This is a genomic window from Mesorhizobium sp. Root695 (assembly GCF_001428185.1).
Lineage (GTDB): Bacteria > Pseudomonadota > Alphaproteobacteria > Rhizobiales > Rhizobiaceae > Mesorhizobium.
In genome coordinates this window covers 7,501-117,084 of record NZ_LMHO01000011.1, presented here as the reverse complement: position 1 = coordinate 117,084, position 109,584 = coordinate 7,501, and the positions used below count along the sequence as shown (strand labels likewise).

Here is a 109,584-nt window from a genome sequence, read left to right as displayed (position 1 = left end):
GCGCCCCTGGGTCGAGGAAAAGGCCAAGGCCGACCTCGACGGGTTGTCGGCAAAGCTCGGCGACCAGCAGGCCTTTGCCCGTGTCGTGCGCGAGATGCTCGCCTCCATGGAAATGGCCGAGGAGCTCGGCGACGACCAGGAGACGGAAGACTCCGAGGACAATGACGACAACCAGCCGCAAGGCGAGGAGCAGAGCGAGGAGGGCGGCGAAGAGGATTCCGGCTCCGAGCAGTCGCAGTCCGAGGATGCCGAGGCTTCGGCCGATGACGAGCAGTCGGCCGAGACGGAAGCCTCCGACGCCACCGCAGACGACCTGTCGGACGATGACGACGCCGATGCCGAAACACCCGGCGAGGCGCGCCGCAACGACAATCCCTTCACCAATCTGCCGAAGGAAATCGACTACAAGGTCTTCACCACCGCTTTCGACGAGACGGTCGGGGCCGAGGAGCTTTGCGAAGAAGAAGAGCTCGACCGGCTGCGCGCCTTCCTCGACAAGCAGCTTGCCAATCTGTCCGGCGTCGTCGGTCGGCTGGCCAACCGGCTGCAGCGCCGGCTGATGGCGCAGCAGAACCGGTCGTGGGATTTCGACCTGGAAGAGGGTTACCTCGACCCGGCAAGGCTGGTGCGGGTCGTCATCGATCCGATGCAGCCGCTGTCGTTCAAGCAGGAGCGCGACACCAAATTCCGCGACACGGTGGTGACGCTGGTGCTCGATAATTCCGGCTCGATGCGCGGCCGGCCGATCACGGTCGCCGCCACCTGCGCCGACATCCTGGCGCGTACGCTGGAACGCTGCGGCGTCTCGGTCGAGATCCTCGGCTTCACCACGCGGGCGTGGAAGGGCGGACAGGCGCGCGAGAAGTGGCTGAAGGACGGCAAGCCGCCGAACCCCGGCCGGCTCAACGATCTGCGCCACATCATCTACAAGTCGGCCGACCATCCGTGGCGGCGGGCGCGGCGCAATCTCGGCCTGATGATGCGCGAGGGCCTGCTCAAGGAGAACATCGACGGCGAGGCGCTGCTGTGGGCGCACAACCGGCTGATCGCCCGGCCGGAGCAGCGCAAGATCCTGATGATGATTTCGGACGGCGCGCCGGTCGACGATTCGACGCTGTCGGTCAATCCGGGCAACTATCTCGAGCGCCATCTGCGCGCTGTCATCGAACTGATCGAGACACGTTCGCCGGTGGAGCTGCTGGCCATCGGCATCGGCCATGACGTCACGCGCTACTATCGCCGTGCCGTCACCATCGTCGATGCCGAGGAACTGGCCGGCGCCATGACCGAGCAGTTGGCTTCGCTGTTCGCCGAGGAAAGCGCGCGCGACACGCGGCGCGGCGGCATGCGGCGCGCCGGATGATCTTTTCGCGCGGCGGCTTACGGCAGACGCTTTTCGCCGCCATCGCCCTATTTTCCGGCGTCGCTTCGGCGGCAGCCGGTTCGGCTGGCTCAAGCTCCGTCGAACCGGTCGAGGTGTCGGCCCGCCCGATCAGCGAATTCCACATTGGCCATGCCGACAAGCAGTTCGGCCCGCTCGAATTCGTCGGCGGGCTGGAGATGACCTCGCCGACGCGCGATTTCGGTGCGCTGTCGGCCTTCCGTTTCCTGAAAGCCGGCGGCGATTTCATCGGCGTTGCCGATACCGGGTTCTGGTTCTTCGGCACGGTGGTCCGCGACGCCGACAAGCGGCCGTCCGGCATCCAGAATTTCCGCATGCAGCAGATGGTCGACGAGACCGGCGGGCCGATCGACAAGAAATGGGAGGTCGATGCGGAAGGCCTTGCGGTCAAGGACGGCATCGCCACGGTCGGCTTCGAGCGCAACCACCGCGTCGCCCAGTTCGAGATCGACCCGGCCGATATGAAGGCGCAGTTCAAGCAGCTGGATTTCGTGGTTCCGGCCCGGGAGCTGCGCCAGAATCGCGGCTTCGAGACCGTCACCCATGCCGATGCCAACGGCCAGCATCAGGGCGGGCTGGTCGTGGTCTCCGAGAAGAGCCTCGACAAAGCCGGCAACATCTATGCCGCCATCATCGAAGGGCCGCACAAGGGCGTCTTCACCGTCAAGCGCAACGGTGATTTCGACATCACCGACGGCGCCTTCCTGCCGGACGGCGATCTGCTGCTTCTGGAGCGCAGCTTTTCGATGGCCAGCGGCGTCAAGATGCGGCTGCGGCGCATCTATGGCGAAAGCGTCGAGAAAGGCGCCGTCGCCGACGGGCCGGTGCTGCTGGAGGCCGACATGGGCTACCAGATCGACAATATGGAAGGGCTCGACGTCTGGACCCGCGACGATGGTGCGCTGATGGTGTCGCTGATCTCCGACGACAACCACTCGATCCTGCAGCGCAACCTCTATCTGGAATTCATCCTGCACCAGGATTGAGCCCCGCCGGCTCTATGTCCTGGTGGCGATCCAGATGACATGGCGCGCGCCGCGTTTGCCGTTGGCGCGGGTGTTGACCTCCTCGACCGCGAAGCCTGCCTGCTTCAGGCGCCGCGTGAAGCCGCTGTCGGGGCCTTGCGACCACACCGCCACCACGCCGCTTGGCCTGAGAGCGGTGCGTGCGTCTCCGAGGCCCTCCAGGCTGTAGAGCGCATCGTTGGATTTGTGGACGATGCCTTCCGGGCCGTTGTCGACATCGAGCAGGATGGCGTCCCATGCCGCGGGCTCCGAGCGTATCAGCTGCCCGACATCGGTCTCCTGGATGGTGACGCGCGGATCGTCGAGACAGCCGCCAAAGACCTCGGCCATCGGACCGCGTGCCCAGGCGACGACGGCTGGCACCAGTTCGGCGACGACGATGCCGGCATCATCGTCGAGTTCGGCGAGTGCGGCGCGCAAGGTAAAGCCCATGCCAAGGCCGCCGATGAGGATTCTTGGCTGCCGGTGGCCGGCAATCCGCTCGCATGATAGTTTTGCCAGCGCTTTCTCAGAGCCGCTGAGGCGGCTGTTCATCAGCTCGTTGGTGCCCAGCATGATCGAGAATTCGGTGCCACGCCGCTTGAGGCGAAGTTCCTGCCTGCCATCCGGGGTCTTTGCCGAATCGAGCTGGACCCAGGGGATCATGATCTTTGTCCGACCATGATCTTTTCCGAAAACCGGGTCCCACTTTTCGGGATCATGGTTTAAGCCGCAACCGCCGGCTGGCTCCAGTGGGCGGCGAGCAGTCGGTAGGGGATCAATGCCACCACGGCGATGATCAGCTTCACCGAGAGATCACCAAGCGCCCACGAAACCCAGCGCATGGCGTCGACATGGAAGACGCCCATCAGCGGCGCCGTCTCGAGCGCAAAGCCGTCGCTCGGACCAGCAAAGGCGAAGGCGGTCGAGAAAGCGACGGTGAAGAACACAGCGGTGTCGAACACCGACCCGACCAGCGTGCCGACGATCGGCGCCCGCCACCAGCTCTGCCGGCGCAGCCGGTTGAAGACGGTGACATCGAGCAATTGCGCGGCAAGGAACGCCGCGCCGGAGGCGGCTGCGATCCGCACCAGCCGGTCCGCGGCGGTCTCGAATTCGATCAGGCCGTGGCGGAACAGGAAGGGCGGGACAAGGATCGAGCAGACCACCGCCGTCATGAAGCCGACAAAGACGATCCTGCGCGCCACAGCGGGCCCGTAGCGGCGGTTGGCGAGGTCGGTGACCAGGAAGGAGAAGGGGTAGGTGAAGGCGCCCCAGGTCAAAAGGTCGGCCAGCGACAGGCCGCCGATCTGGCCCTGCATCGGGAATTGCACAAGAATGTTCGACGCAACGACGACAAGCGCCATGGCGGCCACGAATGGCAGGTATCGCGAGAAGGAAGTCATTTTTTTATCCTGGGTAATGGAACCAGCGGAGCATCATGTCCATCCGGGCGATGCTCGCTTCGTATTTGAGCATCGGATTGCCGAAACCTTGCGGGTTCGATCCGATGCTCAAGGCCAACAAGAGGTTGGCCAGGGCGGTCGTCCCCCGCCTTTAAACGATGTCAGGCAGCAGGCTGCTCGGCGATTTTCTTGGCGATCTGCTTCTTCAACAGACGGGCGCGCTGCGACAATTCCTTGACGTCGGCCTTGGCCAGGAAGGCGTCGAGGCCGCCGCGATGTTCGACCGAACGCAGCGCGTTGGCCGAGATGCGCAGGCGCACGTTCTGGTTCAGCGCTTCCGAAATCAGCGTCACATTGACGAGATTCGGCAGGAAGCGACGCTTGGTCTTGTTGTTGGCGTGGCTCACATTGTTGCCGGACATGACTGCCTTGGCAGTGAGTTCGCAGGTGCGGGACATGGTTCTAACCTTCAGTTCTCGGGGTCTGCCAAACCTTTGTGCCCACGCCGGGTGGCGCGCGGTTCTGGTCAGGCGGCCTTATGGAAAAAGTTGGCGTTCCATAGTTGCATTTCGCCGAGGCGTCAAGCTCCGGCTTCCCCACGGAAGCGCCCGGCATTTCATATTAAGGCCGGATTTCTTCCTATAAGCGGTCTGATAGGGACATGCCAGGCCGGAGTTGCCCGCCTCCGGCCGAAAATCAAGGACCCGATCCCGCCATGCTTCGTTCGTCACAAGCCCTTGCCGCCATGCTTGCCGTTGCCTTGCCGTCCGCCGCATCAGCTGCCTCGCCGCAGTCGTTCAAGGGCGAGTACACGGTGTCGTTCCTTGGTTTTTCGATAGCGAAATCAACGTTTTCCAGCCATTATGAGAACGGCGCCTACGCGATCGAAGGCAGCGTCACCGCGGCCGGGCTCGCCAAGCTGTTCGACGACACGCGTGGCACGATCTCATCCAAAGGCACGATTGCGGGCAAGAAGATGGTGCCGCAGGCGTTCCGTGCCGACTACACCTCCGGCAAGAAGGCATCGGTGGTCGATATCCGTTTTGCCAATGGCGCGGTCACCTCGACGCAGGTCATCCCGGCGCCGGGCAAGCGCGATCCCAAAAGCTGGGTGCCGCTCGGCGCCAGCGACCTGGCATCGGTGCTCGATCCGATGGCCGCCACCGTCATCCATGCCGACAGCCTCGACCAGGTCTGCGGCCGCACGGTGAAGTTCTATGATGGCGAGATGCGCGCCAACCTGGCGCTGACCTACGCTTCGAAAGGCACGATCTCGGTGCCGGGCTACAAGGGGGACACCATCACCTGCCAGATGGGTTTCGAGCCGGTGGCGGGTTATCGCAAGGGTCGCAAGGCGCTCAACTATCTCAAGAACAAAAGCCGCATGATGGTGACGTTTGCACCGCTCGGCCAAACCGGCGTATATGCGCCGATCCACGCCACGGTGGGCACTCAGATCGGCACCTTGACCATCAGCGCCAGGCGTTTCGAAGCGGCACAATAGGCTTGGCGCCATACGCGCGCCACTGGAGACAGAATGGGGCGCGCAACACTGATCGGCTTTTCGGCGGTCGCCATGTGGGCGCTGCTGGCGTTGCTCACGGATGCGTCGGGCCAGGTGCCGCCGTTCCTGCTGTCGGCAATCACCTTCTCGATCGGCACCGGCGTCGGGCTCGTCGCGCGGCTGTTCATGCCGGCACCCGACAAGAGCCAGAAGATACCGCCGCAAGTGTGGCTGATCGGCATTGCCGGCCTGTTCGGCTACCACTTCTTCTATTTCACCGCACTGCGCAACGCGCCGGCGGTGGAGGCGAGCCTGATCGCCTATCTCTGGCCGTTGCTGATCGTGCTCGGCTCGGCGCTGATGCCGGCCGAACGGCTGGCCTGGAACCATATCGTCGGCGCGCTGCTCGGCCTTGCCGGCACGGTGCTGATCGTCACCAAGGGCGGTGGCCTGGCCTTCGACGCCCGCTATGCCTTCGGCTATGCCATGGCTGCCGTCTGCGCTTTGCTGTGGTCGTCCTATTCGCTGTTGTCGCGGCGCTTCCCGTCGGTGCCGACCAGCATCGTCACCTGGTTCTGCGCGGCGACCGCAGTGCTGTCGCTCGCCTGCCATCTGGCACTGGAACAAACGGTGCTGCCTGAGGGCGCCGGCCAGTGGCTGGCCGTGCTCGGCCTTGGCCTGATGCCGGTGGGTGCTGCCTTCTATGCCTGGGACATCGGCGTCAAGCGCGGCAACATCCAGGTGCTGGGTGCTGCAAGCTATGCGGCGCCGCTGTTGTCGACGCTGGTGCTGATCGCGGCCGGCGTCGCCGAGCCGTCGCTGCGCATCCTTGCCGCCTGCGTGCTCATTACCGGCGGCGCAGCGCTGGCGGCAAAATCCCTGTTCCTGCGCAAGCCGGCCGCGACCGAAAGCGGAGCCGGGGCATCCGAAAGCGGAGCCGGGGCATGACGATGCCGTTTGCGGGCGGCATCGACGCCAATGCCAATGCGACACTAATCTTTTCGCTGGCGGCGGCGGTCACCTACGCCTTCACGCTCGGCATGCCGCCGACGCTCGCCCGCTCGGCGGTCAAGACGCTTGCCGTGGCGATGCTTGCCGTGCTGGCGGCGCTGCAAGGCGGCCCGCTGCTGCTGGTCTCCGCGCTCGCGCTCAGCGCCGTCGGCGACGCCTTCCTCTCGCGCGATGGCGAAAGGACATTTCTCGGCGGGCTGGCCAGCTTTCTCGTCGCCCACATCGTTTATGTCGCGCTGTTCCTGCACAGCGGCGGCGGGTTGGAGTTGCTTGGCGCTGAATCCTGGCGCGGGGCGATCGCGCTCGCCATGGCGGTGTTTGCGATCGTCATGCTGGCGGCGCTCTGGCGCCGCGTCGGCCCAAGCCTGCGCGTTCCGATCACCGTCTATATCGCTGCGATCCTGGCGATGGGCGTTTCGGCGCTGACGACAGGCAGCGTCTGGATTATCGGCGGTGCGCTGTTGTTCATGGCATCCGACGGGTTGCTCGCCACGGAGAAATTCCTGGCGGCCGCCATCTCGCCGCATCGTGACTGGATGCGTTTTGCGGTCTGGGCGTTGTACTACGCCGCCCAACTCGCGATCACCTTGGGTTTTCTGCTGAATTAGGGTTGTTTCGGCTGCCAGCCCGGCTCAGCCAGTTCGAAGGCGGCAAACTCGAAGCCCGGCGCGACGGTGCAGCCGACCAGCGTCCACTCGCCCAGACTGCGCGCCGATTGCCACCAGCCTGCCGGCACGACGATCTGCGGGCGTTCACCGGCTGCAAGATCGATGCCGAGCACCTGTTCCACAACGGGGCTGCCTTCTTCCCACATCGCCAGCGCCAGCGGGGCGCCGGCATGGAAGTGCCAGACCTCGGCAGCGTCCTTGACCCGGTGCCAGGCCGAAACCTGATGCTGTTCCAGCAGGAAATAGATCGCGGTCGAATGGCCGCGCGCACCGCCAGCGCCATCGCGAAAGGTCTCGGCGTACCAGCCGCCTTCCGGATGCGGTTTCAGGCCGAGCGTCGCGATGATTTCGGCAGAGATGGTCATCGTCTCCGCAACCCCCTGGTGTTCAGAAATTGTCCTTGCGCTTGCGGATCTCGGCAAAGACCTCGGCGTCCGAGGCTTTCTCCAGTCCGAGATGCTTGCGGATCGCCGGATCGTGCCAGCGCAGGAAGGGATTGGTCGACAGTTCCTCGCCGATCGTCGTCGGCAGCGTCGGCTTGTCGGCGGTGCGAAGCGCCTCGATCTTGGCGGCGCGTTCCTTCAGCGCTGAATTGGTCGGATCGACGGTCAGCGCGAAACGAGCGTTGGAGAGCGTGTATTCGTGGCCGCAATAGATGACCGTTTCAGCTGGAAGTGCAGCCAGCTTCTTCAGCGAATCATACATGACCGGCGGCTTGCATTCGAACAGCCGCCCGCATCCCAGTGCAAACAGCGTGTCGGCGGTGAACGCCACACTCGAAGCTGGCAAGTAGTAGGAGACGTGGCCGGCGGTGTGGCCGGGCGTGGCAATCACCTCGATCCGCTCATCGCCGAGATGAACGACGGATCCGTCTTCGACGGTTTCGTCGATCCCGGGAATCTTGGCCTTCTCCGCTTCCGGGCCGACGATGCGTAGTTTGAAGCGCTCCTTCAGCGCCAGATTGGCCTCGACGTGATCGACATGGTGATGCGTGGTCAGGATCATCGTCGGCGTCCAGCCGGTGCGCTTGAGCGCGGCCAGGATCGGTGCCTCCTCGGGGGCGTCGATGATCGCGGTCTGGCCGCTTTTGGGGTCATGCACCAGCACGCCGAAATTATCGCTGCGGCACATGAACTGTTCGATTTCGACCGGCATCGCATGTCTCCATTGTCGCTGCAGACATAGGGCGCCGACGTGCGGATGTCATCCCGGATATTGAGCACCATCCGGGATGTTGAACAACATCCCGGATGTCGAACGTCATTCCCGGAATCTCGGGCTCATCGAGGCCTTTTGTTGAAACCCGCCGATATCGCGGCTACATCCCTGCCATGCATTCCGACATCGTCGATCTTCGCTCCTTCTATTCGACAACGCTCGGCCGGTTCGCCGAGCGTTCGATCACCATGGCGTTGTCGTCGATATGGGCAGCCGTGCCCAACGAGCGGTTGGTCGGCCTCGGCTATACCTTGCCGTGGCTGGAGCGGTTCGGCACCAACGCCGAGCGGGTCTTCGCCTTCATGCCGGCAACGCAAGGCGCGGTGGTGTGGCCGGCGACAGGGCCTACCGCGACGGCACTGGTCTTCGACGAGGAACTGCCGCTGGTCGATTCCTGCATCGACCGCATGCTGCTCGTCCATTCGCTCGAACATGTCGAGAACCCGCGGGAGACGCTGAACGAGATCTGGCGTGTGCTGTCGCCGGCCGGCCGCGTGGTCATCGTCGTGCCCAACCGGCGCGGTGTCTGGGCGCGCTTCGAGCACACGCCGTTCGGCAATGGCCGGCCTTTTTCGCGTGGCCAGCTCACCGAACTGCTGCGCGAGGCGAATTTCACACCTGCCGCCTGGTCCGATGCGCTGTTCTTTCCGCCATCGCGGCGCCGTTTCATGATGCGGTTCCACAATGTGCTGGAACGCGCCGGCCGGCGACTGTGGCCGATCTTTTCCGGGGTCATCGTCGTCGAGGCACAGAAGCGGCTCTATCAAGGTGTGCCGGTCGTCCAGCGCGCCTCGCGCCGTGTCTTCGTGCCGGTGCTGTCGCCGCATGGCGCCACCCGACTTGGCCGTCGCAATGGGGCCGGAGACACCAAGCCATCGGTTGCGCGGGTGACGGCTTCGTGATCACGGCAACAGTGCCTGGCGTCGTCTCCCTGCCTACCTGTCGCAAGTGGACACGACGGATGCCTTCAAGTCTCCCCAACCGGTTTCGGCACTGAACGCAAGGACCTCGGCCATGGCTGATCAACCGGACAATGCCGCCGCCGCTCAGCCGGTTGCCGTGGCGGTCGAAGCCAGTGCCCTGAGCGATCAGGTGGCGACGATCAGGCGGGCGCTGGCGGGATCGCCGGTTCGCAAGTGGTTGCTCTGGACATCCGTCGGTATCATGGCCGTGATCATCGCAACGTCGATCGGCCAGGTTCTGCTCAATCGCTGGAATCAGCCTTTCTACGATGCGCTCGCGCGCCGCGACATGACGGCCTTCGTGCACCAGCTCCTCGTCTTCGCCATGATCGCCGGCGGGCTGCTGGTGCTCAATATCGGCCAGACCTGGCTCAACCAGATGATCAGGCTCAAGCTGCGCGAGGCGCTGACGCTGGACCTGATCGACCAGTGGATGCGGCCGGCGCGCGCCTTCCGGCTGGCCAATGCCGGCGCCATCGGCGTCAATCCAGACCAGCGCATGCAGCAGGACGCCGCGCATCTTTCCGACCTGTCGACTGATCTCGGCGTCGGCCTGCTGCAGTCGTGCATACTGCTCGTGTCCTTCGTCGGCGTGCTGTGGCAGCTGTCCTCGGGCTTCGTGTTCCACATCGGCGGAACGTCGCTCGCCATACCGGGCTACATGGTCTGGGCCGCCATCCTCTATGCCGGCATCGCCTCCTGGCTGAGCTGGCTGGTCGGGCGCCCGCTCATCCGCCTGAACAGCGACCGCTACACACGCGAAGCCGAGCTGCGCTCCTCGATGGTGCGCGTCAACGAGAACGTCGATGCCATTGCGCTGTATCATGGCGAGGCCGACGCCAGGCGGCGGCTTGAACTCGACCTCGGCACGGTGCTGGGCGCCATGCGGCGCATCTACACCGCCCAGATCAACCTCTCCTGGGTGACCGACACCTATGGCTGGATCACCGTCGTGGCACCCATCCTGGTCGCCTCGCCGGTCTATTTCGCAGGGGATATCAGCTTTGGCGGGCTGATGATGGCGGTCGGTGCATTCAACCAGGTCCACTCGTCCCTGCGCTGGTTCATCAACAACATCGGCAGCATCGCCGATTGGCGCGCCACGCTAATGCGCGTCGCCGATTTCCGCATTGCGCTCGACGAAACCGATGTGTTGCACGACACGGAAAGGCGCATCGCCTTCGGCGAAAACGCCAACGGCAGCCTGACTTTCGAGACGCTCGAAGTGGCTTCGCCGGGGGGCTGCACCAAGCTCGCCGACCAGCATGTCGAAATCCGTCCCGGCGAGCGCGTCATGATCACCGGCGACAGGGGCGCCGGCAAGACGCTGTTCTTCCGCGCCATTGCCGGCCTGTGGCCATGGGGAAGCGGACGGATCGGCCTGCCGGCGGGCGAAACCCCCATTTTCGTGCCGCGCGTCCCCTATTTTCCGGTCGGCACGTTGCGCGAGGTCCTCGACCACCCGAACGGAGTTGCGCCGGCGAGCGATGCCGACATTTCGGAGGTGCTTGCCGAGGTCGGTCTTGAGCGACTGTCTTCGTCGCTCGACCGCGCCGGGCGCTGGGACCACGAACTGGGCGATGACGAACAGCGCTCGCTGGCCTTCGCCAGGCTCGCCTTGCGGCAGCCGAAATGGGTGATCATCGACGAAGCGCTGGATGCGTTCGACGGGCCGTCGCTAAGACGCGTGCTGTCGATGCTCGAAAAGCGTTTACCGGGGACCGCGATCCTCAACATTGGGCGCGGCCTGCACAACAATCAATTCTTTCCGCGCGCGTTGACGATCGTCAAGGATTCCGGTGCACCGGCGCTGAAGCCCGCCCGCGTCAGGGCCGGCGCGATCGAACCGCCGCCAGTCGCCGCTCGCCGCAAGACATAGGCCGATATCGGCTTGCTGATGCCAAGCTTTATTTTGCCGTGATCGCGAGGCAAGCTGTTCGGGAGAAACAACCTTGGCGACGGACATGCTTGATGCTCTGCGCCTGCTTGCCTGTCTTGCCTGCGCCCAGGCCGCGCCCGCCGCCTCGCCGACGGATGCGCTGGCCGTCGACGTCGAACTGGTGCTGGCGGTCGACATCTCGCTGTCGATGGACGAGAAGGAGTTCGCCCTGCAGCGCGCCGGTTATGTCGAAGCGCTGAGGCATCCCGACTTCATCCGGGCTGTCCGCGCCGGCGCCACGGGCCGCATCGCGCTCACCTATTTCGAATGGGCCGGCACGGTGCGCGACGACGCGGTCATCGGCTGGCAGATCATCGACAGCGCCGAGAGCGCCAACAGCTTTGCCGACAAGGTCGCGGCCCGCCCGTTCCGGAGCTTCCGCGGCACCTCGATTTCCGGTGCGCTGGCTTTCGGCGCCGAGCTTTTCGATCGCACTTCTTTCGATGGCGAACGCAGTGTCATCGATATTTCCGGCGACGGCCCGAACAATATCGGGCCGCCGGTCACCGCCACGCGTGATGCGGCGACCGCAAAAGGCATCGTCATCAACGGGTTGCCGATCCTGATCAGCCCTTCGCCAACCTTCAGCCATCTCGACCAGTATTATGCGCAATGCGTGACCGGAGGGCCCGGTTCCTTCGTGTTGCCGATCTATGCGGCCACTGAATTCTCGACAGCCATCCGGCGCAAGCTGATCCTCGAAGTGAGCGGCATTCAGGACAGGGTCATTTCCGTCGACGCCGCCGCGCCGATCGATTGTCTGCAAGGCGAGCGGGACAGGCGGTTCCTGTCCGATCCGTATTTTCCGGAACTCGACCGGTGAGTCTTGCCGAATTTAGGCCGGCCGGGCGCCAAACTTGTCGCGAAACTCATTGTAGAGATCGCGGCGCCAGCGTCGGCCATGGACATAACCGTGCATCAGCTCAGGTAGTGAGTAGCCGAGCGCTTTCGACGAGCGATTGGCCATGTAGCCCTTGAATGCCTCTGGCATCCGGCCTCTGAGAATATCGGCAATGATCTGCCGCGAGATCATGTAGGGCGGAATATGCGGGTAGGCGTGGGCAATGTGCGGGTGTTTGCCCATCAGGTTCGCATAGGCTTCGACATAACCGTCACGGCGGCCCGAAATCGAGTTCTCCGAATTGTATTTCGTCCAGTCGATATCCTCGGACAATTGAGCGCCATGGCGGCGGGCAAGCCGCAGCAGCAATTCCCGGTCCTGCATCCGGGTGATGTCGCTGTCATAGCCGCCAATGCCAAGCAAGGCCTCGCGGCGAGCCGTTATCGCGGAGCCGGCAATGAAGATCGTCTGCGCGACCAGTGTCCGCTCCAGCATTGTTGGGCTGACGAATGCATCGTGGTTGATGCAGTTGGTGGCGCGGTTGCCCTTCAGGGAGACAAAAGAGCTGATCAGCACCTGAAGTGCGGGATTGTCATCGAACCAGGCCAGGGTCTGTTCAAGCCGGTGCGGCAGGTAGACGTCGTCCGAATCGAGAAATGTCACGACGGGCGCCCGCGCCCGCTCGATGCCGGCATTCCTGGCGGCGTTGGCGCCTCGCCATTTCGCCCCGACATAGATCAGCCGCGGGTCTTGAATGCGGGCGAGCGCCGCCTCGGTTCCATCGGTCGAGCCGTCATCGACAACAATATGCTCGAGCCTCGGCATGCCCTGGGACAGCACGCTTTCCACGGCGCGCAATACCGTTTCGCGCCGATTGTGAGTCGGCGTTATGACCGTGATGAGAGGTGTTGGATCGATCCCGGCCATGTCGTGTCAGCCGTTTCCTGCGCGGGGTTGCGTGTCTATCCAGGACTTTTCGATTTTCAGAACGGTCGAATGGATCCGACTTTCCTTTCCGGTCATCATCTTCGACGCGACGCTACAAAAAAACAGTTTCCTGTGTCACGCACTGTGCCAGCACTCAACTCACGCGAGATAACGAATTCCCGATGTTAGCGTTCCAATTGCAACAGCATTGCCAGACTGGGCGTTTGCGAATCACCAGCGGAAATCGGCCGGCTGCCATACGATAGCATGTATACCATTACTTCAGACGTAATCGCTTCGCGCTCGACGTTTGGTCAGATTGCCCTTGCGAGGCCCGCAACGCGGCTTCGATTGAAAGGGGAATTCAGTCATGACCGCTTACGCCGTCGCCCATATGCGCCAAGCCACAATGGGTCCGCAGATCATCGAATATCTGCACAAGATCGATGCCACGCTGGAACCTTTCGGCGGCCGTTTTCTGGTTCATGGCGGCGATGTGGAGGTGATCGAGAACAACTGGCCTGGCCATCTGATCATCATCGAATTCCCCGACAGGCAGCACGTGCATGGCTGGTACAATTCATCAGCCTACCAGGCGATACTGGCGCTGCGCACGGACAATTCGGAGGCCGATGTGGTGTTCGCCGACGGCGTCGAACATCAGCACAAGGCCACGGATGTCCTGAAATAGCGAGCGGCTACTACCGCTTCAGCAAGAACACCGCCTGCTGGCCGAAGAAGTTCCAGAACCACCACGGCATCGACAGGCCGATCTTCTGGCCATTGGCGTCGAGCGCCGTCGCCTTCTCCACGGTCGCGCCGAGTTCGTCGCACAAATTGACGAAGTCGCGGATGGTGCAGAAGTGGATGTTGGGCGTGTCGTACCAGGAATAGGGCAGGTCCTTGGTCACCGGCATGCGCCCCTGGATGAACAGCGACAGGCGCACCCTCCAATGACCGAAATTGGGGAAGGACACGATGGCGCGGTTGCCGATCCTGAGCAATTCGTCGAGCACCAGCTTCGGGTTGCGTGTGGCCTGCAGCGTCTGCGACAGGACAACGAAGTCAAAACCCTTGTCGGGATAGAATTCGAGGTCCTTGTCGGCATCGCCCTGTATGACCGACAGGCCGCGCGCCACACATTCGTTGACGCCGCGCTGCGACAGCTCAAGCCCACGGCCGTCGACCTGCTTGGTGTCCTGAAGCAGCTCGAGCAGCGAGCCGTCGCCCGAACCGACATCAAGGACGCGCGACTGTGGCGGGATGAGGTTGGCGACGACCTCGAGGTCGACGCGCTGGTCGCGGTTGACACTCATGATGTGAGTCCTCTCGCCCGGGCCGCCGAGCCGATGAAGCCGTTGATGGCCGCAAACAGTTCCGGCTCGTCGAGCAGGAAGGCATCGTGGCCGCGGTCGGTCTCGATCTCGACGAAGGATACCGATGCGCCGGCCGCGTTGAGCGCATGCACGATCGAGCGGCTCTCCTCGGTGGGGAACAGCCAGTCCGAGGTGAAGGACACCAGGCAGAAGCGGGTTTTGGTGCCGGCGAAGGCGTCGGCCAGCCGGCCGCCATGGTCGGCGGCGAGGTCGAAATAGTCCATCGACCGCGTCATGTAGAGGTAGGAATTGGCGTCGAAGCGGTCGACGAAGGTCATGCCCTGGTGGCGCAGATAGCTTTCGATCTGGAAGTCGGCATCGAAGCCGAAGGTCAGCGCTTCGCGATCCTGCAGATTGCGGCCGAATTTCCGGTGCAGGGCGGCTTCCGACAGATAGGTGATGTGGGCGGCCATGCGCGCCACCGCCAGGCCCTTTTCCGGGCGTTTGCCGTGCTCGAAATATTTGCCGCCATGCCAGTCCGGATCGGCCATGACGGCTTGCCGGCCGACCTCGTGGAAGGCGATGTTCTGCGAGGAATGGCGCGCGCCGGTGGCGATCGGCAGCGCCGAGAAGACGCGCTCCGGATAGCTCGACGCCCATTCCAGCACCTGCATGCCGCCCATCGAGCCGCCGAGCACGCAAAACAGTTTCTCGATGCCGAAATGGTCGATCAGCATCTGCTGCGCGCGCACCATGTCACGGATGGTGATGATCGGCAGGTCGAGCCCATAGGGCTTGCCGGTGGCGGGATTGGTCGAGGCAGGTCCGGTGGACCCCAGACAACCGCCGATGACGTTGGAGCAGATGACGAAGAAGCGGTTGGTGTCGATGATCTTGCCGGGGCCGATCAGCACCTCCCACCAGCCCGGCTTGCCGGTCACCGGATTGGTGCTGGCGACGTGCTGGTCGCCGGTCAGTGCGTGGCAGACGAGGATGGCGTTGGAGCGAGCATCGTTCAGCGTGCCGTAGGTCTGGTAGGCGATCTGGAACGGCGACAGCAGCGTGCCGGCGTCCAGCTTGAGCGGCTTGTCGGACCCAAAACGCAAAACCGGGCTCGACGGCTGGTCGGCCTCGTTGTTGGTTTTGCGGGCGCGCAGAACGGCCATGACATCCATCTCACACTTTGAATCCACGCACCGTGCTTTTCGAAAATCGATGCCGATGTGGGTGTCCGGCCGGCGCGGACAACAAAAAACCGGCATTGCAGTCGCAAAGCCGGTTACAGGATGCAAACGGCCCTTTAGCAAGTTGTTTAACGTGGCTGCAAGCCGACCGGCCAAATCACCACGGGTGTTTGTACCCTTTCTAGGGCTGTGGCGCGCCGGCGTCAACGGCCCGCCTTGGTCCGGAGGCTGTCACCTCTCGACATTGCGGGCCACGGCTTGTATTTCCGCTGCGGCTTCCCTCAGGAAGCGCTCTCGACGGATTTTTGCGACATGAACCAGATACCGGACAAGGCACGTCCAACCCCACGCGCGGGCATCATGGACATCGACGCCTATGTGCCGGGCAAGAGCACGGCACCCGCCGGCGTCGCCAAGGTCTACAAGTTGTCCTCGAACGAGAATCCGCTAGGTCCGTCGCCGAAGGCGATCGAAGCCGCGCGCGAGATTGCCGGCAAGCTCGACATCTATCCCGACGGCACCGCCAGGCGGCTACGCGAAGCGATCGCCGAGGTGCATGGCCTCAACCCAGCCAACATTATCTGTTCCAACGGTTCCGACGAGATCCTCGGCCTGCTGGCGCAGACCTATCTGGCGCCCGGCGACGAGGCCGTCATCACCGAACACGCCTTCATGGTCTACAAGATCTACATCCAGTCGGCTGGCGCCGTTCCGGTGACGATCAAGGAAAAAGACGAGCGCGCTGATATCGACGCCATCCTGGCCGCCGTCACGCCGCGCACCAAGATCGTGTTCCTCGCCAATCCCAACAACCCGACCGGCACCTATGTGCCGTTCCAGGAGGTGCGGCGCCTCCATGCCGCACTGCCGAAGAACGTGCTTCTGGTACTCGACGCGGCCTATGCCGAATATGTTCGGCGCAACGACTACGAAGCCGGCATCGAGCTGGTCGGCAGCGCCGAGAACGTGGTGATGACCCGAACCTTCTCCAAGATAGGCCTTGGTGGAGCGCGGATCGGCTGGATGTACGCGCCGATGCACATCGTCGACGCCATCAACCGCGTGCGTGGCCCCTTCAACGTCAATGCGACGGCGATCGAAGCCGGCATCGCCGCGATCCGCGACCGCGCCCATGTCGAGCGCAGCGTGGCGCACAACGAAACCTGGCTGGCCTGGCTGAGCGAACAGATGGCCGGGCTCGGGTTGCGGGTGACGCCCAGCGTGGGCAATTTCATCCTCATTCATTTTCCCGAGGATGAGAAACATTCCGCAGCGGCGGCGGACGACTATCTGACGGCGCGCGGCTATATATTGCGGCGCGTTTCCGGCTATGGCTTTCCCAACGCGCTGCGCATGACCGTCGGCACCGAAGAGGCCAATCGCGGCGTTGTCGCCGCTCTCACGATATTCCTGAAAAGCTAGAACACCATGACATCACCGATGTTTGAGAAGATCGCGCTGGTCGGCATCGGCCTGATCGGCTCGTCGCTGGCCCGCGTCATCCGCCGCGAGGGTCTGGCCCGTCACGTAGTCATCTCGACCCGTAGTGCGGCGACGCTGGCGCGGGCAGAGGAGCTTGGGCTCGGCTCCTCCTACACCACGGATGCAAGAGAGGCGGTCCGCGATGCCGATCTGGTCATCGTCTCGGTGCCGGTCGGCTCATCCGGCGCGGTGGCCGAGGAAATCGCGCCGGCGCTGAAGAAGGGTGCGATCCTTACCGATGTCGGCTCGACCAAGGCATCGGTCATCGCGCAGATGCAGCCTTATGTGCCAGCCGGCGTCCATTTCATTCCCGGCCACCCACTGGCGGGCACGGAAAAATCCGGCCCCGATGCCGGTTTCGCCGACCTGTTCGACAATCGCTGGTGCATCTTCACACCGCTGCCCGACACCGACCCGGATGCGCTGGAAAGGCTGTCGGAATTCTGGCGCCGCTGCGGCGCCAACATCGACACGATGGATCCCCAGCATCACGACATGACGCTGGCCATCGTCTCGCACCTGCCGCACATCATCGCCTACAACATCGTCGGCACCGCCGATGACCTGCAGTCGGTGACCAAGTCCGAAGTAATCAAATATTCCGCTTCCGGCTTTCGCGACTTCACCCGCCTTGCCGCTTCCGACCCGACCATGTGGCGCGATGTGTGCCTGCACAACAAGGACGCCATCCTCGAAATGCTGGCGCGGTTCTCGGAAGATCTGGCGTCGCTGCAGCGCGCGATCCGCTGGGGCGATGGCGAAAAACTCTTCGACCTGTTCACCCGCACCCGCGCCGTGCGCCGCTCGATCATCGAGGCCGGCCAGGACATCGACGTGCCCGATTTTGGCCGGCAGGCGGTAGAGCACCCGGCCAAGAGCTGAACTGTTTCAGGCAGGCCAGGTCGCGGCAACCATGGCCAGAGTCTCGGCGCGGTTCGGCGCGCCCAGCCTGCCGCCGAAGCGCAGGCATTTGAGCGCGGCGGCCGCACTGGCAAAGCGCAAAGCCTGCTCGACCGGCATGGCTTCCGCCAGCCCGACGGCGAAGGCGCCATGAAAGACATCGCCGGCGGCGAGCGTATCCACCGCCTTGATCCTCGGCGCCGCGACATGGCGCACACAGCCTGCGGAACTGTCGTGCCACCAACTCCCCGCCGCGCCGCCGGTCACCGCGACAAAGGCGTCAGTGCGGCTGGCGAGATCGGCGCAAGCCGTTTCCGGATCGAGCGCCTGGCCGCAGACAATGCGCGCCGCCGGCTCCGAAGCGACGATGTGCGTGGCGAGCGGCAACAGCTGTTCCAGGACCTCCAGCGGCGCGGTGTCGGCATCGAGGATCGCCGGACGGCCACCGGTCCGCGCCGCCTTCAGGGCAAGTGCCGCCGCACCCGGCCAGCGGACATCGACCAGTACGGCGTCGAATGCCATGAGGTTAGCGACCGGCAAGGCTTCGGGATCGGCCTGGGCAAGCCTGTCATAGAACGGCACGATGATGCGCTCGCCATGCGCGTCGACCAGGATCGAGGCCAGCGCCGAGCTCGCGCCTCTGACGCGGCGCACAAAGGTGCAATCGACGCCTTCGGCCTCGATGCCGGCGATGAGCTGGTCGGCGACGGTATCGTCGCCGGCACTCGCCCACAGCGATACATCGGCGCCCAGGCGGTGGGCTGCGCAGGCAGCGCTCGTGGCCATGCCCGAGGCGATCTGGACTCCATCGGAGGCGATGAACTTGCCCTGATGCACGGGCAATGTCTCGACACGCAGGATGGTGTCCAGCGTCAGTGCGCCAACGCTCAGCAGCTTCACGGGTCTTGCCATGGCAGCGCTATTCCACCGGCTTGATCTTGCCCAGCGGAATGAAGCCGAGCGAGGCCTTGCCCTTGACCACCTTCAGCGGCATCGACGGTTCGTTGCCGAGCACCGCCAGGGCGGCAAAGCCCTGCTCGATCTGGCTTTTCTGCTCCGTTATGGCGGCGCCCAGGATGGCCGCCACCGCCTTCGGGTCCTTCAGCCTGATCATCAGATTGGCGTTGATCAGGCCCTCGGCATCGACCGAGAGCGGTCCCGAAACAGTGATGCGCGCCGTCCCCGACGACAGGTCGAGGCTGCGGATTTCGATCGCCTGGCCGCGCAGGCTCTTCACCTGCGTGCCGATCAGCGCGACGCCGTTCTTTAGCGTGACGTCGCCGCTGACGTCGAGCGCCGGCAGCACGCGCCCGCCGATCGCATTGGGATCGATCTCCAGATCGCCAAAACTGCCGATATAGTCAATGTCCTTGCCATTCGGCTGCAACTGACCTGATGCCTTGCCGGCGCTGAACAGTTGCACCGGATCGGTGTCGTCGGCCGGATCGGTCTGGCCGGACAGGCCCTCCGCTTCCAGAGAAATCCGCCGCGGCAGCGGCCACCACAATTTGACGTTGGCTTGCAGATTGTCCCAGTCGATCCAGAGCGGCACCATGTCCGGAACGGAGGTCCTGAGCGGACCGCGCAGATTGGCAACCGGTGACAGAGGCCGGATGATCTGGGCGGCCGCGTTGAAGCTACCGGCCGAAGCGGCGATGTTCCTGGCATCGTCCTCGTAGGCCAGGTTGTCGCAGGAGACGGTAAAGCTCAGGGGATAGCCGCTGACTTGCAGATTGGCGCAGCCGGCTTCGACACCGGTCTTGTTGAGCGTGGCAACCGCCTTGTCGGCCTCATTCCTGACGCGGTCGGCCAGATAGAACCAGCCGCCGCTGTAGATGGCAAACAGCACAACGATGAACGCGGCAAGCCACAACAGGCGGCGACGGTTACTCGGCTGGCGTTCGTCACTTGACGTCATGCTTTGGCTCTCGTTAACGCATGGGTGTTGCGGACGGACAGTCGATTCCGCCAACGATAGGTAGACAGAGACGAATAGTTAGACGGGACGGGCAGAAAAAACATCGGTCCCGGTGCGGTGTTGGCATCTTTTGCAATCAGGCGCGGCGATATGGGCGATTTTTGGGTGTTTGGCTATGGTTCGCTGATCTGGCGGCCGGGTTTCGCGCATGTCGAGACCCAACGCGCTCGCCTGCATGGCTACCGCCGGTCGCTCTGCGTCTATTCCTTCGTGCATCGCGGCACGCGTGAACGACCGGGGCTGGTGCTCGGCCTCGACCGCGGCGGCTCCTGCATCGGCCTGGCGTTCCGCGTTCCCGGCGACTTGCGCGACGAGGCCATCACCTATCTGCGCGAGCGCGAGCTGGTCACCAACGTCTATCTCGAGCGCTTGCTCAAGATTCGCCTAGACGGCGGTAGCACAGTCGACGCTGTAGCCTACATCGTCGACCGCCAGCATGAGCAATATGCCGGCGCACTCGATGCGGCGGATGCGGCGGCCGTGGTGCGCGGCGCGGTCGGCCAGTCCGGCAACAACGAGGACTATGTGCTCAGCACGCTGGAGCATCTCGAGGCGCTGGGCATCCGCGACCACTGGCTGGAGGATGTCGCCAGGCAGGTCGCGCCTTTGTGAAGCTGGCTCTGCGGAAAAAGCCGGCCAGGCCTTTGACCTCGATCAGGCAAGACCTAGGTTAGACCACGAACCTCAGCGCGCGGTCGCCATTCGTCCGCCCCAATCATCCCGGAGATCCGCCTTGCAGAAACGCCGCCTCGGTCGTACCGACCTGTCCATCGCGCCGCTGGTCCTGGGCGGCAACGTCTTCGGCTGGACCGCCGACGAGAAAACCTCGTTCGACCTGCTCGACCGTTTCGTCGGCGCCGGCCTCAATGCCGTCGATACGGCGGACGCTTATTCGCGCTGGGTCTCCGGTCACAAGGGCGGTGAGTCGGAAACCATCATCGGTAAGTGGATGAAAGACCGTGGCAATCGTGACAAGGTCGTGGTGATCACCAAGGTCGGTTCGGATATGGGGCAGGGGCACAAGGACCTGTCCGCCGCATACATCGAAAAGGCCGTCGACGCATCGCTGAAGCGGCTCCGGACCGATGTCATCGACCTCTATCTGTCACATTGGCCAGACCCGACGACGCCCTATGAGGAAACGCTCGGCGCTTACGAGAAGCTGCTCGCCAAGGGCAAGATCCGCTATGCTGGCTGCTCGAACCTCGATGCCGGCCAGTTGCGTGCCGCGCTCGATGTGGCCAGCCTGCGCAGCCTGCCGCGCTACGAGGTGCTGCAGCCGGAATACAATCTCTACGATCGCTCGTCCTTTGACGGGCCGCTGCGCGATCTGTGCGTGGCCGAAGACATTGGCGTGATCACCTATTTCAGCCTGGCCAAGGGTTTTCTCAGCGGCAAATACCGCAGCGAGGCCGATCTCGGCCAAAGCCCGCGTGGCGGTGGGGTGAAAGACTACCTCAATGCGCGCGGCATGCGCATCCTTGCAGCGCTTGATGCGGTGTCTGCCAGGCATTCGGTCAAGCAGGCTGAGGTGGCGCTTGCCTGGGTTATCGCACGGCCAGGCGTCACCGCGCCGATCGCTAGCGCCACCAAACCCGAGCAGATGGACAGCCTGATCAAGGCGGCGTCGCTGAAACTGAGCGCCGCCGACATGGCCGAACTCGACAAAGCGAGCGGCTAACGTTTTCGGCGGCCGCTCCTCGCACGAACGTCCAAGACGACCCTCTTGCCTTGCCATACCGTCCCTTTGCACGGGGCAAGGCAGAGGGTGAGATGACTGAGCCGCTTCTTTTGCAGCCGGACCTTTGGCGTCAGCTGCTCGCGCTGGTGCTTGCCTCGGCCGTCGTCATGGGCAGCCCGGGACCGGCAACGATAAGCGTCACCGCGGTCGGTGCGGCCTGTGGTTTGCGCCACTCGCTGGGCTATGCCTGGGGCATCATCCTGGGCACGATCACCGTGCTTTTGGTCGTCGCGACCGGGGTCATGGCGGTGCTGATGTCGGTGCCGAAGCTAGCGCCGTTGCTGGCTGTCGCTTCCACGGCCTACATCCTCTATCTCGCCTTCAAGATCGCGACGGCGCCGCCGCTGGCGACGCGCGCCGCCGGGGCTTCGCGTCCAACATGGCTGGCCGGGTTTCTTCTCGCGATCGCCAATCCAAAGGCCTATGTGGCGATCGCCGCCGTGTTCGCCGGTGCTTCGTCGAAACTGGACGCTGCTGAGCTTGGTCTGTGGCTGAATCTGGCGGTTCTCGCCCTGATGATCGTTGCCATCCATGCTCTGTGGCTTGTCGCGGGGGCAGCGTTCGCGCGCTTCCTGCGCCGGCCGGCGGCCTCGCGGATCATCAATCTGGTCTTTGCCGCGACGCTGGTGTTGACCACCGCGCTGGCCGTGTTCGGCTGAGACCTGCCGGCCGGAGACTTCCGGTTCAGACTTTGGTTCTTGCAGCCGCATCCAACTCTTGCAGCCTTTTCACCGCCGTCGGCGGCAAGGCAGGTGGGTTCGGGCCGCGCGCCGCATCAATCAGGAACTGGTCGCAGGCGGCCTCGGTTTCACCGATCAGCCGGGCCATGAATTCTTCCTTGCCCAGCCCCGGTGGAATCGGCGGCAGGAACCGCGCCTTGATGGTGCCGGGATAGCGCAGGAATTTGCGGCGCGGCCAATAGAGACCGGCGACATGGGCGACCGGCACCACCGGCACGCCAAGCTGTGCATAGATTTCGACGATGCCGTATTTGTAGGCCGGTTCGTCGCCCGGCGCACGGCGCGTGCCCTCGGGATAGATGATCAACTGGCGGGGATTGCGCGCCATCTCCTCCTTGGTCGCGGCGACCACGGCCTTCAGCGCCTTCGAACGGCTGCCGCGATGAACCGGGATCATGCGCATCTTCATGATGTACCAGCCAAAGAACGGGATCCAGGTCAGCTCGCGCTTGAGGATGTAGAGTGGGTCCTGAAGGAAGGGGAAGAAGGCGATCGCGTCCCAGAACGACTGGTGCTTGGGCGCCAGGATGAAGGAGCCTTCGGGCAGGTTTTCCTGGCCGGTGATGTCGCTCTTCGTTCCGGCGATCTTGCCATAGAGCCACATCGAGGTGCGCGACCAGAATTTGGGCACGAACCAGGCGCGGTGACGGGGCGACAGGAAATAATAGGGGGTCCAGAGGATCATCTGGACGATCAGGTTGACGTAGAAGACGAAATTGAACGTCAGCGATCGGACATAGAGCATTGGGGAGGCCCGGTGAGGAGGTGTGCGTTGGTTACACCAAGCACGGGGAAAAAGGAAATGGCCTCCGGGCACTCTGAACGGCGAAGAGAGCGATCCGTCGATCGGTGACCGGTCCGGTTCCGCTACATCAGTCGCGCCAATCGCTCCTTCACGCGTGGGGAAAGAGCGACATGGCTTCGAGGCGATCTATAATTTCTTCCAGAAAATGGAAGGACAGGTTACGAATATGTCATCTGCATTTGAATGATGGAAGGCATTATATTGCGTCTGTCGGCCTGCCTGTAGCATGGCCTCGTAAAGGAGTTGTCATGTCCGAAGCCCGCCCGCCACTGCCGCCGTTCACCGCCGAGACCGCAGCGCAGAAGGTGCGCATGGCCGAGGATGCCTGGAACTCGCGCGACCCGGCACGGGTCGCGCTTGCCTATACGACGGACAGCCGCTGGCGCAACCGTGCCGAATTCCTGCAAGGCCGCGATGCCATCCAGGCTTTCCTGACGCGCAAATGGAGCAGGGAACTCGACTACCGGCTGATCAAGGAGGTCTGGGCCTTCCACGGCAATCGCATCGCCGTGCGCTTCGCCTATGAATGGCGCGACGACAGCGGTTCATGGTTCTGCAGTTATGGCAATGAGAATTGGGAATTCGACGAACACGGGCTGATGCGCCTGCGCATCGCCAGCATCAACGACCTGCCGATCGGCGAGGCTGATCGTAAGTATCACTGGCCGCTCGGCCGGCGGCCGGACGATCACCCAACATTGTCGGAACTCGGGCTTTAGAACAATTCCAGGAAAAATGTGAAACGGGTTTTCCGTCCGGAATTGCGTGAACCATCGTAGGCCCTGTTCCGGGCAAGGAGGTTTCGATGAACGCGCATGCTTTCACCAGCGACGTCGCCTTCACGCCGACGGTCAAGGCGATCCAGGCCCGCAAGGGCTCGCGCCAATCCTATGCCCGCGTCGAGGAGCGTGGCGGCTGGCAAGCTGTCATCACCCCTGACCTTGCTGCCTTCATCGAGATGCAGACCAGCGTCTTCCTGTCGACGGCTAATGGCGAGGGCCAGCCCTACATCCAGCATCGCGGTGGACCCGCCGGCTTCCTCAAGGTACTGGATGAAAACATGATCGGCTTCGCGGATTTTGCTGGCAACCGGCAGTTCATCACGCAGGGCAATCTGGCCGACAACCCGCAGGCCTTCCTGTTCCTCATCGACTATATGCACCGCCAGCGCATCAAGCTCTGGGGCACGGCGCGCGTCGTCGAGAACGATGCCGAGTTGATGGCGAAGCTGATGCCACAGGATTACAAGGCGCGCCCCGAGCAGGTCATCCTGTTCACGGTCTCGGCCTGGGATGCCAATTGTCCTCAGCATATCCCGCAACGGTTCGAGGCGGCCGACGTGGCGGCCGCACTCGGCGAGCGAGATAAGCGGATCGAGCGCCTCGAACAGGAGGTCGCACGGCTCAAGGGGAATTTAGGCGCCGCCGCCGGGGCAGGCGCGGCCGCCGGGGAATAATGGTTCAGCCGCCGGCAGCGGTTTCGGCCAGCGCGATACCGTTGGGCGTCGGCTTGACCGGCACGATGCCGCGTGCGAGCGCCAGCAGATATTTGTTGTATTCGGTGAACAACACGCGCAACGCCCGCGGCTTGGTCAGCCAGCCGCCATTGTCGAGGTTGGAATTGACCACCGGATAGGGCTCGAGCTTGGCGCCATGCAGCAGCCGGCCCATCTCAAGCAGGCTGCGCGGCATATGATAATTGTTGGTGACGAGGATCACTGTGCCATAGGCGTGGCTCTCGACCCATTTGGCGCTTTCCTCGGCATTGCCGATCGTGTCGAGCGCGGCGCGGTCGATGTCGACGCAGCAGGAGAACAGCCGCTTGTCGCCACCGGTCGCCGCCTGCAACTGGCGACGGCTCGCGGAAGGATGCACGCCGCTGATCAGCAGCCGCTCGCCCTTGCCGGACGCCAGCAGATCCATCGCGGCGTCGAGGCGGGATTGGCCGCCGGTCAGCACGATGATAGCGTCTGCCCTGGCCGGATTGGCCGGCGTCGTCAGATGGCTGACCTTGTTGGCGAACCAGCCGAAGCCGCCGGCAAACAAAGTTGCGAGGACGAGCACAGAGAGAGCGGATATACGCAACACGGCCCTCAGACGGCTCACCGTGCGGCGGTCATGCGAACGGGCAACCACCACTGGCATCTGTCCAGCCGTACCGGTCGAATCCCGCGCGTCCATCGCCATATGGTTAGTCCTGAAATGCGGCCTTGGGTAGGTAAAAGACGCACTTTGCGTTACGTGAATTCTCCATCCGTGATCACCCTGCATCCGGTTGGCGGACTTCGATGTCGCTGAGATAGGCAACGACGGTGGCGTGGGACGTGGCAGCCGTGAGCCCGCCGATCACCAGCACCATCAAGACGACACCGAGATAGCCCGCCGACCCGATTGCGAAATTGCCGAACAGGGCGGTCGCCTGGTCGGCCTGCGGCGTCGCCATATTGCGCGACGACCACCAGGAAAAGACGATGAAGACGAGCACTGCCGCGGCACCGCCGGCCGCCGCGCCCTTCATGCCGGTCACCAGGAAATGTCGGCGGAATTCGCGTGCGATGAATTGTGCCTCGGCGCCGACGAAATGCAGCACCTCGATGATGTGGCCGTTGCCGGCCATGGCGCCGCGTGTGGCGAACACCACCGTCAGCACGGTCGCCGACAGCATCAGCGCCAGCACGGCGATGCCGATGGTCACCGTGGTGCGGGCCATGGCGACCAGCCGGTCGACCCAGGTGCGGTGATCGTCGAGCGATGCACTCGGCAGTTTCGGCGTGATCGCGGCGCGCATGGCGGCGAAGTCGGGCGGGCTGTTCTCGTCGATGGTGACGATGATCAGGCGCGGCACCGGCAGCTCGTCGATGTTGAGGCCAGAGCCCAGCCACGGCTCCAGGAGCCGCGCGGTCGCTTCGCGATCGATGATCCGGGTCGCCTTGACGCCGGGAAACTCGCCGGCGATCTGCGAGGCCTGGGCAAGGGCTGCCTCCATGTCGAGGCCGTCGACCGGCTTGATCTGGATCGTCGCCTCGCGCGAAATCTGGTTCTCCCAGACGGAAGCCGTGTCGCGCACCAGCGTCACCGCGCCGAAGGTCAGGCAGGACAGGAAGGTCATGATGGCGATGACCAGCACCAGCGCCCGGCCGGCTATGTTCTGCGCCGGCACGATCGGCGCCATCCTGCGCTGGGCGCGCGGCTTTGCCTCGGTCGCCTCGGCGTCCTGCTCTCGTTCCACAAGATGGTCGGCGGACAGCTCAGTCATAGATGTCCAGCCTTCCGCCGGCCAGGATCATGCGGCGCGCGTCGACCTGTTCCATCAGGCCGAGGTCGTGGGTGGCGATCACCACGGCGGTGCCCAGACGGTTGAGCTCGATGAACAGCCGCAGCAGACGTCGCGCCAGCGGCGGATCGACATTGCCGGTCGGCTCGTCGGCCAGCAGGATTTCCGGCTGCTCGATCAGCGCCCGGGCGATGGCGGCGCGCTGCTTCTCGCCGCCGGACAGAACCGGCGGCAGCACATGCATGCGTTCGCCCAGCCCGACCCACTTCAACAATTCGGTGACATCGGTGCGGTAGCTTGCCTCCTCGCGCCCGCGTACGCGCAGCGGCAGCGCGACGTTCTCGTAGGTGGTCATGTGGTCGAGCAGGCGAAAATCCTGGAACACCACGCCGATGCGGCGGCGCAGATGCGGCAGTTCGGTACGCGAGATGCGCGAGCGATCCTTGCCGAAGATGGTGATCAGCCCGCGCGTCGGCTTCAGCGACATGAACAGCAGGCGCAACAAGGTCGTCTTGCCGGCGCCCGAAGGGCCGCTGAGGAACTGGAAGGAGCGCTCCGGGATGTGCAGGGAGATGTCGCGGAGGATTTCCGGACCCATGCCATAGCGGAGGCCGACATTTTCGAAACGAATCAATTTCGACGACCTGAATTTCTTGGCGGCAGCAAGCCGGCCTGTTCTGGGTAAAGACCATCGGCCGGCATGGTTAACCGGCGGTTAATTCCTGAGTTGTTTCGGCTCGTCACGAGGGCTCCGGTGGGGAAGCGTTAACCATTTGTGTTTACGCAAAAGAAACGAAAAGCGAACACGTGCTGCAATGCTGGGGCCATGATGGCTGACGATCGAACCGCGCGCCCGGTTTCCGGCGAAATCATGACCGATCCGGCGGCAATTGCCGCTACGGACCGGTTCATGCGTGGTTCGGCTGCCGACATCGTCGATGCCGACTACGTGGTGATGCCGCGTCTTGTCCCCGCCATGGAAAGCGTTTCGCCGCCGCCGCGCGCGACCGTCACACCGCCCATCAAGGGCATGGACATGTTGCGCAAGCCCGAGGCCGCGACGGAACGGCCGCCGGCCTTGCGCGGCGGGCCGATCTTCTGGATCGCTGGCATCGGCGCCGCGTTGGCCGCCTTCTGGGTTTCCGGCGGGCACGCGCTGGTGCGCCAGGCGCCGTTCCCGTCCGGCGCGCAGGTGTCGGCGCTCAGCATTTCAGGCGTCACGTCACGCGTCGATGCCTCCGGGGCGAACCCCGCGCTGTACGTCGATGGCGAGGCCGCCAATGACGGTGCGAAACCAGTGCAACTGCCGCCGCTCGAAATCCGGGTGACCGGCAATGACGGGCGCACAACCCGCTATACGTTGGGGACATCCGGCCGTGTGCTGGCGTCCGGTGAAAGATTCGGCTTTGCCAGCCGGCTCGACGTGCCTAAGAACGGCGTAAGAACCATTTTGGTTACTTTCGCCCAATAGGCGATCACCGGGGGAAGACCACCAATGCCCATCGTGCGCGGCAAGGACATCGAAGTCCTGTTTTCGGCATCGGCGATCGCGCGGCGCAATCTCGAGCTCGCCAAGGAGATCGCCGGCCACGACTATCACGATCTGCTGGTGATCTCGGTGCTGAAGGGCTCGTTCATCTTCGCCGCCGATCTCATTCGCGCCATGCACGATGTCGGCCTGTCGCCCGAGGTCGAGTTCATCTTCATCTCCAGCTACGGCGCCGGCACCACCAGCGGCGAGGTGAGGGTGCTGCGCGACATCGACAATGAGGTCGCCGGCCGCGACGTGCTGTTGATCGACGACATTCTCGAATCGGGCAAGACGCTGAGCTTCACCCGCGACCTGATGCTGTCGCGGGGCGCCAAGAGCTGTTCCATCGCCGTGCTGCTCGACAAGCGCATGCGCCGCCAGACCGCCCTCAATGCCGACTATGTCGGCTTCGACTGCCCCGACTATTTCGTCGTCGGCTACGGCATGGACGTTGCCCACGCTTTTCGTGAGCTGCCGTTTGTCGGCGTCGTCAAAGGGGATGTCTGAGCGGCATCAAAAATGCTTGGCGATGCTGCGCTCCTTCAGGAAAAGTCAACTTTTCAGCGCCAAATATGCCGGCCATGGCAAAGCTTCTGATCGTCGAGGACGACGAGTCCGTCCGCACCCTGGCCGCCCGCGCGCTTGAACGCGCCGGGCACACAATCGATATCGCGGCGGACGGCGCGCAGGGGCTTTCGCTGATCCAGGCCGCGCGTGGCGGCTACGATCTTGTCGTCTCCGACATCCGCATGCCGGAGATGGACGGCATCGAGATGGCGATCGCGGCGGCATCGCTCTTCCCATCGATGAAGATCGTGCTGATGACCGGCTACGCCGACCAGCGCGAGCGTGCCGAGGAATTGAACGGCATTATCCTCGATATCGTGCAGAAGCCTTTTACGCTGGCCGAAATCCGTTCTCGCGTCGAACGGGCGCTGATCTGCTTCGCCTGATCAGACTGGATCGGCAGCAGTGAGCACGGGTGCAGCGCTCTTGCGCCGTTCGGTGTTGAGCGCCAGCAGGCCGGCGCCGATGATCAAGGCAGCACCGATCACGGTCGTCGACCGTGGTACTTCGGCGAAGAACAGGAAACCCCACAGCGGCGACCACAGGATGCCGGTGTATTCGAAGGTGGCAACGCGGTTGGCCGGCGCCATCCGGTAGGCCTGCGACAGCAGGATCATGCCGGCGGAAGCGACGAAACCGCAGGCCGCCATCTTGAGAAAATCCGGCAGCGTCGGCCACAGCCAGGGCCGCACCAGGAATTCCAGGCTCGGGTGGGCGGCGTGGGTTATGCCGGCAAGGTGAAACGCGCCGGCAACCACGGCGGCGCCAACCAGATAGGCGCCGTTCTGATAGAAGGCCATCACGGTGGACGATTCGGTATCGCCGATCTTGCGGGCCATCAGCTGCGAAAAACCATAGAGCGCCGCCGAACCCAGTGAAAGCAGCGCTGCCCAGTCGAACAGGCCGGCGCCCGGGCGCAGCATCACGAGGACGCCGAATAGCCCGATCAGCACGGTCGCCAGCGTCCACCAGGAGACGCGCTCGCCAAGATACGGCCCGGCCAGCGCCATGATGAACAGCGGCGCCATGAAATAGAGCGCCACCGCGTCGGCCAGCGGCAAAGCAGCGATGGCCAGGTAGTACACCGTATAGGAGGTGAACTGGATGAAGGCGCGCACCGTCAGCATGCCGAATCGCTTCGACAGGATCGCCCGCAGGCCGACATCGGCTTGGACCAGAAAGATCAGGATCGGCAGAGCGACGATCGAGCGGATCGCCATGACCTCGGTCACCGGATAACCACTCGACACGGCTTTGACGAGCGGATCCTGCAGCGAGAAGACCAGCACGCCCAGGCACAGGCTCAGGATGCCGCGCAACATCCGGTTCTGCATGAGTGTTCCAGGCTCCAGTACCGCCACCGCAAGCACGCTTGCTGCAAGCTAAAAAGAACCCGCCACCGTTTCGGGCAGCGGGCACGAGTGAGGACTCTTGATTGGTCCGCGGCTGATTTCGCAGCCGCATATCCAATGGGTGAGGCCACTATCATCCCGCGTTTGACATGTTGCAAACGAATTGGAATGATACCAGTGATCAAATTTCCTTATGGTGGATTTCATGCGACCGACCCTCGACAGCGATCTCCTGCGCACCTTCGTGGCGATTGCCGAGACTGGCAATTTCACCAAGGCGGCGGAGCAGGCTGGCCGCACCCAGTCGGCGGTGTCGATGCAGATGAAGAAGCTCGAAGCGCTGATCGGCGACAGTCTGTTCGAGCGCGGTTCGCGCGGCGTCGCACTGACACGGCGCGGCGGCGAACTTATCGTCAACGCCCGCCGCATTGTCTCGCTGCTCGACGAGACGGCGGCGTCGATGGCGGCAGCGCCGCTTGGCGGGCCGGTTCGCATCGGCATTCCCGAGGAATATGGCCACGCCATCCTGTCGCGCGCGCTCGGCGCTTTTTCGAAGCGTCACACGCAGGTCGAGGTCACCGTGCGCTACGCGCATTCGGGGGCACAGATAGCGGCGCTTGCCGCCGGCGAACTCGATCTGTGCGTGGTGTTCGAATGGCAGGATCCTGCCGGCGGCGAAGTGCTGATGCACGACCCTACAGTGTGGGTGACGTCGACCCTGCACCACATGCATGAGGAGCAGCCGGTGCCGATCGCACTCTACAACCGGGCCGGCTGGTGCAAGGACTTCGCCATCAAATCACTGGAGCAACGCGATCTTGCCTATCGTGTTGCCTATACCAGCGACACCACCGGCGGTCTCAAGCTCGCCGTCACCTCCGGGCTGGCGATCGCGCCGATTTCGCGCAGCAACATTCCCGACGGCTGCCGTGAGCTGACGACCGCGGACGGGTTCGGGGCCATCGATTCCTCGAATGTGGTGATGCACCGCAACCCGAATGCGTCAGGCGAGGCGATCGACGGCATGCAGGAGGCTATCCGCGAAGCGTTCGTCAACCGGCTCAGTCAGCCCGCCGTATCCTCGTAGAAAGCAGGCGATCGCCGAACGGATCGGCGACCGATACCTCGCGGGTCTTCCACGGCGTCTCTTCGAGGCCCGGCCTGGCGAAGCGGCAATTCTTGGCCGCCAATTCGCCCTGCAGTGCCGCGATGTCCTCGACCTTGATGCGCACGGCAATGCCAGGCGCGCCATCGCCGTGGTGTTCGCTGAGATGCAGGACGCAGCCGTCGCGGCCGACCGCCATGTAGAGCGGTGCGTTGTCGTCGAAGCAATGCTCCCACTGCACCTCGAAGCCGAGGAAGCCGACATAGAATTCACGCGCCTTGGCAATGTCGAAGATGCGCAGATGGGCGTGACAGCGTCAAGTTTGGGCATGGTGACGCAACCGTTCGAGAGGGTTTCGGGGGAGGCAGGGCGGCAATCCCTATTTCAGCTCGAGCAGCCGTTCGAGATAGCTGCGCTCGATGTCGGGGCTCAGCGTATTGCCGAGCCGCTTGCGGATCGCTTCCAGAATCTGGCGGGCACGCTGCACGTCGATCTCGTCGGGCACCTTCACTGAATCGCCGAAATCGGGACCCTGGCTGGCGCGTGGCCGGCCGAGCGGATCACGATCGGCGTTCTGCTGGCGGCCGCCGTCCTCGCTACCGCCCTGGTCGCCCTGCATGGCCTGCATCTGCTTCATCATGTCCTTGGCGCCCTTGCGCAGCGCTTCCAGCGCCCGGCCCTGATGGCCGACAGCCTCGTCACCTGCGCCTTCGCCGAGCGCCTGTTCGGCATTGCCCATGGACTTGCCGGCCTCGCCAAATCCTTCGTTGGGCTCCATGCCCATGCCTTCGAGTCCCTTCTTCAGCTGCTCGAGGTCGCTTTTCAGCTGGCCCTGGCCCTGCTGCAGCTGTTTCAGCGCGTCGGCGAATTCCTGTGGTGTCATCGGCTTTTGCCGGCCGAGCGGATCGGAGTTCTCGCCGATCCCTGGCTTGTCCTCATCCTGGCCACCGCCTTCGCCGAGCTGCTCGTCGCGGTTCTGTCCACGCTGGCGCTCGCCGCGCTGCATCTGGTCCATGCGGAAGGTGTCGTTCATCATCTCCTGCTGGCGCCGCAGGATCTCGCCAAGCTTGTCCATCTGTTGGCGCATCTCGCTGTCCTGCTGGCCGCTTTGCTGCTGACGGCCGGCCTGGAGATTGTTCATCATGTCCTGCAGTTGCGACAGCAATTGCTGCGCCTTGTCGCGATCGCCAGATTTCGCCAGATTCTCGATCTGGTCCATCATGCGGTCGATGTCGCTCTGGCGCAGTTCCTGGCCGTTCTGCTGCATCTGCGGTGCATTGGGGTTCTGCTTGGCGCGCTCCGCGAATTCCTGCAGGAACTGGTTCATCGCCTCGCGCAGTTCCTTCATCGCCTTTTCGATTTCAGCGTCGCTGGCGCCATTCTTGATGGCGTCCTGCAGTGCCTGCTGCGCCTGGCGCAGCCGCTTTTCCGCGGCCGACAGATTGCCTTCCTCGATACCGAGTGCGATTTCCCAGAGATAGGAGACCTCGTTGCGCAATTGATCGTCGCTGTCGGCCATCTTCAGCCGGCTGCGGGCGCTCATGATGGCGAGGTAGTGGGACATGTTGTCGAATGTGTCTTCCGGCCGCAGCGTGATGGCGTCCATCAGGTCGAGCACGCGCGGCTTGGCGTTGGCGTCGAGCGCCAGCAGGCGGCGCTGCTCGATCACCGCGCGCGCCAGCGGATTGGCGAAAGGCCGCTCCGGCATCAGCAGCGTCTTGGTCTCGCTCGATGCGGTGTGCCCGGCATCGTCTGTGGCAACCAGCGTCAGCTTGATGCTGCTGCCCGCCCAGACATGCTCAGTCAGATCCTTCGAGGTCCTGGCGGCGTTCGACTTGCCACCACGACGGGGCAGCGACAGCGGCATTTCAGGCGGACCATAGAGCGGATGTGCCTTGGGCGCCTGCGGATCGGCGAGCGCGAACACCGCCTTGGCGGTGGCGGCACCGTAGTCGTCGTCGATCTGGTAGTTGAGTTCGAAAGCGCCGTTGGCGGCGCGCTTCGGCTCGCCGACGAAGCCAATCTGCGGCGGCTTGTCCGCTATGACCGCGAAGGCCCAGCGGCCGAGCTGGTCCTCGCCCGATGTCAGCGTCAGCGTGCCGTCGCTGGTCAGCTTGCCGGTGAATTGACGTACCTTGGACGGCGTCGCCGGGCTTGCCGCCGGCTTGGCGGCGACCTGCGGGCCGGCCGGGTCGATGGCGCGGGAATTGCCATTGTTGTCGGCGTAGCCGAGCGTTTCATCGCCTGAGCCGCCGGTCACCCGCAGCGAGACGTCGCTGCCTTCGGGAACGGTGAAGGTCGGCGTCGCCTGGTTGGCGTCGGCGGTCAAAAAGATCGGCGGCTTGCCGGTATAGGCCGGCGGCGTCACCCAGGCGTCGATGCGCGGCGGCACGGCGTCATGCGCACCATGGGCATTGAACCCGTCGCTGATCCTGCCACCCGTCGGCCCGAAGGAGAAGGCGAAGGCGGTAACGAGCACAAGTGCCGCCACGGCGCGCAGCCCCCAGGGGTCACGTTCTGGCACGCGCGTGCGCGGCAGGTCGGCGCCGAGGCTGTTGAGCTTTCCGGCCATGCGCTTCTGGTGTTCGCGCCACAGCGCTTGCGAGAAGCTGCTTTCCCGGCCACTTGGCCGGTCGGTCTGCACCAGCACCGGGCTGTGCAACAATTGATTGGCCGCCTCGATGCGGCGGTCGATTTCGGCGGCGCCAGGCAGGCGGAAGAAGCGCAGCGGGTAGAGCGCACCTAGTGCGGCGACGCCGAAGGCGGCGACAAGGCCGATGCGCGCCATATCTGGCAGCCGGGAGAAGAGGCCGAGCCAGGAGACGCTGAGGAACAGGCTTGCGACGATGACGAGCGGAAGCAGCAACGGCCAGCCACGCTCGACCATCATCGAGGCCCGCGTCGCCAGCCGGCTCAAGGCAAGGCGCCCGGCCAGGCCGCGATCGCTGCTGAAGGTGGGTCGTTCCGTCATCGGCCCTTCCACGGGGCGGGCAGGATAGCCCAACGCCTCACGACTCAAAGAATACCAGCAAACACGGCAAAGGCGAGGCAGTTCGGAAAAACGTGAAGTCGACCGTCATAATTCCGCATTGCAGTCAGAAGGTTGCGGGGTTGGCATTCGCCCCGCAGACTAGCACGGCGACGCGTTCGCCCGGCGCTGGCACATAGCGGCCGGACAGGATCGCGGCAAAGGCGGCTGCGCCACCCGGCTCGGAGATGATGCGGACCCGATTCCACAGCGCCTTCTGCGCGGCGATGATGTCGTCGTCGCTGACCAGGATCGAGCGTTCGACAAAGGCCTCGGCGATCGGGAACATCATTTCGCCGACGCGCTTTGGCGCCAGCGAATCGGCGGCGATGCCCTCGGCTGGTGCGTCGACAGGGTGTCCGGCCTCGAAGGCGTGATGAAGCGTCGGAGCCCCTTCCGGCTCGACGGCGATGATGCGGATGCGGCCGGCAAACCAAGCAGCGATGCCGCCGATCAGGCCGCCGCCGCCGACAGCGACCAGCAGCGTGTCGATCTCAGGCAAGTCGCTCTCGATTTCGAGCCCGAGCGTGCCCTGGCCGACCAGCGTTTCCTCCTGGTTGAAGGCATGGATCTGCAAGGCGCCGGTTTCCTCGGCGAAACGTTCGCTGGCGGCCAGCGCCTCGGCGTAGCGGGCGCCGCCGACGATCAGCTCGGCGCCGTAGCTGCGGATCCGCTCCAGCTTGGCCGCCGGGCTCACTTCGGGAACGAAGATGGTCGCCTTGTGGCCCAGCCGCATTGCGGCATAGGCGACGGCCGCACCATGATTGCCGCCGGATGCGGCAACGACACCGGCCTTTGGAACCGCACGCTCCAGCAGGTTGGTGAAGGCGCCGCGCGCCTTGAAGGAGCCGGAATGCTGCAGGCATTCGAGCTTCAGGTCGACCGCCAGCGGCGCACGGTCAAAGTCGGCCATGTCGACGCGCAGCACCGGTGTATGGCGCAGATAGGGGCGGATGCGCGGTTCCATCGCGGCAATGCGCTCGCGTGTGACAGTATTGCCCTGCGACATGGTGACCTCCTCGGGATTGACAGCAATTAGTAACTTGGCAAAATGGCTAAATGCAAGAGGTTGATGTCTTCAAGGCGATCGCCAATGAACGCAGACTGCGGATCCTCGACTGGCTGAAGGATCCGCGCGCGCATTTCCCAGCCCAGGCGGATGGCGATCTGGTCGAGGACGGCGTTTGCGCGCTGCTGATCGCCGAAAAGCTCGGCATAACGCAAGCGACGCTCAGTGAGCACATGCGCGTGCTCACCCAGGCCGGCCTGCTGCGCGCCAGGCGCATCAAGCAATGGACGTTCTACCGCCGCGACGAGGACAGGATCGCCGACATCAGGGCGCTCATCCGGAGCCGGTTGTAGCGTTGCCGGCCGGTATCTTGGCCGGGCAGCTTCTATGCAAGCCAGTCGGGCACGGAATCCAACCCGATCAGATCGTCATAGGTCAGGCGCGGACGCACGACGTGGAACCGGTCGCCGTCGACCAGCACCTCCGGCACCAGCAGGCGGGTGTTGTAGGTGCCGGCCTGCACCGCGCCATAGGCGCCGGCGGTGGAGACGGCAATCAGGTCGCCGGCCTTCAGCCTGGGCAGATCGCGATCGAGGCCAATGTAATCGCCGGTCTCGCAGACCGGGCCGACCACATCGACCATCATGCGCGGCGTGTCGGCCGGCGGCTGCACGACCGGACGGATGTCGTGGAAAGCATCGTAGAGCGTCGGCCTGATGAGATCGTTCATGGCGGCGTCGACGACGAGGAAGTTCTTGGCGTCGCCCTCCTTCAGGAAGATCACTTCCGAGACGAGGATGCCGGCATTGCCTGATATCAGCCGGCCGGGCTCGAACATCACCTTCAATCCGAGCGTGGTGACATGCTTCCTGACGATCTGGGCATAAGCATCGGGCAGCGGCGGCGGGTTGTTGTCTACGCGATAGGGAATGCCGAGACCGCCGCCGAGATCGACATGCTCGATGGCATGGCCGTCGGCACGCAGCGCGCCGACCAGATCGACGAGCAGGGCGAAGGCGTCGTCGAAAGGCTGCAGTTCGGTGATCTGGCTGCCGATGTGGGTGTCGATGCCGGTGATCCTGATGCCGGGAAGCTTTGCCGCGCGGGCATAGACCTGACGCGCCTTCTGCCATGGAATGCCGAACTTGTTCTCGGCCTTGCCGGTGGAAATCTTCTTGTGGGTCTTGGCGTCGACGTCGGGATTGATGCGCAGCGAGATCGGCGCCACCTTGCCAAGTGCGGCGGCTCGCGCCGACAGCAGCTCGAGTTCAGGCTCGGATTCGACGTTGAAGCACAGGATGCCGGCGGCAAGGGCAAAGTCCATTTCGCGCGCCGTCTTGCCGACGCCGGAAAACAGGATCTTGCCCGCCGGAATGCCGGCGGCCAGCGCCCGGCGCAATTCGCCTTCCGAAACCACGTCGGCGCCGGCGCCGAGCTTCGCCAGCGTCCGCAGAACAGCCTGGTTGGAATTGGCCTTCATGGCGTAGCACACCAGCGCGTGGAGCCCGGCAAAGGCCTGCGCAAACACCCGGTAGTGTCTGGTCAACGTGGCCGTCGAATAGCAGTAGAACGGCGTGCCGACCTGTGCGGCGATGTCGGGGATCGCCACGTCCTCGGCATAGAGCACGCCGTCGCGGTAGTCGAAATGGTTCACGAGAGTGGTTCCGGAAGGTTGGGGCACGATGAGACCGGATTTGGAAAGACCAACTCCGGTGTCATCGGCTAGATCAGCGGGTCGAGGATGAACTTCTTGTCCACGACCGGTTTTTCCGGCTCCGGCGGGACAGGCTGGTGGGCCTTGGAGGCATCCTTGCGCGCTTGCACGGCTGCCTCATAGGGCGTGTCGAGACCGCCCCTCCTGCCGCAGGCCGAAACGGCCGCGATCGCAACCAGCAGCGTCAGCGTCACCAAAATCCTGCTTCCGGTCATCGATCCATCCGTCCGAAACGTTTGCCAGCCGCCGCTTTTAGCCGAGTTCTCAGCGCATTGCACCCCGGATATTGCTGGTCGCAATATCCCCGGGATATTGCTGGTTGCAATATCCGGCATCATGCTTTCGCCAGTCGCTTTTTCCAGGCGCGGATCTGCTTCCTCACTTCCGACGGCGCGGTGCCGCCGAAGCTGGTGCGGCTCTTGACCGAGTTCTGCACCGCCAGCACCGAAAATATGTCCGCCGTGATGCCGGGATTGATCGACTGCAAATCCTCCAGCGAGAGCTTCTCCAGCCCCACTTTCTTGTCGTCGGCCAACGCCACCGCCCGGCCGGTAACATGATGCGCCTCCCGGAACGGCAGGCCGAGCGTGCGTACCAGCCAGTCGGCGAGGTCGGTCGCCGTCGCGTGGCCGGCGCCGGCGGCCTTCTTCATCGCGGCTGCGTTGACCGTCATGTCCGAGACCATGCCGGTCATCGCCGCCAGCATCAGGTCGAGCGTCTCGGCGGCATCGAATACCGATTCCTTGTCTTCCTGCATGTCCTTGCCATAGGTCAAAGGCATGCCCTTCATCACCGTCAGCAGGCCGACAAGGTGGCCGGTGACACGGCCAGTCTTGCCGCGCACCAGTTCGGCGGCGTCGGGATTCTTCTTTTGCGGCATGATCGAGGAGCCGGTGGAAAACGAGTCCGACAGCCTGACGAAGCCGAACTGCGGCGTCGACCAGATGATGATCTCCTCGGCCAGCCGCGACAGATGCGTGGCGCAGATCGCCGCCATGCCGAGGAACTCGAGCGCGAAATCGCGATCCGAGACGCTGTCCAGCGAATTGCGCATCGGCTCGCGGAAGCCGAGTGCCTTGGCCGTCTGGTGACGGTCGATCGGGAAGCTGGTGCCGGCAAGGGCCGCGGCACCGAGCGGGCTCTCATCCATCCGTTCGATGGCGTCGCGCACACGCGACAGGTCGCGCGAAAACATCTCGACATAAGCCATGCAGTGATGGCCGAAGGTCACCGGTTGTGCCGCCTGCATATGGGTGAAGCCCGGCATCACCGTCGCGGCATGCTCCTCGGCCCGCTCGAGCAGCGCCTCGATCAGCCCTTTCAGTGCCTCGGCGACGCGAAAGCACTCACCCTTGACCCACAGCCTCAGATCGACCGCCACCTGGTCGTTGCGCGAGCGGGCGGTGTGCAGCCGGCCGGCCGCCGGGCCGATCAGATCGGCAAGGCGTGCCTCGATATTCATGTGGATGTCTTCGAGTCGGGTCGAGAACTCGAAGGTGCCGGCCTCGATCTCTTTCAGGATTGTGTTCAGCCCGTGAGCGATTTTTTCTTGATCGGCCGCCGAAATAATGCCCGTTTGCGCCAGCATCTCACTATGGGCGATCGAGCCTTTGATGTCCTGGGCATAGAGTTTGCGGTCGAACGAGATCGACGCATTGATGGCTTCCATGATCGCGGCCGGACCCGAGGCAAAACGTCCGCCCCACATCTGGTTGCTGGTTTTCTTGTCGCTCATGGCTATAACCCGTGCTTCGGAGCAGTTTTGAGAAAATGACAGACGGTAATAGATTCTTCCCGGCCCCGCGCCTGATCCTCGCCGCCTTGGCGGCGGGCGCGCTGGCCGGCGCGGTCGCGGTATATGTCAGCGAGAGCCGGTCTGGCAACAATGCACCGGCACAAGCTGCCGTCGGCGAGAGCAAGGACGACGTCGCCTGCGCTGCCAAGAGCGACCGCGCCAAGAAGGTCGCGGCCTCCGCCACCGGTGAGGTCGCCGCACTTTTGCCGGCCGATCCGCCGCAATCCTTGAAGAGCCTCGCCTTCAATGGCCCGGATGGCAAGCCGATGACGCTTGCCGATCATGCCGGCAAGACGGTGTTGCTCAATCTGTGGGCGACATGGTGCGCGCCGTGCCGTGCCGAAATGCCGGCGCTCGATGCACTGCAGAAAGAAAAGGGCAGCGAGGCCTTTCAAGTGGTCGCCGTCAATGTCGATGCCGGCGACGATGTGAAGCCGAAGAAGTTCCTCAGCGATACCGGCGTTACGACGCTCGGCTACTACCGGGATTCGACGATGGCGCTGTTCAATGACCTCAAGACGCGCGGCCTGGCGCTCGGCCTTCCCGTCACCATGCTGATCGACGGCGAAGGCTGCCTGATCGCCCATATGAACGGCCCGGCCGAATGGTCGGGGCCGGACGCCAGGCGTTTGGTCGAGACGGCACTCAAGCCGGAAAGCCTCTAAAAGCGCGTCGTTATCCCAAAACCGCTACGCCCTTTCGGTCGATCAAGCTCTGTTCAAACCGAGCGCGGGCGTGGGCGCGAAGGCCAGCACGCTTCTGTCACGCACCCGAGCGGCGTCTTTGCTGGGCGACGACACCGGTCAGGTCGCCGAATTCCTCGATGAGGCGCCGCGTCGAGGGGGACCAGGAAAGGGCGAAGCAGCGGGATGGCGCTGGTCACGGCGTTGCCATGGAGCCTTCTGTATTCTGGACCGCGCCGGTTGCGGCCCGCTCAGCCTCGTTGCCGCCGCCGAGCTCGACGATTCAACGCCATAGGCGAAGGCATGGCCGAGCCGGTCGGCAAGGACGCGCAAAGGATGGCCATTGCCTGAGTGCGCCATGCCTTCGTCGACCTCGGACAGCAGCACGACGTCGGGAGCCTGGCCGGCAAGCGTGGCCGCTATGGCATCGCCATGGCACAGCCGTTCGACGTTCAAGGCGACGACGGTGAGCGTTTCGCCGGCGCTTTCGCGTGAAGCCTTGCCGCCGATTTCGATCTGGCCAAGTGCCGGTGTGGCGGCAGCCAGGCGCTGATGGGTGGCGCTATCGCGCGGCCCGTCGCGCATGGCCTGGCGCTCAGCGAGTGGAACATGCGTCAGCTGTGGCGCCAGCATTTCATTCATCCCTTTAGCCGGATAATCATGACTGTTCTTCAGGGTCTTTACGTCCGCGGCAGCCGCCCTAGCTACCTGGAGCGCCGGCATGACATCTTCATGCCGGCGCAACCGCCGGAGGGGAGGAGAGACGGGCTGTCCACAGGCCTGAAGGGCCACAACAGAACTGTCACATACCTTCTCTAAGAGAGCGGCCAAGGACTTGCGCAAGACCCTTGTCAACAGCCACTCAAGAGGGAAGAAACCATGACCATCATCAAGCGGGGCTTCGCTGCCCTTGCCGCTGGAGCGCTCAGCATCGCGCTTGCTATGCCTGCCGTCGCAGAGCCGGTAAAATTCGATTTCTGGTTCGGCCTTTCGGGCGATCTGGCCCGCGTCGTCGACACGCTGTGCAAGAATTTCAATGCCTCGCAGACCGACTATGAAGTCGTCTGCACCAGCCAGGGCAATTATGACGCCACGCTGCAGAACACGATCGCCGCCTTCCGCGCCGGCAAGCAGCCCGCCGTCGTTCAGGTCTATGATGTCGGCACCGCCACCATGATGCTGTCGGGCGCCTACAAGCCTGCCGACAAGCTGATGGAAGAAAACGGCTACAAGATCGACTACGCCGACTATTTCCCCGGCATCGCGCGCTACTATGCGACCTCGAAGGGCGAGATGCTGTCCTTCCCGTTCAATTCCTCGACGGCGCTAATGTATTGGAACAAGGATGCCTTCGCCAAGATCGGCAAGACCCAAGCGCCGAAGACCTGGGAAGATGTCGGCGCCGACCTCCAGGCGATGAAGGACGCCGGCTACGAATGCCCGATGGCGATCAACATCTCTGCCAATGAAAGCTGGCAGCTGATGGAGCAGTTCTCGGCCCTCCACAATCAGCCGGTCGCCACCAAGAACAACGGCTATGACGGCCTCGATGCCCGTCTGGAAGTCAACAAGACCAAGTTCGTCCAGTACGTCACCGATCTGAAGAAGTGGTATGATGCCGGCCTGATCAAGATCAAATCCAAGGATCTCGGCCAGGATATGGTCCAGGCCTTCGCGTCCGGCACCTGCCAGGTCATCCTGACCTCGGTCGGCGATCACGGCACCGTCGGCAAGACGCAGAAGGCAGGCATGAACTGGGATGTCGCCGAACTACCGGTCTATGCCGGCACAGAGCGCAAGAATTCGCTCGTCGGCGGCGCTTCGCTGTGGGTCCTCTCGGGCAAGTCGGATGCCGAATACAAGGGCGCGGCAGCGTTCCTCAACTTTATCCACGACCCCAAGACCGCTTTGTTCTGGTCGACCAACACTGGCTACATCCCGGTGACCAAGTCGGGCTTCGACTACATGAAGTCCACCGGCTTCTACGACAAGGCGCCCTTCAAGGGCCGTGAGATCGCGATCGCCAGCTTGACCGCGTCCGAGCCGACCGAGATCACCCGCGGTGTGCGGCTGGGCAATTTCACCCAGATCCGCGCCGAGTTCGGCACGCAGATGCAGGCGATCTTCGCTAACAAGGTCAGCGTCCAGGAAGGCCTCGACACGCTGGTCAAGAATGGCGACGCCATCCTCGACCGCTTCCAGCAGACCTATCCGGGCAAGACCCTGCCCTGATCCCGTAATTTGCGCGGCCGCCCGCCGGTCTTCTCCGAGCATGATCTCTGGACAAACGGAAACCGTTTGTCCGCTAAAACGGGTTTCCACTTTTCGGGATCATGCTTGGGTCGACGGGCGGCCATTTCGTTATTAATCTTGCTCTAAGTCGCCATTGAGCGGCATCGGCGGACCGATGGAAAAACGCGTTACCTTTGGCAGCTGGACGATCGGCATCCTTTTCGCGGTGCCGCAACTCCTCTTGATCTTCACGTTCTTCTACTGGCCCGCCGGTCAGGCCGTGTACTGGTCGCTGACGCTGCAGCAGCCCTGGGGCGGCGGCAACATCTGGGTCGGGCTCGACAATTTCCGCTCGATCCTGTCCAACGCCGACTACTGGAACTCGATCACCGCCAGTCTTGTCTTTGCCGGCATCAGCACCGGGCTTGCGATGTTCGTCGGCCTCGTGCTGGCCGCCTTGACCGATCGGCAACTTACCGGGTCGCGCTTCTACCGCGTGGTGCTGATCTGGCCCTACGGCATCGCCGCGCCGGCGCTGGCCATGGCGTTCCGCTTCATCTTGGCGCCGGAAGCCGGCTTCATGGCCGTCGTCAACCAGGTTTGGCCCGGCTTCTGGGATCCCGGCCTTGACGGCACTGACGCCATGGCTTCGATCATCATCGCCTTTTCCTGGAAATATGTCGGCTACAATTTCATCTTCTTCCTCGCCGCGTTCCAGGCCATCCCGCGTTCGCTGATCGAGGCGGCGGCGATGGACGGCTCCGGCGTCATCAGGCGCTTCTGGGACATCCAGTTTCCGCTGATCACACCGACGATCTTCTTCCTGCTGGTCATCAACATCACCGAGAGCTTCCAGGATTCCTTCGGCATCGTCGACATCATGACCTCGGGCGGACCGGCGAACGCCACCAATCTGATGGTCTATAAGATCTATTCCGACGGCTTCAAAGGCCTCGACTATTCGGGTGCTGCCGCACAGAGCATCATCCTGATGGTGCTCATCGTCGTGCTGACCATCTTCCAGTTCCGCTTCATCGAGCGGCGTGTGCACTACAGGTGAGGCTGACATGGTAGAGCGCACCCCGTTCCTCAATTTCTTCACGCATGTAATCCTGTTCGTCGGCTTCGTGCTTTGCATCGCACCGTTCGCGGTCGTCGCCATCGCCGCGTCGCACAATCTCAAAGATGTCAACGACGTGCCGATGTCGCTGCTGCCGGGCAGCGACTTCTGGCTCAACATCAAGACGGCATGGACGACGGCCGACCTCGGCCCCAAGCTTCTGAACAGTTTCATCATGGCCGCCGGTGTCGCGGCGGGCAAGGTGATCATCTCGGCGCTGACCGCCTTCTCGATCGTCTATTTCCGCTATCCCGGCCGCACCTTCATCTTCTGGCTGATCTTCGTAACGCTGATGCTGCCGCTGGAAGTGCGCATCGTGCCGACCTACGCGGTTGTCGCCAACGTGCTGTCGCCCTATCAGGCCATCCTCGATGTGACCGGTCTGAGCTGGCTGATCGAAAAAGTGTCGGGCGTCCAGGTTTCGCTCAGCCTCGGGCTGCTCAATTCCTATTCCGGGCTGATCCTGCCGCTGATCGCGACCGCCACCGGCACTTTTCTGTACCGGCAGTTCTTCCTGACTGTTCCGGATGAGCTGACCGAGGCCGCGCGCATGGATGGCGCCGGCGCCCTGCGCTTCTTCGTCGATATCCTGCTGCCGCTGTCGCGCAACAACATGGCCGCACTTGGGACCATCATGTTCCTGTGGGCGTGGAACCAGTATCTGTGGCCGCTGCTCATCACCACCGACCAGTCGCATGCGACGGCGGTCACCGAACTCAAGCAGCTCATCCCCAATGTCGGCGGCATTCCGGAATGGAACATCGCCATGGCCGGAACCCTTATCGTCATGCTGCCGCCCCTGATTGTCGTGGTGCTCATGCAGCGCTGGTTCGTGCGCGGCCTGATCGCCACCGAAAAGTGACCTGGAAAGGAGACGAAAGATGGCCTCCATCACCATTCGCGACGTCAAGAAAAGCTACGCCAAGATGCAGGTCGTGCACGGCGTCGACCTCGACATCGCGTCGGGCGAGTTCGTCGTCATCCTCGGGCCATCGGGCTGCGGCAAGTCCACGCTGCTGCGGATGATCGCCGGGCTTGAGGACATATCCGGCGGCGAGATCGCGATCGACGGCACCGTCGTCAACAAACTGGAACCGCGCGAGCGCGGCTGCGCCATGGTGTTCCAGAACTACGCGCTCTATCCGCATATGAGCGTGGCGCAGAACATCGGCTATTCGCTCAAGGTGGCCGGCGTCCCGGCCGCCGAGCGCCAGCTGCGCATCCAGGCGGTTGCCCGCACACTGGAGCTCGAACACCTGCTCGACCGCAAGCCGATGGCGCTGTCCGGCGGCCAGAGGCAGCGTGTCGCCATGGGCCGGGCGATGATCCGCGAGCCCAAGGTGTTCCTGTTCGACGAGCCGCTGTCCAACCTCGATGCCAAGCTGCGCGTCCAGATGCGCTCGGAAATCCGCAAGCTGCATCGCCGGCTGAACGCCACCTCCGTCTTCGTCACGCATGACCAGGTCGAGGCGATGACGCTCGCCGACCGGTTGGTGGTCATGAACGGCGGACGCGTCGAGCAGGTCGGCACTCCTGCCGAGATCTACAGCCGACCGGCCAGCCGCTTCGTCGCCACTTTCGTCGGTGCGCCGGCGATGAACATTCTCGAAGGCACGGTCGAACTCGACGGGCTGTCATTGCTCGGTGGCAGCCGGCACCTGACCATGGCACGCGCGGGGTTGCCGGTCGGCACGAAGGTAGCGATGGGCATTCGGCCGGAAGCCGTGCGGCTGGTGGCGCCGGGCACGGCAGGCGCGCTCAATGCGACCGTCGATCTGGTTGAGGAACTGGGCGCGGGCCGCGTCATCTATGTCGACCTCGACGGCGCGTCGTTTTCGGTGATGACGTCGGAGGCCGTCCACCCCGAGCCCGGCAGTGCGGTCGGCCTGAAGATCTCGCCGGATGATCTGCATTTCTTCTCGTCGGATACGGGAACCCGCCTCGAAGTCTTCAAGGCTTCGGTGCCGGAACCGGCACTCTGATTTCTGAAGCCAGCCATTGTCGTCGATGACGGGGCAGGCGCCATCGGAAAATCCAAGAAACACGCAATGAAAATTATCCAGGTCACCGATATCCACCTTGGCCGGCAAGGCGAGCGCCGCTATGGCGCCGACCTGCATCAGCGGCTGGCTTCATGCATCGCGCACATCAATGCGCATCACGCCGATGCCGCACTTTGCATCTTCACCGGCGACCTGACCGAGACCGGCGCGCCCGAAAGCTATGCCGATCTCAGGACAGCCCTGAGCACGCTGTCGGTGCCCTGGCGGCTGCTGCCGGGGAATCACGATCGGCGAGCCAATCTGGTCGCAGCCTTTCCCGAGGTTCCGGTCGATGAGAACGGCTTCGTGCAGTCTACTCATCAAACGGCCGACGAGGTGCTGCTGTTTCTCGACTGCCTGGCGGAAGGGCGCATCGAAGGCGAATTGTGCGACAGGCGGCTAGCCTGGCTCGAAGCCCGGCTCGAAGAGACGGCCGGCGGGCCCGCCTATGTCTTCATGCATCATCCGCCGGTCGCGCTAGGCCTGCCGCAGCTCGATCCGCTGGCCCTTGAGCAGCCCGAACGGCTGCTGGGCCTGCTGCGGCGCCATGGCAATGTCCGCCACATCTTCTTCGGCCACGTCCATCGCGACATTGCCGGCACGGTCGCCGGCATCCCGTTCTCGGCGCAGCGCGGCCTGCATGCCAGGTTCGAGCTCGCGCTCGACAGATCGAGCGAGATTGTCGAGCAGGCGCCGCCTTCCTACGCGGTCGTCCTCATCGACAGCGCCAACGAGCACGTGGTCGTGCATGGCTGCGATTTTCTCGAACAATGGCCGATCTATTCCAGTGAAACCGGCGAACGCCTCACGGCGTGAGCCGACCACCCAGCGCTGAAGCGCGGTGTGGCAGCGCCTTCGATCAATCAGGCGAAGACATGCGCCTTCCCCGATACCGTCAGCCGGACGATCTCGCCGACCGCTGGCGTGTCCATGCCCGGTTTGCGCAGGACCAGCGGCGTGTTGCCGATCGCGGCCGCATCGGGCGGATCGGCATTGTTCAAGAGCCGCACCGCGATCGTGCACATCGAGCCGCCGAATTCCGATTCCGTCACTTCGCCGAACAGCATATCGGGCGTGCCCGACATCCCCTCGCGCGACGTTCTTTTCAGGGCGATCTGCTCGGGCCGCAGCATGATGCGGGCCACGTCGCGATTGTCGGCGGTGTCGACCGGGATGCGGCCGAGCGGCGAGTTGGCGAAACCGCCCGATATCTTTGCCGGCAGGATGATGGCGTCGCCGAGGAACTCGGCGATCATCCTGTCCCTGGGTCTGAGATAGAGCTCGCGCGGCGTGTCGACCTGCGAGAACTTGCCGTCGCGCATCACCGCCACCTGGCTGGCGAAGGACAGCGCCTCGGCCTGGTCGTGCGTCACCAGGATGGTGGTGATGCCGGCCGCTTCCAGAAGCTCCGCCACCGCCTTGCGCATCGAGGCGCGCAGGCCGGTGTCCAGCGCCGAGAACGGCTCGTCGAGAAGCATCAGCCGGGGCTTCATCGCCATGGCGCGGGCCAGCGCCACACGCTGCTGCTGGCCGCCGGAGAGCTCATGCGGGCGGCGTTTGAGGATCGCCTTGTCGAGGCCAACGATATAGGCGAGTTCGACGATGCGCTCGGAGCGCTTGTCGTCGCCGCGGCTGATGCCGAAACCGATGTTGTCGCCGATGGTCAGATGCGGAAACAGGGCGCCGTCCTGCGCCACCACGCCGATGCCGCGGCGGTGCGCCGGCACGGCATTGCCGCCATTGGCCAGTACTTCGCCGTCGAGCGCGATGCGGCCCTGGTCCGGCGCCTCGAAACCGGCGATCAGCCGCAGCAAGGTCGTCTTGCCGCAGCCGGACGGGCCGACGATCGCGGTGCGGCTGCCGCTGACGACACTCAGATCGACACCGGCAAGTGCCGCCACCGGTCCGTAATGCTTGTGCAGGCCACTGATTTCGAGAAAGCTCATCGTCCGGCCATCCGTTTCGACTGGACATAGAGCAGCCAGGTCAGGGGCAGCGACATCGCCACCATGATGAAGGCGTAGGGCGCCGCCGAGGCATAATCAATCTCGCCGCTGTACGACCAGAATGCCATCGCCAGCGTGCGGGTGCCGTTCGGCGCCAGCATCTGGGTCGCGGTCAGTTCGTTCATGATGCCGAGCGCCACCAGCGCCATGCCGGCCGCGGCACCCGGCGCCGAAAGGCGGATCGTCGTCGACCACAGCGCATTAAGCGGCGGCCGGCCGAGGCTCGAGGCGGCGCGTTCGAGCTCGACCGGCGCCTGGGCGATCGACGCCCGCAGGCTGACCAGGGCTCGCGGCAGGAACATCAGCGCATAGGCAACCAGGATGGTGAACAGGGTCTGGTAGAGCGGCAGCGCGATGCGCACGGTGACGGTGACCAGCGCCAGCGCAATGACGACCCCGGGCAGCGAGCCGACAATGTAGTTGCAACTCTCCAGCAGGCGCTGCAGCGGTCCCGGCGCGCGGATCGAGATCCAGGCCATCGGCATGGCGGCAACAGTGGCCAGCAACGCGCCGGCAAGCGCCAGGAACAGCGTCTGGCCGAGCGCCAGGCCAATCTCGTCGAAGCGCCAGACTTCCATGCCGCCGGCGACAAGCCAGCGGCCGATGGTGACGAACGGCACGCCAAGGGCCAGCAGTGTGGTGGCGAGGAGCAACAACAGGCTGGGGATGGTGGCGCGACCGAGACGCGTGCGCTGCTGAGAGCGCGCGGCGCCGGAGCCGACGCGGGCATAGCGCTCCTCGCCGCGCACGAGCACTTCGATGCCGAGCAGCACGAAGCAGCAGCTCACCAGCACGCCGGCCAGCATGTTGGCTGCCGGTCCGTTGAAGGTGGACTGGAACTGGTCGACGATCGCCGTGGTGAAGGTATCGAAGCGGATGAAGACATAGAGGCCATACTCGGCCAGCAGATGCAGTCCGACCAGCAGCGAGCCGCCGCAGATGGCGAGACGCAGTTGTGGCAGCACGACACGCAGGAAGACACGCCAGGGTCCAAGGCCGAGCGCCGCCGCGGCGTCCTCCAGGGCAGGATCGAGGCGGCGCAGTGCCGCCGACACCGTCAGATAGAGGAACGGGAAATAGGCGATGACGGAAATCAGCACGCCAGCCCAAAGACCGTGCAGCCGCGGCACCATGGTGATCCACGCATAGCTGTGCACGAAAGCGGGGATGGCCAGCGGCGCCACGCACAGCCAGGACCAGAGCCGGGCGCCAGGCAGATTGCTGCGCTCGGTCAGCCAGGCCAGCGCAACCGACAGCACGATGGCGATCGGCACGGCCAGCAACACCAGCATGCCGGTGTTGACCAGAAGCTCGCCGACGCGCGGCCGAAAGACCAGCGCCGAGACGGTTTCCCAGCCGGTTTGCACAGCGATCCAGATGATGAAGGCAAGCGGCAGCAGCGACAGCAGTGAAACGAAGACGGCTGCGATCACTATCCATGGCGCCGTGCGCCGCAGCGTGCTTCGGCCTGTGTCCGAAGGCAGGCCCGAGGGCGCGAGATCGACCGCGGACTGCATCAGTTCAGGCGCCGCGCCGCTGCCGCCCGGTGGCAGCTATTGAAGGACCGCGATTTCTGTCGGGAACACAGCGTGTCGTCATGGACGAATGCAATCTCGAAAAACAAAGCACTCCCGCGGAAAGTGAATTCCCCGCGGGAGCGCGGTCGGTTGTCCTTTTAGGACGAACGGCAACTAAAGCAAGCCGGCTGCGGTCATCAGGTCGGTGACCTTCTTCGAATTCAATGTCGTTGCGTCGACCTTCGGCGCCTGCAGATCGGCCAGCGGCACCAGCTTCGGATTGGACTCGGCACCCTTGCCGACCGCGTATTCGAAGGAATCGCCGGTCTTCAGGATCTCCTGGCCACCCTTGCCGGTAACCCATTTCAGGAAGGCCTGGGCTTCCTTCGGATGCTTGCTCGAGGCCAGCACGCCGCCGCCGGAAATCGAGACAAAGGCACCCGGGTCCTGGTTCTTGAAATAGTGCAGTTCGACATTCTTGCTGTTTTCGCCTGTCTTGGCCTGATCGCCGAAATAGTAATAGTGGTAGATCACGCCGCCTTCGATCTCGCCGGCATTGACCGCCTTCATCACCGTGCTGTTGCCCTTGTAGGCGATGAAATTGGTTCTCATCGCCTTCAGCCAGTCCGCCGTGGCGGCCTCCCCCTTGAGCTGGAGCAGCGCGCTGACGATGGCCTGGAAATCGGCGCCCGAGGGGGAGGCGGCCCACCGGCCCTTCCAGCTCGGATCGGCGAGGTCAAGCATCGACTTGGGCAACTGGTCGGCAGTCAGCTTGGTCTTGTTGTAGGCAAAGACCGTGCTGCGCGCGGCGATGCCGACCCATTTGCCGCTGACCGGCTGATAGTCCTGGGGAACCTGTGCCAGCGTGTCGGCGTCGACCGGCGCGAACAGGCTTGACGTCTCGACCAGCACCATGGCCGGCGAGTTTTCCGTCAGGAAGACGTCGGCCGGCGAAGCAGCGCCCTCGGCGACGATCTGGTTGGAGAAGTCGCTGTCGCCGCCATTGCGGACGGTGACCTTGATGCCGGTTTCCTTGGTGAAGCCTTCGGCCCACGCCTTGGTCAGGTTTTCGTGCTGGGCGTTATAGACAATGATGCCATCATCTTCCGCCATCGCCGGGCCGCCGATCAGGCTGATTGCCAGCGCGGTGGCGCCGACGAGGGTGGAAAGAGCGTATTTCATGGCATTGTCCTAAATTCGGGTTGGCACCAATCCACCTACCAATACATGACTTCTATAGTCAACATTGATGACCTGATTCAATCGGTCGCTGAAGCGCAAACGCTTCATTTCGGCTTACAATTCCACGTGATGAAGTGGCGCGGACAATTGGGTGCCGAATTCAAACCGACGGTTGATCCGCCGACCGGATCAAGGGTGCGGCTTGCAGACCGTAGAAAAGCACCGAATGCCGCCTGACGACCCTGGCCATGTCTGGGCGCCAGCCCTTGGCTTGGGTGAACAGGGCCTCCAGCAGCACAGCCAATTCTATCCGGGCGACGTGTTGACCCAGACAGGCATGCAGTCCGGTGCCGAACGCAAGGGCCGACGAAATGCCGGAACCCAAATCCAGTTGGTCACCAGCTGGAAAAACCGAAACGTCCCGATTGGCGCTAGCCAGGACGGGTACGACAGCCTGGCCGGCTTTTATGGTGGCCCCACCAAATTGCAAATCTTCCGCGGCAATGCGCGCTCCGGCATAGTGAATCGGAGCGCAAAAACGGAGCAACTCTTCGGCTGCCGACAACCAACTGATTATCTGATCTTCAAGCAGCAAAAGCTGTTCCGGGAACCTTGCAAGCGCGACCAGCGCGTTGCCAAATGTATCGACGACCGTGGCCTGCCCGGCAAAGAGCAGGAACACGATGTTTGCGATGGCATCGTCTCTCGACCACCTGCCGGCTTTCACCTCGGCAAGCATCTGGGCTGAAATGCCATTTGGGCGGATAGCACCACTTTCTACTACGTGCGATACCCATGCCTCCAACCGGCGGCAGGCCTGGCTCGCCCGCTCGTCGACGCCTCCAGCCCTTATTTCCAGGGCATTGGCCATGAGCTGTGCATCGGCGCCAATCTTCCAGGGGTCGTCCATGTCGATGCCAAGGATCTGCTCCAAGCCCGAAAATGACAGCGGCAGCCCTATATCGCGAATCGCATCGAATTCCGGTTTTTGGACAGCTGCCTGCACAAGCTCCGATGCCTTGGCCATAAGCCGGTCAACCAACCCTGTGCTTGCGGAAAAGGTCAGCGAGCCTGCCAATGGACGGCGCAACTGCATATGCCGTGGCGGGTCGGACAGCAGCATGGAACGGGTCAACAGATCCAGTGCCGGGTTCGCACTGATCTTCTGCCGGACTTCCTGATAGGCACCCGGTGGTGCTTGCAGCAACAAAGGGTGCTTCAAGGCCTGCGAGACAAGCGCGTGGCTGAATACGTAGAAGGCTTCACCGACCTCGGGATAGGGAGGCTTTCCCCAACTGGCGCCTCCCAAACTCCGACGACGGGCGAATTCGGGGAACGGATCGCTGCCATGGGCGATCGGATCAAAAAGATCAGCCTGGCCCGTCATCAGGCAAGATCCACGGCGAAGATGACGCGAAACCCACCGGAACTCAGGTCCTCGGGCAGAAAGTCGGGCGCCAGATGCAGAAACTCACATCGCAGAACGCGCCTGTAGAACCGCAGCAGCGGGTCCTTTGTTATCGCCTGCACGGACGGCATCACGCCTGTCCGATGCCAGTCATCGATGGTATGGCGAAACGCCGGATCCGGCCGAACCTTGTCGGGAAAATCGCCCTGCGCTCCGGCGTAAGACGGGCAACGTCCATCGCCGACCAACCAACGCGTGCCGACCCGGCGGCCGTGGTCGATCAATTCCGACAAGAGACGGCGTGCCATGTCTGAGCCGCGAAACTCGGGCCGCACACCAAGGTTGTAGACGTAGAGAGATCGTGTCGGCTCGCTTGCCGCAAGCGAAGAATAAGCAGCGAAGGTCTTTGGAAAATTTGCGGTATCGCGAGGGTCCTGGCTGGTTGCCACGAAGCAGATCGCACCAGCGATGAGGTTGTCGACCATGGCGACAATCATTGTATGTCCAAGTGAAAGGCGAGCCCGGATCGCTTCTTCGTTGGCTCCAAGGGATCCCCAGGCTGCGGTCTCCATCGCAGCCATGTCCAATATGTCGTCTGCAACGAGTTGACGAAATGTGACCTTTATCATCTTAGAATGGCTGCTCAAATGGACGATTTCCTGATGTCGGCCTTTATAACACGCATGAGGAAGGGGGGTGTCTCATGATCTTCTATGTTTGCCATCGTTCACATGCCAACACTCTGGCAAGTCTGCTACTCTATTTTCGAGCGGATTTGCAGGATTTTGTTCGCTTCGTTCCGCATGACGAAGGACGGCATCTGCTTGGAATCCCCAAAGGCACGGTTATCTGGACGGATTTGGACCGCCTCAGCGAAGCCGAGATTGAAGCAAGCGCCATTCTCAGCGAGCGCATGAAGTCGCAGCAGCCCGATCTCTTCCAACTCAATCATCCCCGCCAAAGTGTTCAGCGTTTCGAGTTGCTGCGCATGCTGTTTTCGGACGGCACAAATGATTTCAACGCATACCGGCCCGAACTTCTGCCAGAAGGAATACGTTTTCCCGTGTTCCTGCGTGACGAGGCTGGGGCGACCTACAAGACGCCGCGGCTGCTGCCGTCACGAGCGGAGCTTGACCAGGAGCTTTCGAATTTGGGCAAGATGAACTTCGTTCGTCCCATGGTGGTGGAGTTCGGATCAAAACCGGCGCCCGACGGCAGCTACAGAAAATACGCAAGCTATCGCATCGGTGCGCGCAGCTATTCGCAGCACTGCTTCGCCAGCGAGGAGTGGTTCATCAAGGACCCGGGCAAAGGTATGTCGGGGCAGCAACTGGCCGAGCACGCCGCATACGTTCGCGACAATCCGCACGCAGGCGAATTGTCGCCAATCTTCGAGAAGGCCAGGATTTCGTACGGTCGGATTGACTACACCATTGTCGATGGTCGCATCCAGGTGTTCGAGATCAACACCAATCCCACTGTGTTGAACTATCCTCCGACACCTTTCGATACGTATGATTCTCAGCCTTATGCCGATATGCATGCGGAGGCATTGGTGCTGCTGCCCTATGCCAACGATCCCACGTCAAGTCCGGACATCGACAAGACACATCTCCAAATCCTGGGCCGCCTGAGAAACAAGTATCGTCGGAAGCGGGTGAAGCTAACGGTTCGAAAGGGCTTCAGATATTTCTGGGGCGTCACGCTCGGTGCCAAGTAGGACGGGAGCCTGCAAACTTTCGTGATTTGCCCGTAATTTGCCTTGGACATTATTTCGCCGGCCACGTAACAAATCAGCGCCGAGACGCGAAAACCGGGGGAGTAACTCTTGTGAGCGGCAAGGATGAGGCCGAGCTTTCCCGGCTGATGCGAGCCGCGATCGCGGGAGACGAAAGGGCCTATGCCGACTTTCTGCACCGGATTGCCGCGCTGGTGCGCGGTTTTGTCCGGCGCAAGATCGTACAGGGCGGGGTCGATCCCGAGGATGTCGTGCAGGAAACCTTGCTGGCCATTCATGTGAAACGGCATACCTGGCGCCAGGATGCGCCGGTGTTGCCGTGGATCTATGCGATTGCCCGCTTCAAGCTGATCGATGCCTTCCGGCGGCGCGGACGACGTATCGAGATCGATGTCGACGATATCGCCGAGACTTTCGCCGAGCCGGAAACGGAGACCGTCAGCGAGCGCGACATCAACCGGGCCCTGGACGGGCTGTCGCCGGCACAGCGGTCCGTGGTTTCGGCCGTATCGGTGGAAGGACGGTCAATCGGCGAGACGGCGGCGAAATTCGGCATCAGCGAAACGGCGGTGCGGGTGTCGCTGCATCGGGGACTTGCCGCGATAGCCAAGCGATTTGGGCAGGGGCGGTTCGGGCGGGAATGACATGAGGACGGACGATCTCATCAAGGCGCTGGACGCCGATGCCCGCAGCAAGGTGATGCCGCTGAGCTCGGCCTGGTGGCTCGCTGCCGGTGCGGCCGCCATCGTCGCGGCAGTCGTTTTCCTGCTGACGCTCGGCCCGCGCCCGGACTTCATGACAGCGATGCACACGATGCGCTTTCTCTCAAAGTTCGTTTTCACCATCGTGCTTGCTGTCAGCGCCTTCGTGCTGATCCGTGCCTTGTCGACGCCTGGCGCGGCCACCGGCCGGGCGATGGCCTGGATGGTGGCCGCTCCACTGCTGGTCGCGGTGGCCGTGGTTCTGGAGCTTTTCGCTGTGCCGGAAGCCGACTGGGGAACGCGCCTTGTCGGCTCCAACATGATGATCTGCATGGGCTTCATTCCGCTAATCGGCATCGGCCCGCTTGCCATCTTCCTGTGGATGCTGCGCTACGGCGCGCCGACACGGCCGGTGCTTGCCGGGGCGGTCGCTGGCCTGCTCGCCGGCGGACTGGCGGCGACCTTCTACGCCGCGCACTGCTTTGACGATTCGCCGCTTTTCGTCGCCACCTGGTACACTATCGCCATCGCGGTGCTGGCGCTGCTCGGCGCGCTCGGCGGGCGATTTTTCGTGCGCTGGTAGTGCCCGCCGCGATCGCGCTCCGTGCACACCGATCCTTAATCATGCCGGCAATGTTTGTCGGTTAGCGATGGCGCCGGCATGCCGCAGGCAACCTTTCCTTAAAGCCAATCCATCAGGCTCAGCGCGACAACATCGGCTTGCGCACGGGGGTGGCACGTATCGCGATGTGGCGAGGATTGATCGGCCGACGATTTCTTGGGCACGCAGGGTCGGCGCTGCTCGTGGCCGGCCTCTGTGCCGCGGTTGCCTCGATGGTGTTGTCGCGACTGGATCCCGGCCCTGACGCGCTGAAACTCTGGCTGCGGATCTCTGTAGCGGTGGCGGTGGGTGCCCTCTTCCTCGCCGCCCTGTTCGCTCGCCGGATCACCAAGGACCGCCGGCAGATCGCGCAGAGCGAAGAGCGCTTCCGCCGCGCGATGAAGGATTCGGCGATCGGTATCGCCGTTGTCGGTCTCGACGGGAGCATTCTCGAGGCCAATCCGGCCTTTGCCGCCATGCTTGGCTACAGCCGCGAGGAGATCGAGGCGCTGACCTTTTTCCAGATCACGCATCCCGACGATCTGCAGATCGGGCGGGAAACGATGGATGGTCTAAAGGCCGGCACCGTCGACGCCTTCCAATTCGAGAAGCGTTACCTGCGGAAGGACGGCACGCCCGTCTGGGCCCATCTTGCCGGTTCCGTCATTCGTGACGAGAAAAGCGGCCGTCCGCTCTATCTCGTCTCGCAGATCGAGAACATCGACGCACGCAAACAGGCCGAGGCGCGCATCGCCGAAGCGGAAACGCGCTGGAATTTCGCTCTCGCCGGCGCCGGCCAAGGCGTCTGGGACCTCGACATGCGCAAGGGCGGCACGACCTATTCCTCGACCTGGGTCAGGATGCTTGGTTATGCGGATGGCGAGCTCGATGGCGATCCCGACCATTGGCTGACGATGATCCATCCCGACGATCGCCAGACCGTCGCCGAGGCGGATGGCGCCCATCTCGACGGCAAGACGCCATTCTTCGAAGCCGAGTTCAGGATGCGCCACAAGGACGGCCACTGGATGTGGATCCTCGACCGCGGCAAGGTCATCGAGCGTGACGCCGAGGGGAGGCTGATCAGGGCCATTGGCAGCCTGACCGACATCACCCGGCGCAAGGAGACTGAAGAGCGCCTCGCTGTGTCGGCGACAATGCTCGCCGATGAGAAGGAGCGACTCAGGGTAACGCTCCAGTCGATCGGTGATGCCGTTATCTGCACCGACGCGGCGAACCGCGTCACCTTCATGAATCCGGTCGCCGAAAAGCTGACCGGAGTTTCCGGCGGCGAGGCCCTCGGCAAGATGCTCGGTCATGTCTACTGGGCGGTAGACGAGGAGACGGGTCACAGGATCGGCGTAACCCGGCCGGCGATCGGCCAGGCCCCTTCCGACCAGAACAGCCGCGCCGTCCTCATCCGGCGCGACGACACGCGATGCAGCATCCGTCAGGTCGTGTCGCCGATCATGAACGAGCGGAACGAGTTCTGCGGACTGGTCATCGTCTTCCAGGATTTCACCGATGCGCGCGCGCTGCAGCGACAGCTTGCCCACGCCGCCGCGCATGACGCGCTGACCGGCCTTGCCAATCGCTCGAGCTTCATCCGCACGATGGAGGAACTGGTCGCTCAGGCGCGCAAGGACTGTACGACAGTGTCGGCCGAAGGCGGCGGACATCAGTTCATGTTCGCTGACCTCGATCACTTCAAACTGGTTAACGACACCGGCGGCCACGCGGCAGGAGACGCCTTGCTCAAGCGGGTCGCCGAGGCTATCCGCGGCGTCCTTGGCCCCGAAGACATCGTCGCGCGTCTGGGTGGCGACGAATTCGCGGTCATCCTGAAATCGGGTTCGGCCGCCCGCGCCAAGATTGTGGCGCGATCCATCATCGATGCGATAGCCGGCCTGGATTTCACTTGGGACGGCCGTCCCCACCTGATCGGCGCCAGCATCGGGTTGGCTGCGATCGGCGCCAATTGTGGCGAGGTCGACGAAATCATCGCGAGAGCCGACGCTGCTTGCTATGCCGCCAAGGCGGCCGGCCGTGGATGCGTTTCCGTCGCGCCGGATGGGGTCGACAACAAGACAGAACCGCCCGAGCCGCTGGCTGCCGCGTCCTGATCAGGGTCAATCGGCCGGCGGCCTGTTCGCTGACGCGAACCTGACTAGCGCGTCGGTACGGGATGCTCGCCGCGATAATCGTAAAAACCACGCCCGGTCTTGCGGCCGAGCCAGCCGGCCTCGACATATTTCACCAGCAGCGGACAAGGGCGGTATTTCGAGTCCGACAGGCCGTCATGCAGCACCTGCATGATCGACAGGCAGGTATCGAGCCCGATGAAGTCTGCCAACTGCAGCGGCCCCATAGGATGGTTGGCGCCGAGCCGCATGGCGGTATCGATGGCATCGACCGAGCCGACGCCCTCATAGAGCGTGTAGATCGCCTCGTTGATCATCGGCAGCAGGATGCGGTTGACGATGAAGGCCGGAAAATCCTCCGAGACCGTGATCGTCTTGTCGAGCCGCTTCACGTAGGTCTTGGCTGCCTCGAAGGTCTGGTCCTCGGTGGCGATGCCGCGCACCAGCTCGACCAGCTTCATCAACGGCACCGGGTTCATGAAATGTATGCCGATGAAGCGCTCCGGCCGGTCGGTCTGCGCGGCAAGCCGCGTGATCGAGATCGACGAGGTGTTGGTCGCCAGGATGGCTTCGGGATTGAGCTGCGGACAGAGCTGGGCGTAGATCTTGCGCTTGACCGTCTCGTCCTCGGTCGCCGCCTCGATCACCAGGTCGGCGCCGGCAAGATCAGCCATCGCCGGGGCAGCCGAAATGCGGCCCATCGCGTCGTTGCGCAACTTTTCGTCGAGCTTGCCGGACCCCACCTGGCGGGCCATGTTGCCGCTGATCGTGGCGATACCCTTCTCGATACGGTCGGGCGATATATCGTAGATCAGCACCTTGTAGCCCGAAAGCGCGGAGACATGGGCGATGCCGCCGCCCATCTGGCCCGCGCCGATGATGCCGATCGTCTCGATCTTGCTCATTACACCGATCCCGTCAAAAGGCCTTTGCGGCCTGCTTTTTGTGCGGTGCAAACTAAAAGGGCGGGGCGACTTCGTCTACCCCACCCTCGCCATTTAATACGCTTTGGCAGAAAGCGTCAAAGCGCCTTTTGCAGCTCCGGCAGAATGACGAAGAGATCGCCGACGAGGCCGTAGTCGGCAACCTGGAAAATCGGCGCCTCCTCGTCCTTGTTGATGGCGACGATGACCTTCGAATCCTTCATGCCGGCGAGGTGCTGGATGGCGCCGGAGATGCCCACCGCAATGTAGAGATCGGGGGCAACCACCTTGCCGGTCTGGCCGACCTGCCAGTCGTTCGGCGCATAGCCGGCGTCGACCGCGGCGCGGGAGGCACCGACGGCGGCACCGAGCTTGTCGGCAACCGGCAGGATGACTTCCTGGAACTTCTCCGCCGAACCCAACGCACGACCACCCGAGATGATGATCTTGGCCGAGGTCAGTTCCGGACGGTCGGTCTCGGAAAGCTTGTTCTCGACGAAGGAGGACAGGCCGGGGTTGGCTGCCGCCTTGACAGTCTCGACCGCGGCCGAGCCGCCCTCGGGGGTTGCCTGGAAGGAGGCCGTGCGCACCGTGATCACCTTCTTGGCGTCGGTCGACTGCACCGTCTGGATGGCGTTGCCGGCATAGATCGGCCGCTTGAAGGTGTCGGGCGATACGACTTCGATGATCTCGGACACCTGCGCGACATCGAGGAGCGCTGCCACGCGCGGCGCGACATTCTTGCCCGACGAGGTCGCCGGCGCGATGATGGTGTCATACGCGCCTGCCAGTGACACAATGAGTGCTGCTGTCGGTTCGGCAAGGTGCTCGGCAAGCTCGTCGGCTTCGGCGAGCAGCACCTTGCTCACGCCCTTCAGTTTGGCGGCAGCGTCCGCTGCCGGCTTGGCGCCCTTGCCGGCAACCAGCACATGCACGTCCGAGCCAATCTGCAAGGCGGCAGACAGCGCCTTGGCGGTTTGGTCGGAAAGACTGGCGTTGTCGTGTTCGGCGATGAGGAGAATTGTCATTTGTCTGTTCCTTTCCCGATCGCTTACAATACGCCGGCTTCGTTCTTGAGCTTGTCGACCAGCTCGGCGACGCTCTTGACCTTGACGCCTGCCTTACGGCCACTCGGCTCCTCGGTCTTGATGACCTTCAGCCGTGGCTTGACGTCGGCGCCGTAGTCGGCCGGGCTCTTCTCGTCGAGCTGCTTTTTCTTGGCCTTCATGATGTTGGGCAAGGAGGCATAGCGCGGCTGGTTGAGGCGAAGGTCGGCGGTGACGATCGCCGGCATCTTCAGTTCCACGGTCTGCAGGCCGCCGTCGACTTCGCGCGTCACCTTGGCTTTGTCGCCGTCGAGCACGATCTTGGAGGCGAAGGTGCCCTGCGCCCAACCCAGCAGTGCCGCCAGCATCTGGCCGGTCTGGTTGGAATCGTCGTCGATCGCCTGCTTGCCGAGGATGACGAGGCCGGGCTGCTCAGCGTCGACGACGCCCTTCAGCACCTTAGCGACACCGAGCGGCTCGGTCTGTTCGTCGGTCTTGACCAGGATGGCGCGGTCGGCGCCCATGGCGAGCGCGGTGCGCAGGGTTTCCTGCGCCTGCTGCGGGCCGATCGAGACGACGATGATTTCTTCCGCCTTGCCGGCTTCCTTCAGCCGGATTGCTTCTTCAACCGCGATCTCGTCGAACGGGTTCATCGCCATCTTGACGTTGGCGAGCTCCACCGCCGACCCGTCAGCCTTCACGCGAACCTTGACGTTCGCATCCACAACCCGCTTCACGGGCACAAGGATCTTCATTTGCCTGTCACCTCTTCACGCTAGTTGGGCGCGCTATAACAGCCTGCGCCCTTTCTGAGTTGTCGAAAGCCGACATTCCGGATGGAAATTCTGGTCTTTGACCGCCTTAAGCCGCAGCGGAGACGTTTCCGTAGTTGCGGCAACCCTGCACGTCAATACGCGGCAAGCCGCTCAAATCGGTTCAGTCCGAACTGGAAGCGTTTCCGCGCCCCCAACGCGGTGTTGCGGCGGGTGGCTCAGGCGCCACCGGTTCAGCAGTGGCCTGCGGCTGGTTGGGAGCGGCGACCGCGGCATCCTCGTCAGCGCCGGCAAACAGCGGCACGCCGCGGCTGCGCAAGACAAGCACCAGAACGGCGCCGGCGATGATGCCGCCGATGTGGCAGGCCCAGGAAATCTGGTCCTCGCCGCCGGCGGCAAACATCACCACCTGGAACAGCACCCACAGGATGAGCGGGATGAAGGCCGGGATGCGCAGCGGGATACGGGCAAACGCCAGCACCCAGACCTTCACCCTGGGATAAAGGATCAGATAGGCGACGACCACGCCGGCGATGGCGCCGGAGGCCCCGATCAGCGGTACCTGGGAATCCCAGGCGACAAGGCCCTGGAAGGCGGCTCCCGCAACGGCGCAGAGCAGATAGAAGATGAGGTAGCGGATGTGGCCCAGCGCATCCTCGACATTGTCGCCGAACACCCACAGGAACAGCATGTTGCCGCCGAGGTGAAAGATGTCGGCGTGCAGGAAGGAATAGGTGAGGTAGCTCAGGCTTTCGGGGATGACGATAAAACGGGGATCAAGCTCGGCGGTGTCATGGACGACCGACGGGATGAAGCCGAGACCAAGCACGGCGGCATTGGAGAAATTCTCGCCGCCGAGCGCGGTGGCGAGGTAGACCAGGGCGTTGACCACGATCAGTCCGATCGTCACATATTGCAGGCGGATGTGCCGAAGCCTGTTGGTGTCGTAAAGCGGGATGAACATGCCCCGGGGCCCTCTTCCGCCTTCGACAATCAGCGGTTCTTGCCGGGAACCCATAGCACGTCGGCGTTTCCGTTGTCATTGACCGCCCGGGCGGCGACAAACAGGAAATCCGAGACGCGGTTGATGTATTTTAGTCCATCGCGGTTGACGTGTTCGCGCGGGTTCTGGGCCAGCTCCACCATCAGCCTTTCGGCTCGCCGCGCCACGGTGCGGGCAAGGTGAAGTGCCGCCGCTGCCGGCGTGCCGCCATTGAGCACGAAGGATTTGAGCGGCTGAAGCTCCTTGTTGAGCAGGTCGATGTCCTTCTCGACCCGGTCGGTCTGCACGGCGATGATGCGAAGCGGCTCATAGCCGAGCGGCTTGCCGTCGTCGGGCACGGCGAGATCGGCGCCGAGGTCGAATAGATCGTTCTGGATGCGGGAAAGCATGGCGTCGATCGCCGGGTGGGCCGATGCCGTGTGGACCCTGGCGATGCCGATGCAGGCATTGGCTTCGTCGACCGTGCCGTAAGCGTCCACCCGCAGATCGGATTTCAGCCGCCGTTCGCCGGTGCCGAGACCCGTGGTGCCATCATCGCCGGTGCGGGTGTAGATCTTGTTGAGCTTGACCATTTCGCCTCCCCGGCTGCCGATATCCTCATTTGCGGGTGAAATACACCGCCAGCAGGATCAGCACCAGCGCCACCGCCTGCAGCATGACGCGCGCCTGCATCAGCTTGTTCGAGGTGACGCCTGAGCCGCCGCGCATCATGTTGATGAGGCCGCGAACAAGCACGATCACCACGGCGACCATGACCAGAATGGCGAGAATGTTGAAGACGGATGCCATGGTGTGTTCCCAGTTCGGTTGATTCAGGCGCGTTTGGCAAGGATGCGGTAGAGCATCGACGCGGGCAGGATGCGTTTGAGGACCGCACCGATCCTGGCCGGCACTGTTACCACATAGTGGGGGCGGGGGCGCCGCGACAGAAGTGCATGGCGCAGCGCCGCGTGAACCACTTCCGGCCCCGGCTTCAAGGCCGATTGGCTGCCGCCGGCCCGCAGCCGCTCGAGTTGCGCTGCATAATCCACGCGGTGCACGGAATTCTCGTGGTCGATGTTCCTGAGAAACCAGATGAGGCCATTGCTGGCGATCTTTGACTTCACCGGCCCTGGCTCGATCAGCGAAACATGGACGCCGCTACCGGCCAGTTCCTGGCGCTGGCAGAGCATCAGGGCCTCCAAGGCGTGTTTCGACGCCGAATAGGCGCCGCGAAAACGCACCGGCGTCAGGCCGAGGATCGACGAGCAGTGGACCATGCGGCCGTGACCCTGGCGGCGCATCACTGGCACCAGCCGGCGGGTCAGGTCATGCCAGCCGAAGAAATTCGCCTCGAACTGCTGCTTGAGCGCCGCAACGGGCAGATCTTCGACGGCGCCCGGCTGAGCATAGGCGCCATTGTTGAACAGGGCGTCGAGTCGGCCGCCGGTCCGGTCGAGCACCGCCGTCACCAGCGCGGCGATGGAGTCCGGCTCGCAATAATCGAGATAGAAGGCCTCGATGCCGTCAGCTTCGAGCGCAGCGATGTCCTGCGGCTTGCGCGCCGTCGCGAACACCCGCCAGCCTTCGGCCTTCAACGCACGGGCGCAGTACGCGCCTATTCCCGAGGATGCGCCGGTGACGATGATCGAGCGCAATTCCTGCGCCGGACTGTTCGTGGTTTCGTCAAGGGTTGCCATTTGCCGCAATCCCTTCCCATATTCCCAGCGTGGAGACAATTGGAGGGCGCGGTTCTTGATGCGGAAGATCGTAGCCCTCAAGCGGGTTCTCTACGATGCGCTTGGCCATTTCAACACCGATGACGGCTGGGCGATGGCCAGCCATCTGGCGATCACCTCGCTGATGGCGCTGTTCCCGTTCCTGATCTTCGCCACGACGCTGGCGAGCTTCCTCGGCGCGCAGGCGTTCTCCGACACGGCCGTGCACCTCGTCTTCGACACCTGGCCCGAACAGATCGCCAAGCCGATCGCGCGCGAAGTGCTCAATGTGCTGACCGTCCGGCGAACCGATCTTTTGACCTATGGCGTGGTGCTGGCCGCCTACTTTGCCTCGAACGGCATCGAGGCGCTGCGCACGTCGCTCAACCGCGCCTATCGCGTCTCGGAAACGCGCGGCATCATCTACCGCCGGGTGCAGAGCATCATCTTCGTTCTCATCGCCACCGCCGGTTTCCTGGCGATCAGCGTGCTCCTGGTGTTCGCGCCGCTGCTGGCGCGGCTCGCCGAAGCCCATATCGACGGCATCAAGCCCTACATGGGCACGATCACGCTATGGCGCTATGTCATCGCCTCCGTGGTCATTGTCGGCGGATTGTTTGCCGTGCATTTCTGGCTGCCGGCAGGCAAACGCCGTTTCGTCTCGCTGGTGCCGGGCATCATCTTCACGCTGGCGGCATGGCTTATCGGTTCGACCATCTTCGCCGCCTATCTCGATCACTTCTCGTCCTATGTGACGACCTATGCCGGCCTTGCCTCGATCATGATCGCCGTGGTCTTCCTCTACATGGTCTCGGCGATCTTCATCCTTGGCGGCGAACTCAATGCCGCGATCAGCCGCTATCTGGAGGCCCGCGCCCGAGTCGGATGAGTCGATGCTGGGCGGATAGAGGAATTGAAGAATTGAAGAATGGGCTGCCGCTTGGGTTACTCAATTCCTCAGTTCTACAAATCCTCCCTTGTTCGGCCGAGCGGTTGCCAGGCCGACGCCGAATGTCGTGATGGCCATGCCGACAATCTGCAGCGCATTGAGCTGCTCGTCGAACAAGGCCCAGGCGATGAGGGCCGTCACCGCGGGCACCAGGTAGAACAGCGAGGCCACCTTCGACATCTCGCCGTCGCGGATCATCACCATCAGCAGGAAGATGGCGCCGAGCGACAGCACCAGCACCAGCCAGGCCATGGCGAAGATCAGTTCGCCATTGATGACGACCGTGTGCGTCTCGAAGGCCAGTGCGGCCAGGATCATCACAGCCGCGCCGCCGACATATTGCCACATGGTCGCCGCGACGAGGTCGCCGCCGGAAGCGAAGCGCTTCTGCCAGATGGTGCCGGCGCTCATGCCGAGCACCGAGACCAGCGAAGCGGTCAGCGTCGCCACTGTTACGCCGCCGCCCAGCGCACCGAGCTTTGGCCACAGCACGATGACGATGCCGATGAGGCCGATGCCGAGGCCGGCCCAGTGGCGCGGCAGGATCGCCTCGCCGAGAAACTTGCCGGCAAGCACCGCCGTGATCAGCGGCTGCAGGCCGACGATCAGCGCCGAAAAGCCGGCCGGCATGCCTCTGTGGATGGCCCAGAATACGGCGCCGAGATAGACGCCGTGCATCAGTATGCCGGCGCCGGTGGCATGCAACGCCTCCTCGCGGGTGGCTCTCTTCGAACCCAGCACAAGCGTCAGAACGGCCAGCAGGATGGCGGCGATGACGAACCGTGCGGCGAGGAAGGTGAACGGCTCCGCCCATGGCATGGCGTAGCGCGCGCCGATGAAGCCGGTTGCCCACAACACGACGAAGGTGGCGGGGATGAACCGCTTGATGCTGTGCATGTTCCGCAGACCGCCGCGCTGGAGGGAGTTGACCGTGGCGCTGCTCTACTGCGCTTCAACCCGGCGCGCAAAACGAAACCATTGATCCATGCATCACCGGAATTCAACGGGCGTCAAGTTCGACATGCGTTACCTCGGCCGCGCCGCGCTCAAGCCCTACCATCCGCCTGACGTCATCGGGTGATGCGCCGGCATGGCGCAAGGCGGCAAGGCCAGTGTCGCCGAGGCTCTTGGACAGCTTTCGTCCATCCGGCCCGAGGACGAGGCGATGATGGAAATAGGCAGGCTGCGGCAGTCCTAGGAGTTCCTGGAGCAGGCGCTGCACGCCGGTCGCGGAAAACAGATCCTGCCCGCGCACGACATGGCTGACGCCTTGCAGGGCATCGTCCATGACGACCGCGAGGTGGTAGCTGGTCGGGATGTCGCGGCGCGCCACGATCACGTCGCCCCAGTCCCGCGGGCGGGCTTCGACCGATCGGGTCGCGAAAAGGCTCTCATCGACGAATTCGCTCCATGACAGGTCCTTGCCGACACGCGCCATGGCGGCATCGACATCCAGCCGCCAGGCGAAGGGCGCATTCTCGGCGATCCGTCGCTTGCGTTCCTTGACCGGCAGCGCCTTGTCGGCTGCGGGGTAGAGCGGCACGCCGTCGGGATCGCGCGGCCAGTCGCGCCCTTGCCCTTCACTGTCAGTGATGAAAGCGCGGATTTCCCCACGGCTCATGAAGGCGGGATAGACGAGTTCTTCCGCGATCAGCCGCCTGAGCACCGCCTGGTATTCGGCGAAATGCTCGGACTGGCGGCGCACCGGCTCTTCCCAGCCAAGCCCCAGCCATTTGAGGTCGGCAAGCATGCCTGCCTCGAATTGCGGCGTGCAGCGCGCCGTGTCGATATCCTCGATGCGCAGCAGCAGGCGGCCGTCTGCCTGTGCCGCCAGCTTCTGGTTGAGCAGCGCCGAATAGGCGTGGCCGAGATGCAGGTCGCCGTTGGGGCTGGGAGCGAAGCGGAATGTCAGGAGTGTCATCTCTTCGGCGGCAATCATGTTTTGCGGCGCTTCGCCAATTGCTACCCTGTCGACGGTCAGGGAACAAGAAAGCATGCAGCGTATCGTGACATCAGACGACATTGCCCGAGGGCTCGATGCGCTTTGCGTGATCGACCCGCGCCTGGAAAAGGTGCGCGGCATGGCCGGCGAGGTGCCGCTGCGGCTGTCCGAGCCGGGGTTTCGGAGCCTGGCGTCGATCGTCGTCTCACAGCAAGTGTCCCGCGCCAGCGCCGATGCCATCTTCGGCCGGCTGACCAAGCTCGTCGATCCGCTGACGCCGCAGGCGATCCTTGCCGCCGGCGAAGACATGTTTCGCGAGGCCGGCCTGTCGCGGCCGAAGCAGCGCGGCCTGATCGCTGTTGCCCAGGCCGTGGTCGACGGCCTCGACCTGCATCACCTCTGTTCGCTCGATGCCCAGGAGGCGATCACGACGATGACGGCGGTGTCCGGCATCGGTCCATGGACGGCGGAAGTATACCTGTTGTTTGCCGCCGGACACCCCGACATCTTCCCCGCGCGCGACGTCGCGCTACAGACGGCCGTCGGCCACGCGCTCGGCATCGAGCCGCGTCCGCCGGAGAAAACCCTGATCGCCTTGGCCGAATCATGGAGCCCGTGGCGAGGTGTCGCATCACGGCTTTTCTGGTCCTATTATCGCGAAACCAGAGGGCGGGACGCCGCGCCACCGACCTGAATCCGCAAAAAAGCATGAAGATCATGTGTTTTTGGCGTTTCGGCGACGCGACAATCCGCTTCACATCCCTGTCATGTCGGGCTTACAGTATCCGCGCCGTTCGGGTCTAGAACCAAGGAGGTAAACACGTGACGGTCGCCGTATCTCCGGATGGGCTTCCAGCACTGGTGCTGAATGCGGATTACCGTCCGCTCAGCTATTACCCCTTGTCGCTCTGGTCGTGGCAGGACGCCATCAAGGCGGTGTTCCTCGACCGGGTGAACATCGTCGCCGAATACGAGCACGCCGTCTCCTCGCCGACCTTCTCGATGAAGCTGCCGAGCGTGGTCAGCCTGAAGGCCTATGTGAAGCCGTCCAGGCATCCGGCGTTCACCCGCTTCAACGTCTTCCTGCGCGACCGTTTCCAGTGCCAGTATTGCGGCACGCCTGAGGATCTGACCTTCGATCACGTCATCCCCCGCCACCGCGGCGGTGCGACGACATGGGAGAATGTCGTTGCCGCCTGCTCGCCCTGCAATTTGAGGAAGGGCGGCATGATGCCGGCGCATGCCAAGATGTGGCCACTGCAGAAGCCTTTCCAGCCGACGGTGCACGATCTGCACAACAATGGCCGCCTGTTCCCGCCCAACCATCTGCATGAAAGCTGGATGGATTATCTCTACTGGGATGTCGAACTCGAACCCTGAGATCGTCCGAGAATTCGGGAGGCTGGCCGTCTGGAACGATCGTCTGCGCTTCCGATGCTCGCGGATACTTTGCTTTGCCGCATGTCCTTATCGGAAAACCGGAACCACGTTTCGTGGACATGCGGGATGTCCGCTCCGCTCCGGTTCTCGACAATCAGTCCAAACGACTCAGCCTGCCGAATTCTTGAACGATCTCGCGATGGCTCAAATGATCTCGCGTTGGCTCAGTCGCGGGTGAGGGCGCCGCGGAAGGCGATAGCGGCCAGGACCAGGCTGGCGATGGCGTTCCAGCCGGCCAGCGACAGGCCGAGGATACGCAAAGCGGCCTTGTCGCAGGACGGCGGCACGAATTTGTCGAGCGCGTCGAGCACGCCCTTGCCCCCGGTGTCGACCGGTCCGGCGCCCGCGGTGCAATCGGTCGGGCCGGCCCACCAGGCCCATTCGACGCCTGAGTGGTAGACGCCGAGATAGAGGCCGTAGAGCATCAGCAGGCCGCCGACGGCCAGCAGGCCGCGCGTCAACCAGCTAGGTGCGTGCAGCATCGATGCAATCACCGCCAGCATCATCAGCGGCACGCCGATGTAGTAGGGCGTGCGCTGTTCCAGGCAGAGGTGGCAAGGGATGTAGCCACCGAGATACTGGAAGCCGAGCGCCGAGCCAACGGTGGCGGCCATGGCGACGGCGAGGAACAGGGCCGTGCGCGTCCGCTGGCGTCCGGTGTCGGCATTCATGGTCGCTGTCATGGGTTTTTCGTCCGTTGAGTTCGCCGCCCGCTTATTCCATTTATCCATGTCGTTGTCCCAAAACCGCTGGGCACTTTTTGGGCGACATGGACTAGAACGCGTATTTGACGACGATATAGAGCAAAATCAGGGCGGCCGCGCCGCCGCCGGCGATCAGGCCAAGGCGCTTTTCGATGAATTCGCGGATCGGCTCGCCATAACGGCGCAGCAGCCAGGCCAGCAGCAGGAAGCGGGCGCCGCGCGCCACGATCGCCAGCACGATGAACAGCGCCAGATTGACGCCGATGACGCCGGACAGGATCGTCACCACCTTGATCGGCGGCAGATGGGCGGCCCCGGAAGTGATCAGCATCAGGATGATGAAGCCGACGCCCGCCCCCGCACGCAGCTTCTCGAATTCGTCATATTTGCCGTAGAATTCAAGGATCGGCCTCGCCACCGCGTCATAGGCGTAGTGGCCGATGAACCAGCCGGCGATGCCGCCCAGCACCGAGGCGACGGTGGCGATCAGCGCATAGCGGTAGGCGCGATCAGGCCGCGACAGCGCCATCGGCAAATAGAGTACGTCGGCCGGCACCAGGAACACCGAGCTTTCGACAAAAGCGATGAAGGCCAGCCACCATTCGGCGGATTTGCGGGCCGCCAGCGACAAGGTCCAGTCGTAAAGTCCGCGAAGCATCGGCACTCCTAATGCATGTCGCCCAAACGTGCGCAGAGTTTTCGGGACAAAACAAAGACTCAAAGCGCGCGCCATCCATCCTGTCAGACGCGCGGCACTTGATGCGCCGCCTGTCTAGAAAGATTTTCCGCGCTGCACAATGGCAGCCCCGTCACGAAATCGAAAGGCGCAGTTTGGTCGCATCTGGGGCCGGCAACAATTGGCCAGTTGACGAACAGGCCTCCAACCGTATAGTCCCGCGCCATCCAGGCTGCCCGGCCTGAGCCCCTATGGCGGAATTAGTAGACACGCTCGACTCAAAGAGTGGTTTGTCTACCAATTCACAGGAAACACGACGAGTTGAGAACGGCGTGTTTTCAGGGGTTTGAGAAGGAAGGAAAAGTGGCTGACGATATTCGGTTTTCGCTCTAGGTGCAGTATAGGTGCCGAGAGCGTCGGCTAGAATCGGCGGCAAATGTGCGGGTGTGGTGGAACTGGTAGACGCGCCGGACTCAAAATCCGGTTCCGCAAGGAGTGTCGGTTCGATTCCGACCACCCGCACCACCCTTCAAAATCAGGTCAAAACTCAGCGGGCTAGCGCGGCGGACCGGTGGCGCATCGTCCGCGTTCGACGTTGGCCTGCCCGGCGTCAGTCGCGCGATATCGACAGTCCCGCGAGAAGCGGAGCGTAGGCGGCGAGCCTGTGGGATACGAACTCTGTGAAGAGCCGCACGCGCTTCGTCTTGCGTGTCTCCCCCTGAGTGAAAAGCCAGACCGGTCCATACAGGTGTAGGTCGGTACCTGGCACCCTCTCCAATTGAGGATCGGCATCTCGACGAAACACGGCAGCGTCGTGATGCCGAGAGCGGCGAAGACAGATCGGGATTAGCGGGCCGTCCGCGCCGCTACTGCCTCGGCAGCACGAGCAAGGTCGTCGACCCACTGCTGGTGATAGCGGTAGAGCCCACCGGGGTGCTTGTGTCCAAGCACGTCGAGGAACCAGGGGCCCTGCTGCGTCTCTTCCGTCAGTACATGGCAACCCGACTCGGTGGGAGTGATAACCCAACCGTGATACGCGGTTGAACCGGTCTCGTCGCCGTCGACCACCGTCTTCCACGCAAGCCTGTGGCCGGGCTCGCACTCCGTCACCACCAGGCTCATCGGAAATCCAACCGTCACCCGGCTGTATCGGGTTCCGAGCGCCAGTTTGGGCTCGCCGGTCAGGATCTTGACTTGGTCCTCAGGAGCAAAATAGCTCGACCAGTTCTCGGCATCGATCAGCAGTTCCCACACAACTTCAGGCGGCGCTTTCACGTCAACGTCATTGAGCGCGTAGATCGCCGAAATCTTCGGGTCGAAATGGTCAGGCCATTTCACACGATCATACATCGCTCAATTCTCCTTCTTGAAGAGATCTTTAAAAATGAGTGATCCCCAGGAGTTTCCGCGCGCCTGGACGAGCAGCCCACCCTCAGTGAGTGCTCCCAGGTTGACCGGTGCGTAACCGAGTTGCTCGACCAGGGCGGACACCACCGGAATGGCGCTGTCCTTGTCGCTGGACAGGAAAATCACTCGCCGCCCGCCATCGACGGTGGGGGCCTGCGCGAGGACGCCTGCAGGCAGGTGGTTGAACGCCTTGACCAGCATTGCAGCGCCAAACGCCTTGGCGATCACAGCCGAAGACGGGAGGTTGCCCAAATCGCTTGGGGAGACGCCGTATGCGTTTGTGACATCGATAATGATCTTACCCTGCCAATCTGCAGCCGCATTCGCTACGTCACGGTGTGCCCAAAAGGGAACGGCTAGGAGGATGATATCGGCCGTGACGGCTTCATCCAGGGAGACAGCAGTGACCGTAGGGCCAATGGCCTTTACGAGCGGCGCGAGCGCATCGGGCGCGCGGGTGCTTGCTATGGCCACCTCTATACCCTTGCGGGCGAACATTTTCGCGAGCGCTGGGCCGACGGCCCCGGCACCTATGATTGCGTATGTCATTTCAAATCTCCAGTTCGTTTCTGCTGAGGTCGGCGGCACGCTCAACAATGCAACGCGGCCTTATCGGTGCGGCGACCTGCCGGTGGCCTCTGGAGCTTAACTGGGGTCGGGGGCCCCCAATCGGGATTGGCAATTTGTCGACAGGGGCTGTGCATTGGCGCACCGTTCGCGGGTGGCTCCGCCTATCCGTCACCCGCCGATGTGGGATTGCCCGCCCAGAAGTGGTGCATACGCGGCGAGCCTAGGAGATATGAACTCCATGAACAGACGCACACGCTTGGTCTTGCGCGTCTCGCCGTACGTGAGGAGCCACAGCGTTCCAAACCTGCGCAGGGTGGTTCCCGGCGCCCTCGCGAGCAAAGGATCGGCATCTCCGACGAAGCAGGACAGCGCCGCCATCCCGAGTCCCTGTTGAACCGCGAGAAGCTGCGTCACACCGTCCGTGGTCCTGAACGGCACGTGCGAAGTGGGTATGTCTCCTTTACGTGCCCAGTCCGAGACACCATCCCAATTCCTCACGATCCATCGGACGCGATCTGGCGCGCCCCCGCGCAACGCGGACAGCAGATCGTGGGATATGTAGACACCGCCGTACAGTTCCGGCCCCTTCAGGCCGTGCAGATTGGACGGCAGGGTATCGCGGTCGTAGACGACTCGAATCGCAACGTCGGCCTCTCGATTGGTCAGATTCACCGGCTGGTCTATGGACAGTATGTCCATTTCGATCTCGGGATGCAGGCGTGCAAAGTCGGCGAAGTCCGGCATGAGCAAGTTCGTCGCGAGGGGCGGCGGCAGCGTCACGCGCAGAAGCCCGCTCACGCCCTGGTCGTGACCGGAGACGCGTGCATCCAGCTGATTCGAGGACGCCTCCATCTGAACCGCGTATTCGAGGACCTCCCCACCAGCATCCGTCAGACGATAGCCTGAAGGCAGCTTCTCGAACATTTGTGCGCCGAGGCGCTCCTCCAGCAGGGCTATGTGCCGAAGCACGGTCGAGTGGTTTACCTTGAGGCGCTCGGCTGCGGCCCGAACCGAGCCTTCGCGTGCGACGGCTAGAAAGAAGCGAACGTGATCCCATTCGATCATATGATGCAACCTTGCACCGAAGGGTGCGCAATCTCTGAATCACAACCCGGCCTGGGTTATGGCTAACTCTTGCCATGCGGTGCCAATGCTTCTGTACCTCCCCAGCAGCGCGAATGAAAGCATACTCGAAATACCCGAGTGGTGCGCTGATGCACAGCCCCTGTCGAGAAATCGCCAATCCCGCCGCAACGTCTCACGCATCAAGTAAGAAACCCAACTATCGCAGTCCAAATTGCAGGAGCAGACTCATGAATATTGACCTTAAGGGCCGCAAGGCCGTCGTAACGGGTTCCACGGCGGGCATCGGGCGCGCCATCGCGGAAGGCTTGGCGCGCGCGGGCGCTTCGGTCGTGATCAACGGGCGCGGCGAGGAACGCGTCGCCACGGCTCTTCGCGAGCTTCGTGAGCTCTTCCCAGCGTCTGATTTGACGGGCGTTGCCGCCGACCTGGAAACAGCCGAAGGAGCCGGAGTCTTGTTCGCGCAGGCGCCTGATGCGGATATCCTCGTCAACAATGTAGGCACAGCCCGCCCGAAGACCTTCTTTGATCTCGCCGATGACGACTGGCTAAGCCTCTTCCAGCTCAACGTCATGAGCGGCGTTCGCGCCGCACGCCACTACGTCCCTAAGATGGTCGAGCGGAGCTGGGGACGTGTCGTCTTCATCAGCAGCGAGTCCGCCCTGAACGTTCCCAAAGAGATGATCGACTACGGCATGACCAAGACGGCGCAACTCGCCATCTCCAGGGGCCTCGCAGAAGCGGTGGCCGGGACGGGCGTGACGGTCAATGCGGTCCTCCCCGGTCCAACAAGGTCGGAAATCCTGTCCAGGATGATGAATGAGTTGGCGCACTCGCAAGGCATAACACAGGACGCGGCGGAGCAGGTGTTCTTGAAGACGATGCGCCCGACGACACTGATCAATCGGTTCGCGACGACCGAAGAAGTCGCAAACATGGTCATCTACGTCTGTTCGGAGCAAGCGTCGGCGACAAGCGGCGCTGGTCTGCGCGTCGACGGCGGTGTCCTTCGGTCAATCGTCTAATGGGTGTCAAACGTAAGTCGGCGGATACAGATTCTGAGCGGAGGATACTGCCGGATACAAAGGACAGGGCATATCCGGTCTCTCAAAATCGAGTTCCGCAAGGAGCGCTGGTTCGATTCCGGCTAGGGCAGGAGTGTCCTCCGAAGCCTCGGCGAAGGAAGACCATTGTCGGTTCGGCTCAGTGCCGGAAGGCGCACCGTACTTTTTTCTCCCGGCAACCAATCCACGATTTTGGACCGGCGTTCTACCGCCGTCCCAACAAACTCTTCATCCGGTTGCGTAGCAGGCGGGCCATGTTGCGGGTTTCACGGTAGAGGTGCAGCTGCGAGGCGGCCTGGCGGGTGAGGCGGTCGGCGTCCGGCGTCAGGCCGATGACCAGCGTGCCCATCGGCTTGCGCTCGGCCCACAGCCTGCTCATCACCGGATGGTCGGGCACCGCGCAGGAATCGGTCATCATGATGTTGGGGTCGTCGAGATGCTGCCTGGTCACCTCGATCATCAGCAGCGTGCCGGGCGAATAGCTGGCCAGCGTCTCGTCATAGGCCGTCTTCCAAGTGTAGGCGACGCCGGCTTCGATGAAGACGATCAGGCAGGCGATGGTGCGGCCGTCGAGCGTCAGCGAATGGATGCGGCACATGTCCTGCTCGGCCAGCCGATGCACGGCCTCGCGGGCGAAGGCGGCGCGGTAGCGGTCGATCGCCATGGCGGTGCGTTCGCGGCCTTTCCAGCCGGCCGCTTCCAGCGTCAGGAAACTTTCGATGGCGTGGCGGATGTCTTCAGGTCCGCGCGCCACGACATGCTCCAGCTTGCCGAGGTCGCCAAGGCGCCGCTTCAGGCGGCGGAACTCGCGATAATGGTGCGAACGCAGCGAGGCCTTCAGATAGTCATCGCCATCGAGCTCGCTCTCGAGCGCCGGGCGCTGGGTCTGACCAGTGGTGACCAGCATCAGGCCGCGCGTCTCGGCCACGGTTGCAAGCAGGCTCGCCACCGGGCCATCGAGCCGGATATCGGCTAGGACCAACACTTTCGGCAGCTTGAGATGCGGGCGCGACAGCATCGAGAAGAAGTCCTCGATGACACCGACCGGATCGTCGCGGTCGACTAGCGGTGTGCCGAGCGGACCGAACGGGCTCGACCATGTGCGCATCACCGGAACGCCGAGCGGCACCACCGGCCGTTCTACCGAGAACGGCACCAAAAGGCGCAGCCGATTGCGGTATTCGTCGCCGTCGCGGATGACCGCCAGCCGCACCTCGCGATCCTCCAGCCGCGGCATGGCGGGCGCCAGGAACCGCGGGTTGAAGAACACGTTGGGCTCGACCGTACGGGCGCAGAGATAATCCAGTTCCTCGACTAAGTCGAAGCCGGCCGATGCCGGGTAGATGGCGAGTTTGCGCTCGGGCCGGTTGTTGGCGAGGATCTCGATATGGGCTGGGTCGGCGTCACGGGTCAGCCCGGCAAGGCCGGACACCATGGCGCCGGCGGTGCCGCCGCTGGTTTCCTCAAGCAACGGGATGGCGGCCATCACGGGGCTCCTTTCGCAGGCACGAAGATAAGCATGACGATGCCGAGCTTGCGCCAAACCGTGAAGGACAGCGCGCCGGCTTCGAAGATCATGGCAAAGGCGGTGGCCATGGCCGCGCCCCACAGGCCGAATATTGGGATCAGCACCACGTTGAGCGCGATGTTGAAGACCAGCGTCATGGCATAGACGGCGGCGCAGATGTTCTGGTTGCCGCCCATCGTCAGCAGGCTTTCGCAGGGGCCGACGGCGGCGCGCGCCACGACGCCGAAGACGAGCAGGAACAGCAAGGGATAGCCACTGCTGAATTCAGGGCCGAACAGCACCAGCATCGGCTCGCCGAGCGCCAGCACCAGCAGCGCCATCAAGAGCGAGGGCCAGAACGTCCACGACACCGTCTCGCGGGCAAAGGCGGCGAGCCTTTGCGGGTCGCCATGGGTGAACTGCGCATAGCGCTGGGCTACGCCGGCCTTGACGGCGAAATAGACGAAATGCACCAGCGCCAGCGTCTTCACCGTGGCGAAGTAGACAGCGACGTCGTTGGGATCCATGTAGGCGCCGACCATCAGCACGTCGGCATTGGTGAGCAGAAAGAAGAAGCTCTCGACCAGGAAGATCGGCAGCGAAACGATGAACCATTGCGCGAAATGGACCTTCATCGGTCCGGCTGGGATCTGCCGTTCCATGCGCTGGGTGACGCCGATGAGCTGGCCTAGCGTGGTGACGTAGGTGGCCGCGATCGAGGCGAAGATCGCCGTCCTGGCATCGGGGGCGTAGCCGGCCGCCAGCATCAGCGCCATGAACAGCAGGATCAGGATGGGTCGCACCAGGTAGGTCGGCGACAGCGCAAACAGCGCCCAGCTGTTGGCGCGTGCCAGTCCCGACAGCAGGTCGGACATGGCGATCATCGGCAGGCAGATGACGCCGAGGATGAACGGTATCACATAGTAGTTTTCGATCCAGGGTGCCGCCAGCCAGACGCCGAGCGCGCCGAGCCCGGCGATGAGCGTGGAGGCGATCAGCACGAACAGGCGGCTGGCCAGAACGATGCCGCGCAGTTCGTCCATCAGGCCGCGCTCGCGATATTCGGGAATGAAGCGGATGACCGAGGTGTGGAAGCCGAGGCAGGCGAGGTTGCCGACGATCACCATCGTCACCCAGACGAGAACGAAGATGCCGTATTCGAACGAGCCCATCCAGCGCGCCATCAGCACTTGGCTGATGAAGGCGATGACGGCGCTGACGATGCGGATGGAGAAGGCGATGACCGACATGCGGCCGGCCTCGCCGCGCTCGTCGGCGGTGAACAGCACGGCGTCGATACGGCCAAGCAGCGGCCTCATGCGCAGCGCCAAACGCTGCGGCAAGAACCGACCGGCTGTCGTGGCCGCGGAAAAGCGCACCCCGATTTCTCTCCGTTTTCCGCTTCTTTTCAGGCTCTTGTGTAGCGGAGACACATTAAGAAACGGTTGGGTGAGGAGCGGCCCGCGCAGCGGAAGAAAAGCCAACGATTTGGCTTTTCGAGCGACGAACGGTGAAGACCCCGGTCGCCTTCGGGAAAGAAGGCCTAGTGGGCCTTTGAAGGGTCTGAACGCCCGAAGGGCAGGGAGCCATAGCGGAGGGCCGCCAGGCGGCCGATGCGCGGCACGCGCATTCGTAGTTCAGGGCGGCATGACGAAAGGCGAGCGAACGCCGGGAAGCATAGGAAGCCGGGTCGGTGTTGCGCTCGCCCCTCCCCCCCGCAATGGGGGAAGGCCAGGCACCGGGTATGCGGTGCCAGAGGTGTCACATGGGGAGTGTCACATCCCCTTCATCGCATCGCAGGACACGTTCGGGTTCATGTCGGCGAAGGTGCCGGTTGGGTTCTGTTTCCAGGCCCAGACATGCAGTTCGTAGAACGGGCCGAGGCCGTAGCGGTTGGGGGCGCTGTTGAAGTTGAACAGCTGTCCGCCGAGCGAGGCCGGGCCTTTCGAGGTGATGTATTCGACCGCCACCAGTTTCAGCGTCCCGTCGGCCATTGGCTCGTACATCACCGCCTCGGGCTTGGCGACATCGACCGCGTCATCCTTGAGATAGGTGGGATTGACGTAGTGGATGCCCATGGCGCCGCCGGTGATGCCGCTGGCGCAAGGGATCGGCGCATAGCCCTCGGCGGTTGCCGCAACCACGTTCTCAAAGCGGCTGTTGGCCGTCAGCACCATGTCGGCCAGCCTGTTGGCGTCGCGGGCTTGGGCGGCAGTGGCTGCCATCGACAGGACGGCGAGGGCGGCGAAGCGCCCGATCCAAAGAGTTATGGTCATGGTCTTTCCGTTTGTTGTTGATGACGCGACAGGGAGGTCCACGGCCGGCCGTGAGGCCGGGCGTGTTTCAACGCTGCGGCGCCTGGTTTTGCAATCCGGAACGGACCGTCCGTCCGGTTTGTGCAGGTCGCTGTCAGGCGGCCTTTGCAGTTTTCGAAATGTCTTTCAGCGGTTCAAAATGGCTGCACGAAATCAGTGGTCCCACCAGTAATATTGCCAGTATTCCCGCTGGATATCGTGCTCCGAGAGGCCGATGTCGCGCCTCAGATAATCGTCTTCCGGGGGCAATCGCCGCCGCCCGCCATACAGATGCGAAGGCAGGTTCGCCGCGAACCGCCATAGACGGCCGAGCAGGGAGGTTGCTTGGTCGGCGTCTCCCATGACAGGCGCGGGTTCACCGACCGGCAGGCCAGCAAGCAGGTCGCCATTGCCGCTAAGGGCAGTTTGATGCTCATCGAATTGCCGATCATTTGGGGACTCAACAGTAGAAGTAAGGGTCAAGAACCCGCACCTCCATGATCTTGTCGACCGGCAGCGAATTCTTATGGGCCGCGCTGCGGATCGCCTCCGGCGAGGGGCCGTCGTAGATGCAGAAACTGTGCTTCTTGTCGAGCGACACGAAGGACTGCACCCAGGTGACGCCTTTTTCGGCGTTGCGCATGACGACGCCGCCGAGCGCATCGGCGCCGACTTCGGTGATCGGCACGGTGAGACCGTCCGGAAATGTGCGTTCCACCACATAACGAGGCATGGGAAGTTCCTTTTCGCATTGATTCACGCTCGGTCCGAGCGCGACTGGACAATGATCACGTTCGACAAGAGCGCGCATCGGAGCCATTCCCTATTTTTGGCGGGACGATTCCCTATGTTGGCGACGTTATTTGTGGAGAGAGTCACTCCAATGTGTGGAAAGTCACATTGCAACGCTCTCGCCCAAGGCTATCGTGGCGGCACCCACCATGGTGGCAATCCCCCAATCTTGCGAGAGAATGACAATGCTTCTGGAACGGCAGACACAGCTGGAGCTACTGGACGGCCTGTTAATGGAAGCAGCACGCGGCCGTGGCCGGGTGGCGGCGCTGGGGGGAGAAGCGGGCGCCGGCAAGACGTCGCTCGTCGAGGCCTTCATCGGCCGCGCGGCAGAAGGCACACGCATCTTGCGCAGCGCCTGCGAGGATCTGTCGATACCCGATCCGCTCGGGCCGCTCTATGATCTTGCCCGTGAGGCGCAATGGGCGCTCCCGCAAGCGATCGACCACCGGCAAGGACAAAGATTGCCGCTGTTTTCGGATGCGCTCGAGATATTCGAGACCAAGACGCAGCCAAGCCTGCTGGTGATCGAGGATCTGCACTGGGCCGACGACGCGACGCTGGATTTCGTTCGCTTTCTCGGCCGGCGCATCGTCAACACCCACATCTTGCTTCTGGTGACGGCGCGCAACGACCGCAGCGAAGCACAGATGCGCGTGCGCCGCGCGCTGGGTGAAATCCCTGCGGCCAATGTCGCGCGCATCGACGTGCCGCTGCTCAGCGAGGCGGCGGTGCTGTCGCTGGCCGATGCGGCGGGCCGCGATGGCGACGCCATTTATAGGGCGACGGCCGGCAACGCATTTTTCGTCACCGAATTGTTGTGCGCCGAAAGTGAAACGACACCGCCCGCCAGCGTGCGCGACGCCGTGCTGGCGCGGGCCGAGCGGCTGTCTGCCGGCGCCCGCTCGATGCTCGACGCGGTGTCGGTGTTTCCAAGGCGCGCCGATGCGTGGGCGTTGCAGGGCCTGTGCGGCGTCGCCAGCGCCGGGCAGCTGGCGGAATGCGTCTCCGCCGGCCTGCTGGATGATATGGGCGACGGCTATGCCTTCCGCCACGAGATCGCCCGCCGCGCGGTTGAAATGATGCTGACGACGAGCCGCAGGCGGCAATTCAACCAGCGCGCGTTGGCCGCGCTGCTCGAAAACAGCGATGTCTCCGCGGGTCGCCTGGTGCATCACGCGGTGGAGGCGCACAATTTGGAAGCCGTGCGCGAATTCGCGCCGCTTGCCGCGCGCGAAGCATCCCGCGTCGGCGCGCATCGTGACGCCGCCGGCTACTATGAGGTCGCCCTGCGGCATGCCAACAGCCTGCCAGCGGTGGACCGCGCCGTGCTCTACGAGAAATATGCCTTCGAATGCCATCTCATTGGCCAGATCGAAGAGGCCATCGAGGCACAGGGCCATGCGCGCCTCCTGCATCAGGCTCAAGGCAACAAGGCGAAGGAAGGCGACAGCCTCAGATGGTTGTCGCGCTTTGCCTATCTGATAGGTGACCGCAAGGCCGCCGACGTCTTCGGCGAGCAGGCGGTGGCACTGCTGGAAACCGTGCCGGCCGGCGCCGAACTCGCCATGGCCTACTCCAACCTCTCGCAACTGGCGATGCTGGCCGAGAGGCTGGACGAGGCCTTGCTGCTTGGCGAAAAGGCGGTCGACCTTGCCGAGCGCATGAACCGGCCCGACATCGTCTGCCACGCGCTTAACAATCTTGGCAGCTCCGAGCAGTGGCTGGATCCGGCGGCGGGGCGGCTGCACCTTGCCCGCAGCCTGGAGATCGCACTCGAGCAGAATTTTCAGGAACATGCGGCGCGCGCCTTCACCAACAGCGCCTGCAGCGAGATGAACCAGCTTGGCTTCGACGCGGCACAGTCCTTCCTGGATCGCGGCATCAACTATTGCGTTGAAAACGATCTCGTCACCTGGCGTGACTATATGCGCGGCGTGCTGGCGCAGTTGCAGCTGCGCCAGGGGCAATGGGAAGAGGCCGCTACCGAGGCGCTCGATGTGCTGTCCAACGACCATGCGACCATGCTGGTCCGCTATCCCGCGCTGATTGCACTGGCGAAACTCCGGATACGGCGTGGCGATCCTTCAGCAGAACCGCTTTTCCAGGAAATGAAACAGTTCCTGGAAAAGGGAATGGAGCTGCAGCGGCTGGCGCCCTATGCGGCCGTCATGGCCGAGCAGGCATGGCTAGGGCAAGGCGACGGGCAAGAGGCGCTGCGGCTGATCGATCTTGCCGAGGGCCTGTCGCCGACACGCGCGGTATTCAGCGAGCTGGCGACATGGCGGCAGAAGCTGGCTCCGGATGCCGACCCCGGCGATACATCAGGCATGGCCGCGCCCTACCGACTGCTTCTCGCCGGAGACTGGCGGGCGGCCGCGTCACTTTGGGCGGACCTCAACGCACCCTATGAACGCGGGCTTGCGCTCACCCAGGGTGACGAGGAAGCACAGCGTTTGGCGCTGGAGATTTTCGAAAACCTTGGTGCCAGACCGGTGGCCCAGCATGTGCGCGAAACGATGCGGCGCAACGGCGTCTATATCGCCCGGGGGCCGCGCCGCACGACGCGCGAAAATCAGGCCGGCCTGACCCAGCGGCAGATGGAAGTGCTGCAGCTGATCGAACGTGGCTTTTCCAACAAGCGGATCGCCGAGCAGCTAACCATTTCTCCGAAAACAGTCGATCACCATGTCTCGGCGGTGCTGGGCAAGCTGGAGGCCGTTTCGCGCGGTGAAGCCACTGCGGCGGCACGCGAATCAGGGTTGCTATAGGAAGTGTGTTCGGGAGGACGGGATCGAAGGTCGGCGATCCTTCGCGCGCCGACCTATCAAATGATCAGGCGAATGCCCCGTGGCAGTGCTTGTACTTCTTGCCGGAGCCGCAGGGGCAGGCTTCATTGCGGCCGACCTTGCCCCAGGTAGCCTGGTTGTTGGGGTCGCGATCCTCGGGAGCGACGATCGTAGCGACCTCCGGGCGGACCAGAAGGGCGGTCTCGCCGCCTTCGAAGTCGTTCTCGCCGGTGGTGCCGTCGATATGGGTGCCGAACATGTCAGGCGCCTCGGGCGGCGGCGCTTCGGCGGCCTGGCGGACCAGTTCGACGCGCATCAGCTGCGCGGTGACGGCCTGGCGCAGATTGCCCAGCATCGCCTGGAACAGCTCGAACGCCTCGCTCTTGTACTCCTGCAGCGGATCGCGCTGGGCGTAGCCGCGGAAGCCGACGACCGAACGCAGATGGTCGAGATTGACGATGTGCTCGCGCCACAGATGGTCGAGCGTCTGCAGCACCACCGAACGTTCGACATAGCCCATCACCTCGGGGCCGAAGCGCTCGGCGCGCTCCTTGGCGGCGGCGTCGGCGGCCTGGGTGATGCGCTCGCGGATGTCGTCCTCGGCGATACCCTCTTCCTTGGCCCAGTCTTCGATCGGCAGGTCGAGATTGAGGAATTCGGCGACTTCGGCCTTCAGGCCGGCCACATCCCACTGCTCGGCATAGGCGTTTTCGGGAATGGCCTTGGCGACGATCTCGTCGATGACGCCTTCGCGCATCTCGCCAATGGTCTCAGAAAGGCCCTCGCCATCCATCAGCTCGATGCGCTGCTCGAACACCACCTTGCGCTGGTCGTTGGAGACGTCGTCATATTTCAAAAGGTTCTTGCGGATGTCGAAGTTGCGCGCCTCGACCTTCTTCTGCGCCTTTTCCAGCGCCTTGTTGATCCAGGGATGGATGATCGCCTCGTCTTCCTTGAGGCCGAGCTTCTGCAGCATGCCGTCCATGCGCTCGGAGCCGAAGATGCGCATTAGGTCATCCTGCAGCGACAGGAAGAACTTCGAACGGCCGGGATCGCCCTGACGACCGGAGCGGCCTCTGAGCTGGTTGTCGATGCGGCGCGATTCGTGGCGTTCAGTGGCGAGCACATAGAGCCCGCCGGCGGCCAGCGCCTTGTCCTTCAGCCGCTCGACGTCGGCGTGGATTTCCTTCTCCCGGGCCTCGCGCTCGGGTCCGGCCGGCATGTCCCCGAGTTCGTCTTCAATACGCATCTCGGCATTGCCGCCGAGCTTGATGTCGGTGCCGCGGCCGGCCATGTTGGTGGCGATGGTGATGGCGCCGGGCTTGCCAGCCTGGGCGACGATCGCCGCCTCGCGCTCGTGGTGGCGGGCGTTCAGCACTTCGAAATCCGTGAAGCCTTCCTTGCGCAGGCGCTCGGCCAGCTGCTCGGACTTTTCAATGGAGGTGGTGCCGACCAGCGTCGGCTGGCCCTTGGCGCTGGCTTCGCGGATCTCCCTGACGATCGCCTTGTATTTCTCCTCGACCGTCCGGTAGACCTCGTCGTCCTCGTCGATGCGGATGACCGGCAAATTGGTCGGGATCTCGGTGACTTCGAGGCCGTAGATGTTGCCGAATTCCTCTGCCTCGGTCAGCGCTGTGCCGGTCATGCCGGAAAGCTTCTTGTAGAGGCGGAAGTAGTTCTGGAAGGTGACGGAGGCGAGCGTCTGGTTCTCCGGCTGGATCGCCACATGCTCCTTGGCTTCGAGCGCCTGGTGCAGGCCTTCCGAATAGCGGCGGCCCGGCATCATGCGACCGGTGAACTCGTCGATGATGACGATCTCGCCGTTACGCACGATGTAGTCCTTGTCCTTCTGGAACAGCCGGTGCGCCTTCAGCGCATTGTTGACATGGTGGACGATGGCGACGTTCTCGACGTCGTAGAGCGACTCGCCCTTGAGCAGGTCGGCGTCGCGCAGCAGGTTCTCGAGCTTCTCGGTGCCTTCCTCGGTGAAGATCGAGGTCTTCTGCTTCTCGTCGATCTCATAATCCTGCGGCTGCAGCTGGATGATGAAGGTGTCGATGGTGTTGTACATTTCCGAACGGTCCTCGAGCGGACCGGAAATGATCAGCGGCGTGCGCGCCTCGTCGACCAGGATGGAATCGACTTCGTCGACGATCGCGTAATTGTGACCGCGCTGCACCATCTGGGCGCGCTCGTATTTCATGTTGTCGCGCAGATAGTCGAAGCCGAGCTCATTGTTGGTGGCGTAGGTGACATCGGCGGCGTAGGCGGCGCTGCGCTCCTCGTCGGACAGGCCGTGGACGATAACGCCGACCGAGAGGCCGAGGAACTTGTAGACGCGGCCCATCCATTCGGAGTCGCGGGTGGCGAGATAGTCGTTGACGGTGACGACGTGGACGCCCTTGCCGGCAAGCGCGTTGAGGTAGACCGGCAGCGTCGCGACCAGGGTCTTGCCCTCGCCGGTGCGCATCTCGGCAATGCCGCCATTGTGCAGCACCATGCCGCCGATCAGCTGGACATCGAAGGGGCGCATGCCGAGCACGCGGCGCGCTGCCTCGCGGGCGGTGGCAAACGCTGGCACCAAAAGGTCATCAAGCGTGGCGCCGTTGGCGATGTCCTGACGGAATTTCGCGGTGCGGCCGACCAACTCCTCGTCGGAGAGCGCCCGCATCTCGTTTTCCATGGCATTGATCGCCTCGACACGAGGCCGGGTCGATTTGACCCGACGGTCGTTGGAGGAACCGAAAACCTTACGCGCGAGACCGCCGAGACTGACCATCCAATGGTCCTTTCGATAGAATTCTCAATCTTGAGATGAGCGCCGGCCGGCCCCATCAATTCCACGTGAACGTGGACAAACACAAAAAGCGCCCGGAAAACGGTTCTGGACGCAAAGTCGTTGGACAGATAAGAGGGGGCTCAACTGATGTCAACGCCGCGCTGGCCCTGCCGGGCGCGCCAAATTCCGCCACAATCTGGCTGATCTGGAAGCCACCCCCTCCTTACAATCCCCACCGGAGTCATCTTATGTCCTTGTTGTTCCGCCGCGCGTCGCTCGCCAGCCTTGGTCTGGCCTTCGGCCTGTCGGCCCTTTCGCTGTCGCCGCTGATGGCGCAACAAACCGCTCCCGCTTCAGCGGATGCAGCAGCACCAGCCGCGGCGCCCGCGGCACCTGTCGATCCGAATACCGTGATCGCCACGGTCAACGGCCAGCCCTTGACCGAGGCCGACCTCGTGCTTGCCGAAGGCGAGCTGTCGCAGCAGTTCTCGCAACTGCCGCCCGAGCAGCGCCGTGCAGCGGCGCTTTCGGCTGCCATCGAAATCCGCGTCATGGCCGCCCAGGCCGTCACCACCGGGCTCGACAAGGACCCTGACTTCCAGCGCCGCATGGCCTTCCTGCAGCAGCGTGCGCTGCATGGCGAGATGGTCGAGAAGGGCGTCGTCGACAAGGTCACCGACGCCGAGGTTCGCGCTCGCTACGACCAGGAAATCGCCAACACGCCGCCCACCAACGAGGTGCATGCCCGTCACATCCTCGTGAAGACGAAGGAAGAGGCCGAGGCCATCATCAAGCAGCTCGACGGCGGCGCCGACTTCCAGAAGCTCGCCAACGAGCACACCAGCGATCCCTCAGGCAAGACCAGCGGCGGCGACCTCGGCTGGTTCGGACCTGGCCAGATGGTGCCGGAGTTCGACAAGGCGGCCTTCGCGCTCGAGGTCGGCAAATACACCGAGCAGCCGGTGCAGTCGCAGTTCGGCTGGCATGTCATCAAGCTCGAGGACAAGCGCACCAAGCAGCCGCCGGCCTTCAACGACGTCAAGGACCAGGCCAAGCAGGCGGTGATCCGCGACAAGTATTTCGCGCTGGTCAAGTCGCTGCGCGCCGGCGCCAAGGTCGAGATCCCCGACGCGAACCTGAAAAAGGCGGTCGATACGCTGGAAAGCGCCAAGTAGGCCTGAAAGAACTTTTTTGAAGAGGGCGCGGCAGCCAGGGTTGCCGTGCCTCTTTTTTATCTGCCGGTGCCGACCGGCTTTACCCAGCCGGCGCCGCTATGCCGCGCATCACGTAGTTGACGGCCTTGCGTATGGTCGCTTCGTCCTCGTCGAGCCGGTTGGTCAACAGATGCTTCCAGGCGAAGGAGGCGATCAGGTCGGCGACAACAGCCGAATCGATGTCGGCGGCGATTTCGCCCCTTGCCCTGGCACGTTCGACCATCTGGCCGGTATGGGAGCGTCGGCCCAGCGCATAGTCGGCAAGGGCCGCGGCCGCCGTATCATCCGACTGCGCCTCGGCGATCAGCGACCTGAACACGCTGCCCGACGATGTCTCTCGCCAGTGGGCGAACAGGTTTTTCAGGAAGCCGACGAGATCCTCTTCCAGTCGCCCGGTATCGGGAACATCGACGCGTTTCTGGCGCTGGTAGACTTCGAGCAGCAATGCGGCCTTGCTCGGCCACCAGCGATAGATGGTGGGTTTGCCGGCGCGGGCCCGCCGCGCCACCGCCTCGATCGAGAAACCGGCATAACCGGCCTCGACCAGCACAGCCTCGGCTGCTTCGAGAATGGCATCGGCGCTGGCGGGGTTGCGCCGCGCACCGATCGATTTGCGCGCCGGGTCGGCGTCCTCGGCCATTTCTGTCGTCCTCGCCAACAATTTCGCCGGCAATATAGGCGAGGTCGCGGTGAAACGAAACGGACCGTTTTTGACGGATCAAAGATGATGCTTACTGCATCGCTTGCGATGTCTCGGATTCGATGCGCCAGCCGCCCTCTGCCTTGACCAGTCCAAGCGTGACGCGCGCCTTGCCGATCAGGCGTGCCGCCGACTTGTCCTTTGGAAGATAGTCGTAGCGCATCGCAAAGACAGCCTCGGCGCCATCCTCGCCATGTGGAGTGACCTCCAGGCTGCCGGGCTCCAGGCCAAGCGACCAGGAGGCCCATTGCGCGAACCAGTCGGCCTTGACCTTGGCGATGGCCTCGGCGTCGTAGCTTGTGCCGAAAATGGTGGCCGACGGGCCGTAGAGCCGCTTGACGGTCTCGCTCATCGCCTTGGTGTCCGGCGTCAGATAATCCTGGCGCAGGAACTTTTCGATCGATCCCTTGTCGTCGCCCACCGAGCGCTCGAGCACGGCAACTTCGGTCGCGGGAATCGGAGCGGCGGCCGGCCTTTGCGGCTCTGCAGGTTGTCCGTCGGAGACGAATTCGAAGCGTTCGAGCAGCGAGCCCTGCTCCCAGGGGCGTTGGGCCTCGCGGGTTTGCGAAACCACGTCGCGGCGTACCGCGATCATCATGTCGTTGATGCTCTGGCCAGGTTCGGCGATGTGGCGCAGCAGGGCGGCGGCAAAAGGCGAGTTGCGCCCGCTTCCGTCCATGGCAACGGCGCCAGGTGCCGTCGAGAAGGCAATGAACGAGCCGCGCGTCGAATCGAACTGCGCCAGCCCGGCCAGCGCCGTCGCCGAGCGTGTGGTTGCGGTGCGGCTCAAGCTGCGGGCAAACGGATTGTTGCGGCAGGCATCGAGAAACACCAGGCTGACCTTGGTTTGCTGTTCCATGATGTCGAGGATTTCGTCGATCGGAACGGCCTCGAGCTGGAGCTTGACCGGCACGTCCAACCTGGCGTCGACCGGCACGATGTAGTTGCGCCCGTCGACCTGCAAGCCGTGGCCGGCATAATAGAAAAGCCCGACGCCGGCGCCTTCGAGCGCGTCGGAGAACTCGCCGATGCTGCGTTCGAGCTCACGCTTGCCGAGATCATTGCCTTCGATGACCTCGAAGCCGATGGAACGCAGCTTGTCGGCGATGTCGAGCGCGTCGTTGACCGGATTGGCCAGCGTGCCGGCTTCGGCGTAAGTGCCGTTGCCGATGACAAGCGCCACGCGCCGCTGCGGCTGTGCATTCGCGCTCAGCAGCAAAAGTCCCAGAAATGCCCATGCGAGGATCGCAAGCCTGCCCATGGGGCAGGATCATAACGCCATCGGCCCCGGCGGCGCCAACAGATTTGAAATGCAAGCTTAATCCCGAGTGGGCTCCCGCCTCCGGCAAGAGCGACGAAAACGCCCTTGCGCCGGCGCGGCGTATCGGGCAAACCGGCCTTCCCTTGCGATTTTCCCGCCCGAGGCCCCTATGTCCACGACGATTTCGCCGCTTGCGCCGAAGAAATACCCCAAGATGCCAGAAATCGAGGGGGTGCGCATCGCCACCGCCGAGGCGGGGATAAAGTATAAGAACCGCACCGATCTGCTGACCATGGTTTTCGATGAAGGCACTACGGTCGCCGGCGTGTTCACGAAATCGAAATGTCCCTCGGCGCCGGTCGATTTCTGCCGGCAGAATCTCGGTGCCGGCAAGGCGCGGGTGCTGGTCGTCAATTCCGGCAACGCCAACGCCTTCACCGGCAAGAAGGGCCGCGAGTCGACCGCCCTGACCGGCGAGGCGGCGGCGAAGGCGGCCGGCTGCAAGGCAGGCGAGGTTTTCCTGGCCTCGACCGGTGTCATCGGCGAGCCGCTCGACACCAGCAAATTCAGCCATCTGCTCGCGGGGCTGGTCAGCAATGGCAAGCCTGAGCTGTGGACCGAAGCGGCAAAGGCGATCATGACCACGGATACCTATCCGAAAGTGGCGACAGCGACCGTCAAGCTCGGCGATACCGATGTCACCATCAACGGCATTTCCAAGGGCGCCGGCATGATCGCGCCCGACATGGCAACGATGCTTTCCTTCATTGCCACCGACGCGCCGATCGCCGCACCCGTCCTGCAGGACCTGTTGTCGCGCGGCACGGCCAAGACCTTCAACGCGGTCACCGTCGACAGCGACACCTCGACCAGCGACACGCTGCTGATCTTCGCCACCGGCAAGGCCGCCAAGCGCGGCGCGCCCGAGATAACCGACCCCAAGGATGCCCGTCTCGGCGCGTTCCGCCGGGCGCTCGGCAAGGTGCTGAAATCGCTGGCGCTGCAAGTGGTGCGCGACGGCGAGGGCGCCCGCAAGCAGGTCGAAGTCACCGTCACCGGCGCCAAATCGGCGCGTTCGGCCAAGCGCATCGCGCTGTCGATCGCCAATTCGCCGCTGGTCAAGACTGCGGTCGCCGGCGAGGATGCCAATTGGGGCCGCGTCGTCATGGCCGTCGGCAAGGCCGGCGAACCCGCCGATCGCGACCGGCTGTCGATCTGGTTCGGCGACAACCGGCTCGCGCATGAAGGCGAGCGCGACCCCGGCTACTCCGAGCAGGCGACGTCGGCCTACATGAAGCGCGACGACATCCGTATCCGAGCCGATATCGGCATCGGCCGCGGCAAGGCGACGGTGTGGACCTGCGATCTCACCAAGGAATATGTCGCCATCAATGGCGATTATCGGAGCTGATGGTTTTGGGCTCCAGGCATCCGGCAAGCATGCTGGCGATCGTGCGCCGCTACGAGGCGGCCGGCTTTCGTGCCTGGCCGGCAGCCGCCGTCCACTATGACGGCACCTGGGTGGTGCGGCTGACCGCCGGCCATCCGGCCAAGCGTCTGAACTCGGTCAACCCGCTCGATCCCGGCGACACCCAGCACATGGCCGACCGTATCGGCCGGGCCAGCCGCCGTTTCGATGCCTATGGCAGGCCGCTGACGTTCCGCATGTCGCCACTGTCGGGTCCGGACCTCGCCAGCCATCTCGACCGCGAGGGCTGGAGCCGGTTCGACGAGTCGCTGGTCATGCGGCTGCCGCTGGCCGACGCACAACTCGATGCCGCCATGGACCAGATTCCGCTGAAGGACATCAGCCGCTTCATCGGCGCGTCGCTCAAGGTCAGCGGTTCGGATGTTTCGCTGCGGCCCGGCCTGTCCGAGATCATCGGTGCCATCCAGCCGGAGGCCGGACTGTTCGCGCTCGAGGATGGCGCCGAAGCGCTGGCGACGCTGATCTGCGTGCACGACGGCGATCTTGCCGGCCTGTTCGAGGTCGCCACCGACAAGTCGGCGCGCAACAAGGGCCACGGCCGCAACCTGATCCTGTCGGCGCTGAAATGGGCGCGGCTGCGTGGCGCGCGGGAAGCCTGGCTGCAGGTTGAGGCCGGCAATGTGGCGGCGTTGGCGCTCTACCATTCGCTCGGCTTCGAGGAAGTCTATCGCTACCACTACCGCCGGCCGCCGGGTCAAGAATGAAGTGATGGCATGAATGATGTGATGGCATGAGTGGCGGGACGACCGCCGGCAAGCGCCTGCTCCTGGTCGCCGCCTGCGCGCTGGTCGATGCCGACGGCCGCGTGCTGCTGGCGCAGCGGCCCGAGGGCAAGCAGCTTGCCGGGCTGTGGGAGTTTCCCGGTGGCAAGGTCGAGCCCGGGGAAACGCCCGAACAATGCATTATTCGCGAGCTGCACGAGGAGATCGGCATCGAAACCGACATTCCGTGCCTGGCGCCGCTTACCTTTGCCAGTCATTCCTATGACGATTTCCACCTGCTGATGCCGCTGTTCATCTGCCGCCGCTTTCGCGGCATCGCACAGCCCAGGGAAGGGCAGGCGTTGAAATGGGTGCGGCCAAAGCAGATGCGCGACTACCAAATGCCGCCGGCCGATGCGCCGCTGATCCCCTTCCTCATCGATCTTCTTTGAGGGGCTACCGTCCGGCCGCTTCCTGGCCGTGGCGACGTATCAGCCAGCGTTAATGGAAGATTTATCTCATCATGAAAAGTTGAAGCATGGCCGTTCGCGGCCGCGCCGCCGATTCGCTGGGGAGCGATAGCATGAGCCTAGACAGGGATTGGGACTCGATCCGGCCCGAGCGCAGCTTTCGCGCCGCCGACGCGGGCATGGGCATATTGCGCATCACGCTGCTGTTCGGTTCGGCCGCGGTGGCGCTGGCGCTGATCGCAACCCCGTTCCTCGACAGCCAGACACGCTCGCTGTCGTCCCGCGATGATTTTGCTGGCGGGCTGGACATGACGGCCACCGGCTCGGTCCATCGCGAAACCTATACGCTGCGCCGTAGCGTGCTGCAGCCGCAACCCAGTTCTGTCTGCATCATCAGGTCCAATGGCAGAAGCAGCGGCGACTGCTGACATGGTTAAGAGATTTCGGCAAGGCGGCGGCTTCACCGCCTGTTAAGCCTTTGCCGTTAACCTTTCTTAACAGATCGGCGGTAAGGTCCTGGTCAGAGGGGTTGAGGTCATGAAAGCAGTGCTGCGGCGTTTTCTGAAGGACGAGAAGGGTGCGACGGCCGTCGAATATGGCCTGATCGTCGCCGTGCTGTCGCTGGCCATCGTCGGCGGTATCGGCCAGGTCTCCAACTCGATCATCTGGCTGTTCAGCGACAACAACAGCAGGCTTGCGAACGCCTTCACACCCTGAGATGTAGGTTTTTTCATGCATGTCGTTCTCCCAAAACCGGGGCCACTTCTGGGCGGTATGCATTAGCTTTCCGCGCCTGCGGACAGGATCATTGCCCGCCGGGAGCCTCCAGGATTGCCTTCAACGAGACCTTGGCTGAACCCGGCTTAAGCGGTTTTTGCTGCGATGCGTCGGGCGCCCAGCCTGACATCCAGACGATCGAGAAACTTGCCCTCATGCGGCCGTCGGGGTCGGAAAATCGCTCGGCGTAGATTTCCGCCGCGCGCGCAAACAGCTTGCGTGAGCCCGGCCGCCGGCTACGATCGGTGAGCGCATTGGTCTCGCCCATGGCTCGCAGATCCGCCATCAGGTTAAACAGGCTGGCGTAGCGCACCGTCACCGTCTCGACGTCGGCGACCGGCAGAGCGAGACCGGCGCGCTGCAGAAGCGTACCGGCATCGCGCACGTCGGTGAACGGGATGACGCGCGGGCTGGCGCCGCCGTAAAGCTCGGTCTCGGCCGCAAGCAGGCTTTCGCGTAGCTCGAAAAGCGTGCCAGCGCCGGCAAAGGCGCCGAGGAAAAGCCCGTCCGGCCGCAACGCGCGGCGGATTTGGATCAGCATGCCGGGAATGTCGTTCATCGCCTGCAACGACAGAAGCGAAACCGCCAGATCGAGGCTCTCCGGCTCGAACGGCACGGTTTCGAGCGGTGCGATCAAGCCGGCGCCGCCACCACTCAGGAAAGCCGTATCGGTCTCGACGCGGACAATGTCGGCGACCTTGCCGCTTTCGGCGAGCGTTTCGGCTGCCGCCGGCGTCTGGCAAAACAGCACAGCCGCCTTGCCGAACCGGCGCTCGACGGCACCCAGCCGGTCGGCAAGATCCTCGGCGGTGCGACGCATGAGGAAGTCCGCGCCGTCAACCGGATGGGTGAGCGCGCGCCGCTTGTGCGCCAGCCACAGGGAGGTATCCATTATCGGCTGCAACGGGCAGATCCTTGTTTGTCCACGCCCTGATATAGTTGGTATGATGGCGCGGAGAACCAACCACGTGGCCGATCCGATGTCCAAGATCAAGCCCATCGAGATCAAGCGTTTCGCCCGATCGGCCCTCGGCTGGCCGGCGCGCATCCTGTTTCCGCCGGTCTGCGCCGGTTGCCGCCGGCATGTCTCGCAGCCCGGCGTGCTGTGCGGCGCCTGCTGGCCGAAGCTCAGACTGCTGGAACGGCCATGGTGCCCGGTGATGGGCACGCCGTTCACCCACCATATGGGCGAAGGCTTTCTGTCGGCCGAAACAATTGCCGATCCGCCGCCCTTCGAGCGCGCGCGGGCGGCGGTGGCCTATTCCGGCGTCGCCCGCCAGATGGTGCAAGGGCTGAAATACCAGGACCGCACTGATCTCGCGCCATGGATGGCGCGCTGGATGGTGCGCGCGGGTGCTGATCTCATCGCCGAGGCGGATGTGGTGGTGCCGGTGCCGCTGCACTGGCGGCGCTTTTTCAGGCGGCGGTTCAACCAATCGGCGGAACTGGCGAGGGCGGTCTCGGCGCTCAGTGAATTGCCCTTCGCTCCCTCGGCGGTGCGGCGCGTAAAACTCACCCGCCAGCAGGTTGGGCTGGAGCGGCAGGAACGCGAGGAGAATGTGCGGGCGGCCTTCCGGGTGCCCGCCGAGGCGGAAATCGAGATTGCCGGCCGCAGGGTGCTCTTGATCGACGACGTCTACACCACCGGCGCCACCGTGCGTTCCGCCACGAAGGCATTGAAAAGGGGAGGTGCGGCCGCCGTCGACGTGCTGACCTTTGCCCGTGTGTTGCCGGGGGACTTTCGGGCGGACGAGTCCGCGACTATATAAGTCGGTAACGAACAGCGGAAATTCGTCATGGCCGATGTCACCATCTACACCCGCATGATGTGCGGCTATTGCACGGCAGCCAAGCGGCTGCTCGAGCGCAAGGGCGTCGCCTTTACCGAGCACGATGCCTCCTTCTCGCCGGAACTGCGCCAGGAGATGATCTCCCGCGCCCACGGCCGCTCGACCTTTCCGCAGATTTTCATCGGCGATACGCATGTCGGCGGCTGCGACGACCTCCACGAGCTGGAGGCCGAAGGCCGGCTGGACAAACTGCTCGCCAACGGCGCGACTATTTGAGGATATGACGATGGGTGTTTTCAAGGCGGCTGCGATCCAGATGCGTTCAGGCGAGAGCCCCGAGCGCAACGCGGTCGATCTCGAACGGCTGGTGCGTGAAGCCGCAAGCCTGGGCGCGATCTATATACAGACGCCGGAAATGACCGGCGCGCTGATCCGCGACAAGCAAGCGCGCGCCGCCTCCTTCACCTCGGAGGACAAGGACATCGTCGTTTCGACCGCGCGCAAGCTGGCCAAGGAGCTCGGCGTCTTCCTGCATATAGGCTCGACCGCCATCCTGCGTGCGGATGGCAAGCTCGCCAACCGAGCACTGCTGTTCGGCCCGGACGGCGCCACGCTCGCCACCTACGACAAGATCCACATGTTCGACGTCGATCTCGACAATGGCGAGTCGTGGCGTGAATCCGCCGCCTATGAACCGGGCACCGAGGCCGTCGTTACCGACCTCGACGGCGCGAAACTGGGTTTCGCGGTCTGCTACGATTTGCGGTTCCCGCAATTGTTCCGCGCCGAGGCACTGGCCGGCGCAGATCTGCTTTCGGTACCGGCTGCCTTCACCCGCCAGACGGGCGAGGCGCACTGGCACGTGCTGCTCAGGGCCCGCGCCATCGAGAACGGCGCCTATGTCGTCGCTGCCGCGCAAGGTGGCCTGCATGAAGATGGCCGCGAGACCTACGGTCATTCGCTGATCGTCGATCCGTGGGGCCGTATCATCGCCGAAGCCGCGCATGACGAGCCGGCGGTGATCGTCGCCGAGATCGACCCGACGCAGTCGCTTGCCGCGCGCAAGAAGATTCCCAACCTCAAAAATGCGCGGGATTTCGCCGTCAATGCCGGCTTGGGCGAGGCGCCGCGGCTCAGGGGTGCAGCCTCTTGATCCGTTTTGCCCTCATCTGCGAGCACGAGCACGAATTCGAAGGCTGGTTTCGTAGCAATGACGATTTCGACACCCAGAAGAAGCGCGGCTTTGTCGACTGCCCGACCTGTGGCTCGCACAAGGTGCAGAAAGCGCTGATGGCGCCGGCGGTTTCCACGGCGCGCAAGCAGGAAACGATAGCGCTCGCCATGGGCGAGGCGCAGAAGCAGGCTTTGGCGCAGCTGAAGGCGATGGCCGAGAAGGTGCGCGAGAATGCCGACTATGTCGGCGACAAGTTCGCCGAGGAAGCGCGAAAAATCCATTTCGGTGAAAGCGACGCGCGCGGCATCTATGGTGAAGCGACGCTGGACGAGGCCAAGAGCCTGGCCGAGGACGGCGTCGAGTTCATGCCGATTCCGGTGTTTCCGGACGACCGCAACTGAGAAGTCAACTCACGCTGCCGATCAATTTCTCAAGCAGACGGGACAGCGTTTCCCGTTCCGCCTGTGTAAGGCCCGCGAGAACCTCGTGCTCATTGGCAACGTGGGCAGTGATCGCCTCGTCGATCAAAGCGAGACCCTTTTCAGTCAACCGCACGACAATGCCGCGCCGATCGTTGGGGTGCGGCCCGCGCAGGATCAATCCGGACGTTTCGAGCCGGTCGAGCCTGTTGGTCATCGCACCCGATGTGACCATTGTCGCTTCATAGAGAGCGGTCGGCGTCAGCGCGTAAGGTGATCCCGAGCGCCGCAGTGTCGCCAGCACATCGAACTCTCCCGACTGCAATCCATAACGGGCAAACAACGGCGCCAGGCGCTCGCGGGCGATCAGCGAGGAGGCCTCGTTCAGCCGCCCGAGCACGGCCATCGGCGAGACATCCAGATCGGGCCGCTCCCGCTTCCATTGCTCAATCGCTCTTGCTGCCCTGTCCAATTGTCTCACCATCATATATCTTGACGTTAAGAATCTTTTCGTTATCTTATCGCAAGATGCAATGCTGGCCAAGGGCCGCGCGCGACAGGGTTCGATGATGAAACTTCTCTGGGATTCGGCGCTCGGCCTGCTGGTCGTCACCGGCGGCCTGCTCGGCCTGACACTGCCGTTCGGTAAGGTCGCCACGGCTGCCGGCGTTCCGGCCATGGTCTGGGCCTTGGTCATTTCGCTCGGCGCCGGCGGCGTCTTGCTGTGCGTGCTCTTGGCTCGCGGTCAGCGCGTCCGGCTCACCGCGCACAAATTGCGCTATTTCTTCGTCACCGCGGCGGTGTCCTATGCCGTCCCCAATCTGCTGATGTTCTCGGCCATCCCGCATCTGGGCGCCGGCTACACCGGCATCATGTTCACACTGTCGCCTGTCATCACACTGGTGTTCTCGATCCTGTTGCGTGTCCGGCGCCCCAACATTCTGGGGATTGTCGGCATCGCCGTCGGCTTTGTCGGCGCCGTCATGGTGGCGGTCACTCGCGGCGAGGCCGGCCAACCGGCCGATTTGTTCTGGGTGGTGATGGGGCTGCTCATTCCGGTCAGCCTGGCCGCCGGCAACATCTACCGCACGGTCGCCTGGCCGGAAGGCACCGGCCCGATCGAGCTTGCCGTAGGCAGCCATTTGGCGTCGGCGGCGATGCTGTTTGTCGGCATTCTCGCCCTGTTCGGCGTCAAGGCCTTCGCTCCCCTCGGTGGCGTGCCGCTGGTCGTCGTCGCGCAGGCTGCGTCGGCATCGGCGATGTTCGCCTTTTTCTTTAGGCTGCAGGCGGTTGGCGGTCCGGTCTATCTCAGCCAGATCGGCTATGTGGCGGCGGCCGTCGGCCTGTTTGCCGGCACCATCTTCCTTGGCGAGCACTATCAGCTGCTGACCTGGGCGGGCGCACTCATCATCATCGCCGGTGTGTTCATCACCACCATGGCGCAAAGTCAGCCCAGCAGGAAGGCACAAAGCCAGGCAGCGTGAGCGCGCTTGCGCCTCAGCCGGCGCCGGCTCTCTTCGCCACCGGGTGTCGGCCGAGCCGCCCAAGGTGATCTACTGGCGCGGCGGCTATCAGCCGCTCGATTCTGAACAGGATCAGACCGAGCCTTTTTCCGCCAGGACCATGTAGTTGACGTCCATGTCCTTCGACCGCGCCCAGCGGTCGGCAAGCGGATTGTAGGTGACTCCGGTGCGGTCGATGATGGTCAGGCCGGCGCCGCCAAGCGCCTTTTCGAGCTCTTCCGGGCGCACCAGTCTGCCGAACTGGTGGGTGCCCCGCGGCAGCCAGCGCAGCACATATTCGGCGCCGATGATGGCCAGCCCGAGCGCCTTCAGCGTGCGGTTGATCGTGGCCACGAACATGATGCCGCCGGGCCCGACCATGGCGCCGCATTTGGCGACGAACAGGTCGATGTCTGCGACATGCTCGACCACTTCCATGTTGAGGATGACGTCGAATTTTTCGCCAGCGTCGGCAAGGTCTTCGGCTGTCGTGGCGCGATAGTCGACGCTGACATTGCCCTCGGCAGCGTGGAGCTTGGCCACTTCGATGTTTGTTTCGGAGGCATCCGCTCCCACAACGTCGGCGCCAAGCCGCGCCATCGGCTCGCACAAAAGGCCGCCACCGCAGCCGATGTCGAGGATGCGCAGGCCCTCGAAAGGCCTTGCAGCGCGCGGATCGCGGCCGAAGCGCGTCGCTATCTGGTCGCGGATATAGGACAGCCGGACCGGATTGAATTTGTGCAGGGGGCGGAACTTGCCGTTCGGGTTCCACCATTCGGCGGCAAGGGCGGAAAAGCGTTCCACTTCTCCGGCATCGATCGTCGATCGTCGGGGCTCTGGCATCGGTTGGTCTCCTCGAGCGCTAGGAAGTCGGGCGTGGAGCCGCGAATGTCAAGGCAACAATTTTCCTCGGCCGGAGGGGAGCCGGATTCTGTCAGGGCATGTCAGCTGACAACGCCGCGGTGAAACACAATTGGCCCGGCCGGCGAAAGAGAGAGCATCGTTTTGAATTCGAGGAGGTGACGATGACAGCTATGGTGGCTTCGATCCTTTGGCGTCGGCTGGACGTGGAGGGTCACGATGCCTGCGTGCTTTGGCAGACCGATGGCGGGCATAGGCTCAAGGGGCAAGCCATCGTTATCCAGGACGGCAAGCCGTGCTGCCTTGCCTACGAGGTGGATTGCGATGCCGGCTGGCACACGCGAGCGGAGCGGATCGACGGCTTTCTCGGCAGCGCTAGTTGCGCTATGCGATCGAAGGAGTACCGACGGCCTGTAGATGCTGAATGGTGAACCACAGCAGGACGTCGCCGGCCTTGTCGACGTCAATCTTGGTTTCACGCCGGCCGGAAAGCAATTCCTGATATTCGATTGCCTCGCGCGCGGCGGCGCGGTTGGCTCGCTGGCCTTCGACCAGCACGGCACGGCTGCCGACGATCAGCGCCAACACCACGAAGCCAATGACAAGCGGGAGCGATTGCCATCGCATGGCGCGTCGAAGACCAGCAATCATCTGTAATACCGGACCAAAAGGAATTCCTCACGGGCAGCATTTCGTAGGCGACGGCAGGGTGGTACGCGATATGCCGCCTTCTTGAAGCCTGCAATCCGCCGCCAGCCTTGCGAAACCTTCATCATTTGGCTAAGGAGGCCGCGCATTCAACGGCCGGCGTCAGCCGGCATTCCACTATTCGGGATTCCCGCTGTTTTGGCTGGGATTCGGCTTCAGTCAAAGGCATTTCGCTTCCATGGCGCGCATCGTGATGAAATTCGGCGGGACCTCCGTCGCCGACATCGCCCGCATCCGCAATGTGGCGCGTCACGTCAAACGCGAGGTCGAAGCCGGCCATGAGGTGGCGGTGGTCGTTTCGGCGATGGCCGGCAAGACCAATGAACTGGTTGGCTGGACACGCGAAGCCTCGCCGATGCACGACGCACGCGAATATGACGCGGTCGTCGCTTCCGGCGAACAGGTCACGGCCGGCCTTCTGGCGATCACCTTGCAGAACATGGGCGTGCATGCACGCTCCTGGCAGGGCTGGCAGATCCCGATCAAGACCGACAATGCGCATGGCGCGGCGCGCATCCTCGACATCGATGGCGCCTTCCTGATCAAGCGCTTCGGCGAGGGCCAGGTGGCGGTGATCGCCGGTTTCCAGGGCATCGGCCCGGACAATCGCATCGCCACGCTTGGCCGCGGCGGCTCCGACACCAGTGCGGTAGCCATCGCCGCGGCGGTCAAGGCCGATCGTTGCGACATCTACACCGACGTCGACGGGGTCTACACCACCGATCCGCGCATGGAGCCCAAGGCGCGGCGGCTGGCCAAGATCTCGTTCGAGGAAATGCTTGAAATGGCCTCGCTCGGCGCCAAGGTACTGCAGGTGCGTTCGGTCGAGCTTGCCATGGTGCACAGGGTGCGTACCTTCGTGCGGTCGTCCTTCGACGATCCCGACGCGCCCGGAATGGGGGATTTGCTCAATCCGCCCGGAACGCTCATTTGCGACGAGGAAGAGATCGTGGAACAGCAGGTCGTCACCGGAATTGCCTATGCCAAGGACGAGGCGCAGATTTCGCTGCGCCGGGTCGGCGACCGGCCGGGCGTTGCCGCCGGCATCTTCGGTCCGCTGGCCGAGGCCAACATCAATGTCGACATGATCGTCCAGAACATTTCCGAGGACGGCAAGTTCACCGACATGACCTTCACCGTGCCGTCGGGCGATGTCGACAAGGCGCTGGCCGTGCTCGAGCGCCTCAAGGCGTCGATCGGCTACGATGTCGTGCAGTCGGAAGCCGGCATGTCGAAGGTTTCGGTCATCGGCATCGGCATGAGGAGCCATGCCGGCGTCGCCGCCACCGCTTTCAAGGCGCTGGCCGACAAGTCGATCAATATCCGCGCCATCACGACCTCCGAGATCAAGATTTCGATCCTGATCGACGGTCCGTACACCGAACTTGCGGTTCGTACTTTGCATTCCGTCTACGGTCTGGATAAGCAGTAGCGAGAACGATTTGAGTTGTTGCGTGTGCGCCGGTCGCAGTGGAAACTGCGGCGGGCAGGATGCCCATTGGAGAAGAAGCCGCGATGCGTGATCAGGCCAGTGGCCCACGCGTTTTGCTGAAACGGCTCCGCGAGCTCATGCAGGAGCCGCTGGAGCCGCAGGAGCGGCTTGACCGGATCGTGCGCGACATCGCCTCCAACATGGTCGCCGAAGTGTGCTCGCTCTATGTGCTGCGCGCCGATTCGGTGCTCGAACTCTACGCCACCGAAGGTCTGAACCCGAACGCCGTCCACCTGGCGCAGTTGCGGCTGGGGCAAGGCCTGGTCGGCACCATCGCGGCCAGTGCACGTCCGCTCAACCTTTCCAACGCCCAGGAACATCCGGCTTTCGCCTATCTGCCGGAGACCGGGGAAGAGATCTACAACTCCTTCCTCGGCGTGCCGGTGCTGCGGGCAGGGCGCACGCTGGGCGTGCTTGTTGTGCAGAACAAGACCATGCGCCACTACCGCGACGACGAGGTCGAGGCGCTGGAAACCACGGCGATGGTGATCGCCGAGATGATCGCCACCGGCGATCTGGCGCGGCTGACCAGGCCCGGCCTCGAACTCGATTTGCGCCGTCCGGTCAGCTTCACCGGCCTGTCCTTCAATGACGGCGTCGGGCTTGGCCATGTCGTGCTGCACGAGCCTCGCATCGTCGTCACCAATCTGTTCAACGAGGACAGCGAGGAAGAAGTCCGCCGGCTTGAGACCTCGCTCGGCTCGCTCAGGCTCTCGATCGACGACATGCTCGAACGCCGCGACGTCGCCTTCGAGGGCGAGCATCGCCAGGTTCTGGAAGCCTATCGCATGTTCGCCAACGACCGCGGCTGGGTGCGCCGGCTGGAAGAGGCGATCCGCAACGGCCTGACGGCGGAAGCAGCCGTGGAAAAGGTGCAGAGCGACATGCGCGCCCGCATGCTGCACATGACCGATCCCTATCTGCGTGAGCGGATGAGCGATTTCGACGATCTCGCCAACCGGCTGCTGCGCCAGTTGATGGGGCGCGGGCCGGAGGATATTGCCGCATCGCTGCCGAAAGACGCCATCATCGTCGCCCGCTCCATGGGCGCCGCCGAGCTGCTCGACTATCCCAGGGACAAGATGCGCGGGCTGGTGCTCGAGGATGGTGCGGCGACCAGCCATGTCGTCATCGTCGCGCGCGCCATGGGCATCCCCGTCGCTGGCCAGATGAAGGGGGCCGTTTCCATGGCGGAAAACGGCGACGCCATCATCGTCGACGGCGAAGAGGGCGTGATCCATTTGCGGCCGCAGCCCGATCTCGAAGCCGCCTATGCCGAAAAGGTGCGTTTCCGGGCGCGCCGGCAAGAGGTCTATCGTGAACTGCGCAAGAAACCGTCGATGACCAGGGACGGTGTCCAGGTCGACCTGTTGATGAATGCCGGCCTTGCCGTCGACCTGCCGCAACTGGCCGAAGCGGGCGCGGCCGGCATCGGCCTGTTCCGCACCGAACTGCAATTCATGGTCGCCTCGACATTTCCCCGTGCCGAGGCCCAGGAAAAGCTCTACCGTGACGTGCTCGAGGCGGCGCGCGGCAAGCCGGTCACCTTCCGCACAATCGATATTGGCGGGGACAAGGTGCTGCCCTATTTCAAGGGCGCGATCCAGGAAGAGAACCCGGCGCTCGGCTGGCGGGCGATTCGCCTGACGCTTGACCGGCCTGGGTTGCTGCGCACCCAGATCCGCGCCTTGCTCAAAGCCAGTGGCGGGCGCGAGCTCAAGCTGATGCTGCCGATGGTGACCGAACTTGGCGAGATCGCCCAGGCGCGCGAGATCATCGACCGCGAAGTGCGGCATCTGTCGCGCTTCGCCCATCATTTGCCGACCAGCCTGAAGCTGGGCGCCATGCTGGAAGTGCCGTCGCTACTGTTCCAGCTCGATGAATTGATGAAGGCGGTCGACTTCGTCTCGGTCGGTTCGAACGATCTGTTCCAGTTCGTCATGGCCGTCGACCGCGGCAACACGCAACTGGCCAACCGGTTCGACACGCTGTCGGCGCCGTTCCTGCGCGTCCTGAAGCAGATCGCCGATGCCGGCGTCCGCAATCACACGCCGGTGACCCTGTGCGGCGAGCTCGCCGGCAAGCCGATCTCGGCGATGGCGCTGATCGGCCTCGGCTTCCGCTCGATCTCGATGTCGCCGGCCTCGATCGGCCCGGTCAAGGCGATGCTGACGGAACTGCCGCTGGATGAGTTGGAGGCGTTCTTCGACCACAATCTGATGGCGCCGGCGCAGGGCTTGCCGATGCGGGCGCTGCTGCAGGCTTTTGCCGACGACCGTTCGATTCCATTGTAGCAGCCTCATCATGGTCAACCTGCCCCGCGATCGTATGGATCAAGTCGTCAAGCGTTTCGAGATGCTCGAAGCGCAGATGTCGGCTGGCCCGGCGGCTGATGCCTATGTGCGCATGGCGTCCGAATATGCCGAAATCCAGGACATGGTGGCCAAGGTCAGGGCACTGCGCCTGGCCGAGCATGAGCAGGCCGACCTCGAAGCCATGCTTGCCGACAAGGGTACCGATGCCGAGATGCGGGCGCTCGCCGAGGCCGATCTGCCGGAGGTCGAGGAACGCATCGAGGCGCTGCAGAAGGACATCCAGATCCTGCTGCTGCCCAAGGATGCCGCCGACGACAAGAACGCCATTCTTGAAATCCGCGCTGGCACCGGCGGCGATGAGGCGGCGCTTTTTGCCGGCGACCTGTTTCGCATGTATGAGCGCTACGCCGCCGGACGCGGCTGGCGTTTCGAGACGGCCTCAGCCAGCGATGGCGATGCTGGCGGCTACAAGGAAATCATCGCCACGGTGTCGGGCAAGGGCGTCTTTGCGCATCTGAAATTCGAATCGGGCGTGCACCGCGTGCAGCGCGTGCCGGCGACCGAGGCGAGCGGGCGCATCCACACGTCGGCGGCAACCGTCGCGGTGCTGCCCGAAGCCGAAGAGGTCGACATCGACATCAGGCCCGAAGACATCCGCATCGACACGATGCGCGCCTCGGGTTCGGGCGGCCAGCACGTCAACACGACGGATTCCGCTGTCCGCATCACCCATTTGCCGACCGGCATCATGGTGGTGCAGGCAGAGAAATCGCAGCATCAGAACCGCGCCAAGGCGATGCAGATCCTGCGTGCCCGGCTCTATGACCTCGAGCGCGGCAAGGCGGACGAGGAGCGCTCCGAATCGCGCAAGTCACAGGTCGGTTCCGGTGACCGCTCGGAACGCATCCGCACCTATAATTTCCCGCAAGGCCGTGTCACCGACCACCGCATCAACCTGACGCTCTACAAACTCGACCGGGTGATGATGGGCGAACTCGACGAGATCATCAACGCGCTGATCGCCGATCACCAGTCGAAGCTGCTCGCCGACATCGGCATCGATGGCTGATCAACTGCCCAAAGCGCTGGGGCAGTTGCTGCGGGAAGCGCAGGCTCGGCTTGCCGCCGCCGCGGTCGATGATCCGGCGCTCGATGCGAGGCTGATCGTCGAGCATTTTTCCGGCACGACGCGCACACAAGCCATCGCGGACCCCGAACGCAAAGTCGACGCTGGTCTTGTTGCCGAAATCGATGCCGCCTTGCGACGCCGCGCCGGCGGCGAGCCGGTGCACCGTATCCTCGGCTATCGTGAATTCTACGGTTTGCGCCTGTCGCTGTCGCCGGAAACGCTGGAGCCGCGGCCGGATACCGAAACGCTGGTCGAGGCGATGCTGCCTTTTGTCAGGGCCGTGGCAGTCCAGGAAGGCGAATGCCGCATCCTCGATCTTGGCACCGGCACCGGCGCCATTGCACTGGCGCTGCTCAGCGCCGTGCCGACAGCTAAGGCCACCGGCGTTGATCTGTCCGCGGGCGCGTTGGCGACGGCGGCCCGCAATGCCGGGCAACTGGGCCTTGTAGGCCGGTTCACGGCGCTTCAGTCGGACTGGTTCGAAAAAGTTTTCGGCCGGTACCATGTAATTGTCGCAAACCCTCCCTATATACCTTCCGAAGACATTGGAAATCTGCAGGACGAAGTCCGCAATTTCGACCCGTGCTTGGCCTTGGATGGCGGCGCGGACGGTCTGAACCCCTACAGGATCATCGCCGCGGAGGCGGCGAGGTTTTTGGAAACTGAAGGCAGGATTGCGGTCGAGATCGGCCACACGCAGCACAATGAGGTCCGCGAGATATTCGCTGCGGCCGGCTATGTTCCGAGGGGCGCTTTTCGTGACCTCGGCGGAAACGACAGGGTTATTGTCTTTGAAGCGATAAAGCCTTGACGCAGTGCAAAAAAGCGCTTGGCAATGCCGGGGAATACGGCTAGGGTCGCCTTAACCGGATGAGACGAAGCAGGCAGTGCTCTTAGCGATTCGGTTTTCCTTGGAAATAGCTGCCTTCTTGCGCAAACGATGCCCAAGCTTCGTGCGGGAATCGTCCGGCAAGTGATGTAACCGGAACAGGATGGCACGTGGCGCCAACGCAATCGATGCGGGCGAACGCCGGTGAAGAGACGAAACGGCTGGCTGCATGAGCGCCTCCGTTCGTGAAGAGTTTTACGAAAATTTCAAAATGAAGAGAGTTTGATGAGGCCACAACAGCAGAACAGGCGCATGCGCGGTCGCAACAACAGTGGCGGCGGCGGTGGTAACAATAACAATAATAACAACAACAACCGCAAGGGACCAAACCCCCTGACGCGCAACTACGAGAGCAATGGCCCGGACGTGAAGATCCGCGGTTCGGCTCAGCAGATCGCCGAAAAATACGCCACCCTTGCCCGTGATGCGCACAGCTCCGGCGATCGGGTCATGGCGGAGAACTATCTCCAGCACGCCGAGCATTACAATCGCATCATCGCGGCCGCGCAGGCGCAGATGCCGATCCAGAACGCGCAACAGAATCGCGATGATTTCGACGATGACGGCGACGAGGATCGCGACGATTTCGACAATGCTGGCAACAACAGCAGCGCTGTTTCCGACGCCCATGTGCCGGTGATCAACCATGGCGCCGGCCCGCAGCCGGTCATCGAAGGCGTGCCGGCCGAGGTTGCGCTCAACCGGGAAGGTGGCCGCGACAATCGCGACAACGCCGGGCGCGACAACGCCGGGCGCGACAATAGCGGGCGCAACAATGGTGGCCGCGACAACAATGGCGCACGCCATCGCGATCGTCGCCCCAATGCCGGTTACGGCCAGAACGGCCAGCGCGACTTCGGTTCGTCCGCCGAGCAAGGTGGTCAACCCCAGAGCAACGAGACCCCGATCCAGGGCGAAGCCGCATCGCCGCCCGAGTCCGTTGCCGCGGTCGAGCCGGCTCCGTTGTTCGAGATCCTGTCGCCGGCAGGTCTTGCCGCCCAGGCCGAGCTCAACGAGGCGGCTGCCGAAAGCGGTGCTGCCCGTCGCCCGCGCCGCCCGCGCCGTCCGCGCGTCAATGCCGATCAGGTTGACGGCAGCGGCGATAATGCCGAGGCCGGTGAGGCTGCTGCGTCCCCGGTCGACAGCGGCAATGCTAAACCGGTCGTTGTCGATATCGACAACTGATAGAACGACACTTCAAGACGTTGAGCGGCGGGGAGAAATCTCCGCCGTTTTTATTTTGCGCTGCGATGGAATATTATGCTTTGACCGACATCAAGGCGTCTTGAGACAGCATGGCCTATGCACCATATTTCGGCTGAACAGGATCCGGCTCGAATGGGCGGATTCGTCACCGCAATCTGATCTGGTGCCGCAAAGCGGGCCGGTGATGGAAGGAGACAGATATGAACCTTGAGAAATACTCCGAGCGCGTGCGCGGCTTTATCCAGTCCGCGCAGACCATGGCGCTCTCCCGCAACCACCAGCAGTTCACCCCCGAACACATCTTGAAAGTGCTCGTCGACGACGACGAGGGCCTGGCCGCTTCGCTGATCGAACGCGCCGGCGGCAACGTCCGTGACGTCAAGCTTGGCGTCGAAACGGCGCTCGAGGCGATGCCCAAGGTCGAGGGCGGCAATGGCCAGCTCTACTTGGCGCAGCCGCTGGCAAAAGTGTTTTCGACCGCCGAGGAACTGGCCAAAAAAGCCGGCGATAGCTTTGTCACGGTCGAGAGGCTCTTGCAGGCGCTCGCCATGGAAAAGTCGGCCAAGACCGCCGACATCCTGGCCAAGGGCGGCGTCACAGCGCAGGCGCTCAACCAGGTCATCAATGACCTCCGCAAGGGCCGCACCGCCGATTCGGCGAGCGCCGAACAGGGCTATGACGCGTTGAAGAAATACGCGCGTGACCTGACCGCGGATGCCCGTGCCGGCAAACTCGATCCGGTCATCGGTCGGGACGACGAGATCCGTCGCACAATCCAGGTGCTGTCGCGCCGCACCAAGAACAATCCGGTGCTGATCGGCGAGCCAGGTGTCGGCAAGACGGCGATCGCCGAAGGCCTGGCGCTGCGCATCGTCAATGGCGACGTGCCGGAATCGTTGAAGGACAAGCAATTGATGGCGCTCGACATGGGCGCGCTGATTGCCGGCGCCAAATACCGCGGCGAGTTCGAGGAGCGGCTGAAGGCCGTGCTTTCGGAAGTCACCTCTGCCGCTGGCGGGATCATCCTCTTCATCGACGAGATGCACACGCTGGTTGGCGCCGGCAAGGCCGAGGGTGCCATGGATGCGTCTAACCTCCTGAAGCCGGCGCTGGCACGCGGCGAACTGCACTGCGTCGGCGCCACCACGCTCGATGAATATCGCAAGCATGTCGAGAAAGATGCAGCCCTTGCCCGCCGCTTCCAGCCGGTGTTCGTCGACGAGCCGACGGTGGAAGACACCGTTTCGATCCTGCGCGGCCTGAAGGAAAAATACGAGCAGCACCACAAGGTGCGTATCTCGGATTCGGCGCTGGTGGCGGCGGCGACGCTGTCCAACCGCTACATCGCCGACCGCTTCCTGCCGGACAAGGCGATCGACCTTGTCGACGAAGCCGCATCGCGGCTGCGCATGCAGGTCGATTCCAAGCCCGAGGCGCTGGACGAGATCGATCGCCGCATCATGCAGCTCAAGATCGAGCGCGAGGCGCTGAAGGTCGAGACTGACGATGCCTCGAAGGACCGGCTCGCCCGCCTGGAAAAGGAGCTCGTCGGCCTCGAGGAGGAATCGACCGAGATCACCGCCAAGTGGCAGGCCGAGAAGCAGAAGCTCGGGTTGGCCGCCGATCTCAAGAAGCAGCTTGACGAGGCGCGCAACGACCTCGCCATTGCCCAGCGCAAGGGTGAATTTCAGCGCGCCGGCGAGCTTGCCTATGGCAAGATCCCGGAACTGGAAAAGAAGCTGAAAGAGGCCGAGGCCCAGGACGGCAAAGTCGGCATGGTCGAAGAGGTGGTCACTCCAGACCACGTCGCCCATATCGTCTCGCGCTGGACCGGCATTCCGGTCGACAAGATGCTGCAGGGCGAGCGCGACAAGCTGCTGCGCATGGAAGACGAGATCGGCAAGCGCGTCGTCGGCCAGGGCGAGGCGGTGCAAGCCGTTTCCAAAGCGGTGCGGCGCGCCCGCGCGGGCCTGCAGGACCCGAACAGGCCGATCGGCTCGTTCATGTTCCTCGGACCGACGGGCGTCGGCAAGACCGAACTGACCAAGGCGCTGGCGAGCTTCCTGTTCGACGACGAGAGCGCGATGGTGCGCATCGACATGTCGGAGTTCATGGAAAAGCACTCGGTCGCCCGGCTGATCGGCGCGCCTCCCGGCTATGTCGGCTATGAGGAAGGCGGCGCGTTGACCGAGGCTGTGCGGCGCAGGCCCTATCAGGTCGTGCTGTTCGATGAGATCGAAAAGGCGCATCCCGATGTGTTCAACGTGCTGTTGCAGGTGCTCGATGACGGCCGCCTGACAGACGGTCAAGGCCGCACCGTCGACTTCCGCAACACGCTGATCATCATGACGTCGAACCTGGGCGCCGAATATCTCGTCAATCTCGGCGAGGATCAGGATGTCGACCAGGTTCGCGACGAGGTGATGAATGTCGTCAAGGCGTCGTTCCGGCCGGAGTTCCTCAACCGCGTCGACGAGGTGATCCTGTTCCACCGGCTGCGCCGGCAGGATATGGGCCGCATCGTCGAGATCCAGCTCAAGCGGCTGGAGAGCCTGCTTGTCGACCGCAAGATCACGCTGTCGCTGGATCAGGAGGCGGTCGACTGGCTGGCGGCCAAGGGCTACGATCCGGCCTATGGCGCGCGGCCGCTGAAGCGGGTGATGCAGAAGGAATTGCAGGATCCGCTGGCAGAGAAGATCCTGCTCGGCGACATCCTCGACGGCTCGACCGTCAAGGTCACCGCCGGCTCCGACCGGCTCAACTTCCGCTCGAAGCCGACGATCGTCGCGGCGGAAGCGGCAGCCTGATCCAAAGCCGCGCGTCCAACTGGACGCGCGACTTTTTCATACAAACGTGGGGCGCGGATGACGCTGGACGACTACAACAGCTTCTGCGCCTCGCTGCCCTCTACGAGCCACGTCGTCCAATGGGGCGGCGCTCATGTCTGGAAGGTCGGAGCCAAGGTCTTCGCGATCGGCGGCTGGGACCAGGGCCAGCAGCTCTTCGTCACCTTCAAATGCTCTGATATCGCCTATGATGTGCTCAAGGAGCAGCCGGGCCTGCGGCCCGCGCCCTACCTTGCCTCGCGCGGCATGACGTGGATCCAGCGTCGGACAAGCCAGAGCATGGATGATGCTGCGCTGAAGGACTATCTGCGCGAGAGCCATCGCCTTGTCGCCCTGAAGTTGACCAGGCAGGCGCGCAAGGAATTGGGACTTGCCGCAAGCTAGCTAATATTCCTCGAGGCGCCGGAAAAGCGCCATCTTCATGCCCGGTTCATGTTGGAACCATATGGTGGGTAACTGGTTTGCTGGCGATGGGGTTCGCCTTGCAGGGACACTGCCGGGCGGCGGCAATTACGGACCGGAGAGTTTGGCTACCATGTTCCGCACGATCTTGACCCTTTCGGCCCTTGCAGCCGGGATGCCCTTTTCAGGCGCGCTCGCCACGCCGACACAGGACAGCGCACCGCCGATTGTCCGTGCCGCCAATGATGGCGGCATCCTGCTCGCCCAGGACGGCAATCTGGACATCTACTACGACGCCAGGGGCAATCGCGTCATCGTCGACGCCGATACCGGCAAGGTCATCGCCATCCAGCCGCCGCAGACCCGGCTCGACCGTCGCGCGTTGCGTCGAGAGACACGTCTGCGCGAGTTGGGCCGCGCCCCCGACGGCAACGATCGCTACTATCTCGACGATCCGGAAGACATGGCGCGGTTCCGCCGCAAGCAGTTGGAAGAGGAAGGCCGGGTTATCCCGCCGCCGGCGGACGAATACGATCCCTATGGGGACAATTCCGTGGAAGCCTATCCGCCTGCACCGCAGGACGATGGCAGCTACGACAACAATTATCCAGACGCGCCGCAGCCGGCAAAGCCGGGTACGATCAAGCGCCAGCCGCTGAACGAGGCTTCGATAGACCCTGCCCAACCGGAATCCGAAGAGGCCGCGCCAGCCGATCAGGCGGCGCTGCCGCCGAAGGCTGGCGACAAGACCACTGTTGCCCCGGCGCTTTCGCTGGGAGCGCGCCAGGATGTCGCCGCACTTCAGGTGCTGCTCGACCGCGGCGGCGCTTCGCCTGGCGTCATCGACGGGCGTTTCGGTTCGAATGTCGACAAGGCACTCGCCGCCTACAACCAGATCACCGGCAGTAATCTGCGATCGACCGATGCGGTCGGCATCCAGGAGGCACTTGCGCAATCCGGCGGCGATGCCTTCGCCAACTACACCATCACGCCGGAAGATGCGGCCGGTCCCTATGTCGCCTCGATCCCTGAAGACTACAGCCAGAAGGCGCAGCTCGATCGCATGGGCTACACGTCGGTGACCGAGGCGCTGGCGGAGCGCTTCCACATGGACGAGAATTACCTCAAGGCGCTCAACCCGGACGTCAACTTCAATCGCCCCGGCACGATCATCAAGGTTGCCAATTTCGGCAGGCTGGTCTCGACGCCGGTTGCCCGCATCGTCGCCGACAAGGACAAGAAAGAGGCTTTCGCCTATGATGCCGGCGGTAAGCTGGTGGCAGCCTATCCCGCCACCATCGGTTCGTCGGATACGCCGTCGCCGTCCGGCACGCACGCGGTGTCGCGCGTCGCGCTCGATCCGAACTACACCTACAACCCAAGCATCAATTTCAAGCAGGGCCAGAACGACAAGGTCCTGACCATTCCGCCGGGCCCGAACGGCCCCGTCGGATCGGTCTGGATCGCCCTGGACAAGCCGACCTACGGCATCCACGGCACCCCGGACCCATCGAAGATCGGCAAGACCGAAAGCCATGGCTGCGTGCGCCTGACCAACTGGGATGCGCGGGAACTAGCCAAACTGGTTTCGCCGGGTGTGACGGTGGAGTTTGTCGGGGGACCTTCAGCCGATGACCTTGCGCAGCAGTGAACTCCGAAGTGCGGCGGCATAGACCAACTGCACGACCAGGATGAAGCCGATGCTCAGCAAGGGACTGATGAGTGAGAGTGCGGCGCCGAGCGCCCACAGGATCTGCGCCTGACGATGCGCAGATAGACCGTGCGTTTGGTATCCGCGTCGACATCCTCTGCCAGGAAGCCGTTTTTCTCCGCATAGCGCCAGCTGGCGAACAGCGTGACGCCGAGCATCAGCAGATTGAGCCAGTAGACCAGCACCGCGGTTCTGAACTCGAGGAAGTCGGCCAGCAGGTCGGTCGAGAACGGCAGCAGGGCGATAAAAGCGAGAAAGCTGAGGTTCAGCGTGGCAAGCCGTCTGTCGGACTTGGCGATCAGACCATGCTGCGCCTGCTGGCCGAACCAGAAGATGGTCAGCGTCAGGAAGCTCAAGGCATAAGTCAGGAAGCGCGGCGCCAGTGCAGCGATCGCGGCGAGCAGCTCGCGTTCGGAATGGATCGCCTCGTGCGCCGGCACCCTGATTTCGAGAACGATCAGAGTGAGCGCGATGGCGAATACGCCGTCGGTGATGCCGACGATACGGCCGCGTCCCTCCGCCGATGCTTCAAGTGGCCGCTTCATCGATGTCTCCCCGCCTGCACCTTTCCGGAAAACCTAGCACGGCCGCCGCGGTTTGCATTCGGATAGGGTGCGACCCTGGTCAACTGGCTGGTTTCAAGGACAGCAAGCCACTGGCCGGTTGTTGCCGGTGTGCTGGAGGTCTAAGCAAGGTTCCATGCATTCACCCACTGAAGGTGCCGCCGTCCCGCTGACCAGCCCGGTCACGAATGGAACGTTCTGTCCGCAATCGCAGCGGCGATTTGTGTTGATCGCGGCAATTCTGGCCTCGGCGCTCGGCTTCATCGACGGTTCGATCCTGGCCATCGCCACGCCGGCGATCCGCGTCAACCTCGGCGCCAGCCTGGCCGAGGCACAGTGGATTTCCAATGCCTATGCGTTGACGCTCTCGGCGCTGATCCTCGCTGGCGGCGCTGCCGGCGATCGATTCGGCCTGCGCCGCGCCTTCGTGGCAGGCATTGCGCTGTTCATTGTCGCTTCGCTTGCCTGTGCGCTGGCGCCGAATGCGGTGGTGCTGATCGCATTTCGTGCCGTCCAGGGCATTGGTGCGGCAATCATGGTGCCCGGCAGTCTCGCCATCATCGCCAAGGCCTACCCGAAAAAGGAACGCGGCCGCGCCATCGGCATCTGGGCGGCGGCTTCGGCGCTGACCACAGCACTTGGTCCGGTGCTCGGCGGCTTCGTGCTGTCAGCTTTTGGCGACGGCATCTGGCGGGCGATCTTTGCCATCAACCTGCCGCTCGGCCTGATCTCGATCTCTCTTCTGCTGGCCAAGGTTCCAGCCGACGCGCCGACGGAGAAACGCAGCCTGGATCTCGGCGGTGCCGCGCTCGCGACATTGGCTTTCGGCGCGCTCGCCTATGGGCTGACCTCGATGAGCGCCAGCGGCGAGGGCCACATGGCCGGGCCGAGCATTGCCGCCGGCGTCGTATTGCTGGCGGTCTTCATCGTCTTCGAGTTTCGGCAGCGTGAGCCGATGATCGACCTCAGCCTGTTTCGCGTCGGCGCTTTCGCCGGCGCCAATGTCGCGACGTTCTTCCTTTATTTCGCGCTGTCGGCCAATCTTTTCTATCTGCCGATGCTGCTGATCGCCGGCTGGGGACTGAGCACGGCCGAGGTCGGCTTCATCTTCCTGCCGCTGTCGGGGTCGATCGCACTTTTGTCTGGACCGGTCGGCCAGCTGTCGGATCGGATCGGCCCGCGTTTTCCGATTGCCTGCGGCAGCCTCGTCGTGGCTTTCGCCTTTGCCGGACTTGCCTTGCTCACCCATGCCGGCATCCACAATTTCTGGACAGGAACATTCCCGCTGATGGCGCTGATGGGGCTCGGCATGGCGCTGGTGGTGTCGCCATTGTCGACGGCGATCATGACGGCGGTGGAAGACAAGGATACGGGTGCGGCTTCCGGCATCAACAATGCCGTCTCGCGCATTGGTGGTCTGATCGCGGTGGCGGCGATGGGTTCGCTCGCCGCCTGGGTCTACGCGAATGCACTGGATGGCAATGCAACGCCCGGCGTTCCAGGTTTTGGCGAGCCTGCGACGGTTGGACTTGCGCCCACCGTCGATGCGGCAAGGCTCGCCGCCAGCGACGCTGCGTTTGCCGCCGTCTCTTCGGTGACCGCGCTGCTTTGCCTGCTTGCGGCTGTTATCGCCTGGATGACCATTTCCGGTGAGCGGCTGCCATGGTCGCGGCGCGTCGAGAATCCGCAGGGCTAAAAAGCCGACCGATCAACCGTCTATCTTGGCGCTCGCAACTTTCAGCGAATCGCTGTCTTCCTGCTTCAGCAGTTCGTCGATCCGCTCGCGTTCACGCTTGAAGGCGACGAGGTCATCGCCCTTGAGCACCTTGCCGACCGGCAAGCGGACCCGCATCGGATCGACCTTGGTGCCGTTGACGATCAGCTCGTAGTGAAGATGCGGACCGGTGGCGAGGCCGGTCTGGCCGAGAAAGCCGATGGTCTGGCCCTGGCGCACGTGCACTCCCGGTTCGATGCCTTTGGCAAAAGCGCTCTGGTGATTGTAGGACGTCTCATAGCCATTGGCATGACGGATGATGATCTGTTTGCCATAGCCGCCGGCCCAGCCAACCTTCTCGACAGTGCCGTTGCCGGCGGCGATGATCGGCGTGCCGATCGGCGCGGACCAGTCGACGCCGGTGTGCATGCGGACATAGCCGAGGATCGGATGCTTGCGTGCGCCGAAACCGGAGCGGAATTTCCCGGCGGGCAGGGGATTGCGCAACAGGAACTGCTCGGCGCTCGAGCCGTCCTCGTCGAAATAGTCGGTGCCGCCGTCCCGCATCTGAAAGCGGTAGAAATTGCGCGTCTGGCCGCCGAACGTCGCCGAGACGTAGAGAAGCTCGGAGCTGTCCGAGGTCTGGTCGTCGCCATCGGGCTGCGAGAACAGGACTTCGATGCGATCGGCGGGGTTGAGGCGGGATTGGAAGTCGACGTCGGACGCCAGCAGCTTGATCAGCCGCTTCGTCATCGCCTTGGACATGCCGTAGGAATAGGCGGCGCGATAGATGCCGTCATAGACATTGGGCAGGTTGCCGCGCACCACCACCGGCGCCGACGAATCATCGAAGGCCGTCAGCAATTCGGGGTTTGGATCCGGCTCCTGCGCGGGCACATACTGGCCGCGATCGTCGAGCGCGATGGTGACGATGTGCTGGGTCCGGTCGTAGACACTGGTGCGCACGACCTTGGCGGTATCGCCGTGAACCTCGAGGCCGACACGCAGCACGGTTCCGGCCTTGAGCGCCGTCGCGTTCA

The 109,584-nt window shown here is 63.5% G+C and carries 112 protein-coding genes, 1 tRNA gene, 1 pseudogene and 1 riboswitch (2 of these 115 cut by a window edge); of the genes and pseudogenes, 58 read left to right on the top strand and 56 right to left on the bottom strand.

The features are described from left to right. Positions 1-1,363 carry the 3' portion of a cobaltochelatase subunit CobT gene (gene cobT / locus ASD99_RS12860; RefSeq protein ID WP_056583709.1) on the top strand. It extends 536 nt beyond the left edge of the window, so 1,363 of the gene's 1,899 nt are visible here — the last part of the coding sequence; the start codon falls outside the window, past its left edge; the stop codon is at positions 1,361-1,363. Next, positions 1,360-2,388, top strand: coding sequence for an esterase-like activity of phytase family protein (locus tag ASD99_RS12855; RefSeq protein ID WP_056583707.1), 1,029 nt, complete (start codon positions 1,360-1,362; stop codon positions 2,386-2,388). Before cobT ends, ASD99_RS12855 begins: the two co-directional genes overlap by 4 nt. Before the next feature lie 12 nt (positions 2,389-2,400). Here ASD99_RS12855 and ASD99_RS12850 read toward each other — a convergent pair whose 3' ends face one another. From ASD99_RS12850 to rpmB, 3 genes are all read right to left on the bottom strand, one after another. Continuing rightward, complete coding sequence (locus ASD99_RS12850) at positions 2,401-3,072, bottom strand: hypothetical protein (RefSeq protein ID WP_057143872.1); 672 nt, start codon at positions 3,070-3,072, stop codon at positions 2,401-2,403. Positions 3,073-3,131: 59 nt separating this feature from the next. Continuing rightward, the gene (locus ASD99_RS12845) at positions 3,132-3,812 is read right to left on the bottom strand and encodes a queuosine precursor transporter (RefSeq protein ID WP_057143871.1); all 681 of its coding nucleotides are present in this window, start codon (positions 3,810-3,812) and stop codon (positions 3,132-3,134) included. 161 nt (positions 3,813-3,973) lie between these two features. Then, the gene (gene rpmB / locus ASD99_RS12840) at positions 3,974-4,270 is read right to left on the bottom strand and encodes a 50S ribosomal protein L28 (RefSeq protein WP_056583698.1); all 297 of its coding nucleotides are present in this window, start codon (positions 4,268-4,270) and stop codon (positions 3,974-3,976) included. 257 nt (positions 4,271-4,527) lie between these two features. Between rpmB and ASD99_RS12835 the strand changes: the two genes are divergently transcribed. The 3 genes from ASD99_RS12835 to ASD99_RS12825 are packed head-to-tail and all read left to right on the top strand — an operon-like array spanning position 4,528 to position 6,935. Continuing rightward, positions 4,528-5,316, top strand: coding sequence for a DUF3108 domain-containing protein (locus tag ASD99_RS12835; RefSeq protein WP_057143870.1), 789 nt, complete (start codon positions 4,528-4,530; stop codon positions 5,314-5,316). 33 nt (positions 5,317-5,349) lie between these two features. Further along, positions 5,350-6,264, top strand: coding sequence for a DMT family transporter (locus ASD99_RS12830; RefSeq protein WP_057143869.1), 915 nt, complete (start codon positions 5,350-5,352; stop codon positions 6,262-6,264). Further along, complete coding sequence (locus ASD99_RS12825; protein WP_057143868.1) at positions 6,261-6,935, top strand: lysoplasmalogenase; 675 nt, start codon at positions 6,261-6,263, stop codon at positions 6,933-6,935. Before ASD99_RS12830 ends, ASD99_RS12825 begins: the two co-directional genes overlap by 4 nt. On the opposite strand, the gene ASD99_RS12820 is transcribed toward ASD99_RS12825, so the two are convergent. After that, positions 6,932-7,360, bottom strand: coding sequence for a cupin domain-containing protein (locus ASD99_RS12820; RefSeq protein ID WP_057143867.1), 429 nt, complete (start codon positions 7,358-7,360; stop codon positions 6,932-6,934). The genes ASD99_RS12825 and ASD99_RS12820 overlap by 4 nt on opposite strands. Before the next feature lie 22 nt (positions 7,361-7,382). Next, the gene (gene gloB, locus ASD99_RS12815) at positions 7,383-8,150 is read right to left on the bottom strand and encodes a hydroxyacylglutathione hydrolase (RefSeq protein WP_057143866.1); all 768 of its coding nucleotides are present in this window, start codon (positions 8,148-8,150) and stop codon (positions 7,383-7,385) included. Between the two features lie 176 nt (positions 8,151-8,326). Between gloB and ASD99_RS12810 the strand changes: the two genes are divergently transcribed. From ASD99_RS12810 to ASD99_RS12800, 3 genes are all read left to right on the top strand, one after another. Further along, the gene (locus ASD99_RS12810) at positions 8,327-9,115 is read left to right on the top strand and encodes a class I SAM-dependent methyltransferase (RefSeq protein WP_056583912.1); all 789 of its coding nucleotides are present in this window, start codon (positions 8,327-8,329) and stop codon (positions 9,113-9,115) included. Between the two features lie 112 nt (positions 9,116-9,227). Further along, positions 9,228-11,054, top strand: coding sequence for an ABC transporter ATP-binding protein/permease (locus ASD99_RS12805; RefSeq protein WP_057143865.1), 1,827 nt, complete (start codon positions 9,228-9,230; stop codon positions 11,052-11,054). 85 nt (positions 11,055-11,139) lie between these two features. Next, a complete protein-coding gene (locus tag ASD99_RS12800) occupies positions 11,140-11,937 on the top strand; it encodes a DUF1194 domain-containing protein (protein WP_056583909.1) in 798 nt (265 codons plus the stop codon). Between the two features lie 12 nt (positions 11,938-11,949). Here the strand turns inward: ASD99_RS12800 and ASD99_RS12795 are convergent, their stop codons facing one another. Next, the gene (locus ASD99_RS12795) at positions 11,950-12,882 is read right to left on the bottom strand and encodes a glycosyltransferase family 2 protein (RefSeq protein ID WP_056583672.1); all 933 of its coding nucleotides are present in this window, start codon (positions 12,880-12,882) and stop codon (positions 11,950-11,952) included. A 370-nt stretch (positions 12,883-13,252) separates the two neighbouring features. Between ASD99_RS12795 and ASD99_RS12790 the strand changes: the two genes are divergently transcribed. Then, entirely contained in the window at positions 13,253-13,573 is a 321-nt protein-coding gene (locus ASD99_RS12790; protein ID WP_056583670.1) for a DUF1330 domain-containing protein, read from the top strand. 10 nt (positions 13,574-13,583) lie between these two features. Here the strand turns inward: ASD99_RS12790 and metW are convergent, their stop codons facing one another. Continuing rightward, positions 13,584-14,198, bottom strand: coding sequence for a methionine biosynthesis protein MetW (gene metW / locus ASD99_RS12785; protein ID WP_023757246.1), 615 nt, complete (start codon positions 14,196-14,198; stop codon positions 13,584-13,586). Next, positions 14,195-15,364, bottom strand: a complete 1,170-nt coding sequence (gene metX, locus ASD99_RS12780; protein ID WP_056583906.1) for a homoserine O-acetyltransferase MetX — start codon at positions 15,362-15,364, stop codon at positions 14,195-14,197. Before metX ends, metW begins: the two co-directional genes overlap by 4 nt. A gap of 114 nt (positions 15,365-15,478) precedes the next feature. Next, a riboswitch (SAM riboswitch) is annotated at positions 15,479-15,556 on the bottom strand. A gap of 138 nt (positions 15,557-15,694) precedes the next feature. Between metX and hisC the strand changes: the two genes are divergently transcribed. Continuing rightward, positions 15,695-16,804, top strand: a complete 1,110-nt coding sequence (hisC, locus tag ASD99_RS12775) for a histidinol-phosphate transaminase (protein ID WP_057143899.1) — start codon at positions 15,695-15,697, stop codon at positions 16,802-16,804. 6 nt (positions 16,805-16,810) lie between these two features. Next, positions 16,811-17,746 (top strand): prephenate/arogenate dehydrogenase family protein, encoded by a 936-nt coding sequence (locus tag ASD99_RS12770; protein WP_200950992.1) that lies wholly within the window; start codon positions 16,811-16,813, stop codon positions 17,744-17,746. Positions 17,747-17,752: 6 nt separating this feature from the next. Here the strand turns inward: ASD99_RS12770 and ASD99_RS12765 are convergent, their stop codons facing one another. Together ASD99_RS12765 and ASD99_RS12760 are read right to left on the bottom strand one after the other, a co-directional pair. After that, positions 17,753-18,676: a sugar kinase gene (locus tag ASD99_RS12765; RefSeq protein ID WP_057143864.1), complete on the bottom strand. Its 924-nt coding sequence runs from the start codon at positions 18,674-18,676 to the stop codon at positions 17,753-17,755. 7 nt (positions 18,677-18,683) lie between these two features. Next, on the bottom strand, positions 18,684-19,682 hold the full coding sequence (locus ASD99_RS12760; protein WP_056583663.1) for a DUF2125 domain-containing protein: 999 nt from the start codon (positions 19,680-19,682) through the stop codon (positions 18,684-18,686). Between the two features lie 150 nt (positions 19,683-19,832). Here ASD99_RS12760 and ASD99_RS12755 point away from each other — a divergent pair, with 150 nt between their 5' ends. The 3 genes from ASD99_RS12755 to ASD99_RS12745 all read left to right on the top strand — a co-directional run bounded on the left by ASD99_RS12755 (position 19,833) and on the right by ASD99_RS12745 (position 22,142). After that, positions 19,833-20,354, top strand: a complete 522-nt coding sequence (locus tag ASD99_RS12755; protein WP_056583661.1) for a gamma-glutamylcyclotransferase — start codon at positions 19,833-19,835, stop codon at positions 20,352-20,354. Between the two features lie 121 nt (positions 20,355-20,475). Then, positions 20,476-21,423: an aldo/keto reductase gene (locus tag ASD99_RS12750; RefSeq protein ID WP_056583658.1), complete on the top strand. Its 948-nt coding sequence runs from the start codon at positions 20,476-20,478 to the stop codon at positions 21,421-21,423. 92 nt (positions 21,424-21,515) lie between these two features. After that, the gene (locus ASD99_RS12745; RefSeq protein ID WP_056583654.1) at positions 21,516-22,142 is read left to right on the top strand and encodes a LysE family translocator; all 627 of its coding nucleotides are present in this window, start codon (positions 21,516-21,518) and stop codon (positions 22,140-22,142) included. A gap of 25 nt (positions 22,143-22,167) precedes the next feature. Here ASD99_RS12745 and ASD99_RS12740 read toward each other — a convergent pair whose 3' ends face one another. Continuing rightward, complete coding sequence (locus ASD99_RS12740) at positions 22,168-22,968, bottom strand: lysophospholipid acyltransferase family protein (RefSeq protein WP_056583650.1); 801 nt, start codon at positions 22,966-22,968, stop codon at positions 22,168-22,170. A 308-nt stretch (positions 22,969-23,276) separates the two neighbouring features. Between ASD99_RS12740 and ASD99_RS12735 the strand changes: the two genes are divergently transcribed. After that, positions 23,277-23,747: a DUF1348 family protein gene (locus tag ASD99_RS12735; RefSeq protein WP_057143863.1), complete on the top strand. Its 471-nt coding sequence runs from the start codon at positions 23,277-23,279 to the stop codon at positions 23,745-23,747. 86 nt (positions 23,748-23,833) lie between these two features. Then, the gene (locus tag ASD99_RS12730) at positions 23,834-24,484 is read left to right on the top strand and encodes a pyridoxamine 5'-phosphate oxidase family protein (protein ID WP_057143862.1); all 651 of its coding nucleotides are present in this window, start codon (positions 23,834-23,836) and stop codon (positions 24,482-24,484) included. A 4-nt stretch (positions 24,485-24,488) separates the two neighbouring features. Here the strand turns inward: ASD99_RS12730 and ASD99_RS12725 are convergent, their stop codons facing one another. The 3 genes from ASD99_RS12725 to ftsE form a co-directional block, all read right to left on the bottom strand. Then, a complete protein-coding gene (locus tag ASD99_RS12725; protein WP_056583625.1) occupies positions 24,489-25,214 on the bottom strand; it encodes a YdcF family protein in 726 nt (241 codons plus the stop codon). 73 nt (positions 25,215-25,287) lie between these two features. After that, positions 25,288-26,283 carry a cell division protein FtsX gene (locus tag ASD99_RS12720; protein WP_057143861.1) on the bottom strand — a complete coding sequence of 332 codons (996 nt, stop codon included), beginning with the start codon at positions 26,281-26,283 and terminating at the stop codon, positions 25,288-25,290. Then, positions 26,276-26,935: a cell division ATP-binding protein FtsE gene (gene ftsE, locus ASD99_RS12715; protein WP_010911739.1), complete on the bottom strand. Its 660-nt coding sequence runs from the start codon at positions 26,933-26,935 to the stop codon at positions 26,276-26,278. Before ftsE ends, ASD99_RS12720 begins: the two co-directional genes overlap by 8 nt. Before the next feature lie 192 nt (positions 26,936-27,127). On the opposite strand from ftsE, the gene ASD99_RS12710 reads away from it, so the two are divergent. The 3 genes from ASD99_RS12710 (at position 27,128) to ASD99_RS12700 (ending at position 28,785) form a co-directional block, all read left to right on the top strand. Then, entirely contained in the window at positions 27,128-27,772 is a 645-nt protein-coding gene (locus ASD99_RS12710; RefSeq protein WP_057143860.1) for a hypothetical protein, read from the top strand. A gap of 24 nt (positions 27,773-27,796) precedes the next feature. Beyond that, entirely contained in the window at positions 27,797-28,339 is a 543-nt protein-coding gene (hpt, locus tag ASD99_RS12705; RefSeq protein WP_056583612.1) for a hypoxanthine phosphoribosyltransferase, read from the top strand. Between the two features lie 74 nt (positions 28,340-28,413). Further along, complete coding sequence (locus ASD99_RS12700; protein WP_056583899.1) at positions 28,414-28,785, top strand: response regulator; 372 nt, start codon at positions 28,414-28,416, stop codon at positions 28,783-28,785. Here ASD99_RS12700 and ASD99_RS12695 read toward each other — a convergent pair whose 3' ends face one another. Next, positions 28,786-29,733 carry a DMT family transporter gene (locus tag ASD99_RS12695; RefSeq protein WP_057143859.1) on the bottom strand — a complete coding sequence of 316 codons (948 nt, stop codon included), beginning with the start codon at positions 29,731-29,733 and terminating at the stop codon, positions 28,786-28,788. Positions 29,734-29,956: 223 nt separating this feature from the next. On the opposite strand from ASD99_RS12695, the gene ASD99_RS12690 reads away from it, so the two are divergent. Next, positions 29,957-30,838 (top strand): LysR family transcriptional regulator, encoded by an 882-nt coding sequence (locus ASD99_RS12690; protein ID WP_057143898.1) that lies wholly within the window; start codon positions 29,957-29,959, stop codon positions 30,836-30,838. On the opposite strand, the gene ASD99_RS12685 is transcribed toward ASD99_RS12690, so the two are convergent. The 3 genes from ASD99_RS12685 to ASD99_RS12675 form a co-directional block, all read right to left on the bottom strand. Continuing rightward, positions 30,813-31,142, bottom strand: coding sequence for a glyoxalase superfamily protein (locus ASD99_RS12685; RefSeq protein WP_320410767.1), 330 nt, complete (start codon positions 31,140-31,142; stop codon positions 30,813-30,815). The two genes, ASD99_RS12690 and ASD99_RS12685, sit on opposite strands and share 26 nt — an antisense overlap. A gap of 93 nt (positions 31,143-31,235) precedes the next feature. Next, entirely contained in the window at positions 31,236-33,827 is a 2,592-nt protein-coding gene (locus ASD99_RS12680) for a TIGR02302 family protein (protein WP_057143857.1), read from the bottom strand. Positions 33,828-33,951: 124 nt separating this feature from the next. Continuing rightward, a complete protein-coding gene (locus ASD99_RS12675; protein WP_056583605.1) occupies positions 33,952-34,893 on the bottom strand; it encodes a threonine/serine dehydratase in 942 nt (313 codons plus the stop codon). Positions 34,894-34,943: 50 nt separating this feature from the next. Between ASD99_RS12675 and ASD99_RS12670 the strand changes: the two genes are divergently transcribed. Continuing rightward, a complete protein-coding gene (locus tag ASD99_RS12670) occupies positions 34,944-35,246 on the top strand; it encodes an ArsR/SmtB family transcription factor (protein ID WP_056583603.1) in 303 nt (100 codons plus the stop codon). Positions 35,247-35,278: 32 nt separating this feature from the next. Here ASD99_RS12670 and lysA read toward each other — a convergent pair whose 3' ends face one another. From lysA to argH, 3 genes are all read right to left on the bottom strand, one after another. Then, the gene (lysA, locus tag ASD99_RS12665; RefSeq protein ID WP_057143856.1) at positions 35,279-36,547 is read right to left on the bottom strand and encodes a diaminopimelate decarboxylase; all 1,269 of its coding nucleotides are present in this window, start codon (positions 36,545-36,547) and stop codon (positions 35,279-35,281) included. A 68-nt stretch (positions 36,548-36,615) separates the two neighbouring features. Next, positions 36,616-36,822: a lipoprotein gene (locus ASD99_RS12660; RefSeq protein WP_056583600.1), complete on the bottom strand. Its 207-nt coding sequence runs from the start codon at positions 36,820-36,822 to the stop codon at positions 36,616-36,618. A 119-nt stretch (positions 36,823-36,941) separates the two neighbouring features. Beyond that, complete coding sequence (gene argH / locus ASD99_RS12655) at positions 36,942-38,342, bottom strand: argininosuccinate lyase (protein ID WP_057143855.1); 1,401 nt, start codon at positions 38,340-38,342, stop codon at positions 36,942-36,944. Positions 38,343-38,377: 35 nt separating this feature from the next. On the opposite strand from argH, the gene tlpA reads away from it, so the two are divergent. Beyond that, a complete protein-coding gene (gene tlpA / locus ASD99_RS12650; protein ID WP_057143854.1) occupies positions 38,378-39,067 on the top strand; it encodes a thiol:disulfide interchange protein TlpA in 690 nt (229 codons plus the stop codon). A 138-nt stretch (positions 39,068-39,205) separates the two neighbouring features. On the opposite strand, the gene ASD99_RS12645 is transcribed toward tlpA, so the two are convergent. Beyond that, a complete protein-coding gene (locus ASD99_RS12645) occupies positions 39,206-39,718 on the bottom strand; it encodes a hypothetical protein (RefSeq protein ID WP_244497712.1) in 513 nt (170 codons plus the stop codon). A 246-nt stretch (positions 39,719-39,964) separates the two neighbouring features. Here ASD99_RS12645 and ASD99_RS12640 point away from each other — a divergent pair, with 246 nt between their 5' ends. The 5 genes from ASD99_RS12640 (at position 39,965) to ASD99_RS12620 (ending at position 45,295) form a co-directional block, all read left to right on the top strand. Further along, entirely contained in the window at positions 39,965-41,317 is a 1,353-nt protein-coding gene (locus ASD99_RS12640) for an extracellular solute-binding protein (protein ID WP_057143853.1), read from the top strand. 175 nt (positions 41,318-41,492) lie between these two features. Next, complete coding sequence (locus tag ASD99_RS12635; protein WP_056583591.1) at positions 41,493-42,377, top strand: carbohydrate ABC transporter permease; 885 nt, start codon at positions 41,493-41,495, stop codon at positions 42,375-42,377. A gap of 7 nt (positions 42,378-42,384) precedes the next feature. Beyond that, positions 42,385-43,299: an ABC transporter permease subunit gene (locus ASD99_RS12630; RefSeq protein ID WP_056583588.1), complete on the top strand. Its 915-nt coding sequence runs from the start codon at positions 42,385-42,387 to the stop codon at positions 43,297-43,299. 19 nt (positions 43,300-43,318) lie between these two features. Further along, positions 43,319-44,419, top strand: a complete 1,101-nt coding sequence (locus tag ASD99_RS12625) for a sn-glycerol-3-phosphate import ATP-binding protein UgpC (protein ID WP_057143852.1) — start codon at positions 43,319-43,321, stop codon at positions 44,417-44,419. Positions 44,420-44,485: 66 nt separating this feature from the next. Further along, positions 44,486-45,295 (top strand): phosphodiesterase, encoded by an 810-nt coding sequence (locus tag ASD99_RS12620; protein ID WP_057143851.1) that lies wholly within the window; start codon positions 44,486-44,488, stop codon positions 45,293-45,295. A gap of 47 nt (positions 45,296-45,342) precedes the next feature. On the opposite strand, the gene ASD99_RS12615 is transcribed toward ASD99_RS12620, so the two are convergent. From ASD99_RS12615 to ASD99_RS12595, 5 genes are all read right to left on the bottom strand, one after another. Further along, entirely contained in the window at positions 45,343-46,425 is a 1,083-nt protein-coding gene (locus ASD99_RS12615; protein WP_056583581.1) for an ABC transporter ATP-binding protein, read from the bottom strand. Next, a complete protein-coding gene (locus ASD99_RS12610) occupies positions 46,422-48,002 on the bottom strand; it encodes an ABC transporter permease (protein WP_056583578.1) in 1,581 nt (526 codons plus the stop codon). Before ASD99_RS12610 ends, ASD99_RS12615 begins: the two co-directional genes overlap by 4 nt. Before the next feature lie 174 nt (positions 48,003-48,176). Then, positions 48,177-49,184: an iron ABC transporter substrate-binding protein gene (locus ASD99_RS12605; RefSeq protein ID WP_057143850.1), complete on the bottom strand. Its 1,008-nt coding sequence runs from the start codon at positions 49,182-49,184 to the stop codon at positions 48,177-48,179. A 160-nt stretch (positions 49,185-49,344) separates the two neighbouring features. Next, positions 49,345-50,571, bottom strand: a complete 1,227-nt coding sequence (locus ASD99_RS12600; RefSeq protein ID WP_057143849.1) for a cytochrome P450 — start codon at positions 50,569-50,571, stop codon at positions 49,345-49,347. Then, on the bottom strand, positions 50,571-51,089 hold the full coding sequence (locus tag ASD99_RS12595; RefSeq protein ID WP_200950991.1) for a GNAT family N-acetyltransferase: 519 nt from the start codon (positions 51,087-51,089) through the stop codon (positions 50,571-50,573). The genes ASD99_RS12600 and ASD99_RS12595 overlap by 1 nt, the downstream gene beginning before the upstream one ends. A gap of 206 nt (positions 51,090-51,295) precedes the next feature. Between ASD99_RS12595 and ASD99_RS12590 the strand changes: the two genes are divergently transcribed. The 4 genes from ASD99_RS12590 (at position 51,296) to ASD99_RS12575 (ending at position 55,755) form a co-directional block, all read left to right on the top strand. Then, positions 51,296-52,312 (top strand): hypothetical protein, encoded by a 1,017-nt coding sequence (locus tag ASD99_RS12590; protein WP_057143848.1) that lies wholly within the window; start codon positions 51,296-51,298, stop codon positions 52,310-52,312. Between the two features lie 110 nt (positions 52,313-52,422). Beyond that, positions 52,423-52,974 carry a sigma-70 family RNA polymerase sigma factor gene (locus ASD99_RS12585; protein ID WP_057143847.1) on the top strand — a complete coding sequence of 184 codons (552 nt, stop codon included), beginning with the start codon at positions 52,423-52,425 and terminating at the stop codon, positions 52,972-52,974. Position 52,975: 1 nt separating this feature from the next. Then, positions 52,976-53,614 carry an NrsF family protein gene (locus ASD99_RS12580; RefSeq protein ID WP_057143846.1) on the top strand — a complete coding sequence of 213 codons (639 nt, stop codon included), beginning with the start codon at positions 52,976-52,978 and terminating at the stop codon, positions 53,612-53,614. A gap of 221 nt (positions 53,615-53,835) precedes the next feature. Then, a complete protein-coding gene (locus ASD99_RS12575; RefSeq protein WP_244497710.1) occupies positions 53,836-55,755 on the top strand; it encodes a PAS domain S-box protein in 1,920 nt (639 codons plus the stop codon). Positions 55,756-55,799: 44 nt separating this feature from the next. On the opposite strand, the gene ASD99_RS12570 is transcribed toward ASD99_RS12575, so the two are convergent. The 7 genes from ASD99_RS12570 to ASD99_RS12540 form a co-directional block, all read right to left on the bottom strand. Further along, positions 55,800-56,678 (bottom strand): 3-hydroxybutyryl-CoA dehydrogenase, encoded by an 879-nt coding sequence (locus ASD99_RS12570; protein WP_056583557.1) that lies wholly within the window; start codon positions 56,676-56,678, stop codon positions 55,800-55,802. 116 nt (positions 56,679-56,794) lie between these two features. After that, positions 56,795-57,724 (bottom strand): electron transfer flavoprotein subunit alpha/FixB family protein, encoded by a 930-nt coding sequence (locus ASD99_RS12565; protein WP_057143844.1) that lies wholly within the window; start codon positions 57,722-57,724, stop codon positions 56,795-56,797. A gap of 23 nt (positions 57,725-57,747) precedes the next feature. Further along, positions 57,748-58,497, bottom strand: a complete 750-nt coding sequence (locus ASD99_RS12560) for an electron transfer flavoprotein subunit beta/FixA family protein (protein WP_056583551.1) — start codon at positions 58,495-58,497, stop codon at positions 57,748-57,750. Positions 58,498-58,678: 181 nt separating this feature from the next. Further along, entirely contained in the window at positions 58,679-59,479 is an 801-nt protein-coding gene (locus ASD99_RS12555; RefSeq protein ID WP_056583546.1) for a rhomboid family intramembrane serine protease, read from the bottom strand. A gap of 29 nt (positions 59,480-59,508) precedes the next feature. After that, positions 59,509-60,090 carry a cob(I)yrinic acid a,c-diamide adenosyltransferase gene (locus ASD99_RS12550; protein WP_056583543.1) on the bottom strand — a complete coding sequence of 194 codons (582 nt, stop codon included), beginning with the start codon at positions 60,088-60,090 and terminating at the stop codon, positions 59,509-59,511. A gap of 25 nt (positions 60,091-60,115) precedes the next feature. Next, on the bottom strand, positions 60,116-60,307 hold the full coding sequence (locus ASD99_RS12545; RefSeq protein WP_056583538.1) for a twin transmembrane helix small protein: 192 nt from the start codon (positions 60,305-60,307) through the stop codon (positions 60,116-60,118). A 23-nt stretch (positions 60,308-60,330) separates the two neighbouring features. Beyond that, positions 60,331-61,197: an SDR family oxidoreductase gene (locus ASD99_RS12540; RefSeq protein ID WP_082583259.1), complete on the bottom strand. Its 867-nt coding sequence runs from the start codon at positions 61,195-61,197 to the stop codon at positions 60,331-60,333. A 58-nt stretch (positions 61,198-61,255) separates the two neighbouring features. Between ASD99_RS12540 and ASD99_RS12535 the strand changes: the two genes are divergently transcribed. Beyond that, positions 61,256-62,104, top strand: coding sequence for a YihY/virulence factor BrkB family protein (locus ASD99_RS12535; RefSeq protein WP_200950990.1), 849 nt, complete (start codon positions 61,256-61,258; stop codon positions 62,102-62,104). Positions 62,105-62,164: 60 nt separating this feature from the next. Here ASD99_RS12535 and ASD99_RS12530 read toward each other — a convergent pair whose 3' ends face one another. Together ASD99_RS12530 and gluQRS are read right to left on the bottom strand one after the other, a co-directional pair. Next, positions 62,165-63,061, bottom strand: a complete 897-nt coding sequence (locus tag ASD99_RS12530) for a DMT family transporter (protein ID WP_057143843.1) — start codon at positions 63,059-63,061, stop codon at positions 62,165-62,167. A gap of 103 nt (positions 63,062-63,164) precedes the next feature. Further along, positions 63,165-64,085: a tRNA glutamyl-Q(34) synthetase GluQRS gene (gene gluQRS / locus ASD99_RS12525; protein WP_056583887.1), complete on the bottom strand. Its 921-nt coding sequence runs from the start codon at positions 64,083-64,085 to the stop codon at positions 63,165-63,167. A gap of 73 nt (positions 64,086-64,158) precedes the next feature. Here gluQRS and ASD99_RS12520 point away from each other — a divergent pair, with 73 nt between their 5' ends. Both ASD99_RS12520 and ASD99_RS12515 read left to right on the top strand, forming a co-directional pair. Beyond that, a complete protein-coding gene (locus ASD99_RS12520; RefSeq protein ID WP_057143896.1) occupies positions 64,159-64,800 on the top strand; it encodes a DNA-3-methyladenine glycosylase family protein in 642 nt (213 codons plus the stop codon). 128 nt (positions 64,801-64,928) lie between these two features. Next, on the top strand, positions 64,929-65,486 hold the full coding sequence (locus ASD99_RS12515) for an HNH endonuclease (protein WP_006328497.1): 558 nt from the start codon (positions 64,929-64,931) through the stop codon (positions 65,484-65,486). A 224-nt stretch (positions 65,487-65,710) separates the two neighbouring features. Here the strand turns inward: ASD99_RS12515 and ASD99_RS12510 are convergent, their stop codons facing one another. After that, positions 65,711-66,229: a disulfide bond formation protein B gene (locus tag ASD99_RS12510; protein WP_056583525.1), complete on the bottom strand. Its 519-nt coding sequence runs from the start codon at positions 66,227-66,229 to the stop codon at positions 65,711-65,713. A 91-nt stretch (positions 66,230-66,320) separates the two neighbouring features. Continuing rightward, positions 66,321-66,908: a YqaA family protein gene (locus ASD99_RS12505; RefSeq protein WP_056583521.1), complete on the bottom strand. Its 588-nt coding sequence runs from the start codon at positions 66,906-66,908 to the stop codon at positions 66,321-66,323. Positions 66,909-67,366: 458 nt separating this feature from the next. Here ASD99_RS12505 and ASD99_RS12500 point away from each other — a divergent pair. Continuing rightward, positions 67,367-67,451 (top strand) — tRNA-Leu (locus ASD99_RS12500). Positions 67,452-67,536: 85 nt separating this feature from the next. Here ASD99_RS12500 and ASD99_RS34660 read toward each other — a convergent pair. From ASD99_RS34660 to ASD99_RS12485, 4 genes and pseudogenes are all read right to left on the bottom strand, one after another. Continuing rightward, a pseudogene (locus ASD99_RS34660) lies at positions 67,537-67,748 on the bottom strand (LysR family transcriptional regulator); the annotation flags it as partial. A 24-nt stretch (positions 67,749-67,772) separates the two neighbouring features. Further along, a complete protein-coding gene (locus ASD99_RS12495; protein ID WP_057143842.1) occupies positions 67,773-68,276 on the bottom strand; it encodes an SRPBCC domain-containing protein in 504 nt (167 codons plus the stop codon). Positions 68,277-68,279: 3 nt separating this feature from the next. Then, positions 68,280-68,882 (bottom strand): NADPH-dependent F420 reductase, encoded by a 603-nt coding sequence (locus tag ASD99_RS12490; protein ID WP_056583516.1) that lies wholly within the window; start codon positions 68,880-68,882, stop codon positions 68,280-68,282. A gap of 189 nt (positions 68,883-69,071) precedes the next feature. Then, the gene (locus ASD99_RS12485; protein ID WP_056583513.1) at positions 69,072-69,968 is read right to left on the bottom strand and encodes a LysR family transcriptional regulator; all 897 of its coding nucleotides are present in this window, start codon (positions 69,966-69,968) and stop codon (positions 69,072-69,074) included. Between the two features lie 248 nt (positions 69,969-70,216). Here ASD99_RS12485 and ASD99_RS12480 point away from each other — a divergent pair, with 248 nt between their 5' ends. Beyond that, complete coding sequence (locus ASD99_RS12480; protein WP_056583511.1) at positions 70,217-71,011, top strand: SDR family NAD(P)-dependent oxidoreductase; 795 nt, start codon at positions 70,217-70,219, stop codon at positions 71,009-71,011. 244 nt (positions 71,012-71,255) lie between these two features. Here ASD99_RS12480 and ASD99_RS12475 read toward each other — a convergent pair whose 3' ends face one another. The 5 genes from ASD99_RS12475 to ASD99_RS12455 form a co-directional block, all read right to left on the bottom strand. Continuing rightward, complete coding sequence (locus tag ASD99_RS12475) at positions 71,256-72,536, bottom strand: GNAT family N-acetyltransferase (RefSeq protein WP_056583509.1); 1,281 nt, start codon at positions 72,534-72,536, stop codon at positions 71,256-71,258. Beyond that, entirely contained in the window at positions 72,536-73,936 is a 1,401-nt protein-coding gene (locus ASD99_RS12470) for a lipopolysaccharide biosynthesis protein (RefSeq protein ID WP_057143841.1), read from the bottom strand. Before ASD99_RS12470 ends, ASD99_RS12475 begins: the two co-directional genes overlap by 1 nt. Positions 73,937-74,332: 396 nt before the next feature. After that, complete coding sequence (locus tag ASD99_RS12465; protein ID WP_057143840.1) at positions 74,333-74,833, bottom strand: hypothetical protein; 501 nt, start codon at positions 74,831-74,833, stop codon at positions 74,333-74,335. 192 nt (positions 74,834-75,025) lie between these two features. Next, a complete protein-coding gene (locus ASD99_RS12460) occupies positions 75,026-75,334 on the bottom strand; it encodes a hypothetical protein (protein WP_082583258.1) in 309 nt (102 codons plus the stop codon). Next, on the bottom strand, positions 75,312-75,584 hold the full coding sequence (locus tag ASD99_RS12455; RefSeq protein WP_056583498.1) for a DUF4242 domain-containing protein: 273 nt from the start codon (positions 75,582-75,584) through the stop codon (positions 75,312-75,314). Before ASD99_RS12455 ends, ASD99_RS12460 begins: the two co-directional genes overlap by 23 nt. A gap of 244 nt (positions 75,585-75,828) precedes the next feature. Between ASD99_RS12455 and ASD99_RS12450 the strand changes: the two genes are divergently transcribed. After that, positions 75,829-78,414: an ATP-binding protein gene (locus ASD99_RS12450; RefSeq protein WP_057143838.1), complete on the top strand. Its 2,586-nt coding sequence runs from the start codon at positions 75,829-75,831 to the stop codon at positions 78,412-78,414. 64 nt (positions 78,415-78,478) lie between these two features. On the opposite strand, the gene secA is transcribed toward ASD99_RS12450, so the two are convergent. Then, the gene (secA, locus tag ASD99_RS12445; RefSeq protein ID WP_056583490.1) at positions 78,479-81,211 is read right to left on the bottom strand and encodes a preprotein translocase subunit SecA; all 2,733 of its coding nucleotides are present in this window, start codon (positions 81,209-81,211) and stop codon (positions 78,479-78,481) included. 248 nt (positions 81,212-81,459) lie between these two features. Between secA and ASD99_RS12440 the strand changes: the two genes are divergently transcribed. Next, on the top strand, positions 81,460-82,386 hold the full coding sequence (locus ASD99_RS12440; RefSeq protein ID WP_057143837.1) for a peptidylprolyl isomerase: 927 nt from the start codon (positions 81,460-81,462) through the stop codon (positions 82,384-82,386). Between the two features lie 79 nt (positions 82,387-82,465). Here ASD99_RS12440 and ASD99_RS12435 read toward each other — a convergent pair whose 3' ends face one another. Together ASD99_RS12435 and ASD99_RS12430 are read right to left on the bottom strand one after the other, a co-directional pair. Next, positions 82,466-83,065 (bottom strand): TetR/AcrR family transcriptional regulator, encoded by a 600-nt coding sequence (locus ASD99_RS12435; RefSeq protein WP_057143836.1) that lies wholly within the window; start codon positions 83,063-83,065, stop codon positions 82,466-82,468. 91 nt (positions 83,066-83,156) lie between these two features. Next, positions 83,157-84,386, bottom strand: a complete 1,230-nt coding sequence (locus tag ASD99_RS12430) for a caspase family protein (RefSeq protein ID WP_057143835.1) — start codon at positions 84,384-84,386, stop codon at positions 83,157-83,159. A gap of 169 nt (positions 84,387-84,555) precedes the next feature. Here ASD99_RS12430 and argJ point away from each other — a divergent pair, with 169 nt between their 5' ends. From argJ to ASD99_RS12405, 5 genes are all read left to right on the top strand, one after another. Next, entirely contained in the window at positions 84,556-85,797 is a 1,242-nt protein-coding gene (gene argJ / locus ASD99_RS12425; protein ID WP_056583479.1) for a bifunctional glutamate N-acetyltransferase/amino-acid acetyltransferase ArgJ, read from the top strand. A gap of 29 nt (positions 85,798-85,826) precedes the next feature. After that, the gene (locus tag ASD99_RS12420) at positions 85,827-86,579 is read left to right on the top strand and encodes a GNAT family N-acetyltransferase (protein WP_056583884.1); all 753 of its coding nucleotides are present in this window, start codon (positions 85,827-85,829) and stop codon (positions 86,577-86,579) included. Between the two features lie 26 nt (positions 86,580-86,605). Then, positions 86,606-87,028 carry an 8-oxo-dGTP diphosphatase MutT gene (mutT, locus tag ASD99_RS12415; RefSeq protein ID WP_056583476.1) on the top strand — a complete coding sequence of 141 codons (423 nt, stop codon included), beginning with the start codon at positions 86,606-86,608 and terminating at the stop codon, positions 87,026-87,028. Positions 87,029-87,159: 131 nt separating this feature from the next. Further along, the gene (locus ASD99_RS12410; RefSeq protein WP_056583880.1) at positions 87,160-87,474 is read left to right on the top strand and encodes a hypothetical protein; all 315 of its coding nucleotides are present in this window, start codon (positions 87,160-87,162) and stop codon (positions 87,472-87,474) included. A gap of 109 nt (positions 87,475-87,583) precedes the next feature. Next, a complete protein-coding gene (locus ASD99_RS12405; protein WP_056583474.1) occupies positions 87,584-87,763 on the top strand; it encodes a Flp family type IVb pilin in 180 nt (59 codons plus the stop codon). Between the two features lie 88 nt (positions 87,764-87,851). Here the strand turns inward: ASD99_RS12405 and ASD99_RS12400 are convergent, their stop codons facing one another. Further along, complete coding sequence (locus ASD99_RS12400; protein ID WP_056583471.1) at positions 87,852-88,727, bottom strand: methyltransferase domain-containing protein; 876 nt, start codon at positions 88,725-88,727, stop codon at positions 87,852-87,854. 64 nt (positions 88,728-88,791) lie between these two features. Here ASD99_RS12400 and ASD99_RS12395 point away from each other — a divergent pair, with 64 nt between their 5' ends. The 4 genes from ASD99_RS12395 to ASD99_RS12380 are packed head-to-tail and all read left to right on the top strand — an operon-like array spanning position 88,792 to position 91,188. Then, positions 88,792-89,592, top strand: coding sequence for a ComF family protein (locus ASD99_RS12395; protein WP_057143895.1), 801 nt, complete (start codon positions 88,792-88,794; stop codon positions 89,590-89,592). A 27-nt stretch (positions 89,593-89,619) separates the two neighbouring features. Next, positions 89,620-89,889, top strand: coding sequence for a glutaredoxin 3 (grxC, locus tag ASD99_RS12390; RefSeq protein ID WP_056583465.1), 270 nt, complete (start codon positions 89,620-89,622; stop codon positions 89,887-89,889). A gap of 10 nt (positions 89,890-89,899) precedes the next feature. After that, on the top strand, positions 89,900-90,766 hold the full coding sequence (locus ASD99_RS12385) for a carbon-nitrogen hydrolase family protein (protein ID WP_082525299.1): 867 nt from the start codon (positions 89,900-89,902) through the stop codon (positions 90,764-90,766). Further along, positions 90,763-91,188, top strand: a complete 426-nt coding sequence (locus ASD99_RS12380; RefSeq protein WP_056583459.1) for a DUF1178 family protein — start codon at positions 90,763-90,765, stop codon at positions 91,186-91,188. Before ASD99_RS12385 ends, ASD99_RS12380 begins: the two co-directional genes overlap by 4 nt. A gap of 4 nt (positions 91,189-91,192) precedes the next feature. On the opposite strand, the gene ASD99_RS12375 is transcribed toward ASD99_RS12380, so the two are convergent. Beyond that, the gene (locus tag ASD99_RS12375; protein ID WP_056583877.1) at positions 91,193-91,678 is read right to left on the bottom strand and encodes a MarR family winged helix-turn-helix transcriptional regulator; all 486 of its coding nucleotides are present in this window, start codon (positions 91,676-91,678) and stop codon (positions 91,193-91,195) included. 97 nt (positions 91,679-91,775) lie between these two features. Here ASD99_RS12375 and ASD99_RS12370 point away from each other — a divergent pair, with 97 nt between their 5' ends. Continuing rightward, positions 91,776-92,690, top strand: a complete 915-nt coding sequence (locus ASD99_RS12370) for a DMT family transporter (protein WP_057143894.1) — start codon at positions 91,776-91,778, stop codon at positions 92,688-92,690. 111 nt (positions 92,691-92,801) lie between these two features. Here ASD99_RS12370 and ubiG read toward each other — a convergent pair whose 3' ends face one another. Then, complete coding sequence (gene ubiG, locus ASD99_RS12365; protein ID WP_057143834.1) at positions 92,802-93,551, bottom strand: bifunctional 2-polyprenyl-6-hydroxyphenol methylase/3-demethylubiquinol 3-O-methyltransferase UbiG; 750 nt, start codon at positions 93,549-93,551, stop codon at positions 92,802-92,804. 98 nt (positions 93,552-93,649) lie between these two features. On the opposite strand from ubiG, the gene ASD99_RS34655 reads away from it, so the two are divergent. Beyond that, positions 93,650-94,000: a putative glycolipid-binding domain-containing protein gene (locus tag ASD99_RS34655; RefSeq protein WP_320410766.1), complete on the top strand. Its 351-nt coding sequence runs from the start codon at positions 93,650-93,652 to the stop codon at positions 93,998-94,000. Here ASD99_RS34655 and ASD99_RS34650 read toward each other — a convergent pair. Beyond that, complete coding sequence (locus tag ASD99_RS34650; RefSeq protein WP_244482776.1) at positions 93,954-94,154, bottom strand: hypothetical protein; 201 nt, start codon at positions 94,152-94,154, stop codon at positions 93,954-93,956. The two genes, ASD99_RS34655 and ASD99_RS34650, sit on opposite strands and share 47 nt — an antisense overlap. Before the next feature lie 301 nt (positions 94,155-94,455). On the opposite strand from ASD99_RS34650, the gene ASD99_RS12355 reads away from it, so the two are divergent. From ASD99_RS12355 to ASD99_RS12320, 8 genes are all read left to right on the top strand, one after another. Beyond that, positions 94,456-95,709, top strand: coding sequence for an aspartate kinase (locus ASD99_RS12355; protein ID WP_057143833.1), 1,254 nt, complete (start codon positions 94,456-94,458; stop codon positions 95,707-95,709). 83 nt (positions 95,710-95,792) lie between these two features. Next, positions 95,793-98,063, top strand: coding sequence for a phosphoenolpyruvate--protein phosphotransferase (ptsP, locus tag ASD99_RS12350; RefSeq protein ID WP_057143832.1), 2,271 nt, complete (start codon positions 95,793-95,795; stop codon positions 98,061-98,063). A 10-nt stretch (positions 98,064-98,073) separates the two neighbouring features. After that, positions 98,074-99,153: a peptide chain release factor 1 gene (gene prfA, locus ASD99_RS12345; protein ID WP_056583449.1), complete on the top strand. Its 1,080-nt coding sequence runs from the start codon at positions 98,074-98,076 to the stop codon at positions 99,151-99,153. Then, positions 99,146-100,024, top strand: a complete 879-nt coding sequence (gene prmC, locus ASD99_RS12340) for a peptide chain release factor N(5)-glutamine methyltransferase (protein ID WP_057143831.1) — start codon at positions 99,146-99,148, stop codon at positions 100,022-100,024. The genes prfA and prmC overlap by 8 nt, the downstream gene beginning before the upstream one ends. Positions 100,025-100,327: 303 nt before the next feature. Next, positions 100,328-101,287 (top strand): DUF4167 domain-containing protein, encoded by a 960-nt coding sequence (locus ASD99_RS12335; RefSeq protein ID WP_057143830.1) that lies wholly within the window; start codon positions 100,328-100,330, stop codon positions 101,285-101,287. 221 nt (positions 101,288-101,508) lie between these two features. Beyond that, complete coding sequence (clpB, locus tag ASD99_RS12330) at positions 101,509-104,115, top strand: ATP-dependent chaperone ClpB (protein WP_056583442.1); 2,607 nt, start codon at positions 101,509-101,511, stop codon at positions 104,113-104,115. Between the two features lie 57 nt (positions 104,116-104,172). After that, the gene (locus ASD99_RS12325; RefSeq protein ID WP_056583439.1) at positions 104,173-104,538 is read left to right on the top strand and encodes an MmcQ/YjbR family DNA-binding protein; all 366 of its coding nucleotides are present in this window, start codon (positions 104,173-104,175) and stop codon (positions 104,536-104,538) included. A gap of 151 nt (positions 104,539-104,689) precedes the next feature. Then, a complete protein-coding gene (locus ASD99_RS12320) occupies positions 104,690-106,207 on the top strand; it encodes a L,D-transpeptidase family protein (RefSeq protein WP_057143829.1) in 1,518 nt (505 codons plus the stop codon). Between the two features lie 53 nt (positions 106,208-106,260). Here the strand turns inward: ASD99_RS12320 and ASD99_RS12315 are convergent, their stop codons facing one another. Then, entirely contained in the window at positions 106,261-106,812 is a 552-nt protein-coding gene (locus ASD99_RS12315) for a TMEM175 family protein (RefSeq protein ID WP_244497709.1), read from the bottom strand. A gap of 154 nt (positions 106,813-106,966) precedes the next feature. Here ASD99_RS12315 and ASD99_RS12310 point away from each other — a divergent pair, with 154 nt between their 5' ends. Beyond that, on the top strand, positions 106,967-108,526 hold the full coding sequence (locus ASD99_RS12310) for an MFS transporter (RefSeq protein ID WP_057143828.1): 1,560 nt from the start codon (positions 106,967-106,969) through the stop codon (positions 108,524-108,526). 12 nt (positions 108,527-108,538) lie between these two features. Here ASD99_RS12310 and ASD99_RS12305 read toward each other — a convergent pair whose 3' ends face one another. Continuing rightward, positions 108,539-109,584: the 3' portion of a M23 family metallopeptidase gene (locus tag ASD99_RS12305; protein WP_057143893.1), read on the bottom strand. The gene runs 922 nt beyond the window's last position; only the last 1,046 of its 1,968 coding nucleotides appear in the window; its start codon lies beyond the right edge, outside the window; the stop codon is at positions 108,539-108,541.

What these genes read in the sequence shown, in the direction of transcription:
- gloB (WP_057143866.1), bottom strand. Translation starts at nt 8,150, where the DNA reads ATGCCGGTCGAAATCGAACAGTTCATGTGCCGCAGCGATAATTTCGGC.
- ubiG (WP_057143834.1), bottom strand. Translation starts at nt 93,551, where the DNA reads ATGCCAGAGCCCCGACGATCGACGATCGATGCCGGAGAAGTGGAACGC.
- ASD99_RS12645 (WP_244497712.1), bottom strand. Translation starts at nt 39,718, where the DNA reads ATGCTGGCGCCACAGCTGACGCATGTTCCACTCGCTGAGCGCCAGGCC.
- ASD99_RS12385 (WP_082525299.1), top strand. Translation starts at nt 89,900, where the DNA reads ATGGGTGTTTTCAAGGCGGCTGCGATCCAGATGCGTTCAGGCGAGAGC.
- ASD99_RS12510 (WP_056583525.1), bottom strand. Translation starts at nt 66,229, where the DNA reads ATGACAGCGACCATGAATGCCGACACCGGACGCCAGCGGACGCGCACG.
- ASD99_RS12570 (WP_056583557.1), bottom strand. Translation starts at nt 56,678, where the DNA reads ATGAGCAAGATCGAGACGATCGGCATCATCGGCGCGGGCCAGATGGGC.
- ASD99_RS12320 (WP_057143829.1), top strand. Translation starts at nt 104,690, where the DNA reads ATGTTCCGCACGATCTTGACCCTTTCGGCCCTTGCAGCCGGGATGCCC.
- ASD99_RS12760 (WP_056583663.1), bottom strand. Translation starts at nt 19,682, where the DNA reads ATGACGTCAAGTGACGAACGCCAGCCGAGTAACCGTCGCCGCCTGTTG.
- ASD99_RS12505 (WP_056583521.1), bottom strand. Translation starts at nt 66,908, where the DNA reads ATGCTTCGCGGACTTTACGACTGGACCTTGTCGCTGGCGGCCCGCAAA.
- ASD99_RS12580 (WP_057143846.1), top strand. Translation starts at nt 52,976, where the DNA reads ATGAGGACGGACGATCTCATCAAGGCGCTGGACGCCGATGCCCGCAGC.
- ASD99_RS12745 (WP_056583654.1), top strand. Translation starts at nt 21,516, where the DNA reads ATGACTGAGCCGCTTCTTTTGCAGCCGGACCTTTGGCGTCAGCTGCTC.
- ASD99_RS12590 (WP_057143848.1), top strand. Translation starts at nt 51,296, where the DNA reads ATGATCTTCTATGTTTGCCATCGTTCACATGCCAACACTCTGGCAAGT.
- ASD99_RS12795 (WP_056583672.1), bottom strand. Translation starts at nt 12,882, where the DNA reads ATGGCCGGGATCGATCCAACACCTCTCATCACGGTCATAACGCCGACT.
- ASD99_RS12740 (WP_056583650.1), bottom strand. Translation starts at nt 22,968, where the DNA reads ATGCTCTATGTCCGATCGCTGACGTTCAATTTCGTCTTCTACGTCAAC.
- ASD99_RS12770 (WP_200950992.1), top strand. Translation starts at nt 16,811, where the DNA reads ATGACATCACCGATGTTTGAGAAGATCGCGCTGGTCGGCATCGGCCTG.
- ASD99_RS12600 (WP_057143849.1), bottom strand. Translation starts at nt 50,571, where the DNA reads ATGACGGGCCAGGCTGATCTTTTTGATCCGATCGCCCATGGCAGCGAT.
- argH (WP_057143855.1), bottom strand. Translation starts at nt 38,342, where the DNA reads ATGAGCGACAAGAAAACCAGCAACCAGATGTGGGGCGGACGTTTTGCC.
- ASD99_RS12805 (WP_057143865.1), top strand. Translation starts at nt 9,228, where the DNA reads ATGGCTGATCAACCGGACAATGCCGCCGCCGCTCAGCCGGTTGCCGTG.
- ASD99_RS12620 (WP_057143851.1), top strand. Translation starts at nt 44,486, where the DNA reads ATGAAAATTATCCAGGTCACCGATATCCACCTTGGCCGGCAAGGCGAG.
- ASD99_RS12835 (WP_057143870.1), top strand. Translation starts at nt 4,528, where the DNA reads ATGCTTCGTTCGTCACAAGCCCTTGCCGCCATGCTTGCCGTTGCCTTG.
- ASD99_RS12855 (WP_056583707.1), top strand. Translation starts at nt 1,360, where the DNA reads ATGATCTTTTCGCGCGGCGGCTTACGGCAGACGCTTTTCGCCGCCATC.
- ASD99_RS12850 (WP_057143872.1), bottom strand. Translation starts at nt 3,072, where the DNA reads ATGATCCCCTGGGTCCAGCTCGATTCGGCAAAGACCCCGGATGGCAGG.
- ASD99_RS12800 (WP_056583909.1), top strand. Translation starts at nt 11,140, where the DNA reads ATGCTTGATGCTCTGCGCCTGCTTGCCTGTCTTGCCTGCGCCCAGGCC.
- rpmB (WP_056583698.1), bottom strand. Translation starts at nt 4,270, where the DNA reads ATGTCCCGCACCTGCGAACTCACTGCCAAGGCAGTCATGTCCGGCAAC.
- ASD99_RS12695 (WP_057143859.1), bottom strand. Translation starts at nt 29,733, where the DNA reads ATGCAGAACCGGATGTTGCGCGGCATCCTGAGCCTGTGCCTGGGCGTG.
- ASD99_RS12635 (WP_056583591.1), top strand. Translation starts at nt 41,493, where the DNA reads ATGGAAAAACGCGTTACCTTTGGCAGCTGGACGATCGGCATCCTTTTC.
- grxC (WP_056583465.1), top strand. Translation starts at nt 89,620, where the DNA reads ATGGCCGATGTCACCATCTACACCCGCATGATGTGCGGCTATTGCACG.
- ASD99_RS12495 (WP_057143842.1), bottom strand. Translation starts at nt 68,276, where the DNA reads ATGTATGATCGTGTGAAATGGCCTGACCATTTCGACCCGAAGATTTCG.
- tlpA (WP_057143854.1), top strand. Translation starts at nt 38,378, where the DNA reads ATGACAGACGGTAATAGATTCTTCCCGGCCCCGCGCCTGATCCTCGCC.
- prmC (WP_057143831.1), top strand. Translation starts at nt 99,146, where the DNA reads ATGGCTGATCAACTGCCCAAAGCGCTGGGGCAGTTGCTGCGGGAAGCG.
- ASD99_RS12830 (WP_057143869.1), top strand. Translation starts at nt 5,350, where the DNA reads ATGGGGCGCGCAACACTGATCGGCTTTTCGGCGGTCGCCATGTGGGCG.
- ASD99_RS12640 (WP_057143853.1), top strand. Translation starts at nt 39,965, where the DNA reads ATGACCATCATCAAGCGGGGCTTCGCTGCCCTTGCCGCTGGAGCGCTC.
- ASD99_RS12410 (WP_056583880.1), top strand. Translation starts at nt 87,160, where the DNA reads ATGAGCCTAGACAGGGATTGGGACTCGATCCGGCCCGAGCGCAGCTTT.
- ASD99_RS12335 (WP_057143830.1), top strand. Translation starts at nt 100,328, where the DNA reads ATGAGGCCACAACAGCAGAACAGGCGCATGCGCGGTCGCAACAACAGT.
- ASD99_RS12545 (WP_056583538.1), bottom strand. Translation starts at nt 60,307, where the DNA reads ATGGCATCCGTCTTCAACATTCTCGCCATTCTGGTCATGGTCGCCGTG.
- ASD99_RS12790 (WP_056583670.1), top strand. Translation starts at nt 13,253, where the DNA reads ATGACCGCTTACGCCGTCGCCCATATGCGCCAAGCCACAATGGGTCCG.
- ASD99_RS12670 (WP_056583603.1), top strand. Translation starts at nt 34,944, where the DNA reads ATGCAAGAGGTTGATGTCTTCAAGGCGATCGCCAATGAACGCAGACTG.
- ASD99_RS12690 (WP_057143898.1), top strand. Translation starts at nt 29,957, where the DNA reads ATGCGACCGACCCTCGACAGCGATCTCCTGCGCACCTTCGTGGCGATT.
- ASD99_RS12540 (WP_082583259.1), bottom strand. Translation starts at nt 61,197, where the DNA reads ATGGCAACCCTTGACGAAACCACGAACAGTCCGGCGCAGGAATTGCGC.
- ASD99_RS12735 (WP_057143863.1), top strand. Translation starts at nt 23,277, where the DNA reads ATGTCCGAAGCCCGCCCGCCACTGCCGCCGTTCACCGCCGAGACCGCA.
- ptsP (WP_057143832.1), top strand. Translation starts at nt 95,793, where the DNA reads ATGCGTGATCAGGCCAGTGGCCCACGCGTTTTGCTGAAACGGCTCCGC.
- ASD99_RS12355 (WP_057143833.1), top strand. Translation starts at nt 94,456, where the DNA reads ATGGCGCGCATCGTGATGAAATTCGGCGGGACCTCCGTCGCCGACATC.
- ASD99_RS12535 (WP_200950990.1), top strand. Translation starts at nt 61,256, where the DNA reads ATGCGGAAGATCGTAGCCCTCAAGCGGGTTCTCTACGATGCGCTTGGC.
- ASD99_RS12810 (WP_056583912.1), top strand. Translation starts at nt 8,327, where the DNA reads ATGCATTCCGACATCGTCGATCTTCGCTCCTTCTATTCGACAACGCTC.
- secA (WP_056583490.1), bottom strand. Translation starts at nt 81,211, where the DNA reads ATGGTCAGTCTCGGCGGTCTCGCGCGTAAGGTTTTCGGTTCCTCCAAC.
- ASD99_RS12595 (WP_200950991.1), bottom strand. Translation starts at nt 51,089, where the DNA reads ATGATTGTCGCCATGGTCGACAACCTCATCGCTGGTGCGATCTGCTTC.
- ASD99_RS12700 (WP_056583899.1), top strand. Translation starts at nt 28,414, where the DNA reads ATGGCAAAGCTTCTGATCGTCGAGGACGACGAGTCCGTCCGCACCCTG.
- ASD99_RS12710 (WP_057143860.1), top strand. Translation starts at nt 27,128, where the DNA reads ATGATGGCTGACGATCGAACCGCGCGCCCGGTTTCCGGCGAAATCATG.
- ASD99_RS34655 (WP_320410766.1), top strand. Translation starts at nt 93,650, where the DNA reads ATGTCAGCTGACAACGCCGCGGTGAAACACAATTGGCCCGGCCGGCGA.
- ASD99_RS12560 (WP_056583551.1), bottom strand. Translation starts at nt 58,497, where the DNA reads ATGAAGATCCTTGTGCCCGTGAAGCGGGTTGTGGATGCGAACGTCAAG.
- ASD99_RS12765 (WP_057143864.1), bottom strand. Translation starts at nt 18,676, where the DNA reads ATGGCAAGACCCGTGAAGCTGCTGAGCGTTGGCGCACTGACGCTGGAC.
- ASD99_RS12490 (WP_056583516.1), bottom strand. Translation starts at nt 68,882, where the DNA reads ATGACATACGCAATCATAGGTGCCGGGGCCGTCGGCCCAGCGCTCGCG.
- ASD99_RS12720 (WP_057143861.1), bottom strand. Translation starts at nt 26,283, where the DNA reads ATGACTGAGCTGTCCGCCGACCATCTTGTGGAACGAGAGCAGGACGCC.
- ASD99_RS12370 (WP_057143894.1), top strand. Translation starts at nt 91,776, where the DNA reads ATGAAACTTCTCTGGGATTCGGCGCTCGGCCTGCTGGTCGTCACCGGC.
- ASD99_RS12530 (WP_057143843.1), bottom strand. Translation starts at nt 63,061, where the DNA reads ATGCACAGCATCAAGCGGTTCATCCCCGCCACCTTCGTCGTGTTGTGG.
- ASD99_RS12615 (WP_056583581.1), bottom strand. Translation starts at nt 46,425, where the DNA reads ATGAGCTTTCTCGAAATCAGTGGCCTGCACAAGCATTACGGACCGGTG.
- hisC (WP_057143899.1), top strand. Translation starts at nt 15,695, where the DNA reads ATGAACCAGATACCGGACAAGGCACGTCCAACCCCACGCGCGGGCATC.
- ASD99_RS12660 (WP_056583600.1), bottom strand. Translation starts at nt 36,822, where the DNA reads ATGACCGGAAGCAGGATTTTGGTGACGCTGACGCTGCTGGTTGCGATC.
- ASD99_RS12555 (WP_056583546.1), bottom strand. Translation starts at nt 59,479, where the DNA reads ATGTTCATCCCGCTTTACGACACCAACAGGCTTCGGCACATCCGCCTG.
- ASD99_RS12680 (WP_057143857.1), bottom strand. Translation starts at nt 33,827, where the DNA reads ATGACGGAACGACCCACCTTCAGCAGCGATCGCGGCCTGGCCGGGCGC.
- ASD99_RS12845 (WP_057143871.1), bottom strand. Translation starts at nt 3,812, where the DNA reads ATGACTTCCTTCTCGCGATACCTGCCATTCGTGGCCGCCATGGCGCTT.
- ASD99_RS12315 (WP_244497709.1), bottom strand. Translation starts at nt 106,812, where the DNA reads ATGAAGCGGCCACTTGAAGCATCGGCGGAGGGACGCGGCCGTATCGTC.
- ASD99_RS12420 (WP_056583884.1), top strand. Translation starts at nt 85,827, where the DNA reads ATGCTGGCGATCGTGCGCCGCTACGAGGCGGCCGGCTTTCGTGCCTGG.
- ASD99_RS12475 (WP_056583509.1), bottom strand. Translation starts at nt 72,536, where the DNA reads ATGGCCGCCATCCCGTTGCTTGAGGAAACCAGCGGCGGCACCGCCGGC.
- ASD99_RS12630 (WP_056583588.1), top strand. Translation starts at nt 42,385, where the DNA reads ATGGTAGAGCGCACCCCGTTCCTCAATTTCTTCACGCATGTAATCCTG.
- ASD99_RS12675 (WP_056583605.1), bottom strand. Translation starts at nt 34,893, where the DNA reads ATGTCGCAGGGCAATACTGTCACACGCGAGCGCATTGCCGCGATGGAA.
- clpB (WP_056583442.1), top strand. Translation starts at nt 101,509, where the DNA reads ATGAACCTTGAGAAATACTCCGAGCGCGTGCGCGGCTTTATCCAGTCC.
- ASD99_RS12725 (WP_056583625.1), bottom strand. Translation starts at nt 25,214, where the DNA reads ATGGCGATGGACGCGCGGGATTCGACCGGTACGGCTGGACAGATGCCA.
- ASD99_RS12310 (WP_057143828.1), top strand. Translation starts at nt 106,967, where the DNA reads ATGCATTCACCCACTGAAGGTGCCGCCGTCCCGCTGACCAGCCCGGTC.
- ASD99_RS12825 (WP_057143868.1), top strand. Translation starts at nt 6,261, where the DNA reads ATGACGATGCCGTTTGCGGGCGGCATCGACGCCAATGCCAATGCGACA.
- ASD99_RS12480 (WP_056583511.1), top strand. Translation starts at nt 70,217, where the DNA reads ATGAATATTGACCTTAAGGGCCGCAAGGCCGTCGTAACGGGTTCCACG.
- mutT (WP_056583476.1), top strand. Translation starts at nt 86,606, where the DNA reads ATGAGTGGCGGGACGACCGCCGGCAAGCGCCTGCTCCTGGTCGCCGCC.
- ASD99_RS12325 (WP_056583439.1), top strand. Translation starts at nt 104,173, where the DNA reads ATGACGCTGGACGACTACAACAGCTTCTGCGCCTCGCTGCCCTCTACG.
- ASD99_RS12405 (WP_056583474.1), top strand. Translation starts at nt 87,584, where the DNA reads ATGAAAGCAGTGCTGCGGCGTTTTCTGAAGGACGAGAAGGGTGCGACG.
- ASD99_RS12440 (WP_057143837.1), top strand. Translation starts at nt 81,460, where the DNA reads ATGTCCTTGTTGTTCCGCCGCGCGTCGCTCGCCAGCCTTGGTCTGGCC.
- ASD99_RS12730 (WP_057143862.1), top strand. Translation starts at nt 23,834, where the DNA reads ATGAACGCGCATGCTTTCACCAGCGACGTCGCCTTCACGCCGACGGTC.
- gluQRS (WP_056583887.1), bottom strand. Translation starts at nt 64,085, where the DNA reads ATGACACTCCTGACATTCCGCTTCGCTCCCAGCCCCAACGGCGACCTG.
- ASD99_RS12605 (WP_057143850.1), bottom strand. Translation starts at nt 49,184, where the DNA reads ATGAAATACGCTCTTTCCACCCTCGTCGGCGCCACCGCGCTGGCAATC.
- ASD99_RS12820 (WP_057143867.1), bottom strand. Translation starts at nt 7,360, where the DNA reads ATGACCATCTCTGCCGAAATCATCGCGACGCTCGGCCTGAAACCGCAT.
- ASD99_RS12550 (WP_056583543.1), bottom strand. Translation starts at nt 60,090, where the DNA reads ATGGTCAAGCTCAACAAGATCTACACCCGCACCGGCGATGATGGCACC.
- argJ (WP_056583479.1), top strand. Translation starts at nt 84,556, where the DNA reads ATGTCCACGACGATTTCGCCGCTTGCGCCGAAGAAATACCCCAAGATG.
- ASD99_RS12450 (WP_057143838.1), top strand. Translation starts at nt 75,829, where the DNA reads ATGCTTCTGGAACGGCAGACACAGCTGGAGCTACTGGACGGCCTGTTA.
- ASD99_RS12465 (WP_057143840.1), bottom strand. Translation starts at nt 74,833, where the DNA reads ATGACCATAACTCTTTGGATCGGGCGCTTCGCCGCCCTCGCCGTCCTG.
- prfA (WP_056583449.1), top strand. Translation starts at nt 98,074, where the DNA reads ATGGTCAACCTGCCCCGCGATCGTATGGATCAAGTCGTCAAGCGTTTC.
- hpt (WP_056583612.1), top strand. Translation starts at nt 27,797, where the DNA reads ATGCCCATCGTGCGCGGCAAGGACATCGAAGTCCTGTTTTCGGCATCG.
- metX (WP_056583906.1), bottom strand. Translation starts at nt 15,364, where the DNA reads ATGGCCGTTCTGCGCGCCCGCAAAACCAACAACGAGGCCGACCAGCCG.
- ASD99_RS12485 (WP_056583513.1), bottom strand. Translation starts at nt 69,968, where the DNA reads ATGATCGAATGGGATCACGTTCGCTTCTTTCTAGCCGTCGCACGCGAA.
- ASD99_RS12565 (WP_057143844.1), bottom strand. Translation starts at nt 57,724, where the DNA reads ATGACAATTCTCCTCATCGCCGAACACGACAACGCCAGTCTTTCCGAC.
- ASD99_RS12610 (WP_056583578.1), bottom strand. Translation starts at nt 48,002, where the DNA reads ATGCAGTCCGCGGTCGATCTCGCGCCCTCGGGCCTGCCTTCGGACACA.
- ASD99_RS12520 (WP_057143896.1), top strand. Translation starts at nt 64,159, where the DNA reads ATGCAGCGTATCGTGACATCAGACGACATTGCCCGAGGGCTCGATGCG.
- ASD99_RS12455 (WP_056583498.1), bottom strand. Translation starts at nt 75,584, where the DNA reads ATGCCTCGTTATGTGGTGGAACGCACATTTCCGGACGGTCTCACCGTG.
- metW (WP_023757246.1), bottom strand. Translation starts at nt 14,198, where the DNA reads ATGAGTGTCAACCGCGACCAGCGCGTCGACCTCGAGGTCGTCGCCAAC.
- ASD99_RS12435 (WP_057143836.1), bottom strand. Translation starts at nt 83,065, where the DNA reads ATGGCCGAGGACGCCGACCCGGCGCGCAAATCGATCGGTGCGCGGCGC.
- ASD99_RS12430 (WP_057143835.1), bottom strand. Translation starts at nt 84,386, where the DNA reads ATGGGCAGGCTTGCGATCCTCGCATGGGCATTTCTGGGACTTTTGCTG.
- ASD99_RS12755 (WP_056583661.1), top strand. Translation starts at nt 19,833, where the DNA reads ATGGGCGATTTTTGGGTGTTTGGCTATGGTTCGCTGATCTGGCGGCCG.
- ASD99_RS12625 (WP_057143852.1), top strand. Translation starts at nt 43,319, where the DNA reads ATGGCCTCCATCACCATTCGCGACGTCAAGAAAAGCTACGCCAAGATG.